The following is a 115,343-nucleotide window of genomic DNA, read 5'->3' on the forward strand; positions in this document are numbered from 1 at the left end:
ACCAATAACCAATAACCAATAACCAATAACCAATAACCAATAACCAATAACCAATAACCAATAACCAATAACCAATATTATTGATATGCGCGCTGTATTATTGCTAGTGATTGTAGTAGGGCTAACTATTTTTTCCCTGCAAAATGTGGAGCCGGCATTATCGCTGGTATTTCTGGGAATTCGATCGCCCGCTTTGCCCTTATCTATCTGGATTTTGCTCAGCATGGCGACGGGAGTTGTCACGTCTTTATTGATTTCTGCTTTGCTCTCCTTTTCAAATTACCTGTCTCAAACACGAGATCGCAGCGGCCGCAATAGTCGCAGCCGTGATACTGTCTCAGCAGACAGGAGAACAGCTTACGCGCCGCCTCCGCCTCCCAGAAAACAGGAGATTGACCCGGATTTTGAGATGGAAAATAGCCAAACTTCCTATCGAACTGAGTACGGGACACCCGCAGGCTACACTCCGCAGACTTTCCAGCAAGAAACTCCAAACCCTCCTGCTGCAAGGAATTACGCTCAACAGACAACTGTTCAAGCCACAGACGATGAGGATGATTGGGTTTCTGATGGCTCAAAATCTGGCTCTCAAGGAGGCGATGATGATTGGGGGGACGATCGCGATTTTGTCGCTAAACCACAGGTAAATGACGTTCCAGCGGCAAATCCCAGGGCTTACGAAACTAAACAGGAACCGAAAAGCAAGTCTTGGGCTGGCTCGGTATACTCTTACGGCTATCGAGATCCTAATCAGTCTGGGGTGGGACAAACTGAGTCTGTCTACGATGCAGAGTATCGGGTGCTGGTTCCCCCGCAAGATTCCATACCTCAACCTGCTGATCAAGCGAAAAATCCTAGTGCAGAAACAGAGGATGATTGGGGATTGGATGAGGATGATGTATTAGAGGACGACTCACGCCCCAGCGGCGGGCCGATTAACCTGAAAAAATAGCAAAATATCGGAGGATTGGGCGGTGGATTTGTTGAGGGGAGTTAATATCTATCTCGTCGGGATGATGGGTGCGGGAAAAACGACGGTGGGGCGGATTTTGGCAAGGGAATTCAAATACCGTTTTTTTGATACTGATGAACTAATTGTTCGAGTTGCTAATCAGTCAATTGCTGAGATTTTCGATCGCGAAGGGGAAGAGGCTTTTCGGAAATTAGAAACTAAAGTGCTCGCCGAATTGTCTGCTTATCAAAATTCGGTGGTTGCTACGGGCGGCGGTATTGTTGCCCGATCGACAAATTGGGGTTATTTACATTACGGTATCGTGGTTTGGCTGGATGTGCCTGTAGACCAATTGTGCGATCGACTGCGTTCAGACAGCACTCGTCCCCTGTTGCGGGAAGGCGACCTCAAATCTAAGTTGCAAAGCATTTTGAGCGAACGAGAGCGTTTCTACGCTCAAGCAGATGTCCGAGTTTGTATTTCAGGAGGCGAAAGGCCTGAAGAAGTGGCGCGTCGGGCGATCGAGGAAATCAAAAAAGTTCTAGAAGAAGGAAGAAGGAAGAGGGAAGAAGGAAGAAGGAAGAAGGAAGAAGAAAGCAATTAAGAACATCCTAAACGTCGGGCCCGGTTGCCAGATCAAATCAGAAACCCGGCCTGATATCAATTGATACGCTCAGAAACCAGGTTTCTGGAAAAATAACAGGTTTCTGAGGACTTTTGAATTCCGTAAAAATACTGATTTCGGCCTGAGTGTGTCCGTTTAACCGCCCAATGTTTGGGAATCAACCGGGTTTGAATGGATGTGGCGCGTAAGTTTTATGAGGTGTGAAGATGTGGCGATGGGAGACTTTGTGCAAGAACTGATGGCACACTCATCTGATGTGTTAAAGTCGGCTATTGATTTGTGCAAAAAAATAAAATGGCCCCACCGCGGTCGGGCTGTAGGGCGCAAGGACAGTTAAACGCTAACCTCATTCTCGGGAAATTTAGCATCGATGCTATGCTCCTATGTGACGATTTTGCGATCGTCCATTGACTCATCAACTCTCCCGTATCAAAAAATGTAACCCAAGAGCGATCGAATTCAACCTGTCCTATTCTAAAAACAATACCTCATGCAATTCTGACGAGCAGCTCCCTAAAGCTGCTTTTTTATTGCGATCGAGTTTTTGGCTGCTACACTTGCACGCGGAGAGGCAATAACATTTTAGTCAGAAGGAAAAGGGAAGAGGGAAGAAATTCCCAACTACCAATTCCCGATTACCCTTGAAATATTCCCAATCTGCCTGTTCTTGACAAAAACTCGATCGCTCCGCCAAACCCCACACCTGTTAAAGAAATAGTAGCTAACACCGCAAAAGCCCGCCAATTTTTCCAACCAGATAATTGAATATCCAGTCTTGCCAAAGCCCCGGCTGAAGTCAATACTAAAACCGTCACAAAAAGGTGCAGCCATGCAACAATTACCACTGCCACAAAAGCTCCTAAAATAATAGAAAAAAAAGCACCTACATCACTCGAAAACCACCGCATTATTAAGGCTTTTGTATCCTTCAGCGGGAACGACAAGGCCATAGCTAACACTAAAACAGCAGCTATGGCTAAAAACCAAGTCAGGTGCGGGGGAACATCAAACTCAGATAATTTCCAGCCAAAGGTGAAATAAGTAAGAAAAAGTAGAGTTAGGGAAAGCCAAGAATTTTTTTTCATCCGCTCGACAAATTAGGGAAACCAAGCAAAAAAAGATGACCCCTAAAAATTCGCGCACGGCCTTAGAGGTTGGTAGAAATAGCTTGCACCGGACAAGTAGGGATGCACTGCTCGCAAACGATACAGCGCGATCGAGCAAACGTTAGTTTAAAGCTTTCTGGGTCAAGGGTCAAGGCTTCTGTGGGGCAAACCCCCGTGCACAAGCCACAATGAACACAGACATCTTCGTCGATGAGTATTTCCCGGCTGGCTAGGGAAACGCCGATGTTTTGCGATCGCATCCAGTCGATCGACGCTTCTAGTTGGTCAATGTCCCCTGATAACTCAAGCACCAGTTTGCCCACTTGATTCGGAGCCACCTGAGCGCGGATAATGTTGGCTGCAACATTAAAATCCTTTGCCAGTCGATAGGTGACAGGCATTTGGATCGATCGTTGGGGAAACGTCAGCGTTACCCGTTTTTTCACTTTAACCTCGGTAATTTACAAACAATCTTTCTGATCTTAAGTTTTAACGCACTTGAGTCTAATTACTGCTATTAGCCAGATTTTATCTGAGATTTGCCCGATTATCTCAAAATGTGGTATATTTTGAAAATGTTATAAAAAATAAAAACATAAAAATAGAAGCGCCATTTATTTGTATGAGTCTAAATTCGCCGAACTCAACTGCTGCCCCCGCACCCAAAGATTCCGAAATAAAAGCCGCTGCGCGCGTCAGAAACTTATTGATCGTGTTAGCAGCGATCGCCCTTTCAATATCCATCTTCTTCGGAGTGCGAACTCAAACGCCATCAAGCAGTCTCACCGAAATGGCAAAAGCCTCAGCACCGCTAGAAACAGCTTTAGCAAACGGCAAGCCGACACTCATGGAATTTTATGCTGATTGGTGCGGTAGCTGTCAAGCAATGGCTAAGGACTTGAGCGCCATCAAACAGCAATACGCCGAACCAATGAATTTTGTGATGCTGAATGTAGACAACGACAAATGGCTGCCAGAAATCACCAAATATCGAGTAGACGGCATTCCGCACTTTGTCTATTTGAACGATAAAGGCAGCCGCGTTGCAGAAACAATCGGCGAAATGCCGCGCAGTATTATGGAAGCTAACTTAGAAGCTTTAATTGCCGGAAAACCCTTACCACACGTCCAATCTTCTGGTCAAGTTTCTGATTTTACTCCCCCCACAGGGCCTGTGAAAACAAGTAGTTCAGACCCGCGCGCCCACGGCAGTCAAGTACAGTAGAAGAAGTCATTAGTCATGAGTCATTAGTCATGAGTCATAAATAGAACCGAAAAGTTTAGGGGCCCGCTAGGAGTGGCAGCGCCACAAGAAAGTTTAGGGGTTGTGGAACAGGCAGAAAAGCCTATTGCTATTTGTGATAACTTACAGAGATTCAAAAGCCGATCGCAACTTATGTCAATTTCCGTTTTGGGCGACTACCTCTAAAGGAATATTCAAAAAAACCTTTTTCATAAATTATTAAGATTTATTATACTACTTGTAGGGTGCTATAAGAGGGCACCTTACCCAATGCAAAAACTCTCACCGTGGGGTGCTGATGGCGCACCTTACCCAGACTAAAAATACCCAAACTAATCGCACTTTTTATCTAACTAAAAAAACCCAAAAGCCAACACCAGGCAAGCAGTGAACCACCAAAAAATAGCGAGGAAAATTGCCAAATGACCGCCGACAAAACCGGATTCAGCATTAGCGCGATCGCCATTCGCCGCCACATCGGCACCCTCATGCTGACACTTGCCATTATAGTCGTGGGCATTTTCTACATCACCCAACTGCCTGTTGACTTGCTACCCTCCATCACCTATCCCCGCATCGGCGTGCGCCTCAACGCCCCCGGAATCTCCCCAGAAGTCGCAATAGACGAAGTTACCCGCCCCCTCGAACAAGGACTTTCCGCCACCGAAGGCGTCATTCAAGTTTTCTCCCGCACCCGCGAAGGACAAGTCAGCGTCGATTTATTCTTCAAACCAGGCGGTAACATAGACCAGGCCCTCAACGACGCCACCGCCGCCGTCAATCGCATCCGCAACCGACTTCCCGACACAGTTGAATCCCCCACCCTCTTCAAAGTTGACCCTTCCCAGCAGCCGATTTACGAATTTGCCCTCACTTCCAACTCCTTGCAAGGAGTTGATTTGCGCGTATTTGCCGACGAAGAATTATCCAGAGAATTAAACGTAATTCCAGGAGTAGCAGCAGTTGACGTTGCCGGCGGCGTGCAAGAAGAAATTCAAGTAAATATTGACTTAAATCGCTTGCAATCTTTGGGCGTTAGTATTTCCGATGTTTTAAACGCCCTCGAAGCCCGCAACCTCGACACTTCCGGCGGGCGGCTGCGGCAAGAAGCAGCGGAACCTTTAACCCGCACCGTCGGGCGATTTAAAAACGCCAAAGAAATTCAGGCAATTTCTTTTCAAGCATCGGGTTCCAATCCGCCAAAACGAGTGTTTTTGCGAGATTTTGCTCAGGTAATTGACGGTACAGAAGAAGAGCGAGTTAAAGTATTTCTCAATCAGAAAGCAGCCGTAAAAATCACCGTTCAAAAGCAGCCTGACGCCAATACAATCTCAGTTGTAGACGGCATCAAAAAGCGGCTCGAAGAATTAAAAGCATCCGGCACAATTCCCGAAGGTACGACTATCGTCAACACCTTCGACGAGTCTAAGTTCATCCGCGATTCTATTAGCAACGTCCTATTTTCTGGTTTAACCGGGGCTGTTTTAGCGGGGGCAGCAGTTTTGCTGTTCCTCGCTTCCCTGCGCCAAACTTTGATTATTGTCCTGGCAATTCCCCTGGCAACTTTAATGGCGATTATTCTGATGGGAGTTTTTGGCCTATCTCTCAACGTCTTTAGTTTGGGCGGTTTGGCGCTGGGGGTGGGAATTGTGGTGGATAACTCGATCGTCATGCTGGAGAATATTGTCGAAGGAACCAGCAATAAAAACAGTGCAAACGGCAAGCGCTTAAGTAACAAGCAGTTGATGCAGCAAGCAGAAAAAAGCAGCCAAGAATTAGAATCGGCTTTATTTGCTTCCACCATCACTAACTTAGTTGCCGTACTGCCATTTTTGCTAATCGGCGGCTTAGTTTCTTTGCTTTTCAACGAATTAATTCTCACAATTAGCTTTTCCGTGGCCGCTTCTCTGATTGTGGGATTGACAGTGGTGCCGATGATGGCTTCTCGATTGCTAGCCCTCCCGGTATCCAGCGGTTTGAGCAACTTTTGGCCGCTGCGGGCGTTCGATCGCGCTTTTAGCAATGCGACGGCCGGTTATGGTAAATTTTTATCGGGGATAGTGCGCTGGCGGTTGATAATCGTCACAGTAGCGATTATTGGATTGGGCGGCGGCAGTTGGCTGATGGCAAGTCAAATTCCCCAGGAAATTTTACCCAGAATTAATACAGGCCAAGCGAGATTATTTGCTTTGTTTCCCGCAGGTACTAATTTGGAAACAAACCAAAGAATCATGGCAGAAGCTGATAAAATTATCCTCAGCCAACCAGAAACTCTATACACTTTGACGACGGTGGGCGGGCTGTTGTTCGGCAATAATACGATCGAGAATTTGCTCAGAGGCGGCTGCAACATTACACTAAAACCGGGCAGCAATACCTTAGCTTATGTAGAGCGAGTTACGCAAGAATTGAATAAAATTGATTTGCCTAAAAGGACTCGGTTGCGACTGATTCCTGAAAATGTGCGGGGTTTAGTTTTGACTAATTCACCGGTGCGCGGTGCTGAAATTGATATCCTACTTCAGGGCGAAAACGAACAAGTATTGCAGCAAGCTGGCCGCGACATTTTGGGAACTTTAGATAAGCAGGTAAAATTAGCTCGTTTTCGCCCGGATGGAGATCCGCAGCAGCCAGAAGTGCAGATTCGCCCCAACTGGGAACAAGCGGAAATTTACGGGTTGAGTGCGAGGCAAATTGGAGAGGCGATTCAGACAGCAATTCAAGGTGCTGTTCCCACGCAATTGCAGCGGGGAAACCGTTTAGTTGACGTGCGAGTACAGTTCGATCGCGCTTCTGTCAAGTCTATTTCGGAACTTAAATTGATCCCTTTAACTGCTAGGAATAATGCTCGCATCCGGTTGAGCGATGTGGCAAATATTCAGGTGGGAAAAGCACCGGGGGAAATTCAAAGACTCAACCAACGCCAAGTTTTCTTGATTGCTGGGAATATTAATAAGGGCGCGAGTTTGGGCGATGCTTTGAAACAAGTGGATGCTGTTTTGGCGGACATCAAATTGCCGCCGGGAGTGCGAATTATACCGAGTTCTGCTGCGGAAACTAACCGGGAATTGCAAAGTTCGCTGATTGTTTTGGGTTCTTTGGCTGCGTTTTTGGTGTTTGTGGTGATGGCGGTGCAGTACAATTCGCTTGTCGATCCGCTGGTGATTATGTTAACGGTGCCGCTGGCTTTGGCTGGGGGGATTTTGGGGCTGTATGTGACTAAAACTGCGATCGGCGCGACGGTAATTGTGGGCGCGATTTTGCTGGTGGGGATTGTGGTGAATAATGCGATTATTATGGTAGAATTGGCGAACCAAATTTTGGAAGATGAAAAGGTCGATCGGACGACAGCAATTCTCAGGGCTGCACCTCAGCGCTTGCGTCCGATTTTGATGACAACTATCACCACAGTCTTAGGTTTATTCCCGCTAGCTTTGGGAATTGGAGACGGTTCGGAATTTCTGCAACCTTTGGGAGTTGTAGTATTTTCCGGTTTGTCCCTGGCGACGCTGCTGACGCTGTTTATCATTCCCTGTTTCTATATTTTGCTGCACGATTTCTTTGGGATGTTTGCAGCGAAGAAGCCGCAGCCCGCCCCTATTCCCGCACAGAAAACGGCGGGAAAGACTACAAACTTATAAAATGTAGCGTGCGCAATGCGCACCTGACGATAAATATCCCCTTTACTCTTCAGTCTCGCGTTGCGCGGACTTTGTTTGTGTAGTGGCGGTTTCAACCGCCGACTCTTATCTTGAGTCGTATTGACATTAGGATAGATTTATGTTACAAATGTAATACATAGACCAGACAAACAAAATAAATTCAACAAAAATGCCCTACGAAAAATTAGAAATATCCGCCCCAAAACCAGTATTATCCTGGGCAAATCACGCCCTGGGCGAACAAGAAACCAAGATGGCTGCTAATGTAGCATCTTTGCCATTTGTATTCAAACACGTCGCCCTAATGCCAGACGTACATTTAGGAAAAGGTGCTTTAGTCGGTTCAGTAATTGCCACAAAAGAAGCAATTATTCCGGCTGCTGTCGGCGTGGATATTGGTTGCGGGATGATGGCTATGAAAATGCCATTTAATGCCAACAAATTAGAAGGCAAACTCAAACAAATTCGCCTCGAAATCGAAGCAGCTATTCCCGTGGGATTTGCAGAGAATAAAGAAGTCGAAAAAACTGTCACCAATTGGCAAGGATGGCGCGATTTCAAGGAACTGCATCAAGGAGTCCAGCACCAAGACAATAAAGCTTTAAAACAGTTGGGTTCCCTCGGCGGCGGCAATCATTTTATTGAGGTTTGCGTTGACACAGAAAACTCGGTTTGGCTGATGCTGCACTCAGGTTCTCGCGGTATCGGCAATCTGCTAGCCCAACAACACATCGAGACTGCTAAAGATTTAGCTAAACTGGCAGAAATTAGTTTGGCCGACAAAGATTTAGCTTATTTTGTGGCAGGTACGCCGGAGTTTGCGGCTTATTGGCACGATTTGCAATGGGCGCAGGATTATGCGAGTTTTAACCGCGATATTATGATGAATCGGTTTAAGCGAATTGTGGAAAAGCACGTCGCGGGCGGCAAAGTTACGAAGCCGCTGTTACAGGTGAATTGTCACCACAATTATGCGGAAAAAGAGGTGCATTTTGGGGAAGATGTGTATGTGACTCGCAAGGGTGCTGTGCGCGCGCAAGTTGACGATTTAGGGATTATTCCGGGTTCGATGGGGGCGAAATCTTTTATTGTTAAAGGTAAGGGAAATGTTGAAAGTTACTGTAGTTGCAGTCACGGTGCGGGGCGGTTGATGTCTCGCACTAAAGCGAAGAGTGTATATACTCTGGATGATTTTGTGCGGCAGACTGAGGGGGTTGAGTGTCGTAAAGATGCGGAGTTTTTGGATGAAATTCCGGGGGCTTATAAGCCGATCGATGAGGTGATGAGTCAGCAGTCGGATTTGGTGGAGGTTGTGGCGACTCTGAAGCAGGTTGTTTGTGTGAAGGGTTGATTGGGGGAAGTTGGTGCGATCGCCCGTTAGCGAAGCCCGCCCCTACGGGGGCTACGCCAACGCAGAGGATCGCACTTCTGATGATACACTTAGAGGCAGGAGTCGATATAAATTCAGGTTTGAGGAAAACTGTCATGATAAATATTGAATATCTTACCAACAAAGACGGCGAGGCGATCGGAGTAGTGATTCCGATTGATTTATGGCGACAACTGTTACCTACAGGAGAAGCTTCAGAGGAGAATCTGGCTGAAGCGGTAGAAGATTATTGCCTCAACAAAGCGATGAATGAAGCTGTGAATACAACCTTGCTAGGTAGAGCCGAAGCATTAGCTTATTTTGAGGAGTAATTATCTTGGAAGTTCAATATCGTGAGGCTTTTCTAAAAGACCTGAAGCAATTAAAGAGTTCGACATCATTGGTTGAGATATCGTGGCCGTAAAAAAATAATCTTGAACAAAAAGAATTAACTTATGAAAATTATTTCACTCCAATTAAAAAATCATTTTTTAGGTTGGGATTTTGATGAAATCAAGTTTTCATCAAATTTAACCCTTTTAGTAGGCATATCAGGTGCAGGCAAAACCCAAATCCTGCGTTCAATTATCGATTTAAAACGTATTGCAAATGGAAAAGCTATCAATGGATTGGAATGGAAAATCATATTTTCTACTGTAAATGGCACTGAATTTATTTGGGAAGGTGGTTTTGATACTGTTGAAACCAATGAACTAAATTTTGATAACCCTGAAAAAGACAACCAAGATGAAAAAGAAAAACCATCATTTATTTATGAAAAGCTGATTTCAAAAAATGAGGTTTTGTTTGAACGAAACAAAGAGCAAATAAAATTTAAAAACAGCCAAATGCCCAAACTTTCTTCTCATCAATCAATGATAATCTTGTTGAAAGAAGAAAGTGTGATCAAAGAAGCATTTGATGCTCTCAACAAAATAGAATATCGCGACCATACTATAAAAGGTGTGCGTTTTAGAAGCTCAAAGCAATCTTTGCACTCGCTCAAAAACAAATATCAAACCTTAGAGAGCATAGTAAATAGCGATGAGGATATTAGAACTAAGCTATATCTGACTTATGAAAATAAGTTAGATGTTTTTGAGACAATTAAGTCAAGATTAATTGATGTTTTTCAACAAATCGAAGATGTCAAAGTTGAGCCTTTTAAAACAGACGAATTGCCCAAAGCAATTGCTGCGAATATATTTTTTCCTGTTATTTCTATCAAAGAGAAATCTGTCCCAAAATGGATTAGGGAAGATAGGATGTCTTCGGGTATGTTACGCACAATTATTCATCTTGGCGAAATTTTTCTTTCAAATGAAGGTTCGGTAATATTGATTGATGAATTTGAGAATAGTTTAGGAATAAATTGCATTGATATATTAACTGATGACCTGATTCACGAAAATAAAACCTTGCAATTTATTGCCACAAGTCATCATCCTTATATTATCAATAATATTCCCTATGAATATTGGAAAATTGTTACGCGACAAGGCGGACACATTAGAACCTGTAATGCCTCAGATTATCATCTAGGTAAATCTAAACAAGACGCATTTATTCAGTTAAACAAAATCCTCGAAAAACAATCGTAGTATGAATTTGTATTTTGTATTTGAAGGGAAGACAGAAGCGATTGTTTATAAGAAGTGGTTATCTGTGCTGCTTCCAGAGTTGACGGAAGTGGATAGTTTTGATGCGGTAATTCAGAATAATTATTATTACGAAAGTGATATGGGCGTTCCCAGTTGCTACAGAGTTACTGCTAATGCTATCCAAGAAATTAACTTATTCCCTAAATATGATTACTTGGTGCTATTCACAGATGCAGACCGTTTTACAGTTTCCGAAAAAAAAGCGGAAGCTGATGGGCAAATTAAGTCAGAATTAAAAGATAAACCGTTTAAAACTCAACCAGAAAATTGCAAACTTGAAGTTATTGTCCAGAAAGTTTGTATGGAAACTTGGTTTTTAGGCAATCGAAAATTCTTTGTGAGAAATCCACAACATAATGAAATTTTGAAGCAATATATCAAATATTTTGATGTCAGCCAAGGTAATCCTGAAGACTTAGCGAGTGAATTTGTCCAAAATGAAGAAAATACAAAGGATATTTTTGGATATAAAACAAAAGCTCTGTTTCATGAAGGTTATCTTAGAGAAATTTTCAAATAACGTAGTTTCGCTTCACAATCGCATTTATCTTACAGTAAATCTAGACCGAGAGAAGTACAAGAAGAATATTACCTTAAACAACTCATAGCGAGAATTGAGGCAAATTCAGATCATTTACTTAGTTTTCAAGAATTTATAAAGTTTTGTTTAAACATCAAGGGGCAACAAAATAAATAACACATCACTGATTTAGATTTTAGATTTTAGATTTTAGATTTTAGATTTTAGATTTTAGATTGGGAATGCCGATCCGGTAATGGTTTGAAGCTTACCTATAGTTGCATTTTTTGGGAACTGATTAATTTTTCGGTTTGTAGTGACAGTTACATCCAGAAGTGTTCTCTAAGCTGTTGGGCATTTAAATTGCATATTCGGAGCGGGATCGCGTGCCCACCCCACAAGAGTTTGATTAATTCTTGACACACAATTTAAATACAGAACAGCTTAACAAGCCATCTGCTGCCACTCTTTTTCTAGCAAGCGCAGCAGTCTTGCATCGCCCTTGGCTGCGGCTACTTGTTTCCGCCGATCGAGAATATTGCAAATATGCATCCGGTGGACTTGCGCCACATCCGCAAATGTCGGCGAAGATTCAACCGTCGAGTAAGCGGTGTGAACTGCTGCGACATTCTCCAGGGCTTGAAAATTTCGCTTTGTGGTAGAGCTGATGCCGCCATATTTTTTGGGGACAGGAATGTGTCTCGGATACCGATAGTTCCAGTTTTGACCCCGATATTTGCCCGCTACTTCGCCTTCGAGCATATCGACTGTCGGAATGTCGTATTCGTAGTTTGCGCCGCGGTAAGTGAGTTGCATATTTTTTGATCCTTATATCGAGATAAAAATGGAAATGGGTCAAGTGTAGTTTTGTTCGCTAAAACTTTTATAGTTTCTGTATTCGATTATACTGTTTTTTAAGTAAAATGCGTTTATTTACAACAATTAATATTTTGAGGGGAGAAGGCAAGAAAAAACCCGCTAAGGCGGGTTTAATCAAGTTTTTGGCTAATTTGAGCCGGACTAGGCTCGAAACTGCTTTGGTTTCAAATAACTACCCGACTGTTACTTGATCGGTTTGTACGCCTGTCGCGCCCTGTTCAGCAGAGGCGATCGTCACTAACTTGTCGAGAAGTTCCTGACTGGCAACTTGACCTTTGAGAACAACCGTGCTGCTGAGTTGAGCAACCCAAACAGTCTCGATATCAGCAACCGCTGCGTCGTTGTCAAAAGCCAAAGCTACGCGCTTCGCCAAGCCACTTTCGTCAAAATTTCCGTCTGGGCCGACTTTCGCAGGGGCGATGGATTGCGCTTGGGCAGCTTGCTGTACTACTTGTGCCATCGGTTCAGCCTGGGCTTCAGGCTTTTCGAGTCCGAACAGTCTTTTAAACCAACCCATAGTAGTTTAGTCTCCAGAAATACACTTTTTATAAGATACCTCTAGAATTCCAAAAGACTTGTAATTGTTGCAAAACTCAGCAAAATTTCTCAAAATGTTTTTGCAGCCCGACTTTCAAAATCTAAAATCTTCAATGGTATCTCTATGTTGATGTTGCTATTTTATGTAGGGGACGATCGCTACGCCGCAGATTGCAGGCGCGTAGTCGAAGTAGTTCCCACTGTCACCTTGAAAAAACTCCACAACGCGCCGGAATACATTGCCGGTTTGTTTAACTACCGGGGACATCTCGTCCCGGTCATCGATTTGTGCCAAATGATACAGGGTAGGGCAGCCCGCGCTTACTTGAGCACGCGCATCGTCTTAGTCAATTGCCAGTTTCCCGATACTTCTGAGGGGAACGGCGGCAGTTTGCGCGGCCCCCTAATTTTAGGACTGATGGCGGAAAGGGTGACAGAAACTCTCGACAAACCGGAAACTGAATTCGTTAGTCCTGGGATTAAGGTTGACAACACTCCTTATTTGGGAGAAATGATCGCAGACGATCGCGGTATGATTCAATTTGTCAGGGTAGAACATCTGCTGCCAGAATCCCAAACCAATTATTTGCTTCCCCAGCCAGAAAAGTGAAATATTAAGGGATTCGGCACTTATGAAAGAAAGTAGAAGGCTTTCGGGAAGATAACTGTATCGCATACTTGCTAGTATTTATGCAGAAGGCAGATTGCTTGGCCGACAATTACGAAAAAAGTTTATATTTTCAATGCAAATTTCCGACCGAAAATCAATGACACAAGTAGCAATTGAAGCTCTACTCAGACAAAAAATTGGTTTGGATGCCCTGACAGTTGGTTCTAATACAATTACTAGAGCAGTGAACCGTCGGATGGCAGATTGCGGTTTGACGGATATAAATATTTACTTGACAAAATTGCAAACATCCCTGCAAGAATTAGAAGAATTAATCGAAGCTGTAGTGATACCGGAAACTTGGTTTTTTCGCGATCGCGAGCCTTTTGTTTTTTTGAGCCTCTATGCGCTTTCCGAATGGTTGCCGAAAAATCCCGGCAAAACCCTGCGCGTGTTGAGCCTTCCTTGTTCGACGGGGGAGGAACCTTACTCGATCGCGATCGCCCTACTGGAATCTGGTGTAAATCCGAGAAACTTCAGCATCGATGCCGCAGACATCAGCAAAGTTGCTCTCAAAAAAGCTCAGCGCGGAGTTTACGGGAAAAACTCTTTCCGCGACAAAAACTTAGACTTTCGCGATCGCTATTTTACTCCGCTGGCGGGAGACCTTTATCAGTTGAACGACTCGGTGAGAAGAACAGTTAATTTTATTCAGGGTAACATTCTAGACAGCTATTTTTTAGTTAACCAACTTCCCTACGATGCAATTTTTTGCCGCAACGTGTTAATTTACTTTGATGGGACAGGCAGAACTCAGACTGTGCAACTTTTAAATCGCTTGTTGAAACCAGCAGGAATATTGTTTTTAGGTCACTCGGAAAGCGGGCAAAAACTGCCTGATCAATTTGTTTCGGTGCGTCATTCCCTAGCATTTGCTTACCGCAAAACCGACATTCCCGGCGAGCAAGTGCAGGTTGAAAAAAAGCAGACGAATATCAATTATTCTGCGCTGGTTCGGGAGTCGAAAGGCGCGGAAACTAGCGAGAATGTCCGCAGTTACAATTGGGAAACTGGTAAGAGTAAATCCTTAACAGACGATCGCAAATCTCTGAGGGAGGGTGATAATTCGCAGATTTTGCCAATTGGGGCGATCGCCCCAGCAGCAGACGCTGGCAAGTCTGCAAGTGCGGATTTAGACGCAGCGCGCCGTTTTGCCGATCGCGGACAATTGCAGGAAGCTGCCAAACTGTGCGAAACTTACCTCAGTCAAAATCGCACGAATGCTGATGCTTACGTTTTGTTAGGTCAAGTTTACCAAGCTTCGGGCGATCGCCAACAAGCCGAGCAATCTTTCCAAAAAGCAACTTACCTCAAACCCGATCACTATGAAGGGCTAATTCACCTAGCTTTACTCAAAGAAGAGCGAGGAGATATTGCCGGTGCTGCGATCGTCCGCCAGCGCATTCAGCGAATCGAAAAATAGCCCGATCGGCAATAACAGAGAACTCAATCATGAACAACTTTTTCAAGAATATGACTTTGCAAAGACGCATGATGGCTGCGTTTGTGTTCATGGGGGCGATCGTGCTTGTTATCGCTTTAGTCGGTGCCAGCGGTAATTTTAGGTTATCGGCACACCTGGGGTCCCTCGCCAACAATGCTTATCCGAGCACCGTGGCTTTGTGGAAAATCAACGAAGGACAAACACAGGTACAGTCTTCCGATATAATGCTGCTCAACGCAGCAATTAATGCTGACCAAAGACGCAGAGAAATCGCGAGAATAAATACTGCTTGGAATCAAATAAATCAAGGCTTTAAAGAATACGAAAAAATCCCGCGCAACGAGAAAGAAGACAAACTTTATCAAAAATTTAAACCGCTGTGGCAAAGATGGACTGATGCTCACCAACAATTCCAACAACTAAATACAGAATATGAAAAATTTGGCATTTTCAACCCAAGACAAATCCAAATTAATTTGCTCAAAGAGGGTAAAACTAAATCACCTGAACTAGCAACTGCTGCATCAGCAGTTGAGGTGCTTAACAGAATGAACGAAAAAGCTTTGAATGAGAAATTAACTACATTTCAAGCTGCAACTGAGGGAATGCTGGAACTCCTCAACTACAATCGCCAATTAGCAGCAGATTCGGCAAAAGCTGCCGCCGAAGATATCACTCAAACTCGGTTCTGGGTGCTTTTAGGCACGCTGCTGGGCCCTTTAACCGCTGTACTGTTTGGACTCTACTTTAGCAATACGATCGCTAAACCTTTGGGGGCTAAAATTGCGGGAGTTGTGGATGTAGCACAGAAAATGTCGATCGGCGATTTGACAGGAGAAATTCATGTCAGCGAGACTAAAGACGAAATCAGCAAATTGCAGAACTCATTCCGCAGCATGAATCGAGGCTTAGCTGCATTAATCAAGCAAGTGCAAACATCGGGAATTCAAATCACTTCATCAGCCACCCAAATAGCAGCTTCTGGCAAAGAATTAGAAGCCACAGTCAACCAACAAGCAGCCTCCACAAACGAAGTTGTAGCTACGGCGAAAGAAATCGCCGCCACCGCCGGGAAACTCGTAAAAACTATGGATGAAGTTTCTCATATGGCAGAATCAACCGCTCGGGAAGCTAGCACCGGTCAAAAAGAGTTAGGTCGCATGGAAAATACCATGAAAGTATTGGGAAATTCTACCAATTCTATCTCGAACAAGCTCGGAACAATTAGCGAAAAAGCTAATAACATCAACAGTATTGTGACGACTATTACGAAAGTAGCAGATCAAACTAATTTACTTTCCTTAAATGCGGCGATCGAAGCCGAAAAAGCCGGAGAATACGGCAGGGGTTTTGCCGTCGTAGCCCGCGAAATTCGCCGCCTCGCCGACCAAACAGCCGTTGCCACTTTAGATATTGAAAGCATGGTTAAAGAGATGCATTCAGCCGTTTCTACTGGGGTGATGGAAATGGATAAATTCTCAAATGAAGTCAGCCGGGGGGTGGAAGATATTCGCAACATCGGCGTACAGTTAGCCCAGATTATTGAACAAGTACAATCTCTTACTCCCCGCTTCGATTCGGTAAATCGAGGTATGGAAGCTCAATCGGAAGGTGCTCACCAAATTAGCGAAACGATGGCCCAGTTGGCCGAAACTGCTCTACAAACTGCTGATGCTTTGCGCGAAATTAATAGTTCGATCGCGCAATTGAACGAAGCCGCTCAGGGGATGCGGCAGGAAATTTCGCGATTCAAAGTCAGTTGATAGTTACTCCTACCCAATAGTCGTCACTATCGAACAATGTCAAATCTCAAATCTCAAATTTTATAATATGATGTGCGGATCGGCCATAGTAAAAAATGTTTGTAGTGAGGACTTCAGTCCTCCTAGTCTGAGGACTAAAGTCATCACTACAAACTAATTTTATATTTTTCATTTTATCGACATGATATCGGTTATTGCTAGCGCCCAAAGGAGATGTAAATTAAGTGCAGAAAAAATTAACGATTAAACAAGTTTTGTGGAGGGGATTCGGCACAATTTTTCTGTTAATAATTATTGCAAACTTCGTAGCAAATCACACTAAAAATACTTTAGTTAAATCTTTAGATAACGTTACTTTGAGCTATAAACTTTTGCAAGAATTGGCAGAGTTGGATATGCTGTTGTTGGAAGCTGAGACTTGTCAGCGCGGTTATCTGTACACGGGAAAAGAGAATTTTTTAGACCCATACAATGAAGCAAATGCGAGCATTAACGTGCAACTAGCAGAGTTGAGAGAGAAGATTAGAAACCCAAAAAAGCAAGAAAAACTCGGCGAACTACAAACCCTGATTAAAGAAAGAATAGATTATATAGAAAAAACTATTCAAATGAGAAAATCAGGTCGAGAACAGGAGGTAAAAAATATAGTAAGTGCTGGAACTAAACTGGAAATTATGGCAAAGCTGAGGGGGAAAATTACAGAAATTAAGGAAACCGAAAATCAATTCTTGGCTGACAGGAATAAATTAGCCCGGGAAGCTGAGATTTTTTCAACTTACATGGTATATCTGAGTCAATCAGCGTCGCAAACGGCGGGCGCATTGCGCGAAATTAATGGTGCTATCTCTCAATTAAATGAGGCATCTCAAGGTCTGCGTCAAGAAATCTCTCGGTTTAAAGTAAGCAGTAAGGAAGCATAAAATGTTTAAGAATATTAGTTTCAAAAAACGGCTGAATGCAGCGTTTATATTTCTAGCGGTGATTGTTTTAGCAGTGGCTTCTATCGGTTGGAGCGGCAATGCTCGGCTCGGCGGACACATTGATACGCTAGCTAATAATTCCCTGCCTAGCATTAGTGGATTGTGGAAAGTTAATGAAGGACAAACGCAAATTGAGTCGTCGGAACGGGCTTTGCTGAATATGGAAATCAGCGCTGAGGAAAGAAGCGCTGAATTGAGGAGGATTCAGAAAGCTTGGGAGCAGATTAATGACGGCTTCAAAGAGTACGAAACTACACCTAGGGAGGCAAATGAAGATAAGGTATATAAAGAATTGCAGGCTAAATGGGATATCTGGAAGAAAAATCATGAAACGTTTTTAGATTTTAATAAAAAATTTGAAAGTTTGGGAATTCTCAACCCATTTAAAAGGCAGATCGAACTGATCGGCCAAGGGAATACTAAGTCGCCCGATATCGACGCAGCTAGAAGGGCAGGGGCGTTTTACAATCAATTGAGCGATCGCGCAAAAGCGAACCGCCCCTCGTTTGAAGCAGCTACTAACTTAATCTTGGAAGATATCAAAATCAATGAAACTACGGGAGAACTAGCTAAACAGCAGTCTAAAAACGATATTGCTCAAACCACATTCTGGGTGATTTTGGGCATGATTCTCGGGCCGCTAACGGCGGGACTGTTTGGGCTGTTTCTCACGAGCACGGTATCCCAAACTCTAGAAAATCAAATAGATATGTCCGGCATCAGAATTAGCGGTTCTACTAACCAAATTGCTGCTTCTGGTAAGGAATTGGAAGCGACGATGAACGAACAAGTGGCTTCGACTAATGAAGTAGTAGCTACGGCTAAAGAAATTGCTGCTACTGCGGTGCAACTTGCGAGGACAATGGATGAAGTTTCCCAGATGTCGCAGCAAGCTGCTCAATCTGCTGGCGGCGGAAAACAAGAAATTGGTCGCATGGAATCCACGATGAATAGATTAGCAAATTCTACCAGTGCAATTTCGGGTAAGTTGGGTGTTATTAGCGAAAAAGCTAATAATATTAATAGTATTATTACGACGATTACGAAGGTGGCAGATCAAACTAATTTGCTTTCGCTCAACGCGGCTATTGAAGCGGAAAAAGCGGGTGAGTACGGGTTGGGTTTTGCGGTTGTTGCTAGGGAAATTCGGCGACTGGCAGATCAAACAGCGGTGGCTACTTTGGATATTGAAAATATGGTTAAAGAAATGCAGTCTGCGGTGGGAGTTGGGGTGATGGAAATGGATAAGTTTACTAATGAAGTGCGCCGGGGGGTGGAAGATGTGCAAACTATTAGTTTGCAGTTGGAGTCGATTATTCAGCGGGTGGAAGCTTTGACTCCGCGTTTTGAGGAGGTGAATGAGGGGATGGATGCGCAGTCTCAGGGTGCTCAGCAAATTAGTGAGGCTATGGTGCAGTTGAGTGAGGCTTCTTCGCAAACTGCGGCGGCGCTGCGGGATATCAATGGGGCGATCGGGCAAGTTAACGATGCTACACTCGGTTTACGTCACGAAATGCTAGCGTTTTTAAAGTAAATAGGGCTGATTCTCATCAACTCGGTTTCTTAGAAGAATAACAGGTGTGCCGAGGATAAATCTAAAATCGATTTTTTTTGTAAAAAAATAGGAGCGGATATGAAGACAATCTAAAATCTAGCATCTACAATCTAAAATCTAAAATCTAAAATCTAAAATCGAATGACTGATGATTGCTGGAATCGGATCGGAGTTGGGGGCGATCGCACTTGTCCTCAATTGATAACATTTATTCACTGTCGCAACTGTCCTGTGTATTCCGACGCTGGCCGGAGTTTGCTGGAACAGGAATTGCCGGCAGGGTATCTGGAAGAGTGGACTAATTTATTGCGATCGAGCCAAGGAGTAACTAACGCTGTCACGGCTGCGGGTACTGTATCTGTAGGTATTTTTAGGCTTAGCGGCGAATGGTTGGCTTTACCCGCTCAACTGTTTAAAGAAGTGACGCAGATCTCTGTTATCCACACTGTGCCGCACCGCAGCAATAATATACTTATTGGTTTGGTGAATATTCGGGGTGAAATTCAGTTGTGCATTTCGCTAAAAGCACTTTTGGGATTGGAAGCGGCAGATGCCAGCCGACAAAATATTAGTCCTGTTGTTTATGAGAGGATGGTAGTTGTTGAGAGAGAAGGCAGCCGCTGGGTGTTTGAGGTAGATGAAATTTATGGCATTCACCGCATTCTCCCGGAGCAAATCAGAAATGTGCCGGCTACTGTTTCTAAGGTGCCAGAAACTTATACTAAAGGGATTATAAGTTGGCAGGGGCAAAGTGTTTGTTATCTGGATGATGATTTGCTGTTTTATATGTTGAATAAGAAGATTGTCTGACGCAAAACCGGGCGAATGGAATCGGGCGAATGGCGAATGGAATCGGGCGAATGGAATTCGCGTCTACACAGACGAAACCCGCCTCCGCGGGTTGAAGACCGGGCGAATGGAATTCGCGCCTACATGAACAAAACCGGGCGAAAGCGGGTTGAAATAAATTAAGGAGTAATAAAAAATGAGTAATCAAGATATGAGCAATTTCTCCATGATGGATTTATTTCGCATGGAGGCGGACAGCCAAGTAGAAATATTAAATGAGAACATTTTGGCGCTGGAAAATAACCCGAGTTCTCCTGCTGAACTGGAATCTTTGATGCGGGCGGCTCATTCTCTCAAGGGCGCGGCGCGGATTGTGGGACTGGATGCTGCTGTGCGAGTCGCTCATGTGATGGAGGATTGCTTTGTGGCGGCGCAGTCGGGATCGATCGCTCTAGACTCACCAGATAAGATTGATGTGATGCTGCGGGCGATCGACCTTTTGGCCCAAATCAGCCAGATCCCGGAAACGGAGATCGAAAATTGGCTCCCGATTAATCGATCGCAAGTTGAAAGCTTAGAAACTGCCATTTTAGCAATTATCAATAACGAACAATTAGATTTTGACAGCCAATCTGAAGCAGAACAAATAGAACCAGAGACAATTTTTGAGAGCCAAATTACGCCAGAACTGGCCTCGCAATCCTATCTTGATTTTACCATAGAAACAACAGATTATCCACAATCTAATTCAGATATTTATCAAAAAATATGGCCAGAGTTGCCGCAGGTTGAAACTCCCGAAACTCGGCTGCTAAAAACTGATTTACCCATGTTAGCTTTGTTTTTAGCAGAAGTAGAATCGCAATCAATACTGTTAAACCAAACTTTACTAGCTCTTAAAAATAATTCCAATGAATACTTAGACTTGGACTCCCTGCTCAAATCTGCTCATTTAATTAAAGGTGCTGCTAGAATAGTTCAGTTTAACCAACTTATCAAGCTTGCCGGGGCAATAGAAGATACATTTGTGGCACTTCAAAAATACAAAGCTAGCTTAAATGTTAGTCAAATTGATAGTCTGCTTGTCGGAGTCAATGTTCTGGAAGATATGCAGAAAATCCCGGTTCTGGAAATAGAAAATTGGCTAGAAGAAGGAGAGCAAAAAATAGATCGCATTGTCGCAGCTATCAATCTGATTTCTGAAGCGACAAAAACTGAAAAAGTAGCAATACCAGCCAATAAAACTAATTCCCAAATAACACCGACAGCGCAACCACAACTTCAAAATACTACTGCTGAACTAACAGAAACCAGCGGTCAAATTTCCCAAACTGGCAACTCTACCGCAGTCACTGTAGAGCAACTATCGACTCAAAGGGCGCTCGGCAAAACTGCAACTGCCAATCTCAGGGAAAATGCTCAAAAACCTAAAACTGCTGACCGCGTAGTGCGAGTTAATGCGGAAAACTTAAACCGGATTATGGGTTTGGCGGGCGAATCCTTAGTAGAAGCAAAATGGCTGCAACCGTTTGCTGATTCATTATTGAAACTGAGAACGCATCAAGGACAATTGTATAATTTGCTGGAAAAGTTGCAGGAATCTTTAGGCGATTCTGTCCTGGATCAGCGGTCGGAAGATTATCTCAGCAGTGCTCGAAAAAAAGCTAATGATTGCCGCCACATTTTGTCCGATCGCCTAAACGAACTAGAACTGTTTGCCCGCCGTTCTGCCAACTTGTCTGACCGCTTGTACCGAGAGGTTATTGCCAGTAATATGCGACCGTTTGCCGACGGCGTGCAAGCTTTTCCGCGAATGCTGAGAGATTTAGCCCGACTGTTTGGCAAACAAGTAAAATTTGAAGTTGTTGGCAAATCTACTCAGGTCGATCGAGATATTTTAGAAAAATTAGAAGCACCGCTGACGCACATTTTGCGTAATGCTCTGGATCACGGTATCGAAATGCCCGAGGCGCGTTTAGCTGCGGGGAAACTGGCCGAAGGTAAAATCCGGATGGAAGCTGCACACCGGGGCGGGATGCTGTCAATTACGGTCTCGGATGACGGTTGGGGAATAGAACCGGAAAAACTGCGCCAAAAAATTGTGAATAAAGGTATGGTGAGTGCGGAAATGGCGGCGAATTTGACGGAACCGGAACTGATGGATTTTCTATTTTTGCCGGGATTTTCTACTGCTAGTCAAGTGACGGAAATTTCGGGGCGCGGCGTCGGTTTGGATATTGTGCAGAGCATGGTGCAGGAGGTTGGTGGCATTCTGCGGGCGGTATCTGTGCCGGGAAAAGGTATGAGTTTTCATTTGCAGTTGCCGCTAACTCTGTCGGTAATTCGGACGCTGTTGGTGGAAATTTCGGGGGAACCTTATGCTTTTCCGCTGACTCGGATCGATCGCATTTTGATGGTTGAGAGTGCTGAGATTGCGATCGCCGAAAACCGACAGTATTTTACTATGGACGACCAAAACATTGGTTTGGTGACAGCTTATCAAGTGTTGGAATTACCGCCGCCGCTTCAGAAGTTGGATGTGGTACCCGTGATCGTTGTCAGCGATCGATCTAGCAGTTACGGTTTAGCTGTAGATAAGTTTTTGGGCGAACGCGATTTAGTTGTCAGGCCTTTAGATCCGCGTTTGGGTAAGGTAGCGGATATCAGCGCCGCTGCTTTTATGGAAGACGGTTCGCCGGTGCTGATTATCGATGTTGAAGATTTGGTTCGATCGACTGATAAACTGTTGACTGAATCTCGGTTGCAAAAAGTTAGTCAAACTGCACAAACTGCTGAATCAACAACTCGCAAGCGCGTTTTGGTAGTGGATGATTCGATTACTGTCCGAGAAGTAGAGCGAAAACTTTTAGAAAATCAAGGATATGAAGTTGAAATTGCTGTTAATGGGATGGACGGTTGGAATGCTCTACGCACGGGGCGTTTTGACTTGGTAATCAGCGATGTTGATATGCCGCGCATGACTGGAATCGAGCTGGTTAGTCAAATTAAAAATCATTCTGGTTTAAAGTCGATTCCGGTAATTATTGTTTCTTACAAAGACCGGGAGGAAGATAGAATTAGAGGCTTGGAAGTGGGAGCGGATTATTATTTGACTAAAAGCAGTTTTCATGACGATACGTTGTTAAAGGCGGTGGTTGATTTAATAGGTGAGGCTTGAAAAAAAATCTCTGGTTAAGTTTTTTTAATTAAAAAATAAAAATGAGACCCAAATGTGGTATGAATAGTGGTATGGTGCGCGATCGTTCGTAATTTAATCAATAATTCAATACGCTTGGGTGAAGCCCGGAGATCCCCCCTAACCCCCCTTAAGAAGGGGGGGACAAGAAATTGCTCAAAGTCCCCCTTTTTAAGGGAAATTTAGGGGGATATCCGGGCAATAAACAGTGTTAACCGAACAGTATCGATCGGCAATTGAGAGCCTGTTTGCTGACTCACCCTACAAGTTTTGTTTTAAAGAAAATTTCTCAGCCTCAAAAACTGTATCAGCCGACTCTGCTAACTACTTGTAACTGAAAATTAATAAAAATATGACCAATTTCAACATGAAAATAGCGATCGTCAACGACACGCTGATTGCTGCTGAAGCCTTGCGTCGAGTTTTGGTGACAGTACCGGAGTATGAGATTGCTTGGATAGCTGGCAATGGGGCTGAGGCTGTAGAAAAGTGCGCCCGCAATACCCCGGATTTGATTTTGATGGATTTGATTATGCCGGTGATGGATGGTGTGGAGGCGACGCGCCTGATTATGAAGCAATCTCCCTGCGCGATTCTGGTGGTGACATCTTCGGTAACGGGTAATGCCGGCAGGGTTTTTGAAGCTATGGGATATGGAGCTTTGGATGCTATTAATACGCCGATTTTGGGGTTGATGGGCAATTCCCCAAGCGGCGGGTTGGAATTGTTAAAAACTATTTCTAAAGTCGCTAGATTGATTGGCAAAAGTAACTCAACTTCTATATTTCACAGCGCAACTCCCAAATCCCTGACTCCGCCGCTGTTGGCGATCGGCTCTTCGACTGGCGGGCCGCAAGCTTTGGCAACTCTGCTATCGGCTTTACCGGCAAATTTATCGGCGGCTGTGGCGATCGTCCAACACGTAGATGCTGAGTTTGCTCCTGGTTTGGCAGAATGGCTGAGTCAGAAAACTAAGTTGTCGGTGAGTGTGGCAGTTGCCGATCGACCTTTGGAAGTCGGTAAGGTGGTGATTGCCGCGACTAACGACCACTTAGTATTACAATCCAATTTAACCCTTAAGTATACGAAGGAACCTTTAGACTATCCTTACCGCCCGTCAGTAGACACTTTTTTTCAAAGTGTCGCCCAACACTGGCCGGGTAAAGGGGTGGCAGTGCTGTTAACCGGCATGGGCAAAGATGGCGCTAAAGGACTCAAGGTTTTGCGATCGGCCGGCTGGCACACAATCGCCCAAGATCGGGCTACCTCAGTAGTTTATGGGATGCCGAAAGCGGCGGCCGAGTTGAATGCGGCTGTGCAGGTTTTACCAATTGAGGCGATCGCCCCAGCCTGCATCAAATATTTAGTGTAGAAATTATTACAGATGTTTGGGCCATATGGCTTAAGGTCTTGAGCACAATGGCCGATGACGTGCGAGACTTTCGCCGAGGATCATCTATCTATGGGGTGGTGTTTTGGGATTTTGTCGATCGTGCTTGTATCTTGCAGAAGTCCGTAGTTTCGCGGGCTTCTGCGCGGAGGGCACTCGGTAACTGTAAGCAGCGCCGAAGCCCGCTGACCCCAAAATTAGCGATCGCAGCGGTTGCAATAAAAATCAAGCGTGCTAGGCTGTGTAAAGATTTTACAAAAATCAGCTTGTAGCATTTTACAAACCTGGTATTATCACCTGGTAAGGGTACTTAAATAACACCGGGTCGCTATTGACAATTTAAAAAATATTAAGTAAAAGTTTTGAGCCTCTCCAGACAATGGCTGTTGCCAGATCCAGTTATGAACTTAACTCACTCTCAGGCTATGGAAGTCGATCGCCATGAAGCAGTAAATCAACCAGAAATCCAAGCATTCAACGGCAACCTGGTAACGTTAAAGTTTAAGGATAGGGGAAACGATAGAAAAAATGCAGTTACAGCCAGAGATAGCGCCATTGTCAGTAACATCAAATTCGATAGCAGCCCCCATTCTATTGACTTAAATTTCCCCTTAAATTCAGCCCAAAAAAAAATATCCAGCTTGAGCGAATACACTGTCACAGTTTTACTGGTTGACGATCAGGAAATAATCGGCGAAGCAGTGCGCCGAATGCTTGCTAATGAAAAAGATATTAAATTTTATTACTGTAACGATCCGGCTCAAGCCATTAATAAAGCATTAGAGGTGAAGCCAACAGTAATCCTCCAAGATTTAGTAATGCCAGAAATAGATGGATTGCAGTTACTGCGCTTTTTTCGAGCGAATTCGCTGACGCGAGACATTCCGATGATCGTGCTCTCCAGTAAAGAAGAAGCCTCACTAAAAGCGCAAGCATTTTCCTTGGGCGCTAACGATTATTTAGTAAAATTGCCCGATCGAGTCGAGCTCATAGCTAGAATCCGCTATCACTCCAAAGCTTATATGCACCTGTTGGAAAGGAATCTCGCCTATCAAACCATGCAGGATTATTTACAAAAATTAGAGATAGAACAAAAAAAATCTCAAGAGTTGTTACTAAATATATTGCCAGAGGCGATCGCCGAAAGATTAAAAAAAGAACAAGGCATAATCGCCGACGAATTCGCAGCAGTTAGTGTCATGTTCGCTGACATTGTGGGCTTCACCCAGTTGTCAGCATCGATATCGCCTAAAAAATTAGTACATTTACTCAACGATATATTTTCCAAATTCGACGCACTCGCCGAAAAGCACGGTTTAGAAAAAATAAAGACTATTGGCGACTGTTATATGGTAGTAGCCGGACTGCCAAATCCCAGAGAAGATCACGGAGATGCGATCGCCGAAATGGCCCTAGATATGCAAGAAGCCATTGCCACATACAGAGAAAAGCTTGGCATCACTCTCAGCATCCGCATCGGCATTCATTCCGGGCCAGTCGTAGCCGGAATTATCGGCACGAAAAAGTTTATTTACGATCTGTGGGGAGATACGGTAAATACCGCTTCCCGTATGGAATCTCACGGTATCCCCGACGGTATTCAGATTACGGAAGCAACTTATTTGCTCATAGAAAACAAGTATGATTTTGAAAAACGCGGTTTAATCAGTGTTAAAGGTAAGGGACAAATGGCTGCTTATTTGTTGAAAGGAAGATTGGAAGTTGATTTTTAATGGGTAATGGGTAATGGGGAATGGGTAATTGGGAATTGGGAATTGGGAATTGGGAATTGGGAATTGGGAATTGGGAATTGGGAATTGGTAAGTGGGAATGGGGAATTCTTAATTGATGGGTGTGAGATATGAGTAGACCAGATTTTGAGGATTTGGATGTTTACAAGTTGGCTGAAAAATTGGCAAATGAGGTTTGGTTTATCGTCAAAAAATGGGACTATTTTACAAAAGATACTATGGGGAAGCAACTTGTACGCGCCGCCGATAGCGTTTGCGCTAATATTGCAGAAGGACGTGGCCGATATAATTATCAAGACAATCGGCGTTTTGTCAAGATTGCCAGAGGTTCTTTGTATGAAACAATCAGCTTTTTGAGACTAGCATATGCCAGAAAATTGGTGGGAAGTGAAGAGGTAAAAAGATTCCAACCAATAATTGATGAATTGTCGCCGAAGCTTAATGCTTATCTAAAGTCAATAGGTAGCAATGAAGAAAAATAATTGATTAATAATCAGGGTATATATAGCAATTCTTAAGTGAGTGAGGTACAGATTGATAATTGGTAATTGTAATTGGTAAGACAACTGGCGAGTACCTCATGAAAGTTGAGAACCGCTATAAAACATAAAAAATCACCAATTACCAATCACCAATTCCCAATTCCCGATTACCAATTACCAATTCCCGATTACCAATTACCAATTACCAATTACCAATTACCAATTATTAAAGTTTATTAACTTTGTAGATAATATTGTTCTGCTTCCGACCAATTCAGTTTAAGTAGCGAATCATCTCCACCTGGAAGCTTGACAATCGGCTTAGTTACTTTCACACCCAAAGCGCTAATAATCTGCGCTGCTACAGCTTTCGCCAATAGCGGCGGTACAGAATTTCCGACTTGGCGGAAACCGTGCCATTTTGTGACGTGAAATCTAAACCAGTCAGGGTAGGAATGCAGTCGCGCAGCTTCTCTGACTGTAATGCACCGAGGGGCGATCGGGTGAATCGGCCTTGGCGAAGTATAAGCGCCCCTCGCCCTGTCGGTTCCAGCCCTGAGAGTGTTGCAAACTCCGTCGGGGTGCAGCTTGTAAAAACGGGTAATCGGCTCTTTTTCGCCGTGTTTGGCTGCTGCAAACCTTTCCATACATTCGGGAGAATGTTTGGTGCGCCGGCTAGAAGAGAGGATTTGCCGATCGTACTGGCGATCGTAAGAATAATCATCATCCAAATCATCGATGCCGCGCATTATACTCGCGTAATCATTGCTGCAATCTCCGTACTCCGCCACTACCCAATCTCGGTGCAGCAACTCGCTGTAAATTTCCACTTCCGGCAAATCTCCAATCGCATCCCAAACTGTCGGGACAGCGGGTAAATTAACTTTCTTATAGCGTTTAGGAAGTTTCTTTTTCGGCAGGAAAGTAGTTGGCTGAGGATATTTTGGTAGTTCATAGCCTTCTTTGCACCCAATCAGAAACAATCGTTTGCGAGCTTGCGGCACTCCGTAATGAGCGGCGTTGAGAACTTGGTAGTTTTCTTCTACTTGATAGCCTGCTTCCAGAAAAGAGCTAATTAAAAGATTCAGGAGTTCTTTGTGCGGGCCAGCCACAATTCCCGGCACATTTTCCATCACAAAAAACTTGGGTTTTAACTCTAAAACCAAGCGCTGAAAGTGGAAAATTAGAGAATTTCGCGGATCGTCTACATCGCGCTTCCCCATCAGCGAGAATCCTTGACAGGGCGAGCCGCTGATTACTACGTCTATCTGGCGCCGCCCGATCGCCGATTTTGTCCGAATTTCCGCTCCTGTGAGTTCTGCGACATCTTTGCACAAAATAGAACACATCGGGAAATTAAACTGGTGTGTAGCGCAGTGAATTGGGTCAATTTCGACTGAGGCAAGTACGTCAAAACCTGCTTGTTCAAAGCCCAGCGTCATGCCGCCTGCGCCTGCAAATAAATCAACAGCGATCGGTCGCTTTTTCCGATTGCTTGGCATAACATTTCTATACTAAAATTGCTTTAAGAAGCTGTATTTAATTTAACATTTTTGATGATTTCGGCAGCCGCGCGATCGCACACACCGACATCTCCGAGACTTTCGCGCATTTCCCGATAACCCGCTTTTATTTGCTGGCGTCGATCGGCATTTTGCAGCAATTCCAGTGCGTGGCTGACAATATTTTCTACAGTCGCCTCGTCTTGCAGCAACTCCGGGACAATCGGCTTCATGTGCACTAAATTGGGCGGAGAGATAAAAGGAATCGACAATTTCAGCACGTGGCGAGCAATAATCGCCGTAATTCGACTAACGCGGTAGGCGACAACTTGCGGAACGTCGAGCAAAGCCAGCTCTAAATTAACAGTACCAGATTTGGTAATAGCCAGATCGGCAGCCGCCAAGATTTCCAGAGTTTGATTTTCTAACAAAGTAGCCCGCAAACCGTAATTCTCGATCGCCTGTTCGATTTTGCTGCGGAAAGCTGCTTGAGAAAGCGGAATCCAGAAATGAACTTGCGGCAATTTAGCTTGAATAATTTGAGCAGCCTCAAATATAACCGGCATCAGGTACTTGAGTTCTTGCTTCCTAGAAGCGGGAATTAGGGCGACTGACACCTGTTCCGGGTCAATTCCCAAAGTTTGGCGGGCAACTTCCCGGCTGGGTGCAGATTGCATTCTATCCACCAAAGGATGACCAACCCAACTCACAGCAGCTCCTTTTTTCTGATAATAACAAGCTTCCTCGGGGAAAATCGCCAAAATTCGATCGGCAATATTGATAATCAATTCAGTATTGCGAGGAGAAATCGAGCAAACCCATTCTTGAGGTGCGATGTACCAAACCACACGCATATCAGGCAAATAGCGGCGAATGTAGCTACCAATACCGAGATTTGGAGTCAAATAATCAATCAATACAACCACATCGGGGGGTGATTTTTTGAGATATTGTTTAGCTATTTGCTGAACTGCGATCGTTGGCCAAATATACGGTATCGATTCTATAATACCCATAGAACCAATGCCTACAGTATCGCCTAAAATAGTAGCCCCAGCTTCCGCCATTTGCGGGCCGCCCAATGCAGTTATTTCTAACTCCAAACCAGTGGCGACAGCGTGACGTTTTAAGGCAGCAACTAACAAAGATCCTTGCAAATCGCCAGAAACCTCACCAGTGCTGATGAAAATTTTCATATTTGTTAATTAAACTCTGACTTTAAACCGGTGATATTTGTTGTAATAATTCAGTCACAGCATCGTATTGATCTGGCATATTCGTACAGTGCAATAGTGATTAGACAAGATTGCCTAAATCTTTGATAGAGCCAGTCAACCGCAGATTTGAGGCAGATTAACGCAGATTAACGCAGATAATTTCAAGATCAGAAACCGAATGAGTACAAGAGGTCTCATTATAAAAAATCTTGCTACAAAACAAAATTTCGCTTGCTTCGACAGGCCCGAAGTGTCAGGTGCGTCGCAGATCGAAAAGTCGATAAAATGTATAGATTTTTCATGGCGACACACCCTAGAAATACTCTTGCATGATTTTCATAATTGGTATTATTTCTTGCTAGGAATCAAACCGCGCCGCCCTTTGCTGACAGACTGCTGTACAAATCTCCGCAGGTGCAGCAAGTGCGGGTTTTCTGGCAACAAATCCAACTGTTCCAAAGCTTGATTGAGAGTGTAGCCAGAATGGTATAAAATCCGAAAAGTTTTCTTCAAGACTAGCAAATCTTCTGGAGTCAAACCTGCGCGTTCGAGGCCTATTTTGTTGAGAGCTCGGACTCTCGAAGGATTCCCCTCGATTAGCATATAAGGAGGCACATCTCGATCGATCCTGCTCAAGCCACCGATCATAGATAGGCGGCCGATGTGGACAAACTGGTGTACGCCCAAAACACCGCTCAATCGGGCTTGAGACTCGATTTTGACGTGTCCGGCTAGGGCTACGGCATTGGCGATGATTACTCGATCGGCAATATCGCAATTATGACCAACATGAACATAGGCCATCAATAGATTATGATTGCCAATTGTGGTGCTTTCTCCGGCTCCAGTAGCGCGGTTGATTGTCACGTATTCCCGAATCAGATTGTTGTCGCCAATTGTCACCCTAGTCAGAGAACCTTCGTACTTCAAATCTTGAGGTTCTAAACCAATCGCCGCACCGGGGAAAATTTGATTTCGAGCGCCTATTTCTGTTAGCCCGTCGATAATTGCATGAGCGCCAATCTTAGTTTCCGGCCCGATTTTCACTCTTTCCCCAATTACAGCATAAGCGCCCACTTCTACAGTCGGGTGGAGTTCGGCGCGGGGATGAATCACAGCAGTTGGGTGAATCAAAGTAAGCATTTGTCAGTTCTTTGCTGGTAATTGGTAATTGATAATTGGTAATTGATAATTGGTAATTGATAATTAGTAATTGATAATTGGTAATTGATAATTGGTAATTGATAATTCGCCCAACCGTTTTTAGTTGTTAGCTATTACCCATTGTCGATTCCCATTACCAATTCCCCATTCTCCATTCCTGATTAGCAAATTTAATCTACCATCGAAAACGTCAATTCTCCTTCACAGACTTTTTGTCCGTCCACTTCAGCAATCGCCTGCATTTTTCCGAAGCGGCGGCGTTTTACCCACAGCAATTCTAGAGTCATCAGCAACTGATCGCCCGGTACAACCTGACGGCGGAACTTGACTTTATCAATCCCGGTAAACATCCACAATCCTTGCTCGATGTCGGGTAACTGAGCGAGAACAATACCGCCAACTTGAGCCATCGCTTCGACAATTAATACCCCAGGCATAATCGGCCTTCCGGGAAAATGCCCTTGAAAATGTGGTTCGTTGAAAGTCACATTTTTGATTCCTACAGCCCGCACTCCCGGCACATAATCAACAATCTTGTCTACCAGGGCAAAAGGATAGCGGTGAGGCAATATTTTCTGGATTTCTTCGATAGTAAAAGTAGATTTAACCGCTGGAGAATCTTTACCGTTTTCGGTGGGAACGGATTCAGAATTAGCAGTGTTGAGGGTGTTAACTTCAGTCAGCGTGGACATTGCTTGAAGACTTTTGAGTGTGGTAAAAACGCAAGGGATTGCGTCTTGGGTTGTGAATTCTAACTGTAAACTATAACTGTAAATTGGCTAGAACTTTTTATGCCTAACTTGCGTGTAGCACTGCCCAAGCTTGGGAGTTCAGGGCTTTGGCGAGTTGGACGTGCAGGTTGTGACTGGCTTTGTAAGCCAAGTAGTGAGCTTTTGGCAAAGTTCTCAGCAGACTGAGGTCGCCTACTAAGTCTAAGATTTTATGGCGCACTGGTTCGTTGGCAAATCTCAAGGGCGGGTTGAGCCAGCCGGAGCGATCGCAAACTAAGGCGTTCTCTAGGGTACCACCTTTGATCAAACCTGCTTGTCGCAATTGGTCAACTTGGCGGGCAAGTCCAAAAGTGCGGGCTGGGGCGATCGCGCTAGCAAAACTTTCTACCTCTGGCGACCAACTGTACCATTGATTGCCGATCGCCTGTTCCTCAAAATCAATTCCGTAGCTAAACCGAGTTTCCGCTGACGGCAGGGCCGCAACAAAAGCATCGCCGTGACGCACCCACACAGGCTCTGCAACAACGAATGACGGATGAGAGTCTTCCTGGCATTCTTGAGGAATTAAGCCGGTATGGGCGATCGCCTCAACCCAAACCAGAGCCGAACCGTCCAGCAGCGGCACTTCGGGCCCATCAACCTCAATTCGAGCATTATCCGCTCCCATCCCCGCCAAAGCGGCTAAGAGATGCTCTACAGTGCGAATTTGAGCATCGATACCTACGAGTTCAGTCGAAAGTGCAGTCTGACCAACCGCCTCAATTTTTGCCGGAACGATCGGAGCACCGGGCAAATCAGTTCTGACAAAATAACGGCCTTCCCCAACCGCAGCAGGCAAGACTCGGACGCGAGTTGGTTCGCCGCTGTGCAAACCGATTCCTGACAGTTCAAATTCAGCTTTTAAGGTACGTTGAGTCATTAGTTATTGGGAATTGGGCGAAGCGAAGCGGAGGGATGGGGCATGGGGAATTGGGCATCGGTAATTGGTAATTGGTAATTGGTTATTGGGCATCGGTAATTGGTTATTGGTTATTGGTTATTGGTTATTAGTTATTCGTTAATTGCTACCAATTACCAATTCTAAATGTCCAATGCCCAATACTTCGACTACGCTCAGTACGAGTGGCCAATGCCCAATTTCCCATGTCCAAAGCCCAATTCCCAATGCCCAATTCCCAATTCCCAATTAGAATCGCTCGCCAATCCCAAAGTGAATTTGATTGTCACCGCTGTCGTTGATACCGTAATCGATCCGGATCGGCCCTAACGGAGATTGAATCCGCACGCCGAGGCCGTAACCGTAACCGCTACCGGGCTTTCTGCGGACACCGGCCGGGTCGCCCGGGACATCTTTGCCCGTGCCCAAATCGGTGCCAGCATCCAAAAATAGCGCTCCGCCGATAAACGAAATAATCGGGAAACGATACTCAACGCTGCCTTCTAGGAAGCTGCGGCCGGCTCCCAGGTCGCCTTCGTTGTATCCGCGCACCGAGTTGGCGCCGCCCAAAGCAAAAGCTTCGTAGGGAGGCAAATCTCCGAATATGGTGCCGGCTTTAAAACTGAATGCCAAGGTTTGGGGGCCAGGGGTAAAGTTGGTGTACTTGACTGGTAGGTAAAAGTTGTAGCTGGCGCGCAGGCGGTTGAGCAGGATGTTTCCGGAACCTACAGGAATAGACTGTTCGACGCCAAACCTGAGCAGGGAACCGCTAGTGGGGCGCACGGGGTCGTTGCGCCGATCGCGCACAGCACCTGCTTGGAGTGTTGTCAAGTCGTCGGTGCCAGAATTGCTAAAACTTAACTGGTTGCCGAGTTCGTCCTCGGCTACGCGCCTGCCCTTGCGATCGGCAGTTGAGACTCGCTGGTACTGCAAGCCGACTGAAGCAGTCCACTCAGAATCGGCAAAAGGATTGCGCGACAGAGGACGGGTAAAATTGATGCCGGCGCCGGTGCGGATGATGCGCGGTCGATCGCCATTTGGCAAATAGACTTCCCGATCGCCGCCGTCAAAAATCACGCTGATCGATCGTCTGCTAAACGCATTAATCGTATAAGAAGTGCGGTAAGGATCGCCCGCAATCCAGGGGTCAGTAAAACTCAAGTCAAACAGCGTTTGGCGTTCCCCGAGTTGTACTTCAGCCCCCAATTTTTGGTTTCTACCGAACAAGTTTTGCTGCTGGTAACTCAGCGTACCGAACAAACCCGTCGCCGAGCTCAAACCCGCACCCGCCGCCAGAGAACCAGTATTTTTCTCAATGACGTTGACAATTACCCTTGCCTTGCGGGGGTCAGTCGCGCCCGGTTCCAAAGCAAGCCGCACGTCTTCAAAAATCCCCAAACCAAATACCCGCCTCAAATCCCTTTCCGCCTTAGTGCGGTTAAAGATGTCTCCGGGCTTGAGTTCTACTTCGCGGGTGATGACAAAGCGGCGGGTGTTGCCTCCGATCGGCTGACCGGTGGCATCCGTTGGCTCTCCCTCCTTGTTCAGGAAGCGGACATCAACGGATTCAATCTGGCCTTCTGCCACTAGCAGGGTGACAGTGCCGTCGTCTGCTACTTGCGGGGCATCAGTGATTTGGCCCAAAACATAGCCATTGTCTTGATACCACGCATTAATTTTTTTCACTCCCTCCTCAAACCGACGGAGGTTGAGAATTTTGCCGTATTGATCGCGGAAGCTGTCGTCAATTACGGTTTGGGGCAGCACTTGCTGACCGGTGATTTTGACTCCCCGCAGCACCGGGTTTGCCTGCACGATAAAAGTCACCCGGACGCCCAACGGGGTGTCTTCCGGTACTGCGCGCACGTTTCTGAAAAAGCCCGTGGCAAAAATGGCGTTGATGTCTTGTTGCAGTTGGGCGCGGTTTGTCGTGCGTCCCGGTTGGGTGCTGATGACTCGGTAAATCTCGCTTTGCAGGTCTCCCGTCGCCCCGGTGATGGTAACTTCTGCCACTAGCACTTGCGGTTCGGCAGCCCCGGCTGGTGCGGGGGCTGGTCTGGGCTGCGGTGCTGCTGGGCCCGAGGGCAATGTTGGAAGGGTGTTAGCTGGCGGTCTGGTCGGGGCAGGTCTAGCTGGGGCAGGTCTAGCTGGGGCAGGTCTGGGGGGAATTTGGGGGTTTTGAGCGATCGCCCCTGATTCGTCCTGTTTCCGAGGCTCTACCGCAACCCAGGCGGGCGTTTCCGCGGCTTCCGATGTGGGGATGAGGCTGCCCAGTTGCTGCTCTGGCAGGGGATTTTGGCTGCTAGAGACGGGGGATGAGTTGGATTCTAGCTCGGGTTTGAGTTGAAGTCCAGCAGGCGAAACCGGGGAGGCCGGTTCTGTGACTCGGTTTTGGGGTTCGCGGTCGTTCTCTCCTCTGCCAGGGGCCGCCACTATTTTGAGGGCTTCCGCTTTGCTGTTTTTAGCTGCTTTGCGGTTTTGAGGAGGATTTTGGGTTAATTCTGGAACGGGGCGATCGGATAATTCGATCGACGGGGCGGGGGTAACGGCGGCCACAGTCCCCTCTGCTGATTCAGAGTAGGATGTTTGGCCGCTTGCAGAATTTGATAACCCGAATGTTGCTGAGACAGTAAAAACTGCCACCAATACAGCAGATAAGCGCATTTTTGTTCACTTTTTTGGGCAATCCACACACCACATTATTCGTCATTAGTCATTAGTCATTAGTCATTAGCCATTAGCCATTAGTGATTAAGTCGGTTGAATTTCGCGCTGATCCCAAAAACGGATACAAGCCCCCGACACTGATGAGGGTCGAGTCAAACATTTTAGACTAAGGTTCAAGCTCCCAGATTCAAAGCTGCAAGTAAATCTCAAATCTCAAATCTCAAATCTCAAATCGACTGACCGTTAATTGATGACTGTTGACCGCTGATTGCTGACATCGAAAGCAGAAGGGTGACAAACTGTGCAATTGTACCGCATTTCAAGCCTCTAGACTTTCTGAGCTAGAACCCGCTGGAGAACTTGCTGGTAAGCGGTTTCTACCGATCCCAAGTCGCGCCGGAATCGGTCTTTGTCCATCACGCGGGCGTCGGGGTCGGTTTCTGCGTTGTCCCAGAGGCGACAAGTGTCGGGACTGATTTCGTCGGCGAGAATCAGATTTTGATGTTGGTCGATACCGAATTCCAGTTTGAAGTCTACCAGGGTGATGCCGCACTGGGTGAAAAATTCTTTGAGTATTTCGTTGATTTCGCGGGCGGCGATTTCTAGTTGGTCTACTTGTTCCGGGGTGGCTAGCTGCATTAATTGCAATCTGCCTTTTGTCAACAGCGGGTCTCCCAAATCGTCGTTTTTATAATAAAACTCGACCAGTGGCGGATTGACAATTGTGCCGAGGGCGAGTCCGGTTTGTTTGCACAGGCTGCCGGCGGCAATGTTTCTGACGACGACTTCTAAGGGCAAGATTTGGACGCGGCAGACTCGCATTTGGTTGGGGGCGGGCGTGTCGATGAAGTGGGTGGGTATGCCTTTGGCTTCTAGCATCCGAAACAGGTGGGCGGATATGGCATTGTTGATTTCGCCTTTGCCGGCGATGCTGCCGCGTTTCTGGGCGTTAAAGGCTGTGGCGTCGTCTTTGAAGTGGGTCAGCAAAATTTCGTTGTCTTCGGTGGAGTAGAGGATTTTGGCTTTGCCTTCGTAGAGTTTGCGATCGGGTGACATGGCGATTAATAATCTAGATTAGTTGGAATTTTTACAGTAGCTCGATCGCGGATTATATCATTTTTGATTTTTTATTTTAGATTGAATAATTGGCAACGACTGATTATGTATGGGTTTCGAGCTGACCTACAGTTGCAGTCTTTTTTTTAACCTGCATCACAGGGGATTTAAGCCCCAGCCTAAAAACTTCGCTGTCAACTGTCAACTGTCAACTGTCAACTGTTAATGCGATGATTGGCTCGATGGGGTCGCAAGCCTGTGCCCTTAATTCCCTGGCGCGAGTACGCCTCTAGATATATACCGCCAACGGCTGAGGCATAAATGATTCTTGACAAAGCACAATAGAGATTAGACCTGCTGGGTTCGCGATCGGTGCTGACTGAACCCAGCCAAGCATACTGGCGCTTAAAAAACATCTGTACAATGGCTGATTTATGGAAGAAAAAAAAATTCATATCCTTTTGGTAGAGGATGATGAGGTTGATGTGATGAACGTCCGCCGCGCGTTCAAAAAAAGTAACATCGTCAATCCCCTATACATGGCTTCAAACGGATTAGAAGCTCTGGCTATATTGCGCCAAGAAGGCAAAATAGAGCCTGCAATGCCTCAAGCGCGCCGCTTGATTTTGCTGGACTTGAATATGCCGAAAATGAACGGCATCGAGTTTTTGCGAGAATTGCGGCTGGATGAAAGTTTGAGGTCGATTCCCGTGATCGTCCTCACAACTTCTAATGAAGATAGAGATAAGGTAGAAGCTTATAATTTGAATGTAGCTGGCTATATTCTTAAGCCTGTCACTTTTTCTAACTTTGTGGAAGTTATGGCTACCCTCAACAAATACTGGATGCTGAGCGAGATTCCCTGATTTAGGTAAAACTTAACAGAAAAAATTCAATGTGGCTGTTGTAATGTTTCAGGGTGCATTTCTTTTACATTTTTTTGTAGGCCGCAGCTTTTTCGGATTAATCCACGATTCGGTTTTTATGGACAAACTTATTAAAATTCTGATAGTTGATGACGATGAAGTCGATCGGATGGCGGTGAAACGCTACCTCAAGTCCGCTGGGATTTCGGTAGAAGTTACTGAAGCAGAAGACTGCGCCGAGGCCATGGCAAAACTCTCGGTCAGCCAAAATTATAGCACTGCGATCGCCAAACTATCCAAACTAGATCAATCTCAACATTTAAGCGAGGTTGAGGAGACAGAGAAATCTCTGCTGTTAAATCAGATATTTGACTGCAAATTTGACTGCGTATTCCTCGACTACCGCTTGCCTGACGGAGACGGACTGACTTTGGTGAAAGCTGTACGGGAATCGGGACTGAAAGTTCCCTTAATTGTACTCACCGGTCAAGGGGACGAAGAAATTGCTGTAAAATTGATGAAGGCTAGAGCTTCTGATTATATCGCTAAAGGTAAGATGTCTTCAGAGAGTTTGTCCCGCAGTTTGCACACTGCCCTTCGCGTTTACCGCGCCGAATCTGAGGCGTTTCATACCAGTCAAAAACTTAAGGAAAGCGAGGAACGCTACAGGTTAGTTTTAGAGGGAGTTAATGACGGAATTTGGGATTGGGATTTAAGTAAAAATGATGTTTATTGGAACGATCGCCTTTTGGAAATGATCGGTTTGCCGCGGGAGCAATTTGGCAGCACTATGGATGCTCTCTACAGCCGCCTGCACCCCGAAGACAAGGACGGCATCGTCCGGGCGATCGCAGCTCACTTAGAGCAAGAAATCGACTACAATGTAGAATTCCGGCTGCTGCACTCATCCGGTGCTTACCGCTACTGCACTTCTCAGGGAAAAGCTCAGCGGAATTCCCAAGGAAAAGTGCTGCGGATGGCCGGCATGATTAGCGACATTACCGATCGCAAACAAGCCGAAGATGCTGTAGAAAGAGAACGGCAGCAACTGAAACAAATTATTGCCTGCGCCCCCGTAGCAATGGCGATGTTCGATACAGAAATGCGCTATTTAGCGAACTCTAACCAATGGCTGACTCAATTTAATTTTGAGTGGCAGTCCCTGACCCACCTCAGTCATTACGAATTATTTCCAGATACACCAAATCGCTGGAAAATGTTGTATCAACAAGTGTTAAAGGGTGAGCTAGTTTCTGTGAGCGAAGATCCTTGGGAACGAGCAGACGGCTCTGTGATGTACCTCCGCTGGGCAGCTCACCCTTGGTACAATCCCGATGGCCAAGTGGGGGGAATGGTGATGGTGGCACACAAGATTAATGAATTGGTGGAAGCGCGGGAAAGTGCCCTAGAAGCGAGCCGGGTGAAGTCGCAATTTTTGGCGAACATGAGTCACGAAATTCGCACTCCGATGAATGGGGTTTTGGGCATGGCTGAATTGCTGCTGCGCGCTCATCTAGAACCGAAACAGCGGGAGTGGGCTCACACTATTTACCGCAGTGCCGAACATTTGCTGAGCGTGATTAATGATATCCTCGATTTCTCTAAGATTGAAGCGGGAGAAATGCGGCTGGAGAAGTCTGATTTTAATTTGGATAGCTGCATTGAATCGGTGATAGAAATGGTGGCGTCTTTGGCTGAGGAAAAAGGTATTGAATTGAATGTTTTAGTTGACAGTGCGGTGCCGAGAAAGTTGGTGGGCGACTCGGGCAGGTTGAAGCAAATATTGCTGAATTTGACGGGAAATGCCATAAAATTTACCGATCGCGGTCAAGTTTTCGTTCACGTAACTGTCAAGCGGGACAAGCAACTGGCCGATGGCAAACAAGGCGCAAAATTGCTATTTTCGGTGCGGGATACTGGGATTGGAATTTCGCCGGAAGGGCAAACAAAGCTGTTTCAATCTTTTTCTCAGGTAGACGCTTCTCCGACTAGGCTGTACGGCGGCACGGGTTTGGGTTTGGCGATTTGCAAGCAGTTAGTGGAGATGATGGGAGGTGAGCTTGGGGTACGCAGTTTTCTCGGCAACGGTTCGACTTTTTGGTTTGCTGTACCTTTGGAAAAACAGTTGCAAGTTGAGCCTCAGACTGCCGAACTTGCAGGTAAGAAGCTGTTAGTAGTCTCTGGAAGCGCTTTGAGAAGGGCGGCGGTGCGATCGCTCGCTCAAAGTTGGGGTGCCCGCTGCGACGAGGCAGAAACTGCTGCTGCTGCTTTGACTTGGTTGCAAAATGCCCGGGGCGGGATTTCTGAGCATTCGGCGTCAGGGGAAAAGTGCTGCGATGCGGTGCTTGTGGATTTGCAAATGCCGGATTTGGATGCGGAGGAATTTGGTTTGAAAGTGCGATCGCTCTCAACAGTTGGCTCGTTAATCGCCATGACTGCTTTGCGGGAACAGCCGAAAGCTGAAGCGCTTTGCGGTGTGGGTTTTAGCGGCTATTTGATCGAGCCCGTGCGGCCTTCCCGCTTGCTTGAAGCTTTGCTGACCCCGATAAATGATGATAGCTTGGAGGCAGTTAATACTTGCAATTTCCCAGCAGTTGATTCTCAATATATTACTCCCAATTCCCCCTCAGCGCTGAGAATCCTCCTGGCGGAAGACCACCCGATCAATCAACAAGTGATTGTCGAACAGTTGGCAGCTTTAGGCTATGATGCTGACTGTGCGGCTAACGGTCAAGAGGCGCTGGATTTGCTGGCACAAAAGGGCTATGATTTGGTGTTAATGGACTGTCAAATGCCTGTACTTGACGGTTATGAAACGGCGAAAAAGTTGAGGGAACGAGAAAAGGGCGATCGGCATACTTTTGTGATTGCTTTAACTGCTCACGCAATGCCGGGGGAACGAGAAAAGTGTCTGGCGGCTGGGATGGACGATTATCTCAGCAAACCTGTAGATTTAGATGCTTTGGCGACGGTGCTCAAAAAGTATGAATCCCAAAATTTTGAGTTGGAAAATAAGTATGGAGTTAAAAGCATTAATTTGGAAGATCGTCCTCAATTAGAAACAAATTATACAGAAGTTTTGGAAAAAGCGGAGGTTGTGGCAGTGCCTGCACCAAGGGCGATTCCCTACCCGATAGCTTCGCCGCGCGTACTTCAAACTTGGGAACACGCGGACTGCGACGGACTGTTCGACAGGAACCGATTGCAGCAACTGGGACGGGTTAATGTTAAATTGCCCGATCGGCTTTTGCAAGCATTTGTGGGAAACGCACAGGCTGATGTGGCTGCTGCCAAAATTGCCGTAGAAGCTAAAGATTGGCAAGCTGTGGAATATCAAGCACACCGTCTCAAGGGAACTGCTGCTAATGTGGGAGTTGCTCTGATGTCGGATTTAGCCGCACAATTGGAGCATCAAGCGCGAGGCTTTCAATCTGAACCGCCAGGGGAGGAATTGTTAACTATTGAGGGGGTTGAAAACATATTAGTAAGTTTGTCGAGTCATTTAGCCCGCGTTCGAGAATTTGTGGAAACTCGAATGTTTGGTTAATATTTAAGTCTGTCTTTTAGTTATTGTAGAATGCGTCAGGGCGGATTTTTTTGACAACAGACGAAGAATGTTCTCCCTGACGCACCCTACGGCTCAGTTTCCTCTGTGTTATCTGCGGTTAATGTAAAAAATCGATGAGTTTATCTATGACTTACGATACCGATACAAACCCTATTTTACATACCGATTCATTAGAAAATAATGGAGAATTCCTGACACCTTTGATGGCTTTTGCTCGGGAAGTTTTATTGCAGGAAAACAATGCTCTTTCTGGGGAAAGTTCAGTAAATGCTGTGCCGTGCACGCCCGACGAAATAAATAATTTCTGTGTTGAAAGTCTGGTGACAAAAGTGGCTCGCTGCTGTCGGGAAAGCAAGGTTGGTAAAAAATTACCGACGGCTTTTTACGTTCACGTTTCGGCTTTGTCAGCACTCAATCCTGTGCTCGGAATATACGAAAATTGTGCCAGACGCCATCTCGAAAATATTGATGAAGCAACTTTAGTTAAATTTTCACTCCAGCAACCTAAAATATCTTATCTTTTTTACCCCGATTTCGATACAGATGCTCACCCTGCTTTACAAACTAGCATCCAAATTAATCTCGAAACAGGGGAAGTTAAATATTTCGATTACAGCCACAGCGAAAATCCCCCGGTTTTGCACCGCAAGGAAACTTTTGTAACTGCGGATTATCCCAACTACGAGAAGTTTGCTCGATTAACTCGCTGCGAAGAAGGATGGGGACTGCTTGACAATACAAGCGTGATCGGCACTCGCGAAGGTTGGCTGAAATATTTGGGATATTGCGGTGTGGAAATCCAGGATCATGCTGTTGTCCAACGTTTGAAACAGGAGAATAGCGAGTTATCAATTCCCAAGATTGAGCGTCACAAAGCTGCGATGGTGCGGAACTCTATTTCTAAACCTTTGCGTCTGGTTTTAGAATCTGATTTGTTTGTTGATGGGGCGACTTTTTTTGATTACGGTTGCGGTTACGGCGGGGATGTTAAATATATTGCCGAAGAGGGTTATGCTGCTTCGGGTTGGGACCCGTACTATCAGCCGGATACTCCGCGAATTTGTGCGGATATTGTGAATATTGGTTATGTGATTAATGTAATTGAATCTTTGGCGGAACGCCGAGAATCTTTGCTGAATGCTTGGGAATTAACTAAGAATTTATTGGTGGTGGCGGCTCAGGTTTTGATTGACGATCCGGAGCGCGGTCAAATTGCTTACGGGGATGGGGTGATTACTTCTCGCAATACTTTTCAGAAGTATTACGAGCAGGAAGAGTTGAAGGTTTATATCGACCAAGTTTTGAATGTTGATGCGATTCCTGTGGCTTTGGGGATTTATTTTGTGTTTCGGGATGCTGCGGAGGCTGAGGGTTTTCGGGCTTCTCGGTTTCGATCGCGCTTATCGACTCCCAGAGTGCGATCGCAAGTCAAGCGTTTTGAAGATTACGCGGAAATGCTGGCTCCTCTGATGGCCTTTGTGAGCGATCGTGGCCGCCTTCCCGTCAAAGGTGAATTAGCAGAAGAATCGCCGATTAAGCAGGAATTTCACAGTTTTAATCGCGCTTGGAGGGTGATTTTGCAAGCCACGGATGCCGATGATTGGGAGACAATCGCCGACAAGCGCCGCCAGGATTTGCTAGTATATCTCGCTCTTAACGGTTTGGGCGATTCCCTACGGGATAGCGACGCCGCGCGTCCTTCGATGCGGCGGCTCCCGGCTCAAATCCGCAACGACATCAAAGGTTTGTTTGACAGTTATCAAAAAGCTTGCACTTTGGCAGATTTAATGCTATACAGTCTGAGCAAACCGGATATTGTGGCGGATTGTTGTGAGGATAGTGCGATCGGCTACAAACAGCACGGTTCCCTTTCAGTACACGTCTCATTTTTAGAAGAACTCGACCCATTACTGCGAGTCTACGAAGGCTGCGCCAACCGCACAATTGGCCGGCTGGACGGCGCTACAATTATCAAATTTCACGCTCGCAAACCTCAGATTTCTTATTTATTTTATCCCGATTTTGACACTAACCCGCATCCAGCCCTTCACACGGCTATGCACATAGATTTGCGCGATCTTTCTGTCAGCTATCAAGACTATTCTGATGTGTACAATCCACCGCTTTTAGTGAGAAAAGAAGCTTTTGTTAGTCCTAGTTATCCGCATTACGAAAAGTTTGCGAAACTCACCCGCCAAGAGGAAAAATTGGGTATTCTTGATAGTTGCTCCGTTAATAAGTATCGGGAATGGGTGAAGTGTTTGGAGGATAATTGCGTTAAGATTAAAGGTCATAGGTTGTTTTGGCGATCGGATGCTGACCCGGAAAGGTTGAAAATGTTGCAAAAAGCTGCTTCGGAACGCCAGCAGAAAAAGATTGAGATTAATCCAGGAAAGATTGAAGGAACCGCAGAGGGCGCAGAGGACGCAGAGGATGGGAAATAAGAGGGAACAGAAATAAATGGGAAGCGTAGCGAAGATGCTCAGATATATTAAATTGAGTAGATAGGCTTGTTGCGATCGCAAAGATATTGCTACAATAGTGGGATAATTTTATCTTGCTAAAATTTTTATGATTTCCCAACAGACAGACTTGCAGATGGTGGATCATCCAAATATTCTATTAAAAGCTCTCAAAATTCAGTTCAAAGATTTCTGTGTGGATTGCTTCTCTCTCAAGCAGATTAAAGATATTTTTTCAAGCTTCGGTTTTACTGTAAATCATGAGAATACCGTTTCAACTGAAACACGTCGTGGATTAGTTGATGAACTCTATAATTCAGGTGATTGGCAGAATGTAGACACAGTTCAAAATTTCTTGAAATTGCTTGAATATGTTCTACAACTGCACCACGTATCGGATGAATCAAAGAGCCTTCTTTCGTCTTTTTGTGAAGAACTTGGATTCGTGGTAGAAGATAATAAAATTACCTGTATAGGCTCATTTTCTGGTGAAGACTTGTTTACATATCAATTTCCTGCTGGAATGCCTTTCGGAAAGAGGAAGCCAGACTTTTCCATTACTGCTGAAAGGGGAAGACAAACATTAAAATATGCGCTACAGGATGGACTGGGATTATTGAAAGGAAAGGTATACCCAAACTTTACCTTTAGAATGCTACAGGTCTTTTACCATCTTGATTATTCAACGAATGGAGTATTAAAGAAAGCACTCATAGACATGAATCAAACTCCATATGAAAATTTTTTTTTTATAGAATATGCAAAGAGATTTGATATGGCAAATAAGAATGTACCTGTATTAATTCCTCAAGCGTGGATTCAATGGCACTCTCAACCTAAACGAAATCTTCGTTCTGTCGGAACATATGCAGATGACATATATAGAGTTGATTTTGTAGCATTTTGGAATAGTAAGAGATACGCAATTTTAGTAGATGATATCAGCCACTATGGAGTACAGAAGGAATCAATATGGTGGGCAGACGAAGAATCCTATTCAAAGCGATTAAAGGAGGATAGAAAGCTAAGCACAGAAAATTGGCAAGTGTTTCGAGTCAGCAATTGGGAACTGCGAGATCAGGAAAAAATTCCAGGCATTCTGGAGGATTTGCGGAAATTTATTGGTTTCCAAGAAGCATAAAATGGTGGCGTAAGTTTGCTGAATAGCTCAATAGCTGCACGCGGTTCAAAAACCCGGTTTCTGCGTGAATATCTCCAGGGATCATCCACGATTTTTCCTAGAAACCGGGTTTTTTAGTTGGTAGTGCCTAAGTCTTGTTAAGCAAACTTAATCTTCAAATAATCATCCTCCATCTTCGCCCCCGAAGGTTGCAGCGCCGCTAAAGCTTGCGGCAAAACCATATTGCGGCGGTGATTCCCAATCCGAACATTCAACTCATCTCCCGTTTTGGTCAACTGAATCTGATCCTTAGCAATTCCCGGTAAATAGAGTTCTAGAACATATTGATTATTGTCCTGCACAATTCTAATCGTATTTTCTGTGTAATAAACCTTGCTTGGATCTTCATCTGCATAAAGCGTTTCTTTCAAGCGTTCCAAAGCTGGCAAACCGCACATTTCCTCGGAATAAAGCGGCACTTCTTTTACGGGAAGCGGCCTGAAATTTTCGTGAATTTCCTGACGGTACTGTTCCTGGCTTTCTTTCCACCGTTTGAAAAATGGATCGGTTACTTCTTCGGGAATAATTCGATTAGCGACGATTAAATCTGTGGCAACATTGTACAAACTCAAATAGGCGTGAGCGCGCAAAGACTCTTTGATTACCATTTTTTCGGGATTAGTAACTAACCTGACCGAAGTCACAGTATTGTTAGTTAAAATCTTTTCCAAAGCTTCGATTTGTTCGTAAAATTCATAAGGTGCATCCATCACCTCTTTGTCTGGCAAAGAAAAGCCCGCAAGCGGTCGAAAAAACGGTTCAACTAAAGGTCTGAGGGCAACAGATATACCTTGCAATGGCTTGTAAAATTTTCTCATGTACCAGCCGCCAACTTCCGGCAAACTTAGCAGTCGCAATGCTGTGCCAGTGGGTGCCGAGTCGATAATTAAAACATCATATATTCCCTCGTCGTAATGTCGCTTCATTCGCACTAAACCGAAGATTTCATCCATTCCCGGCAAAATGGCTAATTCTTCAGCTTGCACGCCGTCAAGTCCCTGGGCTTTCAAAACTTGAGTAATGTAGCGTTTGACTGCTCCCCAGTTGCCTTCCAATTCCCTGAGAGCGTCCAATTCTGCTCCCCACAAATTGGGTTTTACCAGGCGGGCATCGTGTCCGAGTTCCATGTCGAAGCTGTCGGCCAAGGAGTGGGCGGGATCGGTGCTCAGCACTAGGGTTTTGTATCCCAATTCGGCGCATCGCAGCCCTGTAGCAGCGGCTACGGAGGTTTTGCCGACGCCGCCTTTTCCGGTCATTAATATTAAGCGCATTGATTGTTTAGCTCGCCTGAAAGTTCTTTACTTATCTATTGTAACGGAATGTAACTTTCTCAGCCGCCGACTCAAAATCTCATCCGTAAAATGTGCATTGCGCACCTAATCTCAACGGTAGGGTACGCAGTGCACATTTTACTTAAAGGCGGTTATGTTGCGGGAAATACGAGTTGTTTGAGCACGTCCAACCGCGAACAGTTCCAGTAATCGATGTGAGAAACGATTAAACCGTCGCTGTTGACCTTCAGTTCGCTCCTCCCGGCGATCGCCATTTTCGGTTTCCAAGGTAGCGGTGCAATCCAACTCAGAGTCCAGCGAGTTTGTATAGTATCTCCAGACTGAGAAATCTCGTGCAAGTCGAGTTTAACCTGTTTAAAAAAAGTCCCCATAAACCCGATCATTTTTTGATAGCGATCGACTCCTGTAAATCGATTCACTGGGTCTTCAAAATAAACATCTTTTGCGTAAATGTTGTAAGTCTGATTTTCAGGAAATCTGCGGTAGTCATCTTTGAGAATTTCCAGAATATTCATTATTATTAATTATAGGCTTTCAATTACTATAATATAATCATACCAAAAAATAGGGTTTCCGATCCGGGCCTCCCAGGATTCCCCAAGTTTTTAGAACAGGGTATAAATTCCCGTCTTAAAAACCTTGTCCTCAACTGTCAACTGTCAACTGTCAACTGTCAACTGTCAACAGGACAACTTATGATCGACCTCTACACTTTTACCACACCGAACGGCCGCAAAGTCTCGATCATGCTCGAAGAAATAGGTTTACCCTACAACGTGCACGTCATAGACATCAGCAAAAACGACCAATTTACCCCGGAATTCATCGCCATCAACCCCAACAGCAAAATACCTGCAATAGTCGATCGCGATAACGGCATCACAGTCTTCGAGTCCGGCGCCATCCTGATCTATCTTGCCGAGAAAGTAGGCAAATTTCTGCCCACAGAGAAAGCAAAATACTTTCAAGTCATGGAGTGGCTGATGTTTCAAATGGCCAGCGTCGGCCCCATGTTCGGTCAACTCAACCACTTCAAACGCTTTGCACCCGAACAAATTCCCTATGCAATTCAACGCTACGAAAAAGAAACTTTGCGACTCTACGGAGTATTAGATTCTCAACTAGCAAAACACGCCTACATTTGTGGCGACTACTCAATCGCCGATATCGCGACTTATCCGTGGGTGGCTATTTACGAATTTCAAGGATTAACCCTCGACAACCACCCCCACCTCAAACGTTGGGTAGAAACCTTGCAGAAGCGTCCCGCCGTTGAGCGCGGCATGGCTGTTCCCGAACTGCAAAAATAGCACCTCTTAGGGGCGGGCTAGAAGCCCACCCCACAGTAATTTTAGGCTTTTGGGTAGTCTATAAGCGCATCCAAAAGCCTAAAATTTAGTCTTTGTGGAACGGGCTTTGAGCATCGTTCAAACAAATCCCTGAAACTCAATCAGCAAAGTGCTTAATAATCGCCTCAGCAAACTCCGAACACTTCAATTCTGGCACCGGAGGCTCCATCAACCTCGCCAAATCATAGGTAACTTCACCGTTAGAAATTGCAGCGCCCAAACCCTTCTTAACCAAATCTGCGGCTTCCTGCCATCCCATATATTCTAACATCATCACCCCCGACAAAATCAGGGAACCGGGATTGACCTTATCCAAACCAGCGTGTTTCGGTGCAGTCCCGTGAGTTGCCTCAAAAACAGCACATTCATCACCAATATTCGCACCGGGGCCCATGCCCAATCCGCCGACGATGGCGGCGGCCGCATCGGACAAATAATCGCCGTTCAAATTCATCGTCGCCAAAATCGAATATTCGCCCGGTCGAGTTTGAATTTGTTGGAAAATACTGTCAGCAATGCGGTCATTGACCATGATTTTTTCCTTCCACTGGCCGCTACCGTGACTTTCCCAAATTGCCGACAGAACATCGGCGACTTCTTTACAGATTACTGCTTGTTTTTCGGGAGTCAAAGCATCGTAGCCCGGGTCTATTTTGCGGGCATTGTCTTCTAAGCTAATCTCGGGATTGTGTTCTTTGTTGCCGAGAATCCAAGACTCTCTTTCTGTTACGCACTCAGCGCGATATTCGGTGGTTGCTAATTCGTAACCCCAATCTCGGAAAGCTCCTTCGGTGTATTTCATGATGTTGCCTTTGTGCACCAATGTTACTTGTTGCTTTTCTTTTGGCAACCGCAAAGCGTGAGTCATTGCCCGCCGCACTAAGCGTTGAGAACCGCTTTTGCTAATTGGTTTAATTCCGATTCCTGAATCGAGGCGAATTTGTTTTTTGCCGTGTTCTGGTGTTGCGGGAATTAACTCGTTATTCAGGTATTCAATTAGTTTGAGACCGATTTCGCTGCCTTCCTTCCATTCAATTCCCAGGTAAATATCTTCTGTATTTTCCCGGTAAATTATTACGTCTAGCAGTTCGGGAGTTTTGTGCAGCGATGGGGTTCCATCGTAATATTTGCAGGGCCGCACGCAGGCGTAAAGGTCAAAGATTTGGCGCAAGGCTACGTTAAGCGATCGAATTCCGCCACCAATTGGGGTTGTCAGCGGCCCTTTGATGGCTACTCCGTACTCTTTGATGGCATCTAAGGAATCTTGGGGCAAATACTGGTAAGTGCCGTAGACATCGCAGGCTTCGTCGCCTACGTAAACCTTGAACCAGTTAATTTTCCGCTGGCCGCCGTAAGCCTGTTCTACCGCAGCATCCATGACTTTCTGGGATGCTGGCCACAAATCTACGCCCGTACCGTCGCCGCGTATGAAGGGGATAATTGGGTCGTTGGGGACGATCGGCAAACCGTCTTTGAAAGTAATTTTAGAACCAGTGGTCGGGGCTACAATTTTTTCGTACATATCTTAACAGTGCGGATAGCAATGTTCCCTATTTTGCCACGATTGTCTGTCTAAACTTCAACCAATCTTAAATATTTGTCTAAATTTAAGTTTGATTTTTGGGCGATCGGCTGCCGGTCACTGTGCTAATCTGGCGATCGCAAATTTAAAACTAAATTAAAAAAAGTAGCAAAGATAGCAGAATTTTATCTCAAGTATCCCATCTATCTTTCAGCGCTACTGTTTGAGACATCGTGGAAGCAATTCACAATGGTGATTGATTTTTAACCGCAGATGACAGCAGATGAACACAGATCAACGCAGATAATTTTGAGGCTATCTGCGTTTACTTGCGAGATTTTTCCTTCTGCATATTCTTTTTGACAACCCACAAAACAAACCCGATGACAATAGTCACTGCAACTATTTTAGAAACCGGAGCCAAATAATCATCGACAAGTGCATAATTTTCGCCGAGTTTATATCCGGCAAAAGTGAGGAAACTCACCCACAAAATAGTCCCGCCTGTTGAGTAGAGCAAAAACGGGATTAAAGGCATATTGTTGATGCCAGCGGGCAGGGAAATTAGGGTGCGGACTCCAGGGACGAGGCGACACAAAAAGACGGCTTTGTTGCCGTGTCTGTTAAACCATCTATTCGCTTTGTCAATATCGGCGCCGGATACTGTGATCCATTTGCCGTATTTGTCGGCTAAATTCCTCAAGCGTTCTTCGCTCAATAATTTACCGGCATAGTACCAGGGAAGTGCTCCCAGAACTGTGCCGATTGTCCCTGCTGCGATCGCCGGTGCCAACTGCATATCGCCCTTCGATGCGGTGAATCCTGCCAGCGGCATAATCAATTCTGAGGGTATGGGCGGGAACAGGTTTTCTAATAACATCAACAGCCCTATTCCGAGATAGCCCATCGACTGCATTGTGTTAGTTATCCATTCAACCATTTTGATTCACTAATTGGTAGTACGTACAGCAGAAGGAAGAAGGAAGAAGGAAGAAGGAAGAACAAGAAGAAGAAGGAAGAACAAGAAGAAGAAGAAGAAGAAGAAGAAGAAGAAAGAAGAAAGAAGAAAGAAGAAGGAAGGAATGCTCGTTCCTAGGCTTTGCCTGGGAACGCATATATAGAGGCTCTGCCTCGACTGCGAACCAGGGAGGCAGAGCCTCCGTCTATTCATTCCTAGGCAGAGCCTAGGAACGATAAGATATGATTAAGTTCCAGAAGTCCAAGAGTTGGTGTACTCAATTTGATCGGCAGTCAAGGTATCAATGTGAATGCCCATTGCTTCCAATTTGAGACGCGCAATTTCCTTGTCAACATCAACAGGAATTGAATGAATTCCTGCTTCTAGCTTGCCTTTGTTTTTGACCAGATATTCGCAGGCCAAAGCTTGGTTGGCAAAGCTCATATCCATCACGGCGCTGGGGTGTCCTTCGGCTGCTGCCAAGTTGATCAAGCGGCCTTCGCCCAAGACAATAATCGACTTGCCATTATTGAGGTGGTATTCTTGGGTGAAAGAGCGGACTGTTTTCACGTCGGTGCTCTTGGCGCCGAGGGACTTGAGGTCGATTTCAATGTCGAAGTGACCGGAATTGCAAACAATTGCGCCGTCTTTCATGGTGTCGAAATGTTCGGCACGAATGACGTGTTTGTTGCCTGTAACGGTGATGAAGATATCGCCGACTTTGGCTGCTTCGTCCATCGGCATGACGCGGAAACCGTCCATCACTGCTTCGATCGCCCGAATCGGATCGATTTCGGTGACAATTACGTTAGCGCCCATACCGCGGGCGCGCTGTGCCGTGCCTTTGCCGCACCAACCGTAACCTGCAACCACAATATTTTTGCCGGCTAACAAAATATTGGTAGCGCGGAGAATGCCGTCTAGGGTAGATTGACCGGTGCCGTAGCGGTTGTCAAAGAAGTGCTTGGTGTCGGCATCGTTGACGTTCATGGCGGGGAAAGTCAGCACGCCGTCTTTCAACATTGCTCGCAGGCGCACGATGCCGGTGGTGGTTTCTTCGGTGGTGCCGATCAAGTCGGAAATTTGCTTAGGGCGGTGCTGGATCAGGGCCGCTACCACGTCGCTGCCATCGTCGATGATGATATTGGGACGGTGGTCTAGGGCTGTGTAGACGTGGCGTTCGTAGGTAGCTGCGTCTTCTCCTCGGAGGGCGAAGACGGAAATGCCGTAGTCTTCCACTAAGGAAGCCGCTACGTCATCTTGAGTGCTCAAGGGGTTGCTGGCGATCAGTACGGCGTCGCCACCGCCGAGTTTGATGGCGATCGCCAAATGAGCGGTTTCTGTGGTGACGTGGCAGCAAGCAGCCAAGCGAATACCAGCGAAAGGCTTTTCTTTAGCAAAGCGTTCTTGAATTTGGCGCAAAACGGGCATTTCCCGGCCGGCCCACTCGATGCGTTGCTTGCCCGACGGGGCGAGGGACAAGTCTTTGACTTCGTGTTGAATCTTGACGGATGTAGCTACCATGTATGTTATTTCTCAGAGATCATCAAACTTTGTTAGTTTTAGCAGATTTACCTATCTGCGGGCAAGTGCTAGTTTTTTATTCGATCGCGAAAAGGCGGTGCTAACCTTAAATTTTGATTGTGTGCGATCGGCGAGATCGGCACCGCGCAGTCACCCACACAGCCAGAGTCCGTCGATGTTAGGTGTCAGGCGGTGTCAATCTTTTTTGTTAAGTAAATCCACCTAACTAAACGTAAAATACAGATCGCGAAAAAAGTTGCTGTGTTTGTCTTCTTCCTTCTTCCTTCTTCCTTCTTCCTTCTTCCTTCTTCCTTCTTAAATCAAGCAAAAGGCGAGCCGATTTCCGATCGGCGCGCCTGCACATCATATTCTTTTTTGTCAAATGTAATTTAGTAGAGCATTCCGGTTTAAAAAAATTAGGAAGCCGTCTTGCTAGCGCGGCGGCGGCGTGCTGCAACCAAACCGCCGAAACCTAGAGCCAAACCAGTCATTGTAATCGGTTCGGGAACTGCTTCTGCCGTCACGGTGAAGTCTTGGAAGTCTGCGTCGTTACCGCCACCGCGATCGTCAAAGGAGATTGTTGTGCCTCCGTTAAACAGAGAACTTGCTCCGTCTGTGAAATTTCCCGCCGCTTGGAAGCTGTTGGTTGTTTCTTTGCCGAGTGCGCTCCACAGGGGCGCTCCGCCAAACACAGCTTGCTGACTGCCGGTAGAGGCGACGTTCAGGTTCAGCCCCGATGTCGAGTAGACCATGCCGGCGCCGGCGCTGGAGAGTCCCAAAGTGTAAACTTTATTGGCCAGGAATGTGAATGCTGCCGTGCCAGAACCCAAGACTGTATTGCCCAGAGTTCCTTTCCATTCGTTGGCGGAGCCGTTGTCTGAGGATTTAGTTTCCGAAAATAAGTCGGCAACTTTAGAGAGTGTAAAGCCGTTCACGTCGTAAATTCCCAAAGAGGATTGGTACATACCGTGAGATTCTTTGAAGTTAAAGTTGACACTTGTATCTTCTTTGAAGCTGATGCCGTTGGTACCAAAGGAGAAGGCATGAGCTGGATCTGCTGCGCCCAACATAGCTGTGGCGGCTGCGGTAGCTGTTAGCACTGATAAGAGTTTGGTATTCATAACTGCTGCCTGGTGTGCGAGGACGTTAATATGTTTATTATGCGATACTTTGTTGGTGTTTGTGGCTTTTTCGGCTATTTTGACAGACTCTTTATCAAGTCTTTACACATCCTTTACAAATGCTGTCCATTGCATCTGAACTGCGGGCGATCGCTCTTTAAAAACAAACAAAATAATTATCAGAATTGTGGACTGAAACCGGGCAGTCGGGGGGAGGGAGCGCGAATATCCCAACTGATTTTGGTCGGGTTTATCCTAATTTTTATTTGAATTGATCTGAGAGATTATCGATAGCAAACACTTACGTATAAACACTGTGGCACAAGCGTTAACTGACCCTTATACAAGTTTTATCTTAACCAGAAACTTGGATTATTTGTCTTTTTTGGACTTACGTAGGTCAGTTAAAGTAGTTTAGGGATCGGGTAAATTACGTACAAACTACGATCGCGATCGTTGACATTTGTTGGTGAAATTAGGGAGAGTCCGTGCCCCCGACAGATCCCAAAGATGCGATCGCCAGCCGGCGATGGGAGCAAATTGAAGCGATAGAACAGCGGATTTCTCCTCAACAAATAGCGTATATAGAAGCTCTCGTCAAGTCCCCGATCGCGATCGACAGCATCAAAACAGACCGCTGTAGCGTTCCTCAGCCCAGGGTTCGCCCCGGCGGTGGTAGCCGTTGCGTTCCCAAAAACCGAGTTGTTCGGTTTCTGTAAACTCCAGGCCGTTAATCCATTTAGCACTTTTCCAGGCGTACAGGTGCGGAACTACCAGCCGCATTGGGCCGCCGTGGTCTGGGGATAGGGGTTCGCCGAAGACGGTATGGGCGAAAAAGTTTTCTTCTCGCAGGAAGTCGTCGATCGCAATATTAGTAGTGTAGTCGCCGTAGCAGTGTTCGACGATGTGCCCGGCCGAGCGATCGACTTCTACATAGTTCATAAAATCTGTGACTTTGACTCCCGTCCACTGCACGTCTAGTTTTGACCAGCGGGTGACGCAGTGAAAATCCGCAGTAAAATTACTTTGGGGCATGGCCTGGAAGTCCGACCAAGTGAAGGTTTTTGGTTTTGCCAATCCCCAGACTTTCAATTCCCAACTCTCAATGCTGACGGATGGTGTATCGCCGTAAGTCAGCACGGGAAAGCCGTTGGCGAGGTATTGACCCGGGGGGACGCGATCGCTATTTTCTGATTCTGGCTTGCGAAAAAATTTGCCCTGCATTGATTCACGCTCTACATTCAGTTGACAGTTGACAGTTGACCGCTTGAGGGCGACCTCTACCTGGAAGTCCGAGGATTGGAGTAATGAATAGTCTGCTTTTAATTTCTCCCTACAAGGCTTGGGGCTTTCAACCAATTCTTTCTGGTAACTGACGGCAATCCTCAGTATAACTTCCAGACATGGGTGCATCGCAATTGATCTCAAGGTAGAAGGCTTTCATCACTTGTGCAGAATAAAAATCCGCTAATCCTACCTGATTCCGACCTAATTCTGCCTTTGGAGAGAGCAGGAGCTAACAATTACCAAAATATTGCTACACCATACAAATTACTTAACATTAAATCTTATCCCAATTAATTGTGCATTTCCGAATCTTTGATGTATCGTTACAATATGCTCATATGCCGTATGTAAAAAAAATTGATGGGGTAAAAACCATGATCGCGACTTGCTTGATTCCGTTGACCGTCTGCTTGATTGCTGGGTGGGTGACTGCTGGGACTGACGACAGAACGCTAGACGGGATTCCGGCTCCCATAGCTGCAATTATTGGGGTGTGTTCGTTAATTTGGTTTGTGGCGGTGTGTCCTTGGCCTGTTGAACTCGCTCTAGTCTTGGCGGTGCTGGTTTTGGGCAAAGCTTACCTGCAAGATATATTGAATGTAAACTAAATTTTCATGGCTAGCGCTCCTACAGTTGCCGGAGCGCGATCGGGTGCTGCTACTTGGTTGAAATTTTCGCTTTTGGCTATTGTTTCGGTTGTGTTGTCAGAGGAAGCCGCAACGGCCCAAGCAAGCCCTGTATTGGTGAAATTCAATTGAGATATTTCGGTTAAAAATTAGAACATAAAGCTGGTCGTTCGAGCGGACATAATATAAGGTGCGCAGTGCGCACCCTACATATCGAGCAAGTCAAATGGCGAGCTGTTAAATTGGCAAGCGATTGATATCTTTATTAGAACCAATTACTACCATCACCTCGCCGTTTTTCAAGCGTTCGTTTGGCTGGGGATTGATCTCGAACTTGTCGGCGCGGCCGACTGCTAGCAAGTTCAAACCGTACCGGCGCCGGAGATCCAAATCGGCAATGGTTTTGCCGTCAAATTTTTCAGGAACGAGCAACTCAACAATGCTGTGATTTGGGTCGAGGTCAAAGCGTTCTAGAATGCTGGGTTTTGTAAGAATCCGGGCCAAAGAGCAGCCCATTTCTCGTTCGGGAAAAACTACATGATCGGCCCCGACTTTTTTTAACAGTTTTAAGTGAGTTTCGGAAGAAGCTTTGGCGATTACGTGAGTTACCCCGCCTTCTTTCAGGTTTAGGGTGGTGGTAATGCTTTCTGCTAGGTAATTGCCGATCGCCACAATCACTGTTTCAAATTCAAATATACCCGCTTCCGCAAGAGCGCTAGGCTCAGTAGAATCTAACTGCAAAACGTGAGCCGAAATTTGATCGCTCAAAGCTTGAGTTACTTTTTTTTCGTCGGAGTCAACTCCCAGGACTTCGTAACCCAAGCCGTGCAGAGTCGAACACACAGCTTTGCCAAAGCGTCCCAAACCAATAACTGCAAACTGCTTGTTTTCCGCGCGCAAACTGCGAAAAAATTTTAAAGATGAAAGGTTCACGCTCATATCCAGCGCTGAAGGTCTTGCTTTTCAAATTGTAGCAGAGACAGCGCCGCCTCCTTTTGATTTTTGAGTAAATAGTAAAAGTGGATTTGGGTTGTCACCCATTGTTTAGATTATCAGCAACGAGGCAGGATTTTTCTATCCAACTAACAAACTTTCCTCAGCATACTTAAAAGGTCTGGGTTTGGGGTCGCCGAAAGCGGCGCTCATCAGTAGCAGCACGCCAACCCGACCTATGTACATTGTAGCAATCAAAATTAATTTGCCGATCGCTGAAATTTTGGCTGTAATCCCTGTAGAAAGGCCGACCGTGGCAAAAGCTGAAACTGCTTCAAATAGCACTTCGATAAATTTTAGTTCGGGATTGGTCACCTCAATTAAAATTGCAGATGCGAACGCGACCAACAGGGAACCGAAGACTACGCTAATGGTTTTCAGAATCATTGCTGGCGGGATTTGACGCTGATAGCACTCCACATCTTCCTGGCCTTCGATAACTGCTGTGGTACAGCAAAACAATATCCTAAAAGTTGTGGTTTTGATTCCGCCGCCGGTGCTGCCGGGACTGGCGCCGATAAACATCAGCGCGATCGTCAGAAATAGCCCGGCTTCGCTCATTTTGCCAATGTCAATTGTATTGAATCCCGCCGTGCGGGGAGTAACAGATTGAAACCAAGCTGCCATCACCTTTTGCGGAAAATTGAGAGGCCCGAAAGTTGCTGGGTTGTTGTATTCCAGCACCAAAAAGGCTAGGGTTCCTAAAATTAAAAGGACAGCAGTTGTACTGGTAACAACTTTAAAATTTAGGGAAAAAACTGTGCAGATCGGGCTTTTGTAGAAGCGAGCGCGCAGCCAGAGGTACATTTCCATAATTACTTGATAGCCGATTCCCCCAAATACGATCAAACCGCCGACTGTGAAGTTAATTACAGGCGAATTGACGTAGCGGGTAAAACTATCTGAATAGATGCTAAACCCGGCGTTGTTAAAGGAATTAACGCTGTGAAAGATGGCAGACCATAGACCGTCTTTAAATCCGTATTCGGGGACGAAAACCAACATCAGCAAAAAGACTCCAGTTAATTCAAACAAAATGGTTGTTGCTAGAATTGACTGCACGAGTTGCACTACGCCGGCTAGCCCAGATTTGTCAAGAGATTGTTGCAGGGCAACTTTGTCTTTCAAGCCAAAGCGGCGGCCCAATAGCAGCAGTAAGAAGGTTGTGGCTGTCATGTAGCCCAAGCCTCCTATTTGCACCAGTAAAAGTAGGCACAGTTGCCCCCAAAAAGAGTAATATTTTCCGATATCCACAACCGACAAGCCAGTGACGCAGACAGCGGAAGTAGAGGTAAAGAGTGCTGTTATTGGATCGCTCCAAGTTCCATCAATTGTGGAAAAGGGCATCATCAGTAATAGAGCACCTGCGAGGATGACAGCGAGAAAGCCCAAAGCAATGGTTCGCGAGACAGTCATTCGATTTTAGATTTTAGATTTTGGATTTTGGATTTTTTTGATTGGCGATTTGAGAGAGGATCTGCAAATCGATTTATCGATTTTTGATTGGCGATTTGAGAGGGTATCTGCAAATCGATCTCTGTTTGCGGTTTTGGGCGATCGCCCAAAACCGCAAACAGAGATGACAACATTGGGAAAATAACGGTAGAATTCCTTTAATAACTTGCGATCCGGCGATGACATCAACACTTTACCAGCAAATTCAGGAACTCTACGACGCTTCTAGCGGTTTGTGGGAGCAGGTGTGGGGCGAACATATGCACCACGGCTACTACGGCGCAGATGGCAATTTGAAAAAAGAGCGCCGACAGGCTCAGATAGATTTGATCGAAGAACTGCTGGGCTGGGCTGGAGTACCGACAGATCAGGCACTCTGTGAACCTTACCGCATTTTGGATGTCGGTTGCGGGATTGGCGGCAGCACGCTGTATTTGACCGAAAAGTTTGGTTCGATCGCGCAAAATAATTTAAAGTCGGATGGTGGGGTCGATCGAGATTTTAGCCGATCGACCGAACAAAACAAAACGGGCGCTAGCGTCATGGCCACCGGCATTACGCTGAGTCCGGTACAGGCCAATAGAGCGATCGAACGTGCTAAAATTGCTGGACTGGAAAGCAATGTTAATTTTTTGGTAGCAGATGCTTTAAATATGCCTTTTCCTGATGAGTCCTTCGACTTGGTTTGGTCACTCGAAAGTGGGGAACATATGCCAGACAAAATTAAGTTTTTGCAAGAATGTTGCCGCGTGCTCAAGCCGGGAGGAACTTTGATTTTGGCAACTTGGTGCCACCGCCCGCTGGGAGAAATGGTGGGAGAATTGACTGATGCAGAGAGAAAGGAATTGGCAGAAATTTACCGGGTTTATGCTTTGCCTTACGTGATTTCTTTGCCGGAATATGAGGAAATTGTTCGCAGTTTGCCTTTCACAAGTATTCGCAGCGCTGATTGGTCAAAAGCTGTGGCTCCGTTTTGGGATGTGGTGATCGATTCTGCTTTGACTCCGAGCGCGATTTGGGGTTTGCTGACGAGCGGTTGGACTACTATTCAAGCTGCTCTTGCTCTGTCGTTGATGAGCCGGGGATATCAAAGCGGATTGATTCGTTTCGGGCTGATTTGTGCTGTAAAATAACAGGAATAGAGCCGAGATTTTTTGAGTTTTGAGTTGATGCGTAAGGTGCGCATTGCGCACCCTACAGAATAGTTTTTTTGGTGCGTTTGTAGGATTTATGGGAAACGATTCGATTGGCAAGTCTTGGATTGATAAAGATGGCCCGGCTCCGCAAAGCTGGGTAAGTGCATTTTGGGAGTTTTCTCGGCCGCACACGATTATCGGGACTACGTTGAGTGTAATGGCTTTGTATGCGATCGCCCAAAGCACCCGATTGTTCGCGAATCCGATATTTCTGCCGCTAGCTTTTGCTTGGTTGGCTTGCATTTGCGGCAATATTTATATTGTGGGATTGAACCAGTTAGAAGATGTGGAAATTGATAAGATTAATAAGCCGTATTTGCCGATCGCCTCGGGAGCGTTTTCTCGCAAAACTGGGGAGTTGATTGTAATTGCTACGGGAATTATAGCAGTTTTGACTGCTGTTTTGCAAGGCCCGTTTTTGCTGGCTACAGTTGGCGTTAGTTTGGTGATTGGGACTGCTTATTCTCTGCCGCCAATTCGGCTGAAACGGTTTCCTTTTTGGGCGGCACTGTGCATTTTTACGGTGCGTGGTGCGATCGTCAATTTAGGGCTGTTTCTGCATTTTAATTGGGTGTTGAGCTTGGGAAGGGCGAAAAGCGCTTTCTCTGGCTGGAGTTGGGAGAGTCTGTCTTTGGCGATTCCTGCGGAAGTTTGGGTGTTGACGGCTTTTGTTGTGGTGTTTACTTTTGCGATCGCCATTTTCAAAGATATCCCTGACATGGAAGGCGACAAGCAATATAATATTACTACGTTTACGCTAAAAATGGGTAAGCCTGCCGTCTTTAATTTATCTCGCTGGGTATTGACGGTTTGCTATTTGGCGGCGACTTTAGCGGGAGTGTTAATTTTGCCAAATGTTAATTTAGTATTTCTGACGGTTACTCATTTGGTAGCTTTGGGTTTGATGTGGTTTTGGAGTACGAAGGTTGATTTGGAAGATAAAATAGAGATAGCTCAGTTTTATCAGTTTATCTGGAAGTTGTTTTTCTTAGAATATCTAATTTTTCCAGCAGCTTGTTTGTTGGGGTAAAAGTCATTAGTCATTGTTCATTAGTAGGGGCGGGTTTAGCTAAAGATATATGATACTTATGACTAAAAAAAGGCAAAACCCGCCCTCTAGTCATTAGTCATTGGTAGGGGCGGGTTTAGCTAAAGATATATGATACAAATGACTAAAAAAAAGGCAAAACCCGCCCTAGTCATTGGTAGGGGCGGGTTTAGCTAAAGATATATGATACAAATGACTAAAAAAAAGGCAAAACCCGCCCTCTCCCAAATAACAAAGACAACTATGGCTTCTAAGAAAAAATCGCAAAAATCTGCCGTCAAAATGAGTCCAGAAGACTCTTTGAAAATAGCTTGGGAATATCACCAAGCGGGGCGTTTGTTAGAAGCTGAGAATTTGTACCGGCAAATCGTAGAAGTGCAGCCGGAATTAGCAAATGTGCTGTGTTTGTTGGGAATAGCGCTGAGACAGCAGGGAAAAGTTGAAAGTGCGATCGACTTTTACGATCGCGCGATCGCCCAAAACCCGGATTTTGTAGAAGCACATTTAAACAAAGCCCATGTTTTGATGGATGTCGGCGAAAGTCAAAGGGCGATCGCCAGTTACGAACAAGTTATCACAATCCAGCCAAATTCCGTACTAGCATACAATAACTTGGGCTGGCTCAAACAGCAAGTCGGCGACATAGACTCGGCAATTTTATATTATCAAACCGCGCTCAGGCTCGACCCCAACCTGCTCGAAACAGCGCACAATTTAGCAAAACTATTTACCGAAAAAAATCAATTAAACGATGCAGTCGCTTGTTACAGGCACGCTTTACAAATTAATCCCAACTTGATATATTCTCTGATTGGTTTGGGAAGAGTTTTGCAGCAGCAAGGTAAATTAACTGAAGCTTTTAACTGCTACCAGCAAGCTCTAGAAATAGAACCAAACAATCCCGACGCTCAGAACAATGTGGGAGCATTTTACCACGAACAAGGTAATACAAAAGCAGCAATCTCGCATTACCGACAAGCATTAAGCTTAAAACCGGACTTAGTGGATGCTATTAACAACCTCGGACACGCTTTGGTAGATGTAGGAGAATTTCAAGAGGCTTTTTGGTGTCACTGTCGAGCCTTGGAATTGCAGCCCGACAACGCCATCGCCCACCTGGAATTAGCTTTAACTTTGCTGTTGTTTGGAGATTACCAGCGCGGTTTTGCTGAGTACGAGTGGCGGTGGCGCACTCCACAACTACAACCGAGACATTTTCAACAGCCGCTTTGGGATGGTGCAGATTTGCGGGGAAAAACTATTTTACTGCACGTCGAGCAAGGCTTCGGCGATTCGATTCAGTTTATTCGCTACGCGCCGATACTGCACAGCCGAGGTGCTAAAGTTATGGTGGCTTGCTATCCAGAATTGATGCGGTTGTTTGCGACAGTTACGGGCATTGAATATTTATCAGTTTGTTTTGAGGGTTTGCCAGCATTTGATGTTCACACGCCGCTGATGAGTTTACCCGGAATTGTCGCAACAACTCTGGAAACAATTCCGGCAAATGTTCCTTATTTGAGTCCGCCTGCTGAGTGCAAGTTTGCGCTTTCTTCTGATGCAAATCTGAAGGTGGGGATTGTTTGGGCGGGGAGTCCAAAACGGCGGAAAGACAATCAACGCTCTTGCAGTTTAAGCGATTTTATTCAATTCTTGGATGTGCCGGGAATTGCTTTTTATAGTTTACAAAAAGATTTGTCCGAGGCCGATCGCACTTTGCTCAATCATCACCTAGTACCGGATTTAAGCCCGCACCTGGACGACTTTGCTGATACGGCTTCGGCGATATCTCAACTGGATTTAGTGATTACGGTTGATACCTCCGCGGCGCACTTAGCCGGTGCTTTGGGAAAACCCGTTTGGGTGCTGCTTTCTTTTGCTCCTGACTGGCGCTGGTTGCTGGAGCGCGAAGACAATCCTTGGTATCCAACTGCAAGGCTTTTTCGCCAAAGTCAGCCGGAAAGTTGGCAAGAATTGTTTGATGAAGTGCACGCGGCTTTGAGTTTATTTGCGATCGCCAATACGGCTACTGATAGTGAGGATTTGGCGCAAAATCTGCCGCTGACAATGACTGTGAATCATACGGCTTCCCTCGATGTGGCGGGGCTGGAAATGACAGGCGCCAGTGAGAGCAAACAAATATTTTTGACTGCGGGCGAAGCGCTAGCTAATCGCTCCGCAGTCAAGGAATTGCAGGGAATTGAGGCATCTGCGGCGATCGCAAATTCCGTCGTGTTAGAGAATTTATTGCGGCAAGCCGAACATTTAATGGAAACAGGCGATAAGCAAGAGGCGATCGCCCTTTACGCACAAATCATCTCTGTGGAACCAAATTGCGTACAAGCGCGGATTAATTTTGGTTTTCTCAAACAAGAAAACGGCGAGTTAGATGCAGCTATTCCGCATTACCGAGAAGCTTTAGCGCTCGATCCAAATATTCCTCAAACAGCTTACAACTTGGCAAAGATTTTTGAGGAAAAAGGTCAAGTCGAAGAGGCGATCGCACATTACGAACAAGCTCTTGTTGCTGAACCGGATTTCGTGCCCGCGCTGATTAATTTAGCGGTGGCGCTGCAAGAAAAAGGCGAGCTGTTAGAGGCGGTTAACCTCTATCGGCGGGCGCTAGAAATTCAGCCGCATAGCTGGGAAGCTTACAACAATCTGGCCACAGTGTTGCAAGAACAGGGGAATTTAGAAGAGGCGCTGGAATATTACCACAAAGCTCTGGAATTGCTGCCGGATTTTGTGGAAGCAATCAACAATTTAGGCAGGACTTTTCTAGAAAAAGGCGCGGTGCAAGATGCGATCGCCTGTTACAAACGAGCGATTTATTTGAATCCAGATCATGCGAGCGCTCACCTGAATTTGTCCTTGGCTTTGCTGTTGGTGGGAGATTTGAAAAATGGTCTCGCCGAATACGAGTGGCGCTGGCAAATTAAAGAATTTCAAATCGGTCATTCATGTTTTTTGATGTGGGGAGGAAATAGAATTTCGGCAAGAGAATACCGACCGCTGTGGGACGGTTCCGATTTGCAGGGAAAGACTATTTTGCTGCACGCTGAACAAGGTTTGGGCGATTCGCTTCAGTTTATCCGTTACGCTGCGATCGTCAAAAATAAAGGCGGTAGGGTAGTTGTTGTCTGTTACCCGCAAGTGCAGCGTTTGTTTGCAATGGTTGACGGGATTGATTTGCTCGTAGTTAGAGGCGAGGATCTACCGGAATTTGACGTGCAAGTGCCGATGTTGAGTTTGCCCTATGTTCTCGGTACAATGCTGGAAACAATCCCGGCAAATACTGCTTATTTATCTCCGCCTGCGGGTGCTGAATTTGCGCTTTTGCCCGATCGCAATTTGAAAGTTGGGATTGTCTGGGCGGGGAATCCCAAACACCGCAAAAATACCCAGCGTTCTTGCAGTTTGAGTCAGTTTATACCGCTTTTGGACGTTTCGGGGGTAACTTTTTACAGCTTGCAGAAAGAGCTGTCCGAGACCGATCGCGCGCTGTTGAATCAAACGCCGATCGTCGATTTGAGCCCGCATTTTGGCGATTTGGCAGATACTGCTGCTGCGATCGCCAAACTGGATTTAGTGATTACCGTCGATACCGCTGTCGCCCATTTGGCGGGGGCTTTGGGCAAACAGGTGTGGATTTTGCTGGCGTTTTCCCCCGATTGGCGCTGGTTGTTGGAGCGCGAAGACAGTCCCTGGTATCCGACGGCGCGACTGTTCCGCCAGCAGCAGCGGGGCGACTGGGAACCTGTTTTCGCTCGGGTGGCGCAAGCTCTGAGCAGCCTGGTTTCCGCAGCACCTGCGCCGTCTGAGGCGGCGGATGCAGAGTTTCGAGCGGGCAGAGATTTGCAGCAGCAGGGCAATTTTGGCGGTGCGATCGAATGTTACGAGCGGGCGATCGCGATCGCTCCCAGTTACGCCCCCGCCCACAGCAATTTAGGAGTTGTCAAACAGCAAAGCGGGCGCTTAACAGAGGCGATCGCGCACTACAGGGAAGCCCTAGCAATCGATCGCAATTTGGCGGAAACTGCGAGCAATTTGGGCAGCGCGCTGGCGGAAGCAGGGGAGACAGCAGGGGCGATCGCAGAATATGAGCGGGCGCTGTCTTTGAACCCAAATTGCGCCGAAGCGCTGGTTAATTTGGGCGTTCTGCGGGAAGAGCAAGGGGAGGTGGAGGTGGCTATCTGGTGCTACCAGCAAGCGGTTCAAGTTAATCCAAATTGCGCTGCGGCTTATTTTAATTTGGCAATCGTGCAGGAGGAACAAGGGGAGGAGGTGGCAGCGATCGCGAATTACGAACGGGCGATCGCGAATTACGAACGGGCGATCGCGATCGATCCAAATTATTTCCACGCCTTGCACAACTTAGCCTACGCCTCGATCCGCCAGGGCAAAATTGCTCGCGCGATCGAAGTTTACGATCGCGCTCTGGCGTTGCAACCGAATTTAGCAGCATCTGCGATCGCTTTGGCGAATTCGCTGCAACAGCAGGATAAGTTAGATGAGGCTCTAGCCGTTTGTCAGTTGGCGATTCGGCATTCGCCCGAAAACTCTGAGGCTCGGTGTATTTTGGGCATTGTGCTGTACAAACAAGGCAAAATTCAAGATGCGATCGCCTGCTACCAACAAGCTTTGAGCCTGAAACCCTACTTTCCAGAGGCTTTGAACAATCTGGGTAAAGCTTTTGAGGAAGCGGGAAAAATGCCAGAGGCGATGGAATGTTACCGTCGCGCGATCGAACTCAAACCCGATTATATCAATCCCCTCAACAATTTGGGAAGTGCTTTGCGCGATCGCGGCGAGTTTGACGCTGCTGTCACCTGCTACAGCCAAGCAGTTGAATTTAATCTCGCCACCCCCGAAGCTCATCTAAATTTAGGTTTAGCATTGCTGCTGGCGGGAGATTTGCAGCGCGGTTTTTCCGAGTACGAATGGCGGCTGCTGGTGGAACAAAAACAGTTTCCCCAACACAACTTTCACCAGCCACTTTGGGACGGCAAAGATTTGGCAGGAAAAACAATTTTGCTTTGCCCGGAACAGGGTTTAGGCGATGCAATTCAGTTTGTCCGCTACGTAGAGTTAGTCAAGCAAAAAGGCGGCAGGGTAATTTTTTGGTGTTTGCCGCACTTGGAGCGGTTGTTTGCCCAAGTTTCAGGAATTGATCAGTTAATCGTCAGCCCAAAAGCTGCACCGGATTTTCAAGTGTGCGCGCAGCTATTGAGTTTGCCGTATCTGCTGGAAACAACTTTAGAAACAATCCCGGCAAAAGTTCCTTATTTAGCTCCGCCGCCGGATTTAAAATGTTATTTGCCTAAAAATTCTCAATTTAAAGTGGGAATTGTTTGGTCGGGAAATCCCAAACATTCACAAAATAAAGTGCGCTCGTTACCGCTAAAGTTGTTGTCAAAACTGTTAGATATTCCCGGAGCAGAATTTTACAGTTTGCAAAAGGAACTTACCGCAGACGATCGCGCTTTGTTAGAGCAACTGCCGATCGCAGATTTAAGCTCTCATTTGCACGACATGGCCGATACTGCGGCGGCAATTTTGGCTCTGGATTTAGTGATTTCTGTAGATACTTCTGTGGCGCACTTGGCCGGTGGTTTGGGTAAACCTGTGTGGGTGTTGTTGTGTTTTGTGCCGGATTGGCGGTGGATGTTGGAGGGCGAAGATAGTCCTTGGTATCCGACGGCGCGCTTGTTTCGCCAGCAAAAGGCGGGGGATTGGGAAGCCGTTTTAGCACAAGCTGATTTGGCGCTGAGAGCAATAATTTGCCAGCATCAAGAAGCTCTACCGCCAATAGCAACTCAGCCAAATATTGAGTTGGCTAAGAAACAGTTCGATCGCGGAAATCTGCTGAAATCGCAAGGAAAATTTATCGAGGCGATCGCGTATTTTAAGAATGCTTTGGTTTTGCAGCCAGATTCGATCGAGTCCGCTACTAATTTAGCGGTGACGCTGCACCAAACAGGCGATTTAGCCGAAGCTGCTGTCTATTATCAGCGCGCGATCGAAATCGACCCGAACTGCCCTCAAGCGCAAAATAACCTGGGAATTTTGCTGCAAGATAGCGGCCGTATCGCCGAGGCTGCCTTTTGTTTTCAAAGGGCGATCGCCCTAAATCCGATTTACGTCAAAGCTCTCAACAACCTCGGCGCCACGCTCCAGCAGCAGGGCGAGTTGCCAAGTGCGATCGGCTATTTTCAGCAAGCACTTTCCATCAATGCCAATTACGTGCCAGCCCTAGTAAATTTGGGCGTGGCGATGCAAGCAAAATCTCAGCCAGCAGACGCAGAAAGGCTTTACCAGCGAGCGATTGCAGCAGAACCAAATAATCCTAAAGCACACTATCACCTGGGAACTTTATGCTTGGCTGCGGGCAAAATAGAACAGGCAATTTCTAGCTTGGAACGAGCCATATTATTGCAGCCAAATTATGTAGAAGCAGTGAATAATTTAGGCAGTGCTGTCGAACAAATAGGAGACGTGAATCGGGCGATTTCGTGTTACAATAGAGTCCTGGAAATTGATGCAAATTGTGTTAAAGCTCACTTCAATTTAAGCTTAATTTTGCTGTTAACTGGGGACTTGGCGCGCGGTTTAGCAGAATACGAGCGGCGCTGGCAAACTGAACAGGCGAAAAACTTGCCGCGGTTGAATTTCGAGCGACCGATTTGGGACGGTTCAGATTTGAACGGACAAACTATTTTGCTGCGCTGCGAACAAGGTTTGGGCGATGCCATTCAATTTGTGCGCTACGCAGCAATTGTGCAGCAAAAAGGCGGCAAAGTCATCATTTCTTGCTATCAAGAACTGAAGCGTTTATTTAAGCAGATTCCTGGCATCGAACAAGTGGCGGTGCGGATGGACGAATTGCCTGATTTCCAATTGCAAGCACCGCTGATGAGTTTGCCGCATATTCTGGGAACAAATTTAGAAAATCTACCCGCAAATGTTCCTTATTTAGCTGCGCCGCCGAATTGGCAATTTTCGCTAAATTCCGATGGCAATTTCAAAGTTGGGATTGTGTGGGCGGGAAGTTCGGAACATTTGAAGGATTTTCAGCGATCGCTCGATTTAAGCTATTTCCTGAAATTGTTAGATATTCCCGGCGTAAGTTTTTACAGTCTTCAGAAACAAGTTTCGGCGCTAGATCTTACTTTGTTAACTCAAATTTCCGTAAGAGATTTGAGCGACAATTTGAACGATTTTGCCGATACTGCGGCGGTGATCTCGCAACTAGATTTAGTCATTTGCGCGGATACTGCTGTCGCCCATTTGGCGGGTGCTTTGGGTAAACCGGTATGGATTTTGCTGTGTTTTATGCCGGATTGGCGGTGGATGTTGCACCGCGAAGACAGCCCCTGGTATCCCACGGCGCGACTGTTTCGCCAGCAAACACCGGGTGATTGGGATGGAGTGTGCGATCGCCTAAAAACTGCCTTACAAGAATTAACAACCTCATTTTTTACCAGTCAAGGGCTACAACCCCCAAGCGCGATCGCTCCCAACGCCATCACAGAAATTGACATACAGTTTCACATAGCAAATGCCTTGCGAAAACAAGGTAAAAAAGCAGACGCCGCCGCGCGCTACCAACAAGTAATCGCCGCCTCGCCCAGCCACGCCGAAGCCCACAGTTATTTAGGTTATTTCAAACAGGAAAACGGGCAAACAGCCGAGGCAATTTGGCACTACAAACAAGCGCTAGAAACAAATCCCCATCTCGGCGAAACAAATTTATATTTAGGTTGCGCCCTCGAAGAACAAGGAAAATTTGTCGAGGCGATCGACTGCTACACTAAAGCAATTAAACTATGCCCAGAATCACCGGAATCGCACCTGAGATTAGCCTTAGCTTTGCTGTTAACTGGCAATTTTCAACAGGGTTTTCTGGAGTACGAATCGCGCTGGCAAACTCAAGAATTGGAGCCGAGATATTTCGCGCAACCGCTTTGGGAAGGTTCAGATTTGCACGGAAAAACAATTTTGCTGCACCCAGAACAAGGTTTGGGCGATACAATACAGTTTGTCCGCTACGCATCTTTAGTCAAGCAAAAAGGCGGCACAGTTGTTGTGGCTTGTCATGTCTTGCTGAAGCGTTTATTTGAAGGAATAGCCGGAGTCGATCGCGTAGTAGTGCGCCCCAGCGAGTGTGTGGATTTTGAGGTGCAAGCACCGCTGCTAAGTTTGCCGCGAATTTTGGGAACAACTTTAGAAAATATACCCGCGAATATTCCTTATTTAGCTGCGCCGCCGGATGCGAAATTTTCCGTAGAAGCGCACAATCAATTAAAAGTCGGCATTGTCTGGGCGGGCGGCCCGCTGCACCGCAAGGATCGCGATCGATCGTGCAAATTCAGCGATTTTGTGAATTTTTTAGATGTTCCGGGAGCGAGTTTTTACAGCCTTCAGAAAGATTTGTCGGCGGGCGATTCCAGTTTATTAAATCAACAGCAAATTCAAGATGTAAGCGAACATTGCATCGATTTTGCCGACACCGCAGCGATTGTTTCGCAACTCGATTTAGTAATTTGCGTAGATACTTCTATTGCTCATTTGGCTGGTGCTTTGGGCAAACCGGTGTGGATTTTACTGTCTTTCGTCCCCGATTGGCGCTGGATGCTCGATCGCGAAGACAGCCCTTGGTATCCCACTGCGCGCCTGTTTAGGCAGTCAAAACCCGGTGATTGGGATGGCGTGGGCGATCGCATCAAAGCAGCCCTAGAACAGCTAATTACCCGTTCCCAGGCTCGTTCCCAGGCTCTGCCTGGTAACGCATATCCAGAGGCTCCGCCTCAAAATCCACCCTCACAAACCCCGCCACAAATAACCGGAATCGGAATTAGTTGGCCAATCAGCATCACCAGCGGTTGGGGAATTTACGGCATGAATTTAACACTGCAACTGCTGCGAAATCCCGCCTGGGAAGTTGCACTATTAGCAGCGCCATCCATCACCTCAGAATCCATCAACCCGCTGCACAAATCCCTGTTATTACCTGCAATAGAAAAACAGAAAACTTTTCAGGAATTAGTAACCGCGAACTCCGACAAACAGATTACCTGCAACTTTCCCGTACTTTACGCTTTGGGGAATAATTTAGCATCCTCGGGAGTGGAGAATCAAATTACCAGCGCTTGTCAAGTCGGAGTCATCTTTTTTGAAGACACGCGAATCACCGCCGCCGCCCTAGAAACAGCCAAAAAATACAGCGCCATTGTCGCCGGTTCCAACTGGAATGCGGATGTTTTGAGAAGCTGCGGCTTGACTAATGTGGCGATGGTAAACCAAGGAATTGACCCGGCAATTTTCCATCCTGCACCTAAATCTAATCTATTTGGCGATCGCTTCGTCATCTTCTCCGGTGGTAAACTCGAATATCGCAAAGGACAAGACATTGTAATTGCCGCTTTCAAACAATTTCGCGCCAAACATCCCGAAGCTTTATTGTTAACAACCTGGCACAACTTCTGGCCTCAATATATGCTGGGAATCGAACAAACCGGAAACGTTGCGGGACTTCCCAATATCAACCGCGACGGAAGTTTAGGAATTTCGCAATGGTTGGCGGCTAACGGTTTACCAGTTGACTCTTTTATCGACATCGGCTTAATTCCCAATCACCTCGCCGGACAAATTTTGCGAGAAGCCGACTGCGCTGTTTTCACCAACCGCTGCGAAGGCGGCACTAATTTAGTCGCAATGGAAAGTATGGCCTGCGGAATTCCGACTATTTTATCAGCAAATACCGGGCATTTAGACTTGATTTACAGCAACATTTGCTATCCTTTATCGCATCAGGGACGGGTTAAACCCACTGCTCATTTTCCCGGTGTTGAAGGTTGGGGAGAGTCTGACGTTGCAGAAGTTGTTGAGGCTTTGGAGCAAGTTTATAATAATCGCGAAGCAGCAAAAAATCGCGGTTTAGCTGCGGCTAATTTTATGCTCGATTGGACTTGGAAAAAACAAGTTAAACGCTTTCTTGATGTTATTAACGAGCTTTAGATAAGCTGTTTTGGATTTTCAATCAACCATCACAAAATAATTAAACTCTTGTGGGGTGGGCATCTTGCCCGCCCCAAATATGCAATTTAACTGCGTAAAAGTTTATTTCAACTTTTGAAACCAGACTCCTGTTTCATCAATAGTATGCAGAGAAAATGACTCGCCTTTCATTTTCTCAAAATCGTGTACTGCTTGCTTGCAGCCCTCCCAGTGCCCGTAATCATCAACTTGAATCAAACCGTTAGCAATCACACTGTCATAAAGCGTATTAAAGATATCCATTGTGGACTCATACCAATCGCCATCAGCGTGCAGAAACGCAATACTTCCTATTGCTGACTTGTATTTGGGTAAAGTCTCGGCAAATAATCCCTTAACTGGTACCACAAGATCTTTAACTTGCAGTAATTCACAGATTTTATTTAAATTTTCACTAATTGCAGCTTTGAGAGTTCCTTCGCCAAAATCGGTGAGATTTGCAGGTATTCCCTGATGTTTATCAATCTCAGTAGGTGCGGGCATTCCTTCAAACGTATCAAAAGCATACAGCACTCTCGGACGGCGGCTGTAATGTTTGATTACAAATGCCATTAACGCTGCTGAACCGCCTTTGCAAGTTCCGCATTCAACAAAATTTCCAGGCAAATCTTCCACGCATATTTGCTTGACCAAACAATAGAGAGAAAATAATCTAGATTCGCTCAGCAACGTATAGGGGCGCACAATTGACAAGATATTTTTAAAGTTTGCAGGAGAAGTTTGCATTGACGATGTGCTGCTTTGAATAATTGTCTGGTAATTAGGCTGTTGTAGGGTTGGCAACTCTTTGCTCAATGAAATACCGCTGACTGCATAACCCTGCAAATGTGCTGGTAACTGCCAAGAAATATTCGGATCTGGTTGATGTTTTACAGGCGCGACATTGCCCCGCCAAGCAGCCCCCATAATTTGCATTGTTTGATATATTACCGTTTGCCATCCCCTTTGTTTCAAATAATCCAAACCTTTCGCCACAGCAGGAGCAGCTAAATCGTGAAATAAGATTATTGCATCTTTTTCAGCCAATTTTTCGCACGCAATCGCATCATTTAACGGGCCTTCACCTTCGTGTTCTCCGTCAATAAAAATTAACGACCATTTGCGGTTAAATTGATTGGCTAATTCCTCTACTCTTTGGGGGCTGTAACCGGGTACTAGCGTCACGGAAGTTTGCACGCCAGACGCATTGAGAGCGCCTTGAATTGAATCGATCGCGCTTTGTCTGATATTCTCGGTTTCTAACAGCGGATCGACGACATCTAACTCAACTCCGGCGAGGGCTAAGTGACAAGCAGACCATCCCAGCCAACAGCCGATTTCTAAGGCTTTTTTGCCTGCAAATTGCAGGGCTGTATTGTAAAGGATGTGTGCTTCGTCGCGGCTGAGAAATCCCACTGAACTAGCACGGCGATCGACATACCAATTGTGCGGAATTTCTCGGCGCAGGTAAGGCCACGGACAAGTATTGGTGTCGCCAACAATCATGTTGGGAAAGTACGCATCTGGGAGGATAATTTTCAATCCGGGCGACACGTAATCTCCGGCAGGTAACAAAGTATTGTTTGTGATTTCAGATGGTGGTTGTACTGTTTTTAATTGTGGAGATACTGGGCGTTGGATTGGTTGGTAGCGGAGACTAATTTCGATTTGATTCCCGTCGGTTGTTGCTAATTTTACTAAGTCGTGCTTGTGACCGGTGATGTGCAGAATGCCGATCGCCCCGTGCGGCAAATACGGCTCCACAAAACAGGCTTGCTGCTTGTCCCAGACGGGCAAACCAAAGTTGCAGCTCCAGTTACAGCTAGCGGGCAGCATCTCCGTGCGATCGAACATTTCAGTGCCGTAAACCAACCGATTTAAAGCTATTTGGTCAGTCATCAAAGAAACGTGCCGCTGCAACGCCTCTTGCAGATATGCCGCCCAAAGTTCCCAGTGCGGCGCGTCTTTGTGCAGCGCGAAAACACCTGCATTTAGAGTTGGGTAGCTGTGCAACTGTTTTGCCAATTCGTCACCAAAAGCCGCTTGATAATCGCGGTAAACAAATTCCCAGTACCAAGGCAATTTGCCGTAAGCTAAATAATAGCCTCTGTCCAATTCTGGGACAACTGCCAAACCCCGTTTTTGCGCGCCTCTAACTAATAGTTCCACAGCTTCCCAATCTTGCACCCAAGCATCGGCATCTATCCACAGGTAGATGTCAAAATTGGGAAAGTATCTGCGTAGAAACGGACGCGCCAAAAGTCCTTTGAGATAGTCAGGGGCTTCATTTTTACCTGGAAAGTCAAAGTCCCAATCGGGTTTTTGAATGAGATTAACTTGTGTTTTCAGCCATTGCAACTGTTCGGGAGTGCAGCCGAGATCGAAAAAGCCGATCGCCACATTTTCACTCTCTGATTTTTCCCGCACCGATAAAATAGTGCCTCGCACCAGTTCAAAGTAATTTGCATCGGAAGCCGTAATGATGATAATCTGCATAAGAAGGAAGAAGGAAGAAGGAAGAAGGAAGAAGGAAGAAAGAAAAATGTTTATACAGCATAAAGTATACTATTGAGGATGACTTATGAAAAACCCAACAGGAAAAGTTTATCTAGTCGGTGCGGGGCCCGGAGATTGTAACTTGATGACAGTGCGATCGCAAAAACTGCTCTCCCAAGCCGAAGTCTTAATCTACGACGCACTCATCGACATCCCGCAACTCGAATTAATCCCAGCAACCTGTCGGAAAATAGAAGTTGGAAAACGCGGCGGTAAACCTTCCGCCCAGCAACAAGAAATCAACCGTTTGCTGGTAGAACATTGCCAACTAGGTAAACAAGTTGTGCGGCTAAAAAGCGGCGATCCATTTATTTTTGGTCGGTCGAGTTCGGAAATTCAAGCATTAATTACAGCAGGCTGCGAATTTGAAGTGATACCCGGAATCTCGTCGGCATTAGCCGCACCTTTACTAGCAGGAATTCCCCTGACAGATCCGGTGATGAGCCGCTGTTTTGCGGTGATGAGCGCCCACGAACCAGATGCGCTGGAATGGGAAGCTTTAGTGCGGATAGAAACTTTGGTAATCTTGATGGGAGGGCGCAATTTAAGCGATATAATTTGGCAACTGCAAAAACACGGCAGATCGCCCGAAACACCGATCGCCATTATCCGAGATTGTGGCCGCCCCCAACAGCAAATTTGGCTCGGCACTCTCTCCAACATTGTACAGCAAACAGCAGGTGAATCTCTATCGCCTTGCGTGATCGTAATTGGGGAAGTAGTCAGATTGCGCGAATATTTAATCCAGTCTGAAAGCACAAACATCAGCAATACACCAGCCACTGTTAACCACAGCCAGCCCCTAGCCGGAAAAACGATTTTAGTCACCCGTGCCGCTTCCCAGTCTAGTGAATTTAGCGATCGACTCCAGCAACTCGGTGCCCGCGCGATCGAAATGCCAGCGTTGGTAATTGGCCCGCCTTCGAGTTGGGAACTGTTGGATAGCGCGATCGCACAATTGTCAAGCTTTCACTGGTTAATTCTCACTTCCCACAACGCCGTAGACTGTTTTTTTCAACGCTTACAAGCCAAAGGCAAAGACGCCCGCAGCTTATTTGGCATTAAAATCGCAGTAGTCGGCAAAAAAACAGCAGAAAGTTTGCGATCGCACTCGATACAACCAGACTTTATCCCCCCCAACTTTGTCGCCGATTCCCTAGTCGAAAACTTCCCCGACAACTTGCAAAACTGCAAAATCCTATTTCCCAGAGTAGAAAGCGGCGGGAGAGAAGTTTTAGTCAAAGAATTCACCGCCAAAGGAGCGCAAGTAATCGAAGTACCAGCCTATCAATCTTGCTGTCCCGAAACTATCGATCCGATCGCCCTAACAGCACTCCAAAATCAAGCCATCGATATCATAACTTTTGCCAGTTCCAAAACTGTGCATAACTTTTGCCACCTGATAGAAAAAACTCCAGAATTCTCCTTGTCTGAGGATTGGCTAGAAAGCGTTTGTATCGCCTCCATCGGCCCGGAAACCTCCAAAAGCTGCCAAAATTTATTGGGCAAATTAGACGTAGAAGCCACAGAATACACCTTAGATGGGTTGACTGAGGCGATCGTCCAATGGGCAACAAAACATCAAACTTTGTAATCTAACTTTACTCTACTCTTCAGTCTGCGGAGGCAGACTACCCTTCGGGAAGGCTAAGGCCTACGTTTGTGTAGACGCGGTTGAAACCGCCGAGTTTTATCTTAGCGGTTTCAACCGCCGAATTTTACGGGTAGCCCTTGATCATCTGCTCTGTAAGTTGTAAAATGGTTGTAAAATAACGAGGAGGAAACATGACCGCAAAAGACCAACTTCTCCAAGAAATTGACCAAGTACCAGAACCTCTGTTGAAAGAAGTGCTTGAGTTTGTACTAGCCCTCAAAGCAAAAAATCCTGAAAAATCCGATAAAAGTGATGTTTGGAACGCTTATCTAGCATCTAAAAAAGAACGAGAGGAGGTTTATCGTCGCCTTGCAAACTCCTAAATTTATCTCCATAGATGAAGTGCTAGAACTTCATGAAGACCAAATTTATAGCTTTGGCGGCACTTCCGGTGTTAGAGACGAAGGCTTGTTGGAGTCAGCTTTGGCTCAACCTCAAGCAACTTTTGGCGGTCAACTTTTGCATCCAACAATTAGCGAACAAGCTGCCGCCTATCTCTATCACCTAGCGATGAATCATCCATTTATTGATGGCAACAAAAGAACTGCTTTTGCGGTGGCAGATACCTTTTTGCGTTTAAATGGCTGCACTCTTAATTTCACGGACGATCGAGCTTATGATTTAGTCATGCAAGTCGCACAAGGGACAATTACTAAGGAAGAATTAAGTACCGAGTTCGAGTCATGTATTGTTGAGTTTTAATAAGTTGGCAAATCTACTTTGAGAGCAGGAAGGTGCGCACACCCTATAACTGAGTATTGACATAGGGAATCGCGGAACAAAAAAGCGAGTAAAATTATCAGTAAATAACAAAGCCGATCGCCTTTACGTCAAATTACCAATACCATGAATATAAATTTTTCTCGTTTCGACACCTTAAGCACCTTGCTAGCAGGAACCACCGCAGCCTTAACCATAGTCATCAGCCAGCCTGCGATCGCCAAAACACCCCAAGAAGTCGCCAGCATTGCCGGGCCGCTGACAGTACAAATTAATAGTTCCCTAGGAGACGGTTCTGGCGTAATTATTGCCAAAAATGGCAAAACTTACACAGTTTTAACAGTCAATCACGTTGTAGAAAAGGCAGACGTGAAATATACCGTTCGCACGTCGATCGGCAAAAACTATCAAGCCACCGCAGTCACCCGCTTGCAAACAACCACCACAGACCCCGATTTAGCAGTAGTCAAATTTGAAAGTCCCGAAGAATATCCCGTCGCGACGATCGCAGATTCCGATCTAGCCGTCATCGGCACTCAAATCTTCGTTTACGGCTATCCCGCTACCGGCGGACTTTTCGGCGCCGAACGAGAACCCGAACTGTCTCCCGGACTCGTTACCAGCCGCCCGCGCAACCGCCCGGAAGGTTACACTCTGCGGTATCAAGCCGTAACTTGGAGCGGTATGAGCGGCGGGCCAGTTTTTGACTCCGAAGGCCGAGTCATCGGTTTACACGGACAAGGGGAATTCGGTTTCGCTCAAACCAGTTCCGGCGAAGTCGCCCCGATTAAAACTGGATTTAATGCAGCAGTTCCCATTAATACTTTTATCGCCAAGTTAGTGGCGGCGGGAATCAACAAATCCGAGTTGAAAGTAGATAATACTCCCGCAACCATCGGCCCGGTATCCACCGCCAATCCGCAAGACGCCCAAGCCTATTATTTTCGAGGACTTTCGCGGTTAGATCGAGGAGATGCTTGGGAGGCGATCGCCGATTTCAACAAAGCACTCGCTTTCAAGCCCAAGAACACCCCAGAATTGCATTTCAATATCGGCAACGCCCGCACGCTGATCGCCGTAATTTCCGACCCCACCCGCGGTTCTACTGCTATTCAAGCATACACGCAGGCGATCGCAGCCAATCCCGGTTTTGCCGACGCCCACTACAACCGAGCCTTAGCTTACCTGGCCGCAGAAGACAAACCGAAAGCAATTGCCGACTTTCAAAAAGCAGCAGAACTTTACAAGCAAGGCGGCAGAACCAGTGCGTATCAAGACGCGCTCAACAGAATCAAACAATTGCAGTAGAATTAGAAGTTAAGAAATGGACTCACTTGAAACCGGGTTTTTTACAAAAATACTGCATCAAAAGCTTTAATCCATGTAAAAAAACCCGGTTTCTTTAGTCTCTGTACATAAATCGCGATTTGGTTAAAAAAAACAGCAGGTAAAACAATGACTGCTATCACCTTAAACCTCAATTCCATTATTAAAATAACTTCCGAACAGTTCTACCAACTGTGCGAAGAACACCCAGAATTGAAACTAGAACGCAACGCCAACGGAGAATTAATCGTCATGCCGCCAACCGGAGGAGAAACTGGGAAACGAAACTTAACAGCAGGCGCTCAACTCTGGATATGGAACGAGCAAACCGAACTCGGCGAAGCCTTTGATTCCTCCACAGGGTTTACTCTGCCCAGTAAAGCCGATCGCTCTCCTGATGCGTCTTGGGTAGAGAAATCCCGGTGGGAAGCTTTGACACCCGAACAAAGAGACAAATTTATCCCCTTATGTCCTGATTTTGTAATCGAGTTTCTTTCTCCGAGTGACAGCCTGAAAAAGACTCAGGAAAAAATGCAAGAATATATGGATAATGGCTGCCGTTTGGGTTGGCTGATTAACCGCAAAAAACGGGAAGTAGAAATTTATCGCCCCGGTCAAGAAGTGGAAGTTTTACAATCTCCGCCAACCCTTTCTGGGGAAAATGTTTTGCCAGGATTTGTGCTTAATTTGCAAAAAATTTGGAATTAATTAATTAAAATTATGGTTCAAACAATTCAAGCTAAAAATGTCACATTAGCAGAATTAAAAACACTTTTTGACCTGCAACTTGTCACAGACGACCAATTTTTTCGAGAATGGCAAGACGAGTTGCCAGAAATCAGCGACTTTCAAAAACGACAGCTAGATCAGATCAAAGCGGGTTACTTCAACTTGCTAGAGTATCCGCCGATGCTGGAAAAAACCATCAGTTTGTCGATCGTCTCTCCACTGTTATTTGCCGGCGAGTTTTACCTGCATCCTTTCTACATTAAACCGGAAAAATCTGTCGAAATTTCCGAAGAAGACGAAGGGGTAATCATCAAAGGTAGCATCGACACTTTAGTTTTGAAAGACCAGTTTTGGCTGATGGTAATCGAATCAAAACGAGTTTCATTTTCCATCGAAGCTGGGCTGGCGCAAATCTTAGCTTATATGCTGGCAAATCCCAATCGCGACAAACCCAGCTACGGCATGATTGCTACAGGTGGCAGTTTCATCTTTGTCAAATTAGTGCCAGGAGAATCACCGCGATATACTACATCTGATTTATTTGGAATTAGCAATCGCACCAATAATTTATATGACGTGCTCCGCATCCTCAAACGCTTGAGTCAAATAGCAGCTAGCAATTAGTGAAATTGCTTTGTAGTGAGGACTTTAGTCTTTGTTTTTCTGATGGCTAAAGTCCTTACTATCGAACAGATTGGTTCGTAGTGAGGACTTCAGTCCTTGTTTTTCTGATGGCTAAAGTCCTTACTACGAAACGTTTTGATTGCGGGTAATTAAGGGGACATAATATTACACACCCGATCAGGCCCCTGTGCCAAGCATTGCAGGTAAATCGATTTCTTTGACGCAAGTTGCACGCGATAAGGACAACACGCAGTCGATAATACAAAGTAGGTCAGCGAGTGGAATTGCATGACCGCCCAGCATTCCTTCCGCTTCCAGATCCCCCAGTACCTCCGGCGTTCCCACATTGCCCGGATTAATTACGGTGACACCTATTTGTTGCGATCGCAATTCCTCCCGCAGCGCGTGAACCACTCCTCGCAATCCAAACTTGGATGCTGAATTTGCAACCTCGCGGGCAGGGAAATTATCGCGCCCCGACAAAGCGCCCATAAACACTATTTTCGGATTGTCCGATCGCCTGAGTGCAGGCAACAGCCCCTTAACCAGTCGAATTGGTGCAATCAAGTTCACAGCAATGACTCGTGCAATATCTTCATCCGAACAGTTTTCAAAACAATATTGGTTGGTAAAAGCATTAGTTTCCCAAGTACCTCCCACGTACAGCAAGGCGTCGAGTACATCGCTGTTAATTGCCTGCACTGCTGTCTCAACACCAGTCAAATCTGACAAGTCAGCACTTATCCATTCGCCAATTGGTGAAGGCGTGCGGGATACGGCTAGCAAACGGCGAGACTTCGGCGCGAGGTGCTGGGCAACCGCCAGCCCAATTCCGCGACTTGCTCCTGCGACAAGAATGGTGTGGAACATTTTCTAAATTTTTAGTGTATAGTTCGATCTGGTATACTAGCGAATCAAGGGATTTTTGTTTTGTGCGATCGCACATATCGTTTTCTCGATGCGGCTCAATCTCGTCTCTGGGCGCTTACAACTTTGAATCCACAACAGGATATTTTTTTTAGTTGTTTTGTTGAATGCTGCAAAGTTTCTGTTTGCAGCATCGTCCGTTTCTAAAGCTTGTTTTAAGTCCGCTGGAATCACTAATGCTTCAATCAAATCTAAGCTTGTCCATGAGCCATCTTGTTTGGCTGCTATAATTTTTTCTAACCCAGCTTCCGTCATCTTCCCTTCGGCGATTAATTCTGCGATATATTGCTTGTTCAATTTTGACCAGACGCTTTTTGGTTTTCGAGGCGTGAAGATTTGTTGGTAACTCTCTGCATCCAAGGATTTGACTTTGCTGTCAATCCAACCAAAGCAAAGTGCTTCTTTGACTGCTTCGCTGTATCGCACGCTTGGTATGCCACTTTTGACTTTGTAGTAAACCAGCCAAACTCCGATCGCCTTTCCAGAGTTTTGATCCAACCATTGCCTCCAGCAAGCGCGATCGCTAGCATAAACTATATCGAGTTGGTCTTCAAATTTCGGCATAACAGCAAAGAGATTTAACCAAAACTATATTACCAAGATTACCAAGGCGAACCGATCATCGTAAAAGCAGCCCAATAATAAGGATGCGACAAATTGCGATCGCCCCTGGCGGCCAACTCCGACGGCAAAGGCAGAGCTTGATTGTTGCCCGATCGCACCAAATAACCATCCTGCAAGCGCACTTCCCCCCGCAGCATCGCCAACTGCGCTTGGCGCAAGGCTTCAGCCTTAATCGGTGCGGTGCGTAACTGCTGGTAAAACTCAGTCATCAGCCCCAAAGTACCAGCATCTGACACATACCACAAACTCGCCAAAGCCGATTTTACCCCAGCGTGCACCGCCAACCCCGCAAACCCCAACTCAGCTTGTTCGTCACCCACAGCCGTAGTACACGCACTCAAAACCAACAACTCCACCTGCGGATTAGATAACTTCAACTGATCCAACTGATTTAACCGCAACTTAGTATCCCAAAACTGAATGTAAGAATTCTCCGCCCCACCAGGCTGAAAATCGCCGTGAGTAGCTAAGTGAATAATTTTGTATTGCGGTTGATTGCGCTTATCCTTCAAATTTGCCAGAGTAAAAGCTTCGTTGAGAAAAGACGAACCAGGCCAAATCTTGCCCACAATTGTCGATATTTCCAGCGGCACCGCAGGCAGAGGATTTTGATCGTATTTTTCGGGAAATTTCGACGCACCCATCGCCAAAACTTCCGAAGTTTTAACATCGGCATAGCGAGTATCAGTCAAACTCAAACTGGGAATCAGCCCCAAACTGTACTTTTCCACCAAAAACTGTTTGCCGTCAAACAGAGCAGCCAAAGGCAAAGTTCGCAAACCGGCATCCATCGAAAACACCAAGGTATCAATCTTGTTAGCCTCCAATTCCGGTTGCAGCGGTGCAATTAACCACTGGTAAAGTTCCTCGGCAGGTTCCTTGTAATCAGTAGCATTCAATCTTCTGGGAGTTCGGATAGCATTCGTAAATTCTTTAGCAACTTGCAGCACAGTCTCGCGACTTGCCGACACAGTTTTAAAAACATTTTTGCCATCTGGCAATAACAGCACAAGTTCTAAATGGTTCTCTTTTGCCCACACATAAACAATCGCGGGTTTAACTCCCGTCAAGCTATTGACGCTGCTGAGAGTATCTCGAATACTTTGCTGCGTGATTGACTTTTGACCGAGATTGCCGCCAAAGTAACGTTCAAATTCTCGGCCCTGAACTCTATCCCTTTGCTGCACTGCGTCGATCGGACTGATTTGCCCGATCGCACTCGATCGAGCAATCTCAGGAAACCTCAAACTTCCTACACTTTCTGCATTTCCACCACTCGCGGGCTTCTGTGCCGTAGTCGCGCCGCCGTTTTCTGTCCCCGCAGGCGCAGCCCGATTGTCTTTTAACACCGACGGCGACAGCAGTACCGACCCGGCCGCAGTCTCACTCGACCGCACCTCAACAGGCGTAGCAGTCCCTCCTGGAGATACATTTGCGGTATCGATCTTGGGCTCAGACACTGCGGGAGTCTGAGTGACAATTTGTGGAGAATTGCCTGTCGTTTTTAGTACCACCGTCGCAGTTGGTGCTGGACTCGGCACGCTCAGCAGTTGCCCGGTAGTAGTTGGGGTAGCAGGGTTAGACTTCGAGTTTCCCGTCGCCACAGTCGTCGTCGCCGTGCAATTTCCCGACGCGCAAGTGCTTTGTAACAGAGTCAGCGAACCCGATCGCACCAGCCCGTCTGTAGAAATGCTAACGCTGGAGGCACGATCGGCAGTCGTTCCCGTTCCCGCAGCCAGAAACGCTCCCCCAGCATCGATTGCCACATCGCCGCCCGTATTGCCGCGAGCTTTAATCGAAACAACTTCAACATCTTTCTGGCCGGTAATCTTGCTCGATCCGGCCTTTCCCGACTCCGAACCCGAATTAATCACCCCTGTCACGATCCGCCCCGGCGCTGCGATCGAGATATCTCCGCCGCGAATGGCACCGAAAGCATTGACATTGCCCGCTGCTACCGCACCGGCGCTGCGGATGTTGATATCACCCGCTGCCCCGGAAGCCGATCGAGATGAAACAACACCAGTCGTCACGTTACCCTGACTGCTAGTGATGTTAATCCCCGCATTCGAGGTAATGTCTCCGACGTTAACAGTACCGCCCATCAGAGCGATCGAGGCGTTATCAATGCCGACGATCGCACCCGTGCCCACGATCGCACCAGTACCATTGGGCGATCGCAGCGTCGTCGGATCTTGAAATGTCACCGCCGCCACTGGCGTTGAATTTGGCGTTGAATTTGGCGTTGAATTTGGCGCTGTTGTTGACCCAGCAATACTTATCAGCCCGCTGCCATCAGCACGCCCGATCGCTACGGAAGCAAACCCGTTCCGCAGCGAATTCAATTTCGCCGCAGTCAAGTCCAAAGCCCCGGTATCAGCAGCACCGGCAATAGTAATATTTTGAGCCGGATCTGCCGGTTGCAGCACCAGATTGCCGTTGCTGGCGATCGAATTATTGCCGCCCGTCAAGTCAATTTCATTGCCCGTCAGAGTAATATTTCCCCCTGTTTGCGAGCCGCCAGCTTCGATCGCCCCGGCAGTAACTCCGCCGCGGCCAGTCAGCGTCACGTTGCCCGCGCGATCGCCTTTCGTGTCGATCTGCCCTGCATTCACCGTGCCCTCTGCGGTAACACTAACATCCCCCGCCGAGCGCGGCACTTGGGAAGAATTGAGAGAAGTGCTAATCCTGGGGGCTGTTCCAGTGCGTAGCTGACCGGTGGTGACATTGCCCGTTTTGCTATTGATGCGAATTCCTTGATTGTTGGTAGTGATATTTCCAGTGCCAATATTACCGTCAGCTTTCAGAGTAATTGAGGCATTATCGAACCCTCTGAGGGAACTTCTGGTAGTAATTGTTCCCAAACCCGCCGGCGATTGAATAATTAGCGGGTCATAAAATGTAAAATCGTTAGCAATCAAAATCGCACCGCTACCGTTGCTGCTGCCGATCGTAATTCCAGCAAACCCATTTTGCAAACTTCCGAGTTCGTTTGCCGTCAGATTCAAATAAATATTAGTGCCGACATCTGCTGAACCGCCGATCGCAATATTTTGACCAGGGTTCCAAGGTTGCAGTACCAAAAAGCCAGTACCGCTGACCGAATTTTTGTCACCTGTCAAGTTAATTTCATTACCAGTCAAAGTAATATTTCCCGAACCGCCTGCGACGAAGCTCACTCCCAGAACACTTCGAGCCGTCAGAGTTACATTTCCCGTCGATTTAGAGCCACTAGCATCAACTTTCTCTGCCGTGACGTTCAAGCCTTCGAGCAGAATATTTCCGCTGCTACCGGTGTTCGGATTGGATGCAGAAATATTATTCGCAACCGTTGTTCCCGGACTAATCAAACTAATATTTCCGCCGTTGCTCGACAAATTGCCCGCCGTAATTTGGTTGCCCGAAATGGCGATCGCACCACCCTGAGTGCTAATTGTATCTCTAGCATTCATCGAAAAAACACCCGCACCATTGCGATCGGCATCTGCTCTCAATGTCACCGAACCAGTAGTTGCTCGAAAGCTCAAATTATTGTCTGCCAAATCAGCAATTTTAATATCGTTGAGCGCTTCCAGAACCACATTTGCCGTCGCCGACATACTTTCCAAAGCTAAGGCCGAAATTGTCAGCGAAGGATCGGAATTGTTTTGCTGTCCTGCTGGAGTTCCGGCTGCCAAAATATTACTGTTAGCAATAATTGCCGCATCGCCCGCCGCTTCAGCCGAATCTGTAATTAAAATATTCTCCGGATCTAACAGCAAAGTCCCCAAACCGTTTGTCCCGGAGGTATCAACAGTCCCGTTAAAAATCAATCTTTGCTTCCCCGAAACTTCCACAAACCCGCCAACACCGCTGCTGGGAGTTGCAGAAACGCCCGTCGCGCTGATGCTGCCCAAAAATGCTGTTGTGTTGTCCGCCCAGACAAAAACTCTGCCGCCGTTGCCTGATTGAGTGGCGTTGGCTGCGATCGAACTTTTGCCATCCACATAAGTCATCGCCGCATTCGGCACAGTTCCCTCGCCGCGGTAATCTCCCCCGATCCGCACCGTGCCGCCGCCACCTGGCCCGGAAGCATCAATCTTCGCTGCCAACAGCCCTACCTTGTCCCCCAACACGTTGATGTTTCCTCCCGCGCCCGATCGGGCAGACACATCCGCAGCACCCGATACCAGCGCAGTTCCAGCACCTGCGGCCACAGTTTGACCGCCCGTCAGTACAACTTCACCTTGAGCGTTCGTAGTTATACCAGTAGCGTGAGCCACGCCAGGGCCAGACAGCAGCCTGGGCAAACTTAGCCCAGAAAAGGGCAAAGCTTCCGAACCGGGAACCGTGGCTACCGGAGAAACTTCTAAACTCAGCAACAGCCCATTTTGACTCAACCGCACCAGATTTTCGCCCGGAACCGCCGCCACCGTAATTTGACCCCCAGGCGCTGAAAGTTGCCCCGTACTGATGACCGTACCACCCACCAAAGTCAAACTCTGCCCGGTTCCCACAGCCAAGTCACCAGCATTGACAATACTCCCCGACTGCGAACCAAAAGCAAAAGTGTTAGGTGTGCCGACGAGTGCCGCGTAGTTGTTCGCCCCCGTACCGTTAAACCAGCCACTGTCAAAACCGATACCGCTAGCAGTGGTAGCCAAAAAAGACCCCGACACGTCGAGTCGGGCATTTGTGCCGAAAATAATCCCTGCGGGGTTCATCAGGTACAAGTTAGAATTGCCACCGCTAACTTGAATTAGACCGTTAATTAAGGAAGCATCGCCGCCGACAACGCGGCCGAGGATATTTTTAATGTTTGGGTTGGAGATAAAATTGGCAGTTTCGCCAGAATTTAGACCGAATCGAGTAAAACTGTGAAACAGATTTGCTCCGTCTCCCGAGGGTGTGCCGCCTTTAATGTCGTAGTGAGGGGGCGACCCTGTACCCGGGGCGGTGACGGTGGTTCTGGTGCCGTCTGGGGCTGGAACAATCGGCCCGGCCGCGGCAATTTGAGATTGGGGATAAATTGCCACAATCACCCATCCGCTGCTATTTTCTTTGAAGAAAACCAGGTTGGGTAAAAAATCTAATATCAAAAATCCGGCAAGGGGAATTGCTGCCAGAATCGATCGCACAGCACGTTGAGCATTCATAAGTTTGCCTCGATCTAGACCTTAATTCGAGTTTTAAATGGAGATTTTAGGTGAAAAAGAGTCGATCGCACCCCTATGCTGACAATTCCTAACGCTAACTCTCGATCGCAAATCTTAAATTTTAAGTCTAAATTTGATTGTGTCACCAACATAGCAAAGACTGACAGTAAGTGTCGAAACACAGGAATTTTAAACGCCAGAAAATTATGAGCGATCGAATAATTGTCCATACCATCGGTTTAACTGGGGGCATCGCCACCGGAAAAACCGCTATATCTAATTATCTGACAGATACCTGTGGATTTCCGATTTTAGATGCCGATATTTACGCCCGCGAAGCTGTGCACCCAGGTTCGCCAATACTGGACTCTATTGTAGAACGATACGGCGCTGATATTTTGCTCCCCGACGGCAATTTAAATCGGCCAGAGTTGGGAAATATTATTTTTTGTAACCCAGCCGAGCGTCAGTGGTTGGAACAACAGATTCACCCTTACGTGCGCCGCCGATTTGTTGAGGAAACTCAAAGCTGCATTGCTGCATTAAGTCATGTATCCCAAAACACACAGGACTTAGGTACAAAAACTCAAGAAACCGGGTTTTTTCACCGTTATCACGAGCTAGAACGAAGTATTGTTGAAAAAAAACCCGGTTTCTGCGCCACGACTGACACGTTAACTTTGGTTTTGGTAGTGCCGCTGCTGTTTGAAGCTAACATGACTGATTTGTGTACAGAAATTTGGGTGGTGTACTGTTCGCCCGCAGTGCAGTTACAACGGCTGATGCAGCGAGACGGCTTGAATTGCGATCGAGCGTCGGCCCGAATTAACGCCCAGATGTCACTAACTCAAAAGTGCCAACAAGCTGATGTTGTTTTGGACAACTCGTCAACCCTCGACTCCTTGTTCCTACAAATAGATGCGCAAGTCAGTCGATTTTCCATTTTCGATTTTTGATTTTTGATTTGAGATTAACTGGCGATATCGGTTGAAAACTGATTTCTATAATCCCTGCGCGCAATTCTTGAATGGTTGCGTCCTCATATCAATAAATTATGAAGTTAATCTGAAGAGCCGTAAAAATTTACAATTTGCGGTTTTCGTTTCCTGGTTTGAAGAGCATTTAAAGAGGATTGCAGGGGTTAAATTCTGCTTGTTGCCCGCAAACAGCAGGCAACTCGAACTTATGAGCGAACAAGCGAGCTAAATGAGGGGTTTCACCCCGTTTTGACGAAAAATCAAAAAAATTGCAGGTGCCGTCAATTACTAATTGATGGTTTCGCCACAATTCATTTTTTTTAGCCTGATAGCAGAGTAGAAGCTGTGTATCAAGAAGTGGAAAATACGACACGGAACTCTATGATGCGCCTCTACTCTTCTATCCTGATGTCAAGCCTGTTACTGAGCGGCACCGCAGTTAAGGCTCAAAGCATTGAAACTCGATCGACCTTTTTTGCTCGAGACAGCTCTGTTCCCGAAATTATCACCGCTCTAGCCGACACTCAGATTTTTTACGCAGATACCGATAAAGATGTAGCGCCAGAACCAGGTACCGGGAGGAGATAAACCCGAAAAAAATGATTGTTGTCTGTTGGAAATTAGGGGGATATGGGGAGAATGAGAGAGTGGAAAATTGGGAGAGGAGGAGAAAACTTGAAGATTTCGATCCCATAATTCAGGATTTAGGCACTGAGTACCAAAAAACCGATTTTTTAGCCGTATTTGACGAATCAAAACCTAATTTTTGGCTTGGCAGGTTTTTCTGCCAAGCGTCCTCAAGATATCAGACACCACAAACGGGCGCGAAATGTTGCACTCAAAAAATAAAGGTAAAGCGCGAGTAGGAATCTGGCGCTTTACCTTTATTTTTTAAACTTTTGCAGCTTTAATCTTCTGCCGGAGCTTCGCCGCCAACCACGACATCGCGAATCCGCAAACTCGGGCCACCGCAGCCCACGGGTAAACCGCTTTGTCCTCCCTTGCCGCAGCCGCCGGATTCATCCCAGTAGAAATCGTCGCCGATCGCCTCAATATCCGCTAAAGTGCTGAAAACATTACCCGAAAGAGTTACATCCCGCACCGGATTGTCCAGTTTCCCGTCGCGGATCATCCAAGCTTCACCGGCGCTGAAAGTAAACATTTCGCCGTTAGTCATGCCGCCTTGCCAATTGCGCGCATAAACACCTTCTTCGATCCCAGAAAATAAGTCAGCAACAGGCGTGTCACCCCGTTCGATCCAAGTATTCGTCATGCGGACGATCGGCGGATAGTGATAATTTAAACAGCGAGCGTTACCAGTAGGCGTTTCTCCCAACTTGCCCGCAGTTTCCCGCGAGTGCAGCCGCCCGACTAAAGCACCGTCTTTAATCAACTGAGTAGTAGTCGCCGGAGTCCCTTCATCGTCGTAGAAATAGCTGCCTCGGTGTCCCTCTGGCGCTGCACCGTCGAAAATTTGCAAATTTTTGGGGCCAAACTGGCGGCCGAGGGTCATAATTTCCAAAATGTCGGGATTTTCGTAGGCCATGTCCGCTTCGGAAAGGTGTCCGAAGGCTTCGTGGACGAACAATCCGCTGAGTATTGGGTCGATGACGACGGTGTAGGTATTGCCTTGGACGGGGGGCAAGGCTAGGGAATCTACGGCGCGCTGGGCGGCGCTGCGAACTTGGGTGTCAAGTTCGGTTAAATCTTCGTAAGCTTTCCGGGAACCTGTGGTTTCGCGGCCGGTTTGTACGGTTTCCCCGCAGCGGGCGGTGGCGGCAAAGCGCATTTCCATGTCTGCCCAGCCTTGTTCGAGCATGGTTCCTTCGGAGGTGGCGAGGATGATGCGCTGGGTGCTGTCGCCGTAGCGCACGGAGATGGTGGCAATGCGGGGGTCTATGCTACGCAAAATGGCTGCGTAGCGATCGCACAATTGCTTTTTCTCAATTAGCGGCACCAAACGGGGGTCTGTTCCTGTCAACGGTAGGAAGCAAATGTCCTGTACGGGTGTAACTGGCGCGAGAATCGTTTCTTCTTCGCCGATCAGTTTGGCCGCGGCGATGGCTTCTTCGATTCTTTCGGCGAGGGTGGAAAGTCGGTTAAAACTGGCAAAGCCCCAGCCGCCTTTGTGACAAGCTCGGACTTGGCCTCCGATTGAGACTCCTTCGCTGAGGGTTTCAATTTTTTCGCCCCGCAGCAGGATGTCGGTTCCTTCGGCTTCTTCTAGTCGAATTGCTAGATAATCGACTTGGTTGCGGTAGCGTGCCATTAAGTCTGACAGCAGATTTTTCGAGTCGGCGATCGAGGTGGGCATGAATTTGCACTATTTAACTGCATCCATTTTGCACTTTTGCCGGGGCGATCGGGTTGATTCGTGCAAAATATCGCCCCAAGCGCGGAGATTGCGACTTATTTGTACGGTTCTGCCAATATCGATAGTTGACAAATGTGGATATCCTGTGAGTTAGGAGCAAGGCGCCAGAAATTATGCGGGATTTTTCTAGCCTGCTGGTGCTTGATTTCTTACTCCTGAAATTTCCTATACATAAATACTTCATCCTTCATGTCCGGTGAAGGTGGGTTTATAACTACTGTGAATACTTACTTTTTACCGACGATCAGCGAAATTTTAGCCTCCGAGGCTTTAGAAAATGACCTCAGTCCCTTTGATGCGAGGTTTGTCAGGGAAAATGGCCGCTCGAAGTGTCCGGGGAGCCGCGGGGCTTCTCGGCTGAAAGCGGAACACGAATGGTATGGGGCGATCGCCACTTTGAATCAAATGCTCGCCAAGCAAAAACACTGTCTCTCCCCAAATCCTAATTCCTGTCAGGGATTGGTTTTGTCGGGCCCGTCTTCGGTTTTGACAGAGCCCGCTGTGGCTTCGGGCTTTGCTAATTGGATTTTTACCAGTATTCCCGATAACGATGCAGCTTTGTGGTCTTTTCGTGCTAGACAAACTTTAGCTTTGCTGCCGGCTGCTCAGGAGCAAATATCTGCGCTTGCTGCTGCGCCTGCGCTGGCTTTGGCGATCGGCGATCCTTTGGCAAACGAACAGTTTTGTGTGGTTTTAACTGCTAGTTTTAGTCTGGTGATGGTTTTAGGCGAAAATGCTGCGGGCATTCCGGCTTTTCTATTTTCTTTCGATCCGCAAGTAGTCGCCAAAGCTTGGGAAGTTTTGCGGCGCCGGGTGACTGAAAGTGACTCTTTGCTTGCTAATTCTGAGGGCGGTCTGAATTTGCCAGCGAGCCAATTAACTAATAATTCTACTAAACTAGACGCGCTGTTCCAGCAGTTTTTGCCTGTTGCTCCAAACTATAAAACAGTGACGCTGTTCAGCCGCTTGTTGTTGAATAATTTGCCGATCGGGAAAGAGGAAGCAGGTAGGGTAAAGGATGAAAGATTGGATAATAGTTTCAAAGGCCGGCCAGATATCAAGTGCAAGTCTTCAATTCCTCTCGCGACTAAAGAGGTGGAATTGCTACAGGCGATCGCCCACGAAGTCCGCACTCCTTTGGCCACCATCCGCACTCTGACTCGATTGCTGCTGAAACGCCCCAAACTCGATGCAGTGGTGGTGAAGCGCTTGGAAACCATTGATGCTGAGTGTACCGCTCAGATCGATCGCTTCGGTTTAATTTTCCGCGCCGTAGAAATGGAAATGTCGCAAGCCAAAAATTCTGGGGTGCACCTAACAGCGATGTCCCTCGGTGAAGTGCTGCAAAATAGCATTCCGCGCTGGCAAAAACAGGCAAGTCAGCGCAACCACACTTTAGAAGTTATTGTGCCGCAAAAGTTGCCTGCGGTAGTCAGCGATCCGACGATGTTGGATCAGGTTTTAACTAATTTGATTGAGAATTTTACTCGCACTTTGCGATCGGGGAGCCGCATTCAGGTGGAGGTGACTTTGGCGGGCGATCAGTTAAAGTTGCAGTTGGAATCGGAACATTTATCGGAAGGTAATGGCGCATCGACTTTTGCATCGGCGAATGCTCCTTTGCGATCGATCGGGCCTTTGTTGATGGTACAGCCGGAGACGGGAAGTTTGAGCTTAAATTTGAGCGTGACTAAGAATTTATTTCGGGCTGCTGGCGGGAAGTTGGTAATTCGCCAACGGCCCCAAAAGGGTGAGGTGATGACAGTATTTTTGCCGCTGCAATAGTCATATTATGCCCGCTCCACAACAAAATTGGTTTGTAGTGAGGACTTTAGTCCGCATAAATCTGAGGACTTTAGTCCTCAGTACAAACCTTATTTAAAAGTCAAGATTTTTAATCCATTAAAATCTCAATGACAAACTCCGTTCCTTCTCCCAATGCAGAAATACAACTCAGTTTACCCCCATGTTTTTCTTCAACGATCGACTTGGCGATCGCCAATCCCAATCCAGTGCCTTTCCCAACCTCTTTGGTAGTAAACAAATGGTCGAATATCCGCAATCTTACTGACTCGGGCATACCGGGGCCGTTATCTTTGATACGAATTGCTACGGTTGAAAGGTCGATCGACATTTGAGTATAAATGATAATTCGCCCCGGATCGGCCTCTAACTGCACATAGGTTCGCCCAACGCTCGCTGCATCCAAAGCATCGATCGCGTTAGCAATAATATTCATAAAAACTTGATTTAATTGACCGGGAAAACAATTAATTGCTGGCACATCACCATAGTTAGTAATCACTTCAATAGCTGGACGGTCGTTAGCCTTAAGGCGATGACGCAAGATTAGCACGGTGCTATCGATACCTTCATGGAGGTCAAATTTCTGCTTTTGATCGCTATCAGCACGGGAAAAAATGCGGAGGCTTTTACTAATAGATACGATGCGATCGCCCCCATCCTTCATGGATTTAACCAGTTTGGGCAAATCTTCCCGCAGATATTCTAGATCGATCGTGTGTAGCTCTGCCTCAATTGTCGCGCCGGGCTGGGGGAATTGTTGACGATATAAATCAATCAAAACAAATAAATCATTGATGCTATCTTGCACAGCATTGACATTACCCACCACACAAGCAATAGGATTGTTGATTTCATGGGCAACGCCCGCTACCAGTTGTCCTAGGGTGGAGAGTTTTTCTTGCTGCACCAATTGCAATTGAGCTTTCTGCAAGTCATGAGTACGTTCTGCCACTCGTTGTTCTAAGGTGTCAGTGAGTTGCTTGAGGCGCCAGTGAACATTCACCCTGGCTAATACTTCCTCCGGCTCAAAAGGTTTGGTAATGTAGTCCACCGCCCCCAAGGACAAGCCTTTGATTTTATTCTCGGTATCTGCTAAAGCCGTCATGAAAATTACTGGGATACCTTTGGTATCCGGGTTTGCTTGGAGGCGGCGGCAGGCTTCAAAACCGTCCATTTTGGGCATTTGCACGTCGAGTAAAATTAGATCTGGGTGAGCATAGGCCACCATAGCTAGGGCTTCTTCGCCATCCACTGCCATGCGAACTTTGTAGTTTTCTGATTTCAAGGTTTTGGAGAGGACAGACAAGTTAGCTGCATTGTCATCCACAATCAAAATAAAAGGATTGGTTGAGTTAGGCATAGTTTCTACTGCTACAGATTAAGCGAGATATTGCTGAATAAATGCCCGTAGCTGTTGTAGTTCGCAGGCCTCCGCAAGCTGGATCAGTTTTTGGAAAAAAGCAGTTGTCTCCCCATCTGGGATTTGGTCTGCAATTTCCATTACCCCATCTAGATCGCCGACTTGGGCTAGTTGAGAAAGTTGGGTTAATATAGCGTGAGATGGTGGTTTAATTTCTTGAGCGACATCAAGCTCATTTAGTTGCTTGCCTTTCTTCTCTTCGTAAATCCAGTCTAACTCTAAATATTTTTGCACTTGTTCTAGCAAGGTTTCAGCTTGAATGGGTTTGGGTAAGAAATCATTGCCGCCGGCTTTAATGCTATTGTGGCGATCGAGATCGAACACACTGGCCGAAGAAACCAGCACGATGTGATGTTGTAGTTCTGGATGCGATACTCCTTCGGAGTCGCTTCGCGATCGCAATTTCTGCAAAAACTCAAACCCATCCATAACTGGCATTGCCAAATCGGTAATAATCAAATCCGGTGCTGTCTGTAAAACTTGCTCCAGTCCTTCTTGTCCGTTACTAGCTTCAATAATTGTAAAACCAATTGGTTCCAAAAGATTGAGCAACACCGAACGGTTTTCCCAGCGGTCATCGATCAATAAAATTTTGCGTCGAACGCCAGCATAGCCTACGATCGCCCCTTGTGACACAACTCTCGAAGCCGCAGCCCAATCCCTAACTTCGGGCAATTCCACTTCAAAAGAAAAGGTGCTACCTTCGGCTGAAATGCTCTTAACTTTAATTTCACTATCCATCAACGAGACAATTCTATGACTAATTGCTAGTCCTAATCCAGTACCTTCGGATTTTTTTTTGATATCACCTACCTGTTCAAATGGCAAGAAAATTTTTTCTACTTGTTCTGGATTCATGCCAACTCCGGTATCTTTCACCGAGAAACGGAGGGTAGAAAAATCTGGTTTCTCAGTTGCTTCGACTCTCTCAACTAGGAACGTGACACTGCCTTGATTGGTGAATTTAATCGCATTACCCAATAGATTAATTAATACCTGACGCAAACGCTTTTCATCAGCAAGAACTCCCATAGGTAAGTTATCATCTGGGAGGAACTCGAAGGTAATTCCTTTTTGTTCTGCCCGAATAGAGTTGATTTCTACAACGCCTTGGAGAAAGGAAGGAAAGTAGAATGAGGCGGGATGGATTTCTAGTTTACCGGCTTCGATTTTAGAGAGGTCAAGGATATCGTTGATTAAAGTCAGTAGGTGAGATCCACACTGATAGATGATATCGACGCCACTGCGTCCTTTTTCGCTCATCGATTCGCTGCGTTGTAGAATCTGAGCGTAGCCGAGGATGCCGTTGAGGGGTGTGCGGAGTTCGTGGCTCATGTTGGCAAGGAATTCGCTTTTGGCTTGATTGGCAGAATCGGCGGTTTCCTTTGCCTGTTGGAGTTCCATAGTCCTTTCTGCGACGCGATCTTCGAGTACAGTAAATGAGGTTTTGAGCTGTGCTGCCATTTGGTTGAACGATCGCGCCAATCCTTCTAATTCATTAATTCCTGTTACTTCCACGGGGCGATCGAGGTCTCCGGTGGCGATCGCCTCACTCGCTTTTTGGAGACGGATAATCGGGGCTGTAATCCAGCGTGATGTCAGAATTCCCAGCACTGTTGCTACACATAAGGCGGCCAAACACAAGACAATCGTGGTGCGGGTGTTGGCATTGATCTGTGCCATGAACGTAGATTCGGGAACCGTTATTATTACCAGCCAATCTAGACCCTGATCATCTTTCCAAGGCGTAACTTGGACAAACTGCTTTTCATTATTAAAGATAAAATCGAATTGTTGAGTTGTCCGAGTAACACCAAGGCTACCCATCTTTGTTTTTAAGTATTGGGCAGTAGCCTGAACCCGACGATCTTTGCTCTCAGTCGCCTTGAGCCGCTTCACCTTGTTATCAACACGCTCATAAAAATTTTCTTTGCTCGAAGTAGCTACCAGTGTGCCATCTCGTTCAACGATCAAGATCCGGCTGTCATCGTTACTCTTTAACTTGCGTAAAAACTGACTGATACTAGATACCAATACATCAACCCCAACAGCGCCAATTAGGTTTTGATTGCGATCGAATACAGGCTGCCCTTTACCGATACAAACGACTGTTTTATCATTAATACTCCAAGCATAAATTTTACCCCAGGCTGGCTTTCTGGCTTCCATCGCAACTTGATACCAACCTTCTTCCCTAAAATCATATTCAGGAACCTTTCTGAGAAGTTTGATGCGATCGCCCCATTGATTGGCCGTAAAATTGTAGTTAATATTTTCTGTGGCCGGCGATATTTCACTGATCATAATCTGCCGCTGAGTGACTTGAGGATTTATGCCTGCACCTGCGTATTGACCGTTGGGCAACCCATAATTGATGTAGGCCACGTCATACAATGCCATTTGCCCCCAAAAAAAGCGCCCCACGCTAGGTAAATCATCAGTCTTCAGCAAACCAGACTGGAAGGAATCAATGGTTGCTTGGTTAATTTTGTCCGGCACGGTAAGATAGGTTTCCAGATGTTGAGCAACGCGATTACTTACTTCATTACGCAACTGAGCAGCTAGGTCGTTGACAGCGCGTTGTCCGTTGCGTAAGGATAAATATCCAGTCAGACCAACCGCCACGCAAATTTGCAGGACAAATGGCACGACTAGCAATGCTCGTAGTGGTAAACCATAGATGAAATAGCGATCGCGAGTCTTTTTGGCGGCGGAAGACATACTGGTATTCCTTTGAAAAAGTTAAGTCAGAGACAAGAGTCTATCTAGTATATTTTTATACGGTTTTTGATGACTCTGTTGTAATTTAGGTCACAACTCAATTAGGGCGATCGCCTATTTCCAGAGTAGGAATACGAATAATGAATTCTGTACCCTGTCCTAGGGTTGATTCTACGTCTAAAGTTCCTACGTGGGTTTCGACTACAATCTGACGGGCGATCGCCAATCCCAATCCCGTGCCTTTCCCAACCTCTTTGGTAGTAAACAAATGGTCGAATACCCGCAATCTCACTGAGTCAGATAGACCAGGCCCATTATCTTTGATACTAATTGCTACGGTTGAAAGGTCGATCGACCTTTCAGTACAAATCATTATTCGCGCAGGATTGGCTTGCAGTTGGGCAAAGGTTCGCCCAACGGCTGTATCCAAAGCATCGATCGGGTTGGCGATAATATTCATAAACAAATGTTGGCGGGTTTAATGTCTTTGTGAATGATGCGGTGGCGGTAAAGTATATCTGATGTATTGCTTAAGTCGATCGCGATTTGGAAAAACTCGATTAAATTGGGTAGACTTTCCCCTTGCCTCGTCCACTCCTTCAGAGACATTCCCCCAAAGTCTTCGACAATCAACGCATAGCCATTCTGTTGACACTCCTTGGCGTGAACGCACAAGGATTCTTAGTTCTTAGACCGGACTTAACTCAAGAACATTGCTGCACCTGAAGAGAGAGATCCAGTCTCCCTAAGCGTTCACGATCTTCAAATGGATCGAAGTTCCGACGTGCCCCGTCGTACTTATCCCGCGATTTAGGATATTAATTGCGGCATTATGATCTCTGTCCATCTCACACCCACACTGACAAATATGGGTTCGAGTGGATAGAGATTTCTTGACCACAACACCACAACTGCTGCATTCTTGGCTTGTGTAAGCTGGATTTACCGCAATGGTAATCCGACTAAATACCTTTCCGAAATATTCTAAGAACATTCTGAACTGATACCAAGAAGCATCGCTAATCGATTTTGCTCTCGCAGTGGTTTTTAACCATGTTAGACACTCTCAAATCTTCATAGACTACTACATCGTTTGATGTGATTACGCACCTTGCTAACTTAACAACATGGTGCAATACGATTGTCTACTTATTTTGAGATGTCGCTTACCTAAAATCACTCTAGCTTTACGGCGATTTAAACCACCTTTTACTCTCCGGCTTACAAGACGTTGAGCGCGTTTTAACCGTGCTTCACCTCTACGCAGAAATCTAGGGTTGGGAACCATTTCGCCATTTGAATCAGTGTAAAACTCTTTAAGTCCCACATCTAATCCAATCGTTTTGCCTGTCATTGGAACGAGTTCTACTCGGTCTACTTGGATACAAAACTGGACGTAATATCCATCGGCTCGTTTAATTAGTCGAATTCGTTTGATTTGGTCTGGCTGGTAGAAATTGAGATCGCGAGTCCCTTTTAGCTTCAGCTTGCCAATGGAGCACTTATCCGTAAATGTAATTGATTTCCTATCTTCTGCTAGCTTCCAAGAATTAGTTTTATATTCAACTGATCGACAGTCTTTTTGGAATTTAGGAAAACCAACCTTCTTACCTTTAATGCCCTTTTTGACATGATCGTAAAAACGGGAAATACTAGCCCATGCTCTCTCCGCACTTGCCTGTCGAGCCATTGCACCTAACTTATTAGCAAAGTCAAATTCTCTCTTCCCAAATTGCACAATATTTAGAAAGATCGAACCAAGATTTTGCACCACCATCCATCCACAGCCGGATTGATTTATTGCGAATGAATTGACAAATTCTAATCGCTTCATCGATCGACTGAAACTGATTTGGTTTTGCGTAAGCCTTGAATTCGAGAACAAGCATTTTTCTATTCCTCCTGTTCCTATAAGAGCATCGCTCGTCATAGGAATACTCAACGCTCTGTCAGAATTCGGAGAAAGTCCCCCTTGAAGGGGGAGGCTCTAACCCCAAATTTTTGGTAGGGTTCTAAGCTGTAGGTTTGGATGATTCCGGGTAAATTTAGGTTTTTGGCGATCGTGTACTGATTGCGAAATTGCACCAGTTCGCTGAAGCTGGGATACTCGCTCCGCAAGACTTTGATGATGACGGGTGTTTGATCGCAGAGGCGAGTTCCGCGATAAACTAGGGTGCGAGTCCCTGAGTAAATGCGATCGAGAATTTGATAGCCAGTTAGTTCTATCATAGCGATCGCTCTTTTTTGTTAAAGTATTTTGTACGATCGTTTTCACTATAATTTCCCCCTTGATTTGATTTATCCAGGCGCTAGATCGTGTTTGCCGACCCTAGACTCTCAACAAGTCATGAACCCGCAAGATATTTCGGGGCATACCTTTTTGAGCTTTACAACCAGATTACCAGAAATCCTTACGAGATGAACTTTCAGCCACTTATCAGAGTTTGAGAGACTACTGCTGTCGAGCGGTATCAAGCATTCGGAAAAACTTCCGCTGAAAACATACGGCGCAGAATCTCGTAGAAGGGTTCGCAATACTTCGCTTGTTCTGGTGACAGACAGGCACAAATTTCCTTGCGCAGTAAGTGAGTCATTTGGCTGACAAGTTCCCAACTGACATTGAGTTTAGGGTAAATCATCACGCACAGCGGAAACAGTTCCGTCTCTAGGGCGTGTAGATTGCGTTCCAGGAGACAAACCCACATATAGACTTGAAACATCTCGACATCGCGGATGCTGGATGTGCGGATATGTGGGCTGTTGAGAGGCCCAGAATGACAACGATAGCGTGGGTATAGTTGATTCACCCGATCGACCACCCGTTCAGAAATCTTGGTCATCGTCGGAATCAGTACCCGTACCGATTGTACCGCCACCGAATCCGGTGGATGATTCGCCGCGGCTTGGTAGGCGCGTTGCAGTGGCATATACAGATGATCGTCGAGAATCTTGACGTAGTTAAGAAAGTTCTCCTGCTCGCCGTCGGGGAGCAAGTCCATCAACTGTATTCCAGTGTAGTGATACTGCATGGCTACAAAGCCCAGGACGCGGGGATCAATTGCTGTGACTTGCTTTCGGACTTCACCGAGAACTGGGCTGACTTTGGTGACAATACTATAGGGTGGTAGTTGCTGAGCATAGGCTTCGATCGCAAACTTGTAGACTTTATGAATGCCACCAGAAATCTGCCAGGGATCAATGAGATCGCCATCAATTCCGTGATTAACTAACTCTTGCGCCAGCAAATTATCTGTTTTAGTCCAGGATTTTGCGCTCACAGAACGCAGTGAGTCCAACATTCTTTTTGCCATTCCGGCACGTCGTCGATCGACAAAGCGATCCTCACCAGCAGATCCTGGGGCAGGGCCTTTCATCTGCTGCATATATTTTTGAGCAAATGAAACAGATAAGTCTACCGAAGGTGACAGAGGATCGAATGATGTGGAGTGAACCAAATAGGGATAATTAGTCATGGATTTAGTGTTGACTCCGTAAGAGTTTGATTGCGATAATTTGTTTTGTTGGTTACAGATGCGATGTCTGCGATGATATTGATGTTAAGAGCAGATTGAATGTGATCTCGAATGTGATATAGCCTTTCTCAGAAAGATGAGGTACGCGAACGGCATAGGGCATAGGGCATAGGGCATAGGGCTATGGGCTATGGGCTATGGGCTATCCTCACCACGCTTGAGAACCGCTATATTGAGTGATTTAGATCATGACCATCGCTATTTTTGTTAAAGTGTTTTATACAATTATAATTGTGCCAATCAAATTTTATCTGAGTATAATTACTGATTTATTATGTTTTATTTGTTAATTGTTATTTGTTAAGTGTTATTTGTGATTGGTTGCTGTTAGAACCCCAACTTTTTTAAGAAGTCGGGGTTCTGGGTATTCTGTTAACTAACTGCTGACCCCGTTGATTCTTTCTTTCAGGGCATTTCGGGCTTGTTCTCGATCGTCAAAATGGACTTTTTCGGTGCCCAAAATCTGATAATCTTCGTGTCCTTTTCCTGCAATCAGCACGCCATCTCCGGGTTTAGCGTCCATGATAGCAGTACGAATTGCTGCGCTGCGATCGCACATCACGACGGGCTTTACGGTGGCGGGAATGCCTGCTAGAACGTCTTCTAAAATGCGATCGGGATTTTCGGTGCGTGGATTGTCGGAAGTAACAACAGCTAAGTCGGCCAACTCTGCCACGATTTTACCCATAATTGGGCGTTTCGTGCGATCGCGATCGCCGCCGCAACCAAACACACAAATCATTTGACCCGAAATAAACGGCCGCGAAGCCTTCAACAAGTTCTCTAAACTGTCAGGAGTGTGCGCGTAATCCACAATGACGCTAATATCTTGGTCGGGACTAATTTGCACTCGTTCCATCCGTCCCGGCACTCCCGAAAACTGAGATAATTTCTCCACAATTGCGGACAAATCTAAACCTAATTCCAAAACAGCACCGACAGCAGCCAACATATTTGATAAATTGAACTGACCGACTAAAGGCAAAACAAAAGCAGTTTCGCCCTTGGGAGTGTGCAGCAGTCCCTTAACTCCATTGGGCTGATATTGTAAATCTGAAGCATACAAATCAGCCGTTTTGTCGCTAGTGCTGTAACTCCAAACTCGGTCAGATTTGAGAGTTTCAACAATCCGCCGTCCGTAGGAGTCGTCAATATTAATTACAGCGCGATTTTTGAGGTAATCCGAACCAAATAAAAGCGATTTAGCCTCAAAATAATCTTCCATATCGCGGTGATAATCGAGATGATCTTGAGTCAAGTTTGTAAACACAGCAACTTCAAAAGTACACCCCAAAACTCGCTGCTGCGCTAAAGCGTGAGAACTGACTTCCATCACGCCGTGTTTGCATCCGGCTGCTACAGCTTCTGCTAGTTGTTTTTGCAGGTCAACCGCAAAAGGTGTAGTGTAAAGTGCAGTTTGTTGGAAGCCGGGCCAGCGAGTGTAAAGCGTGCCGAAAATTGCGGCCGGCAACTGCATTTGATTGAGCAAAAATTCGATTAAATGAGTTGTTGTAGTTTTGCCGTTAGTGCCGGTGACGCCGACAAGTTTTAATTTGTTAGCTGGATTGTCGTAAAATGCGGTTGCTATGCGACCGCAAACTTGAGCCATATCAGCCACTGGAATAACGCAGGGAAGCTTTTTTAGCCCCCCCTTGCTAAGGGGGGGTTGGGGGGGTGTTTTCTCGGCTGCTTGGGTGGAAATTATGGCGGCAATTGCACCGCTGGCGATCGCGCTTTGCCAAAAATCTCCTCCGTCTACGCGAGTTCCCGGCATTCCCAAAAACAAATCTCCCGCCCCACAAGCGTGGGAATTAGTCGATAAACCCTTGACTTCGGCATCGAGGGCCAGATGTTGGGCGTCAAAGGAAATGCCGGGAATTGCTGCTAATAATTCTCTTAAATTCATGTCGATCACTCCTCGCAAAACTGGGTTGAATCTATTTTGACTCATCGGTTTGCAAATATTTCTGTAACATTTGCTCCAATTGTCGGACTGTGCAGCGGGGAGAAGGACGAGGTAACGGTTGTTCAGGGGAGAATGCAGCATTGCCAGCAGAATTTATTGGCTGAGGCTGCACTTTAAACAAAACTGGCACTTCGTACTGATAAGCTTGAAACCAGTCATCGCGTTCGGTAATGTCTCGTACTTCCAATTGAAACTTGATGCTTTCAATCTGTTCGAGTTTTTCTTGCAACCCTTCACACAAGTGGCATCCGGGTTTGCTGTACAAAATTAATCGCATCATAACAGTACAATTAGACTTGATCTTAAATTATCGCAACTTGACAAACCCAACGCGAGCAATATCGAACTCACGTGTTTATTGGTGGCAATGTGCGATCAAAGCTATCTTATCATTGCCAGCGAACTAATTGCTCTGTTTGACTATCAATACGCAACTACAAGCAGATTTCTCTCTTTCTTTTATTTAAACCCACCTACTTGTAAATTTAGTTGTGATCTACTTGACTCATGAATCAAGCTTGAGTATAGTATAAAAGTAGCCCTACAAAAAAGGAGGCTGTATGGAGTTTACAGAATACGCAGAAGCCAAGCGAAAAGCAGTTAAAAAAATTAGCGCCGACATTCGAGAACGCTGGAACAATCGCATCGTGACGCGAGGATTGCACTTGATGGGTGAAGCGGGCGCTGTGCAGTATTTGGCTGATTATGGGCGCGGAATTGGTACGGCAAAAGTTATCGGTTTTGCACTGTGCGCGGAGTCGGAAGGATACCCGGAAATGGCGATCGGCTTTTGGAAAAGAGCGTTTGAATTGGAAACTGGAGAAAAGCCAACTAAAAACACTCCAAACAACTCTACCACCAATCCTGCTCCTGCGGCAAAATCAAAGACCGCTGCCAAAATAGAGACTGTCAGTAATCCGATTGTTCCCGAATTACCTCCGCACTTGCAGCCGGGAAGGGTTGTCACGATGCAGCCGGTTGACGCGCCGAGTGAACGTTCGTATTACATCGAAAATCCTGATTATTGGGGACAGCCCAAACGGGACGGCAACCGAGTTGTGGTCATTGCGACACCAGATAAGATATACTACCAATCGCGATCGACTAACCTGCGACAACAAGCATCAATTGCGATCGATCGCACATTAATCGACACAGCAGGTAAAATTGGCATTTTTGTTTTAGACGGCGAACTGTATTACAAAAGCTATACGGGCAGCGAACATCGCACTGGCGCGCAAGCTGCTACAGTTAATATTGAAAGCGGTTTTCCGACAACCCAGCCTACGGCAGTTTATGCCATTTTCAAATGTTTGTTTTCCCACGGCAAAGACTTGACTCCGTTGGCGGAATCCGAACGAATTACAGCCGGAGTTGCAGTTGGCGAAATGCTGGTAAGTTTATCTTCGGAATTTGAAATTGTACCGACATCTCGCACCGCAGCCGAAAAACTTTTGCTAGCCCAGCAGCAGGAAGCTGAAAACAGAGAAGGTGAAATTTGGGTTTTGCACAACTGTCGCTATGTCGGCGGAAAAGATGTTAAGAAGTTTCCGATGGTAAGAACCAAATACTGTCAGGAATACGACTTATTTATTGTCGGGTTGACTGCGACAAAAGTTGCGGGGCGGCCGTTTAGTGCGATCGAAGTTGCCCAAGAAATCGATGGCAAATTAGTTGCTGTGGGAACAGTGGGAACGGGCTTTAGCAGCGCGGAAATGCTGGAAATTGCCCGACTCTATGAGGCTAACCCCAAAAGTGTCAAAATTAAAGTGCGATCGCAGGGATTGACGGAAAGCGGCAAACTGTGGCACGCCCGATTCCTGGAGTTATGTTAAAATAGGACGGCGGTTGAAACCGCGTCTATACAAACGATGTCTGCCTCCGCAGACTGAATAAAATAACATAATTTTAGCCGTCCGGTTTTCAGTCATGTCCTAGCCGGATCTGCGAATTTAAACAAATATTATCGCACAAAATCAGCCGAGGACAAATCAATGGTTATCAGCAAAAACAATTTCTACATTTCTCCAGAAGAGTACCTAGAAGGCGAACGAGTAAGTCCCATCAAACACGAATACAGACGGGGACAGGTTTATGCAATGACTGGGGCAAAAAAGCCCCACATCGTTATTTCTAGTAATTTAATCATTCTGTTAGGGACTCATCTTCGGAATTCGCCCTGTTTAGTTCTAACATCAGATATAAAAGTTAGACTGGAAGAGGCAGATTGCTATTACTACCCCGATATAGCGGTAACTTGCGACGAAAGGGAGATAAATTCAACCGACGATTTCATTCTTTATCCGTCTTTGATTATTGAAGTCTTGTCGCCGTCAACGGCAAGTTTTGACAGAGGTGATAAATTTGCCGATTACCAAACTGCATCGAGTTTGCAGGAATATGTACTTATCAATCAATCCGAAATCAAAATTGAATGTTTTCGACTCACTCCTGACGGAAATTGGGTTTCTCAGATTTACCGACAAGGAGATGAGTTAGAGTTAATGAGTATAGATTTTCGCTGCCCGATCGAACAAGTCTATCAAAAAGTTCCCGGCATTATATTATGATGTATAAAACTTTTTTTTCAGCCACAATTTCCTCTCGTCTGCACCTTGAGATAAACCTTAAAACGCTGCTATCCCAATGATTAAAATTCTTCACCTTTCAGACATTCACATGGGAAGCGGCTTTTCCCACGGCCGGATTAATCCAGAAACCGGGTTAAATACGCGGCTGGAAGATTTCGCGGCGACGCTGAGCAAATGTATGGACAGAGCAATTTCTGAACCCGTAGATTTAGTCATATTCGGCGGCGATGCTTTCCCGGATTCGACGCCGCCACCGTTTGTAAAAGAGGCTTTCGCGCGCCAATTCAGCCGCTTGGTTGACGCGCAAATTCCGACGGTTTTGCTAATAGGAAATCACGACCAACATTCGCAGGGACAGGGCGGCGCGAGTTTGGGCATTTACCGGACTTTGGGAATACCTAAGTTTATTGTGGGCGATCGCCTGGAAACTCACCTGATACAGACCCGTAATGGAGCCGTACAGGTGGTTACGCTGCCTTGGTTGACGCGATCGACCTTAATGACGCGATCGGAGACTGAAAGCCTTTCTGTGAGCGATGTTAACCAATTGTTAACCGAAAAACTGACGATCGCCATGGAAGGCGAAATCCGCCGCCTCAACCCCGAAATACCAACCGTACTATTAGCGCACTTAATGGCAGATAAAGCAAGCTTAGGTGCAGAGCGTTTTTTAGCAGTCGGCAAAGGTTTTAACATTCCCGTTTCCATGCTAACACGCCCTTGTTTTGATTACGTTGCCCTCGGCCACGTCCACAAACATCAAAATCTTAATTTATCCAACAATCCGCCAGTAATTTATCCCGGAAGCATCGAACGAGTTGACTTTAGCGAAGAGAAAGAAGACAAAGGTTTTGTGTTGATAAATTTGGAACGGGGGAAAGCTGAGTGGGAATTTTGCACCTTACCTGTGCGAGTGTTTCTGACGATTAAGGTAAACGTGTCCGAATCGGAAAACCCGCAAGCTGACTTGGTTAAAGCCATTGGGAAGAAGGAAATCCAAGATGCTGTCGTGAGATTGATCTACCAATTGCGATCGGAACAATTAGACTTAATTGATAACGCAGAATTGCACGCACTTCTAGGCGAAGCCCACAGCTACACAATCCAACCGGAATTAGTCAGTCAGCTAGCAAGGCCGCGGTTGCCCGAATTGAATGCTAATAATAGTATAGAACCGTTAGAAGCTTTGAAAACTTATTTAGCAAGTCGCGAAGATTTGAAAGATATTACTGAGAGTATGTTAGAGGCTGCGCGGGATTTGTTGGGCATTGAAGAGGAAGTTCTAGTCGAATTTTAGGTAATATCATGTCTGATAAATTAACCATAATACTTGTAGGGGCGGGTTCACCAACAATCTGTGATTCAAATCCACAATATCTATAAACCCGCCCCGGCCTTAATTAACTACAATCTGCTATAATTTTTCTGTTGCCCTAGGGAAAGTAACTGTTCAGATGTATATGCTGTAGAATTGAGGTATCGACAATTGCAATGTTTTATCAGAGGTAAACATGAGAATCAATAAGATTTCAGTTACTAAACTTTTTGGGATCTTCAACCATCAAGTTTCCTTGAACATCGAAGATAGGATCACGATTATTCACGGGCCCAATGGATTCGGGAAAACAGCTTTACTCAGGATAATCAATGGATTCTTTAATTCGCGTTACTCAGAACTTCGCAGTATTCCTTTTGCAGAGTTCCGGGTAGACTTTGATGATTGCAGTCACCTGCAAGTAACTAAATCTATCGAGCAAACGAATGAAAATGAAAAAGACCAAAAATTAACGTTTCATTTTTATCGTGTAGGTGCAGAACCAGAAATGTTCTCACCGAATTCATTAACAAATTCAGGAGTAAAAATGGATTGGCATTTGAGTGCCACAGAAGATGAAGTAAATTCATTGATTCAATTTGGAGATCAAAATACAATTACGTCATTAGCCCCTTTAGAAAATATTGCCATTCCCTTTATTGAAACTTTTGAAAAATTCGCAAGGAAGTTTAAGAAAGAACCAAAGTGGTTGTCAGAGTTAAAAAGCTCTATCGACGTTCATTTTATAGAAACTCAGCGTTTGTTAACTCCCTCAAGTGTTCCTGAAGTAGCGGTAGATACGAAACATCCATCAATGATTCCCTCGGTTAATATATATTCTCAGGAACTCGCAGAAGAGATTCAAGTAAAATTGGCTGAATACGGTGCATTGTCTCAATCTCTTGAAAGAACGTTTCCTGCAAGAATTTTTAACAATAAAGCACCCTCCGAGCTAACAGAAGAAACACTTCGCAATAAACTAAATGAAATCGAGGAAAAGCGTTCTCATTTCAGAGAAACTGGTCTTTTAGATAAAGAGGAAAATTCAGAATTTCAAGTAGATCAAAATATTGATGGAGTCACAAAAAATATTTTGTCAGTTTATGTTGAAGATGTAGAACAAAAACTCATGGTTTTTGACGAACTCGCTATAAAAATAGAGCTTTTCCAAAGAATTATTCAAGAGCGATTTCTATATAAGCATATGAGTATCAGCAAAGATCAAGGTTTTACTTTTACAACGGCTGATGGTAAGCCTTTGTTGGCGACAGACTTATCTTTCGGAGAACAGCATGAATTGGTAATGCTTTACGAGTTGTTATTCAAAGTCAAACCTAACTCTTTGGTTCTCATTGATGAGCCAGAAATTTCGCTGCACATAGCATGGCAAGTCGATTTTCTCAAAGATTTACAAGCAATTATTAAGTTGGCAAACTTTGACGTGCTTATCGCAACTCATGCTCCAAGTATTATAGACGATCGCTGGGATTTAACAGTGGAATTGAAAGGGCCTGTTGCATGAGAGAACAGATTAGCCCCAACTACATTGCCAACCAAATTCGCTTACTGAGAACTCAATCTAAATATACTGGATCTTTTGTAATTGCTGAGGGAGATACAGATGCGCGGGTGTGGAAAAACTTGGTAGACTCCACAAAGTGTCGTGTGGAAATTGCCTATAATAAGGACAATGTTGTAAAAGTGCTCAATATCCTGGAAAAGGATAACTTTGCGGGCGTGTTGGCTATTGTTGATGCTGATTTTTGGATACTAGAAGGTACTTTTCCATCTAGTTCTAATTTACTCTTAACTGATACTCACGATCTTGAAACTATGCTGCTGAAATCGCCGGCACTTGAAAAAGTTCTTTCCGAACATGGTTCCGAAGAAAAAATCAATAATTTTGGTAAAGATATTCGCCAGACTTTACTGGAAAGTGCTAAAGTTATTGGTTATTTACGATGGGCTTCGTTAAAGTTTAATTATGCTTTGAAATTTGAAGGTTTAGCTTTTAGTAAATTTATAGATGATAAAACCTTGGCACTAAATGAGTCAAAGTTGCTGCAAACTGTGAAAAATAACTCTCAAAAACTGGGACTTGATGAAGCAGAAATTATAGCCAAGATGGATAGCTTAAAAACAAATGCTCAAGATATGTGGTATGTTTGTTGTGGTCACGATATGATTTGTATTTTGTCGATCGCACTTTGTAAAGCCCTAGGCACGCGCAACTCCAAGCAAGTTGAGCCAGATGTACTAGAAAAAGACCTCAGACTTGCTTACGAGTCCCCTCATTTCCGGCTGACACAACTCTACACAGCGATTCAAGACTGGGAAAAAACCAATCAACCCTTCCGTACTTTCTAGCCTGTAGCTTCAACTTTCCCAAAAACCTCACCCGCAGCCAACCGAGTGCCATTGGCAAAATCCACCCCAGACTGCACCTTTTTTCCCGCCAACTGCACCTCCCGCAATAATAACAAACCGTCGCCAGTTTGGACGATCGCGCCAAAGCCCTTCACAACCCTGACAACTTCACCATTTGCGCCCGACAACTGATCCAAAACAGGCCAATCGCGCTCCAAAATCCTCAACTCCGGCGGCAATTGCAGCCAATATTCCGGCCCCACCGGCACAGTAGCAATCACCTTCAAAGCATTACCGCGAAAAGTCGTTGTACAATCTGGGAAAAAACCCCTAACTTGATTATGAAGGGCGATCGCACTTTTCGACCAATCCAGCACACAATCATCACCCTTAATCATCGGCGCATAAGTCGCCTCAGCATCATCTTGAACAACCGCTTTAACTTCCCCATCCCTCAATTTTATCAAAGTTTCCACCAACAAATCCGCCCCCACTTCCGCCAACCTATCCCCCAAAGAATCAGCATTATCCAACAGTGAAATCCCAGCAAAAACCTTCAACAAAATCGCCCCAGTATCCATCCCAGCATCCATAAGCATAGTAGTAATACCAGTCTCCTTTTCCCCATCAAAAAGACACCGCTGAATCGGTGCCGCCCCGCGATACTTCGGCAAAATTGAACCGTGAACATTCACACAAGCCAAACTAGGAATATCCAGAATTTCTTGAGAAAGAATCTGGCCGTAAGCCACCACCACAAACACATCAGCCTCCGCTTCCCGCAACTTAGTAATAGTTTCCGCATCCTTCTTAATTCGGCGCGGCTGCCAAACTGGGAGACTATGATTTAATGCCACATCTTTTATAGGTGAAGGCCTCAACTTATTGCCCCTTCCCCGGCGCTTATCCGGCTGAGTCACCACACCCACCACCTCAAAATCCGGGTGACTCAGCAAACTGGATAAAGTAGGTACAGCAAAGTCAGGAGTGCCAAAAAAGACAATTTTCATAGATTTTTAGTTAGTTTTTATAATAATAACAGCAAAACTACGCCATCAATTCATCCACCGCCACGCTAAATCCTGGTAAAACAAGCTGAGTCTTCGCCACCTCACCAGCCTTAAATAAAACTACCTCACCTTGAGTAATTACTAACACCCAACTACTCTTGGGAAATAGCAGCCAAACCTCGATACAACCCGAGTCTAAATACTCCTGTGCCTTAGCAAAAACATCATCAGCATAATCGCTAGGCGAAACAATCTCAGCTACCAGCGGAAAACTTTGTGGCAAAACTGAAAACTCTCCAACTTGCGCCAACAGTTCAGGAGTAATATAAGATACATCTGGTATCCGACCTTTTTTCAGAGTTTGACAAGTGACTTCCACATACACCTCGCCCCCTTGGGCGCTTGAGTCCATGTAAATGCCCCAATATCGTACTAATCTAGCTTGAATGCGGCGAGTCTTTGCAGTCATTCCCGGTTTCCCAACTACTTCTCCATTGACAAATTCTACATGATGTTTGACTATAACTTTACCGTCCGCCCACTCCGTCCCGTCAGGAGGATTTTGCATCCATTCTTCCAAAGTCAAATCTAACTGCTCTACACTAAAAGTTGTCATCTGACTCACCAATTTTACTGTTCATGTCGATTTTATCATATCTCCCGAAACATGGAAAAATCCTCGAATATCCTGCCGCCAGCCAGTTGCAGCTTATTGGCAGATATCGCATCACCAAAAAAATATATTCATCACGAACAACTCAGCCAATGGCTATCAACCAAATTACCGCATTCGATCCCGTCGAAGTGCATCATTTAGCAAAATATCGATCGCACTTAACGGAAATTCCTTGCGATCGGATGTACCGCAAGATAGACTAGAAGCAAGGCTTTCACAGTTTTGCTCCAAAATACCTCAGCAGGAGAGACAAATCAGCTACCCGCAGATTTTTGAGATTTAGCTTATTTCACCAACCTCTAACTATCCGCGTCCATCAGTGTTCATCTGCCTACATCTGCGGTTAAAAAAATCTGCTTCCCTGAATCCCACTAAAAAATGATTTTATCCAAATTACCCAAAGCAATTAAAATGCAGCTAAAACTAGCTGTCTCTATTTTCCTCACCTTAAATCTGCTAATATTAAGCGGCTGTCAAAACACCCCCAAAAACGGCGAACCAATAAAAATTACACTGTGGCACGGCATCAATCCCCCGCCAAATCGCGACGTATTTAAAACCCTAACGGACAAATTCAACAAAACACATCCCAACATCCAAGTAGAACCAATTTACATCGGTCAGCCCGACCAACAATTGCCAAAAATCCTCACAGCAATAGTAGGAAATGCACCGCCGGATTTGCTGTGGAATGTTGCCACAATTGCCGGAAAACTAGCAGAACTAAACGCAATTCAACCATTAGAAAAATGGCTAGACAAATCGCCCCGAAAAGCCGAAATCTACCCGTCACTCTTCGAGTCAATGGAACTTGGCGGACACATTTGGTCAATTCCCCTAGCCACCAACAACACGGGAATATTTTACCGTCCCAGTTTATTTAAAGCTGCCGGAATCACAAAAGTGCCGCAGAATTGGGAGCAATTAAAGCAAGTAGCCCGATCGCTCACACGAGATACGAACGGAGACGGACGCCCAGATCAACACGGCATCGTGCTCCCCCTAGGCAAAGGAGAATGGACAGTATTCACCTGGCTGCCGTTCATGTTCAGCGCAGGCGGCGAACTTACAGCCCAAACAGCTCAAACTCCCGTACTTCACATCGACAATCCCGGTTCTCTCGCCGCCTTAGAATTGTGGAGTGACTTGTTAAAAGAAGGTTCAGCAATACTGTCAGCACCCGAGCGCGGTTACGAACTCGACAACTTCATCGCCGGCAAAGTTGCCATGCAAATCACCGGGCCGTGGACGCTAGCACAATTGCAGCAAAGTGCGATCGACTACGCAGTGATGCCCATACCCGCTCTCAAACGTCCCGCAGCCGTCGTTGGAGGTGAAAACCTATTTTTAATGAAAACCTCGCCAGAACGAGAGCGAGCAGCCCGAGAATTTTTAGAATATGCGATCGGCGAAGAATTCCAAACAGCATGGGCATTGGGAACAGGTTACTTGCCAATTAACTTAAAATCGAGACAGAGCCAAACTTATCAAAATTTTGTGGAAAAAAACCCTGTTTTGCGAGTATTTTTAGAACAAATGAACTCCGCCCGATCGCGCCCGATTATTTCAGGTTACTCCCGCCTGTCAGAAAACCTCGGTCGCGCCATAGAAGCAACCCTTCTTGGTCGCAACCCGCAAGACGCCCTTAAAGAAGCTCAAGAGCGTTTGACACTAACCTTAGATATTGCAGTCAAGTAAGCTACAGATTTGTCTGTGGTCAGTGGTCAGTGGTCATTAGTCATTAGTCATTGGTCATTGGTCATTAGTCATTGGTCATTGGTCATTGGTCATTGGTCATTGGTAATAAAAATGGCGATGACCTCACGAAATTGGAGAATCGCTATAGTGGAACAATCAAATGGAAATAGAGAATGAATTTTTTTTTTTGATCGGGTGAATTATCCACTTTTACTGTATTCGACAAAACAGTTTAAGCCTCGATTAATTGGTTGAGAATCTCAGGAAAATCATTACCACCTGCACTGACAATTCAATAACCGGATTTCTTGCCCCGGGCTGACCTCAAAGCAGAGATTTTGCGTCGCTATTATCGGTTTATTTGGTATTATTGAGCATAGTGCAATATGTTAGGTGAAATCGAGTGGCGATCGCCCGAGACACAAAGACGCCGACTGTTGCTCGTTCATTCAGTTGACAGTTGACAGTTGACAGTTGACAGCACTTGACAAAAGAAGTCCGAGGATTGGAGTAATGAATAGTCTGATTTTAATTTCTCCCTACAAGGGTTCCGGCTTTAAACCAATTCTTTCTGGTAATAAATCTTTAACAAAAAACTAAAAATTAAAAACCGAATGCTTAGCCATCACAGATATATTAGCAAAAAAGGGATACTCCCGAAATTTATACCCAGATTAGATCGCACAGTCCCCAAAAAAACCGCGCCGTTGAGGGCGCCACAAAAAGTGAGATCGACAGGTTCTCCCCCTAGCTTCCACCCATGACCTACCATCACCTAATAGAAACATTGTCCCTAGTGTGTGTCCGTCCCGTGCCACCTAGTGAGAGCCCAACAACCGTCCACCTTTTCCCCAAACGACCATGCAGACAAAGTTCCTTAACGCCATCAAAGGACATTCCTGGCGGTACTTCCTTGCAGTAGGTGCGATCGCCCTAATCTACTATGCGGCTTCCCAATTCGCAATTGCCACCCTCACCCTAAGTTCAGAAATTTACCCCATGTGGCCTGCTGCGGGAATTGCCCAAGTCGCCCTGCTGCTGTTCGGGCGGCAACTGTGGCCGGGAATTGCGATCGGAGGCTTCCTGTTCAGCATCAGCGCACCCTCGGCCAACATCGGCGCGGCATTGATCTCAGCAGGCGCTAGAACCCTGCAAGCGTGGACGGGAACTTATCTGCTGCAAAGGATTAACTTTAGCGCCGGGCTCGATCGGCTCAAAGACGTTTTAGGAATAGTCGGACTAGCAGCCATGGGCTCTACCCTGATCAACTCCACCATCGGCAGCATCATCGTCTGCCTGACCGGTTTATCTAGCTGGAGCAATTTTGGCACAATTTGGGGGACTTGGTGGGTGGGAGACGCTATGGGAATTTTGCTCGTCGCCCCGCTGCTGCTGACCTGGCAAAAATTGCCCAAACTCCCGATCCATCACCCCCAAAAGATGGTCGAACGAGGGATTTGGCTGCTGCTGCTGCTAGCAATCGGCTGGCTCGTCTTCTGCTCCCGCACCCGCGCCGCCTACGCCCGCTATCCCCTAGAATACTTACCATTTCCCCTAGTAGTTTGGGCAGCCTTTCGATTCGGCCAGCGCTACACAGCCCTCTCCAACTTCATCCTCTGCGGCTTCGCCATCTGGGGCATAGCCCGAGGCAGCGGCCCCTTTCTCAAACACGCCAGCAGCATCCCCCAAGCACTCTTATCCCTGCAAGCCTTCATCGCCGTGATCGCCGTCACCGGCTTAGTCTTAGCAGCCACCGTCGCCGAACGCCACCAAGCAGAAGCCTCCTTGCGCGCCAGCGAAGCCAGCCTCGCCAACGCCCAGCGCATCGCCCAGCTAGGCAACTGGGACTTAGACCGCAACACGCAGCAATTGCGGTGGTCAGAGGAAATTTACCGCATCCTGGGACAGCAGCCGGGAACTTTTCAACCCAGCCTCGAAGCCTTCTTGGAATACGTACACCCCGAAGACCGAGAATTAGTCAAAACCTCGATCGAAGCCGCTTTATTTCAGCAACAGCCCTACATTATCGACTACAGGCTCGTACTCCCCGACGGCAGCCAGCGCACAGTCTGCGAACAAGCCGCCGTCAACTCCCTCTACATCACCAGCACCGTTCAAGACATCACAGACAGAAAGCGCGCCGAAGCCGCCCTGCGTTCTTCCGAAGAAAGATTTTCCAAAGCCTTTCACGCCTCCCCAGTCGGGATCGGCATCTGCACGCTCACAGACGCACGCTTCCTCGATGCCAACGACAGCTTTTTGCGCTCCTTAGGCTGGTTGCGACACGAATTTATTGGCCGCACCCCCAGCGATTTAGAAATGTGGGTTAACTCAGAAGACGGGCGGCGGCTCGCCCAGATGTTGGAAGCCCAAAATTCGATCGGCAACCAAGAAATCAAAATCCGCACCAAAGCCGGCGACATACGCGACTGGCTGCTGTCAGGGGAACTCATCGACCTCGGCAGCACTCAGTGCGTGTTAATCATGACCAGCGACATCACCGAGCGCTTGCGTTCCGAAGAATTCCGCCGCGCCGCCTTAGCCGCCGAATCTGCAAATCGATCGAAAAGCATCTTTCTCGCCAACATGAGTCACGAACTCAGAACCCCCCTCAACGCCATCATCGGCTACAGCGAGATCCTGCAAGAAGACGCCCGAGACATCGGTGCCGATGAATTCATCGACGACCTACAAAAAATTAACACAGCAGGCCAGCACTTGCTAGCGCTAATTAAAGATATTCTCGACTTCTCTAAAATAGAAGCCGGCCGCATCGACTTGCACATCGAAACCTTCACCATTTTAAATTTGATCGAGCAAGTAGTCGCCACGATCGCGCCGATGGCAGACAAAAATAGCAATATCTTAGAAATACAATGCCCTGAGGATATTGGCTCGATGCAGACCGACTTGACTAAACTCCGCCAGTCCCTGCTCAACCTGCTCAGCAACGCCTCCAAGTTTACTTGCTCGGGGGCGATTACTTTCACGATTGCCCGCTGGGCCGAAACCCCTGCCGAGACTGCCAACAGACGCAAACAACTTGGAGCCTCTAGAGGAGTTAGCCCATCTGACAATAGCTCCTCTTCCTTATCTTCCTCTCAAGATTGGATTGTTTTTACGGTCAAAGATACCGGCATTGGCATGAGTTCCGAACAGTTAGCCAGAATCTTCGATCCTTTCACCCAAGCCGATTCCTCAACTACTAAGAAGTACGGTGGCACTGGTTTGGGGCTGACAATTACTAAGAAATTCTGCGAAATGATGGACGGAGACATTACCGCATTCAGCGAGTTGGAGAAAGGTTCTACTTTTACAATTCGGCTCCCAGCTATTCTCAACGAAACTTCGATCTTCACCGAAAAGTCTGAGAAATAGAGATTTTTGACAATTATGGTTAATCGCTCTCACCCGCCCAACCACGCGAAAAAATTTTAGTCGCGCCGCATTTCTCGAACATCTAGCTGTTCTCAATTTTTGTGAGGTACGCGGGCGAGCAATTATAGCAGTGGACAGTTGACAGTTGACCTGGGACAGTTGCAGAATCAGGAAATTAAACCGTTTAGGCTATGGGTTATGAAGCTCTATTCATGAGGTTATTTATGTCCTCAACGCTGTGGCGATTGCTATAGGTTTTTTCCCAGCCTACCGCACTTTTACTCCAGAATTGCTATCATATGATATTTACAAGAATTAGATAATCTTTTACCAGGAAGGGAGTAGGAACAGATATCATAAAATAGGTTATTTTACCGGAGATGACCTGATTCTGATTTCCTGGTTTCTAGCTGTAACCTTCGTTTAATTAATTTTAACAAAAAGTGCGATCGCGATCGCCCGAGACAGCGACAGATCGGTGATAATCAAGCAGGTACTCTCTCCTGCACGCGATCGCTCTTGATTGAGCTCAATCAACTCTCGGGTTCCCGAAATGGCGCTCCACACTCAAAACCCAACTCAAACAGTCCTCTAATTGGGCAAGGACGCTCCGCGCTTGCAGCTCCACAAACCCCGTTGATTCGCATAAGTCGAGCCATCAAAAAAGCGATTTTTCACTGAAGCCGAATTTTTGTGCGTAAGTTCTATTGATAAGATGATACCATTTTTGAGTGTGCGGCAAACAGTCAGAGCATCGATTTGTTGACAATCGAAAAAGTTTTGAGGGTAAATATAATAAGTGCAGTTAGAAAGATTGAGAGAGACCAGAGACATCGCTCGCTTTCTCGATAAAATCGGCGATCGAGTTCGATCGCGTACCTTTCCATTAAGTGTAAGCTGCGTATAAATACTATTAATTAAAAAGATATACTCTAGAAAGTTGCCTACAAAGCGCCAGAAATTATGCATCTCCACCTCCAGCGCCAACTCGAACAGCTCGGTTTAGCCGGCGCCTCCACTCCTCCCACTGCCGAGCAGTGGCAGTTATTCTTAGAGCAGGTAAGCTGTAGCTACGACGACGCCCGGAGCCAGCAGGAACCGCTGCGGCAGGATTTTGCCTCGCCCCAGCCCTCTCCAGACTCTCCAACAGCTTCAGAATTCGATCGGCTGCGGGCGACTATCAACAGTTTGGGGGCGGGATTGTGTATCCTTGATGCCAAGGGGTGTGCGATCTCGGTGAATCCAGAAGCAGAACGCTTGCTGGGGTGGCGAGAGTCGGAACTTGCAGGCGTTTCACTGTTAGAGCGCATCTATCGCCAGCAAAAACCAGGCAAGAAATCCCCAGTTTTGGCGGCTCGCTACGATGTGGCGATCGCACCTACACTAGGTTTACCAGAGGCGATCGCCTCCCGTCAACCTTGCAGCAAGTGGGACGGCGAGTTTCTGTGCCGCGACGGCAAAATTTTACCAGTTTCCTATTTTTTCAATCCCGCAGTTGAAAGCAGCGAAATATCAGTCTTGGTATTTTTTGAAACTAGAGAACACCAGCGATCGACCCCGATGCTGCAAGCACTTCTAGAATCTACAGATACTGGAATTGTCGCAGTTGACAACAACGGCAATGTATGCAATTATAATCGAAAATTTGTCGAGATGTGGGGTTTGTCCGCGAGCCCAGGAAAGTTGAGCCGATCGACCGCAGGTCTGGTCAAAAAAACCATCGAAACAAAATTCCTGTTCGCCAAGTCACAATTAAAAGACCCCCAAGCATTTCTGGAAAATGCGATCGAAGTCTGGGCAAATCCACATACTCAAATCAGCGAGTTATTAGAATTTAAAGACGGAAAAATTATAAAATTAAATTCATTGCCTTTAAAAGTCGGATCGACAACTTGTGGCAGAGTATGGATCTTTCGAGACGTTACCGAACGCCAAAAACTAGCACAATCTTTGCAGAATCGAGTAGAATTGGAACAGTTGATTGTCAGTTTGTCAACCGATTTGATCGGCCTGCCGAGCTCGGAAACAGACAAAGGCATCGATCGCACCCTGGAAGCAATCGCCACCTTCAACGACTTTGACCGCAGTTACATCTACCTGCTCTCGGAAGACAAAACCCGCGCCCGCAAAACCTACGAGTGGTGCGCCGACGGCACGGGGTCAATAACAGACAGCACCGACAAACAAATAGAGATCGACCAAATTCCTGGGATTGCACAAAAGCTCGATCGCGCCGAATGCCTGCACATCAGAGAAATCGCCGAACTACCGCCCTCAGAATTGGCAGAAATTGCCAGTTTGACAGGCAAAAATCCAGCAGAATTCCTGACAGATTCCCCATCCCAAACAGCGATCGCAAATTCCCCAAAAACCGAATTAAACAAACCTCAAAAAAATCTGCGATCGCTGATAATTATTCCCCTAATTTCCAGCAGTAAAAACCTAGTAGGATTTCTCGGATTCGACGGTTGCAGAGCCGCAGGCGACCGATCTGCCGAAATATCCACTCCTCTAAAAAAGGTAGGAGAAACCCTCGCCAATGCCCTAGAACGCCAGCGCGCAGAAACAGCTTTGCAGCAAGAGAAATCAAGCTACCGCAACATCTTTGAAAACGCAGTCGAAGGCATATTCCAAACCACCCCAGAGGGGCGCTACCTCAGCGCCAACCCCGCACTAGCCGGGATTTACGGCTACGAAACAGTCGCCCTTCTTCTCGCCGAACTCCCAAACATCAACCACCAACTTTACGTTGATCCCGATCGACGCGCCGAATTTGTCGCCCAATTGGACGCACGCCGCCAAATATTAAAATTTGAATCCCAAATATACCGCCGAGACGGTAGCAAAATCTGGATTTCGGAAAACGCCCGCAGCATCTGCGACGAAAATGGCAGCGTTATGTACTACGAAGGTACAGTCATCGACATTACCGATCGCAAACAATCAGAATCCGCCATGCAGTCGGCCCTAGAAGCAGCAGAATCAGCCAACCGGGCAAAAAGCACATTTCTCGCCAACATGAGCCACGAGCTGCGTACACCCCTCAATGCCATCATCGGCTACAGCGAAATGCTCAAAGAAGAAGCCGAAGAATTGGGCAGCTCCGAATCCGTCCCCGACCTCGAAAAAATCCGCACCGCAGGCAAACACCTGCTGTCCCTGATCGACGACATCCTCGATATATCTAAAATTGAAGCAGGCCGAATGGATCTCTACTTAGAAACTTTCGATATCCATGCCTTAATTGAAAGTGCTGTCGCCACGGCGAGGCCGCTGATCGAGAAAAACAGCAACACTGTAGAAGTTTACTGTCCAGACAACCTCGACACCATGCACGCCGACATGACCAAAGTCCGGCAAGTGCTGCTGAACCTGCTCAGCAACGCTGCTAAGTTCACCAAAAACGGGAAAATTGCGATCGGAGTAGAAAAAATTAAAAATGAACAATTAAGAATGAAAAATCAAGAGGAATCTTCCCAAATTTTAATTTCCAACTCCGAATTTTTAAGTTTCCGCGTCGCCGACACCGGTATCGGCATGACACAAGACCAATTGCAGCGAGTTTTCCAACCTTTCACCCAAGCAGACGCCTCGACTACTAAAAAGTACGGTGGCACCGGTTTGGGACTAGCTATCAGCCAGCGCTTCTGTCAGATGATGGGCGGCAGCATTGAGGCCAGCAGCGCCTTAGGCGCAGGTACCACTTTCACCGTACTCTTGCCCAGCGCCATCAAACAGCCGGAAATCCCCAACAAAGTCCGCGACAGCACTAGCGCTCCGAGCGCCCCCGGTGTTGGTACGGTGCTGGTAGTAGACGACGACCCGATTTCCCGAGATTTGATCCAGCGCGCCCTGGCTCGCCAAGGACTGCACATAGAAGTCGCCGCCGGCGGCGAGCAAGCCCTCAGGCTCGCCAAGCAACTGCGCCCAGACGCGATTACCCTCGACGTGATCATGCCGGGAATGGACGGCTGGGCGGTGCTTTCCGCCCTGAAGGCAGATCCTGACCTTGCCGAAATTCCGGTAATCCTGCTATCCTTTGTGGGCAACAAGAGCCTCGGCTTTGCATTGGGCGCTTCGGACTACCTCACCAAACCAGTGGACGGCAAACGGCTGGCTGCTTTGTTGAACAAGTACCGACGCGATCGAGACGGCGTTGCTGCTAACAGTTTTCCCGGTCAAATATTAGTTGTGGAAGATGACGATGCCACGCGCAAAATACTGCGGCGCATACTAGAAAAAAAAGGCTGGGCTGTGGCGGAAGCTGACAGCGGACGTGCTGCTCTCGAACAGCTAGCAGTTGCTCGCCCGCAATTAATTTTGCTGGATTTGATGCTGCCAGAAATGGATGGTTTTGAGTTGATTGCCGAACTTCGCAAGTCGCATTCTGGAGACCCTATACCGATCGTAGTAATTACCGCTAAAGACCTGACTCCCGCCGAAAGTCAGCAACTCAACGGCTACGTCGAGCGGGTGCTACAAAAGGGAGTCTACAGTTGCGATACTTTACTACGCGATGTTCGCTCTATAGTGAATGACAGACTCGATCGCAGGTACGACTCGAAAGGCAAGGAGAACACCAATGGCTAAAATCCTGTTGGTCGAAGATAACGAAATGAACAGGGATATGCTGTCCCGCCGTCTGGCCCGCAAGGGACACGAGGTTTTTATTGCAGTGGACGGTGCTGAGGGAGTGTCGATGGCCCTCGCGAAAGTACCGGATTTGATTCTGATGGATATGAGTCTGCCAGTGCTCGATGGGTGGCAAGCCACGCAGCAAATTAAGGCGGCTCCTGAAACTAAAACGATTCCGGTGATTGCGCTGACAGCTCACGCAATGGCGGGCGATCGCGAAAAGTGTCTGGCGGCCGGCTGCGACGACTACG

At 46.3% G+C, this 115,343-nt stretch carries 83 protein-coding genes and 3 pseudogenes (1 of these 86 running past the window's edge); 49 read left to right on the top strand and 37 right to left on the bottom strand.

Features of this window, described 5'->3' with window-relative positions; genetic code table 11:
- Window positions 1–85 precede the first annotated feature (85 nt).
- Both QUB68_RS22735 and QUB68_RS22740 read left to right on the top strand, forming a co-directional pair.
- Window positions 86–952 (top strand): LapA family protein, encoded by an 867-nt coding sequence (locus QUB68_RS22735; protein WP_332996690.1) that lies wholly within the window; start codon window positions 86–88, stop codon window positions 950–952.
- 22 nt (window positions 953–974) lie between these two features.
- The gene (locus QUB68_RS22740; protein ID WP_332996692.1) at window positions 975–1,556 is read left to right on the top strand and encodes a shikimate kinase; all 582 of its coding nucleotides are present in this window, start codon (window positions 975–977) and stop codon (window positions 1,554–1,556) included.
- Window positions 1,557–2,212: 656 nt separating this feature from the next.
- On the opposite strand, the gene QUB68_RS22745 is transcribed toward QUB68_RS22740, so the two are convergent.
- Together QUB68_RS22745 and QUB68_RS22750 are read right to left on the bottom strand one after the other, a co-directional pair.
- Entirely contained in the window at window positions 2,213–2,662 is a 450-nt protein-coding gene (locus tag QUB68_RS22745) for a hypothetical protein (RefSeq protein WP_332996694.1), read from the bottom strand.
- A gap of 62 nt (window positions 2,663–2,724) precedes the next feature.
- Window positions 2,725–3,129 (bottom strand): NIL domain-containing protein, encoded by a 405-nt coding sequence (locus tag QUB68_RS22750; protein WP_332996696.1) that lies wholly within the window; start codon window positions 3,127–3,129, stop codon window positions 2,725–2,727.
- 176 nt (window positions 3,130–3,305) lie between these two features.
- Here QUB68_RS22750 and QUB68_RS22755 point away from each other — a divergent pair, with 176 nt between their 5' ends.
- The 6 genes from QUB68_RS22755 (at window position 3,306) to QUB68_RS22780 (ending at window position 11,138) form a co-directional block, all read left to right on the top strand.
- Window positions 3,306–3,908, top strand: coding sequence for a thioredoxin family protein (locus QUB68_RS22755; RefSeq protein ID WP_332996698.1), 603 nt, complete (start codon window positions 3,306–3,308; stop codon window positions 3,906–3,908).
- Between the two features lie 440 nt (window positions 3,909–4,348).
- Window positions 4,349–7,567, top strand: coding sequence for an efflux RND transporter permease subunit (locus QUB68_RS22760; protein WP_332996700.1), 3,219 nt, complete (start codon window positions 4,349–4,351; stop codon window positions 7,565–7,567).
- A 190-nt stretch (window positions 7,568–7,757) separates the two neighbouring features.
- Window positions 7,758–8,939: an RtcB family protein gene (locus QUB68_RS22765; protein WP_332996702.1), complete on the top strand. Its 1,182-nt coding sequence runs from the start codon at window positions 7,758–7,760 to the stop codon at window positions 8,937–8,939.
- A 134-nt stretch (window positions 8,940–9,073) separates the two neighbouring features.
- Window positions 9,074–9,289 (top strand): hypothetical protein, encoded by a 216-nt coding sequence (locus tag QUB68_RS22770; protein WP_332996704.1) that lies wholly within the window; start codon window positions 9,074–9,076, stop codon window positions 9,287–9,289.
- Window positions 9,290–9,412: 123 nt separating this feature from the next.
- Window positions 9,413–10,558: an AAA family ATPase gene (locus QUB68_RS22775; protein WP_332996706.1), complete on the top strand. Its 1,146-nt coding sequence runs from the start codon at window positions 9,413–9,415 to the stop codon at window positions 10,556–10,558.
- 1 nt (window position 10,559) lies between these two features.
- Complete coding sequence (locus tag QUB68_RS22780) at window positions 10,560–11,138, top strand: hypothetical protein (RefSeq protein WP_332996708.1); 579 nt, start codon at window positions 10,560–10,562, stop codon at window positions 11,136–11,138.
- A gap of 444 nt (window positions 11,139–11,582) precedes the next feature.
- Here QUB68_RS22780 and QUB68_RS22785 read toward each other — a convergent pair whose 3' ends face one another.
- Together QUB68_RS22785 and QUB68_RS22790 are read right to left on the bottom strand one after the other, a co-directional pair.
- On the bottom strand, window positions 11,583–11,954 hold the full coding sequence (locus QUB68_RS22785; RefSeq protein WP_332996709.1) for a DUF4278 domain-containing protein: 372 nt from the start codon (window positions 11,952–11,954) through the stop codon (window positions 11,583–11,585).
- A gap of 235 nt (window positions 11,955–12,189) precedes the next feature.
- Window positions 12,190–12,534 (bottom strand): phospholipid-binding protein, encoded by a 345-nt coding sequence (locus tag QUB68_RS22790; RefSeq protein WP_106150371.1) that lies wholly within the window; start codon window positions 12,532–12,534, stop codon window positions 12,190–12,192.
- Between the two features lie 144 nt (window positions 12,535–12,678).
- Between QUB68_RS22790 and QUB68_RS22795 the strand changes: the two genes are divergently transcribed.
- From QUB68_RS22795 to QUB68_RS22845, 11 genes are all read left to right on the top strand, one after another.
- On the top strand, window positions 12,679–13,164 hold the full coding sequence (locus QUB68_RS22795) for a chemotaxis protein CheW (RefSeq protein ID WP_332996713.1): 486 nt from the start codon (window positions 12,679–12,681) through the stop codon (window positions 13,162–13,164).
- A 157-nt stretch (window positions 13,165–13,321) separates the two neighbouring features.
- Window positions 13,322–14,647, top strand: coding sequence for a CheR family methyltransferase (locus QUB68_RS22800; RefSeq protein ID WP_332996714.1), 1,326 nt, complete (start codon window positions 13,322–13,324; stop codon window positions 14,645–14,647).
- A gap of 29 nt (window positions 14,648–14,676) precedes the next feature.
- A complete protein-coding gene (locus tag QUB68_RS22805; protein WP_332996716.1) occupies window positions 14,677–16,431 on the top strand; it encodes a methyl-accepting chemotaxis protein in 1,755 nt (584 codons plus the stop codon).
- A gap of 224 nt (window positions 16,432–16,655) precedes the next feature.
- Window positions 16,656–17,351: a CHASE3 domain-containing protein gene (locus tag QUB68_RS22810; protein ID WP_332996718.1), complete on the top strand. Its 696-nt coding sequence runs from the start codon at window positions 16,656–16,658 to the stop codon at window positions 17,349–17,351.
- Between the two features lies 1 nt (window position 17,352).
- Window positions 17,353–18,945 carry a HAMP domain-containing methyl-accepting chemotaxis protein gene (locus QUB68_RS22815; protein WP_332996719.1) on the top strand — a complete coding sequence of 531 codons (1,593 nt, stop codon included), beginning with the start codon at window positions 17,353–17,355 and terminating at the stop codon, window positions 18,943–18,945.
- Window positions 18,946–19,107: 162 nt separating this feature from the next.
- Window positions 19,108–19,776, top strand: a complete 669-nt coding sequence (locus tag QUB68_RS22820; RefSeq protein ID WP_332996720.1) for a chemotaxis protein CheW — start codon at window positions 19,108–19,110, stop codon at window positions 19,774–19,776.
- Complete coding sequence (locus QUB68_RS22825) at window positions 19,769–19,903, top strand: hypothetical protein (protein WP_332996722.1); 135 nt, start codon at window positions 19,769–19,771, stop codon at window positions 19,901–19,903. Before QUB68_RS22820 ends, QUB68_RS22825 begins: the two co-directional genes overlap by 8 nt.
- A gap of 48 nt (window positions 19,904–19,951) precedes the next feature.
- Complete coding sequence (locus tag QUB68_RS22830) at window positions 19,952–22,933, top strand: hybrid sensor histidine kinase/response regulator (protein WP_332996724.1); 2,982 nt, start codon at window positions 19,952–19,954, stop codon at window positions 22,931–22,933.
- Between the two features lie 370 nt (window positions 22,934–23,303).
- Window positions 23,304–24,323: a chemotaxis response regulator protein-glutamate methylesterase gene (locus tag QUB68_RS22835; protein ID WP_332996725.1), complete on the top strand. Its 1,020-nt coding sequence runs from the start codon at window positions 23,304–23,306 to the stop codon at window positions 24,321–24,323.
- Window positions 24,324–24,742: 419 nt separating this feature from the next.
- The gene (locus tag QUB68_RS22840; protein WP_332996727.1) at window positions 24,743–26,074 is read left to right on the top strand and encodes an adenylate/guanylate cyclase domain-containing protein; all 1,332 of its coding nucleotides are present in this window, start codon (window positions 24,743–24,745) and stop codon (window positions 26,072–26,074) included.
- A gap of 128 nt (window positions 26,075–26,202) precedes the next feature.
- Window positions 26,203–26,574: a four helix bundle protein gene (locus QUB68_RS22845; protein WP_332996729.1), complete on the top strand. Its 372-nt coding sequence runs from the start codon at window positions 26,203–26,205 to the stop codon at window positions 26,572–26,574.
- 236 nt (window positions 26,575–26,810) lie between these two features.
- Here QUB68_RS22845 and QUB68_RS22850 read toward each other — a convergent pair whose 3' ends face one another.
- From QUB68_RS22850 to purC, 7 genes are all read right to left on the bottom strand, one after another.
- Window positions 26,811–28,076, bottom strand: coding sequence for a DNA cytosine methyltransferase (locus tag QUB68_RS22850; RefSeq protein ID WP_332996730.1), 1,266 nt, complete (start codon window positions 28,074–28,076; stop codon window positions 26,811–26,813).
- Between the two features lie 23 nt (window positions 28,077–28,099).
- Window positions 28,100–29,272, bottom strand: a complete 1,173-nt coding sequence (gene lpxB, locus QUB68_RS22855; protein WP_332996732.1) for a lipid-A-disaccharide synthase — start codon at window positions 29,270–29,272, stop codon at window positions 28,100–28,102.
- A gap of 369 nt (window positions 29,273–29,641) precedes the next feature.
- Entirely contained in the window at window positions 29,642–30,436 is a 795-nt protein-coding gene (lpxA, locus tag QUB68_RS22860) for an acyl-ACP--UDP-N-acetylglucosamine O-acyltransferase (protein ID WP_332996735.1), read from the bottom strand.
- Window positions 30,437–30,627: 191 nt separating this feature from the next.
- Window positions 30,628–31,149 carry a 3-hydroxyacyl-ACP dehydratase FabZ gene (gene fabZ / locus QUB68_RS22865; RefSeq protein ID WP_332996737.1) on the bottom strand — a complete coding sequence of 174 codons (522 nt, stop codon included), beginning with the start codon at window positions 31,147–31,149 and terminating at the stop codon, window positions 30,628–30,630.
- Between the two features lie 103 nt (window positions 31,150–31,252).
- Window positions 31,253–32,107, bottom strand: a complete 855-nt coding sequence (gene lpxC, locus QUB68_RS22870; protein WP_332996739.1) for a UDP-3-O-acyl-N-acetylglucosamine deacetylase — start codon at window positions 32,105–32,107, stop codon at window positions 31,253–31,255.
- Between the two features lie 267 nt (window positions 32,108–32,374).
- A complete protein-coding gene (locus QUB68_RS22875; protein WP_332996740.1) occupies window positions 32,375–34,789 on the bottom strand; it encodes a BamA/TamA family outer membrane protein in 2,415 nt (804 codons plus the stop codon).
- A gap of 330 nt (window positions 34,790–35,119) precedes the next feature.
- Window positions 35,120–35,848: a phosphoribosylaminoimidazolesuccinocarboxamide synthase gene (gene purC, locus QUB68_RS22880; RefSeq protein WP_332996741.1), complete on the bottom strand. Its 729-nt coding sequence runs from the start codon at window positions 35,846–35,848 to the stop codon at window positions 35,120–35,122.
- A 434-nt stretch (window positions 35,849–36,282) separates the two neighbouring features.
- Here purC and QUB68_RS22885 point away from each other — a divergent pair, with 434 nt between their 5' ends.
- The 4 genes from QUB68_RS22885 to QUB68_RS22900 all read left to right on the top strand — a co-directional run bounded on the left by QUB68_RS22885 (window position 36,283) and on the right by QUB68_RS22900 (window position 43,885).
- The gene (locus tag QUB68_RS22885; protein ID WP_332996743.1) at window positions 36,283–36,714 is read left to right on the top strand and encodes a response regulator; all 432 of its coding nucleotides are present in this window, start codon (window positions 36,283–36,285) and stop codon (window positions 36,712–36,714) included.
- A gap of 118 nt (window positions 36,715–36,832) precedes the next feature.
- Window positions 36,833–40,261 carry a response regulator gene (locus QUB68_RS22890; protein ID WP_332996745.1) on the top strand — a complete coding sequence of 1,143 codons (3,429 nt, stop codon included), beginning with the start codon at window positions 36,833–36,835 and terminating at the stop codon, window positions 40,259–40,261.
- 146 nt (window positions 40,262–40,407) lie between these two features.
- Window positions 40,408–42,726 carry a DNA phosphorothioation-associated putative methyltransferase gene (locus tag QUB68_RS22895; RefSeq protein WP_332996878.1) on the top strand — a complete coding sequence of 773 codons (2,319 nt, stop codon included), beginning with the start codon at window positions 40,408–40,410 and terminating at the stop codon, window positions 42,724–42,726.
- A gap of 127 nt (window positions 42,727–42,853) precedes the next feature.
- A complete protein-coding gene (locus QUB68_RS22900) occupies window positions 42,854–43,885 on the top strand; it encodes a hypothetical protein (RefSeq protein WP_332996747.1) in 1,032 nt (343 codons plus the stop codon).
- A 137-nt stretch (window positions 43,886–44,022) separates the two neighbouring features.
- Here QUB68_RS22900 and QUB68_RS22905 read toward each other — a convergent pair whose 3' ends face one another.
- Window positions 44,023–45,195, bottom strand: coding sequence for a TRC40/GET3/ArsA family transport-energizing ATPase (locus QUB68_RS22905; protein WP_332996748.1), 1,173 nt, complete (start codon window positions 45,193–45,195; stop codon window positions 44,023–44,025).
- 152 nt (window positions 45,196–45,347) lie between these two features.
- On the bottom strand, window positions 45,348–45,731 hold the full coding sequence (locus QUB68_RS22910) for a DUF2358 domain-containing protein (protein WP_332996750.1): 384 nt from the start codon (window positions 45,729–45,731) through the stop codon (window positions 45,348–45,350).
- Between the two features lie 180 nt (window positions 45,732–45,911).
- On the opposite strand from QUB68_RS22910, the gene QUB68_RS22915 reads away from it, so the two are divergent.
- On the top strand, window positions 45,912–46,526 hold the full coding sequence (locus QUB68_RS22915) for a glutathione S-transferase N-terminal domain-containing protein (RefSeq protein WP_332996751.1): 615 nt from the start codon (window positions 45,912–45,914) through the stop codon (window positions 46,524–46,526).
- Window positions 46,527–46,662: 136 nt separating this feature from the next.
- Here the strand turns inward: QUB68_RS22915 and QUB68_RS22920 are convergent, their stop codons facing one another.
- Both QUB68_RS22920 and QUB68_RS22925 read right to left on the bottom strand, forming a co-directional pair.
- Window positions 46,663–48,087: an NADP-dependent isocitrate dehydrogenase gene (locus tag QUB68_RS22920; RefSeq protein ID WP_332996753.1), complete on the bottom strand. Its 1,425-nt coding sequence runs from the start codon at window positions 48,085–48,087 to the stop codon at window positions 46,663–46,665.
- A 325-nt stretch (window positions 48,088–48,412) separates the two neighbouring features.
- The gene (locus QUB68_RS22925; RefSeq protein WP_332996755.1) at window positions 48,413–49,027 is read right to left on the bottom strand and encodes a DedA family protein; all 615 of its coding nucleotides are present in this window, start codon (window positions 49,025–49,027) and stop codon (window positions 48,413–48,415) included.
- 13 nt (window positions 49,028–49,040) lie between these two features.
- On the opposite strand from QUB68_RS22925, the gene QUB68_RS22930 reads away from it, so the two are divergent.
- Entirely contained in the window at window positions 49,041–49,208 is a 168-nt protein-coding gene (locus QUB68_RS22930; RefSeq protein WP_332996757.1) for a hypothetical protein, read from the top strand.
- 83 nt (window positions 49,209–49,291) lie between these two features.
- Here the strand turns inward: QUB68_RS22930 and ahcY are convergent, their stop codons facing one another.
- The 3 genes from ahcY to QUB68_RS22945 all read right to left on the bottom strand — a co-directional run bounded on the left by ahcY (window position 49,292) and on the right by QUB68_RS22945 (window position 52,914).
- On the bottom strand, window positions 49,292–50,569 hold the full coding sequence (gene ahcY / locus QUB68_RS22935) for an adenosylhomocysteinase (RefSeq protein WP_332996759.1): 1,278 nt from the start codon (window positions 50,567–50,569) through the stop codon (window positions 49,292–49,294).
- A 416-nt stretch (window positions 50,570–50,985) separates the two neighbouring features.
- Window positions 50,986–51,690 (bottom strand): PEP-CTERM sorting domain-containing protein, encoded by a 705-nt coding sequence (locus QUB68_RS22940; RefSeq protein ID WP_332996760.1) that lies wholly within the window; start codon window positions 51,688–51,690, stop codon window positions 50,986–50,988.
- A 624-nt stretch (window positions 51,691–52,314) separates the two neighbouring features.
- Window positions 52,315–52,914 (bottom strand): sulfite oxidase-like oxidoreductase, encoded by a 600-nt coding sequence (locus QUB68_RS22945; RefSeq protein ID WP_332996762.1) that lies wholly within the window; start codon window positions 52,912–52,914, stop codon window positions 52,315–52,317.
- A gap of 401 nt (window positions 52,915–53,315) precedes the next feature.
- Between QUB68_RS22945 and QUB68_RS22950 the strand changes: the two genes are divergently transcribed.
- Complete coding sequence (locus QUB68_RS22950; protein WP_332996764.1) at window positions 53,316–53,585, top strand: hypothetical protein; 270 nt, start codon at window positions 53,316–53,318, stop codon at window positions 53,583–53,585.
- Window positions 53,586–53,591: 6 nt separating this feature from the next.
- Window positions 53,592–53,735 carry a hypothetical protein gene (locus QUB68_RS22955; RefSeq protein WP_332996766.1) on the top strand — a complete coding sequence of 48 codons (144 nt, stop codon included), beginning with the start codon at window positions 53,592–53,594 and terminating at the stop codon, window positions 53,733–53,735.
- A 105-nt stretch (window positions 53,736–53,840) separates the two neighbouring features.
- Here the strand turns inward: QUB68_RS22955 and QUB68_RS22960 are convergent, their stop codons facing one another.
- Window positions 53,841–54,536, bottom strand: coding sequence for a potassium channel family protein (locus tag QUB68_RS22960; protein WP_332996881.1), 696 nt, complete (start codon window positions 54,534–54,536; stop codon window positions 53,841–53,843).
- Between the two features lie 141 nt (window positions 54,537–54,677).
- Window positions 54,678–56,012 (bottom strand): TrkH family potassium uptake protein, encoded by a 1,335-nt coding sequence (locus QUB68_RS22965; protein ID WP_332996768.1) that lies wholly within the window; start codon window positions 56,010–56,012, stop codon window positions 54,678–54,680.
- 218 nt (window positions 56,013–56,230) lie between these two features.
- Between QUB68_RS22965 and QUB68_RS22970 the strand changes: the two genes are divergently transcribed.
- The 3 genes from QUB68_RS22970 to QUB68_RS22980 all read left to right on the top strand — a co-directional run bounded on the left by QUB68_RS22970 (window position 56,231) and on the right by QUB68_RS22980 (window position 68,312).
- Window positions 56,231–57,184, top strand: a complete 954-nt coding sequence (locus QUB68_RS22970; RefSeq protein WP_332996770.1) for a methyltransferase domain-containing protein — start codon at window positions 56,231–56,233, stop codon at window positions 57,182–57,184.
- Window positions 57,185–57,281: 97 nt separating this feature from the next.
- Window positions 57,282–58,277: a homogentisate phytyltransferase gene (locus tag QUB68_RS22975; protein WP_332996772.1), complete on the top strand. Its 996-nt coding sequence runs from the start codon at window positions 57,282–57,284 to the stop codon at window positions 58,275–58,277.
- A 261-nt stretch (window positions 58,278–58,538) separates the two neighbouring features.
- Window positions 58,539–68,312, top strand: coding sequence for a tetratricopeptide repeat protein (locus tag QUB68_RS22980; protein ID WP_332996775.1), 9,774 nt, complete (start codon window positions 58,539–58,541; stop codon window positions 68,310–68,312).
- A gap of 102 nt (window positions 68,313–68,414) precedes the next feature.
- Here QUB68_RS22980 and QUB68_RS22985 read toward each other — a convergent pair whose 3' ends face one another.
- Window positions 68,415–70,826 (bottom strand): class I SAM-dependent methyltransferase, encoded by a 2,412-nt coding sequence (locus QUB68_RS22985; protein WP_332996777.1) that lies wholly within the window; start codon window positions 70,824–70,826, stop codon window positions 68,415–68,417.
- Window positions 70,827–70,911: 85 nt separating this feature from the next.
- Here QUB68_RS22985 and cobA point away from each other — a divergent pair, with 85 nt between their 5' ends.
- From cobA to QUB68_RS23015, 6 genes are all read left to right on the top strand, one after another.
- On the top strand, window positions 70,912–72,480 hold the full coding sequence (gene cobA / locus QUB68_RS22990; RefSeq protein WP_332996779.1) for a uroporphyrinogen-III C-methyltransferase: 1,569 nt from the start codon (window positions 70,912–70,914) through the stop codon (window positions 72,478–72,480).
- A gap of 191 nt (window positions 72,481–72,671) precedes the next feature.
- A complete protein-coding gene (locus QUB68_RS22995; protein ID WP_332996780.1) occupies window positions 72,672–72,863 on the top strand; it encodes a DUF2281 domain-containing protein in 192 nt (63 codons plus the stop codon).
- Complete coding sequence (locus tag QUB68_RS23000; protein WP_332996782.1) at window positions 72,850–73,242, top strand: type II toxin-antitoxin system death-on-curing family toxin; 393 nt, start codon at window positions 72,850–72,852, stop codon at window positions 73,240–73,242. Before QUB68_RS22995 ends, QUB68_RS23000 begins: the two co-directional genes overlap by 14 nt.
- Before the next feature lie 144 nt (window positions 73,243–73,386).
- Window positions 73,387–74,568: a tetratricopeptide repeat-containing serine protease family protein gene (locus QUB68_RS23005; protein ID WP_332996783.1), complete on the top strand. Its 1,182-nt coding sequence runs from the start codon at window positions 73,387–73,389 to the stop codon at window positions 74,566–74,568.
- Window positions 74,569–74,715: 147 nt separating this feature from the next.
- Window positions 74,716–75,294 (top strand): Uma2 family endonuclease, encoded by a 579-nt coding sequence (locus QUB68_RS23010; RefSeq protein WP_332996786.1) that lies wholly within the window; start codon window positions 74,716–74,718, stop codon window positions 75,292–75,294.
- A gap of 12 nt (window positions 75,295–75,306) precedes the next feature.
- Window positions 75,307–75,939 (top strand): restriction endonuclease subunit R, encoded by a 633-nt coding sequence (locus QUB68_RS23015; RefSeq protein WP_332996788.1) that lies wholly within the window; start codon window positions 75,307–75,309, stop codon window positions 75,937–75,939.
- A gap of 177 nt (window positions 75,940–76,116) precedes the next feature.
- On the opposite strand, the gene QUB68_RS23020 is transcribed toward QUB68_RS23015, so the two are convergent.
- From QUB68_RS23020 to QUB68_RS23030, 3 genes are read right to left on the bottom strand one after another with little or no spacing between them, the layout of a single operon-like run.
- Entirely contained in the window at window positions 76,117–76,809 is a 693-nt protein-coding gene (locus QUB68_RS23020) for an SDR family NAD(P)-dependent oxidoreductase (protein WP_332996790.1), read from the bottom strand.
- Window positions 76,810–76,845: 36 nt separating this feature from the next.
- A complete protein-coding gene (locus tag QUB68_RS23025; protein WP_332996792.1) occupies window positions 76,846–77,430 on the bottom strand; it encodes a YdeI/OmpD-associated family protein in 585 nt (194 codons plus the stop codon).
- 38 nt (window positions 77,431–77,468) lie between these two features.
- Entirely contained in the window at window positions 77,469–82,625 is a 5,157-nt protein-coding gene (locus QUB68_RS23030; protein ID WP_332996794.1) for a CHAT domain-containing protein, read from the bottom strand.
- Window positions 82,626–82,831: 206 nt separating this feature from the next.
- Here QUB68_RS23030 and coaE point away from each other — a divergent pair, with 206 nt between their 5' ends.
- Both coaE and patX read left to right on the top strand, forming a co-directional pair.
- Window positions 82,832–83,581: a dephospho-CoA kinase gene (gene coaE, locus QUB68_RS23035; protein WP_332996796.1), complete on the top strand. Its 750-nt coding sequence runs from the start codon at window positions 82,832–82,834 to the stop codon at window positions 83,579–83,581.
- Window positions 83,582–83,986: 405 nt separating this feature from the next.
- Window positions 83,987–84,190 (top strand): heterocyst-inhibiting protein PatX, encoded by a 204-nt coding sequence (patX, locus tag QUB68_RS23040; protein WP_442923116.1) that lies wholly within the window; start codon window positions 83,987–83,989, stop codon window positions 84,188–84,190.
- 319 nt (window positions 84,191–84,509) lie between these two features.
- Here patX and QUB68_RS23045 read toward each other — a convergent pair whose 3' ends face one another.
- Window positions 84,510–85,916, bottom strand: coding sequence for a TldD/PmbA family protein (locus QUB68_RS23045; protein WP_332996800.1), 1,407 nt, complete (start codon window positions 85,914–85,916; stop codon window positions 84,510–84,512).
- A gap of 279 nt (window positions 85,917–86,195) precedes the next feature.
- Here QUB68_RS23045 and QUB68_RS23050 point away from each other — a divergent pair, with 279 nt between their 5' ends.
- Window positions 86,196–87,761, top strand: coding sequence for a sensor histidine kinase (locus QUB68_RS23050; RefSeq protein ID WP_332996802.1), 1,566 nt, complete (start codon window positions 86,196–86,198; stop codon window positions 87,759–87,761).
- A 109-nt stretch (window positions 87,762–87,870) separates the two neighbouring features.
- Here the strand turns inward: QUB68_RS23050 and QUB68_RS23055 are convergent, their stop codons facing one another.
- The 9 genes and pseudogenes from QUB68_RS23055 to QUB68_RS23095 all read right to left on the bottom strand — a co-directional run bounded on the left by QUB68_RS23055 (window position 87,871) and on the right by QUB68_RS23095 (window position 97,699).
- On the bottom strand, window positions 87,871–89,142 hold the full coding sequence (locus QUB68_RS23055) for a hybrid sensor histidine kinase/response regulator (RefSeq protein WP_332996804.1): 1,272 nt from the start codon (window positions 89,140–89,142) through the stop codon (window positions 87,871–87,873).
- A gap of 18 nt (window positions 89,143–89,160) precedes the next feature.
- Window positions 89,161–91,923 (bottom strand): hybrid sensor histidine kinase/response regulator, encoded by a 2,763-nt coding sequence (locus QUB68_RS23060; RefSeq protein ID WP_332996806.1) that lies wholly within the window; start codon window positions 91,921–91,923, stop codon window positions 89,161–89,163.
- Between the two features lie 97 nt (window positions 91,924–92,020).
- Window positions 92,021–92,389, bottom strand: a pseudogene (locus QUB68_RS23065) (sensor histidine kinase); the annotation flags it as partial.
- The gene (locus QUB68_RS23070) at window positions 92,380–92,598 is read right to left on the bottom strand and encodes a hypothetical protein (RefSeq protein WP_332996810.1); all 219 of its coding nucleotides are present in this window, start codon (window positions 92,596–92,598) and stop codon (window positions 92,380–92,382) included. The pseudogene QUB68_RS23065 and the gene QUB68_RS23070, both read right to left, overlap by 10 nt.
- A 70-nt stretch (window positions 92,599–92,668) precedes the next feature.
- Window positions 92,669–93,812 (bottom strand): annotated as a pseudogene (locus tag QUB68_RS23075) (RNA-guided endonuclease InsQ/TnpB family protein).
- Window positions 93,813–93,924: 112 nt separating this feature from the next.
- Window positions 93,925–94,152 (bottom strand): annotated as a pseudogene (locus QUB68_RS23080) (serine/threonine protein kinase); the annotation flags it as partial.
- A gap of 242 nt (window positions 94,153–94,394) precedes the next feature.
- Window positions 94,395–95,396, bottom strand: coding sequence for a hypothetical protein (locus QUB68_RS23085; RefSeq protein ID WP_332996814.1), 1,002 nt, complete (start codon window positions 95,394–95,396; stop codon window positions 94,395–94,397).
- A 436-nt stretch (window positions 95,397–95,832) separates the two neighbouring features.
- Window positions 95,833–97,362, bottom strand: a complete 1,530-nt coding sequence (locus tag QUB68_RS23090) for a UDP-N-acetylmuramoyl-L-alanyl-D-glutamate--2,6-diaminopimelate ligase (protein WP_332996816.1) — start codon at window positions 97,360–97,362, stop codon at window positions 95,833–95,835.
- 31 nt (window positions 97,363–97,393) lie between these two features.
- Window positions 97,394–97,699: a glutaredoxin family protein gene (locus QUB68_RS23095; protein WP_332996883.1), complete on the bottom strand. Its 306-nt coding sequence runs from the start codon at window positions 97,697–97,699 to the stop codon at window positions 97,394–97,396.
- A 283-nt stretch (window positions 97,700–97,982) separates the two neighbouring features.
- On the opposite strand from QUB68_RS23095, the gene QUB68_RS23100 reads away from it, so the two are divergent.
- The 5 genes from QUB68_RS23100 to QUB68_RS23120 all read left to right on the top strand — a co-directional run bounded on the left by QUB68_RS23100 (window position 97,983) and on the right by QUB68_RS23120 (window position 103,695).
- Entirely contained in the window at window positions 97,983–99,257 is a 1,275-nt protein-coding gene (locus tag QUB68_RS23100) for an ATP-dependent DNA ligase (protein WP_332996818.1), read from the top strand.
- Between the two features lie 159 nt (window positions 99,258–99,416).
- Window positions 99,417–99,992 carry a Uma2 family endonuclease gene (locus tag QUB68_RS23105; protein ID WP_332996820.1) on the top strand — a complete coding sequence of 192 codons (576 nt, stop codon included), beginning with the start codon at window positions 99,417–99,419 and terminating at the stop codon, window positions 99,990–99,992.
- Between the two features lie 76 nt (window positions 99,993–100,068).
- A complete protein-coding gene (sbcD, locus tag QUB68_RS23110; protein ID WP_332996822.1) occupies window positions 100,069–101,310 on the top strand; it encodes an exonuclease subunit SbcD in 1,242 nt (413 codons plus the stop codon).
- Between the two features lie 214 nt (window positions 101,311–101,524).
- Window positions 101,525–102,850 carry an AAA family ATPase gene (locus tag QUB68_RS23115; RefSeq protein WP_332996824.1) on the top strand — a complete coding sequence of 442 codons (1,326 nt, stop codon included), beginning with the start codon at window positions 101,525–101,527 and terminating at the stop codon, window positions 102,848–102,850.
- Window positions 102,847–103,695 (top strand): DUF4435 domain-containing protein, encoded by an 849-nt coding sequence (locus QUB68_RS23120; RefSeq protein ID WP_332996826.1) that lies wholly within the window; start codon window positions 102,847–102,849, stop codon window positions 103,693–103,695. Before QUB68_RS23115 ends, QUB68_RS23120 begins: the two co-directional genes overlap by 4 nt.
- Here the strand turns inward: QUB68_RS23120 and fmt are convergent.
- Window positions 103,692–104,705 carry a methionyl-tRNA formyltransferase gene (gene fmt / locus QUB68_RS23125; protein ID WP_332996829.1) on the bottom strand — a complete coding sequence of 338 codons (1,014 nt, stop codon included), beginning with the start codon at window positions 104,703–104,705 and terminating at the stop codon, window positions 103,692–103,694. The two genes, QUB68_RS23120 and fmt, sit on opposite strands and share 4 nt — an antisense overlap.
- 37 nt (window positions 104,706–104,742) lie before the next feature.
- Entirely contained in the window at window positions 104,743–105,321 is a 579-nt protein-coding gene (locus tag QUB68_RS23130; RefSeq protein ID WP_332996831.1) for a Uma2 family endonuclease, read from the bottom strand.
- Between the two features lie 23 nt (window positions 105,322–105,344).
- Between QUB68_RS23130 and QUB68_RS23135 the strand changes: the two genes are divergently transcribed.
- The 3 genes from QUB68_RS23135 to QUB68_RS23145 all read left to right on the top strand — a co-directional run bounded on the left by QUB68_RS23135 (window position 105,345) and on the right by QUB68_RS23145 (window position 110,457).
- Entirely contained in the window at window positions 105,345–105,584 is a 240-nt protein-coding gene (locus tag QUB68_RS23135) for a hypothetical protein (RefSeq protein WP_332996833.1), read from the top strand.
- Between the two features lie 175 nt (window positions 105,585–105,759).
- Window positions 105,760–107,079: an ABC transporter substrate-binding protein gene (locus tag QUB68_RS23140; protein WP_332996834.1), complete on the top strand. Its 1,320-nt coding sequence runs from the start codon at window positions 105,760–105,762 to the stop codon at window positions 107,077–107,079.
- A gap of 861 nt (window positions 107,080–107,940) precedes the next feature.
- Window positions 107,941–110,457, top strand: coding sequence for a sensor histidine kinase (locus QUB68_RS23145; RefSeq protein ID WP_332996837.1), 2,517 nt, complete (start codon window positions 107,941–107,943; stop codon window positions 110,455–110,457).
- Between the two features lie 423 nt (window positions 110,458–110,880).
- Here QUB68_RS23145 and QUB68_RS23150 read toward each other — a convergent pair whose 3' ends face one another.
- Window positions 110,881–111,024, bottom strand: a complete 144-nt coding sequence (locus QUB68_RS23150) for a hypothetical protein (protein ID WP_332996839.1) — start codon at window positions 111,022–111,024, stop codon at window positions 110,881–110,883.
- Between the two features lie 396 nt (window positions 111,025–111,420).
- Here QUB68_RS23150 and QUB68_RS23155 point away from each other — a divergent pair, with 396 nt between their 5' ends.
- Together QUB68_RS23155 and QUB68_RS23160 are read left to right on the top strand one after the other, a co-directional pair.
- A complete protein-coding gene (locus QUB68_RS23155; RefSeq protein WP_332996840.1) occupies window positions 111,421–115,047 on the top strand; it encodes a response regulator in 3,627 nt (1,208 codons plus the stop codon).
- Window positions 115,040–115,343, top strand: the 5' portion of a protein-coding gene (locus tag QUB68_RS23160) for a response regulator (protein ID WP_332996842.1). It continues 71 nt past the right edge of the window; 304 of the gene's 375 nt are visible here — the first part of the coding sequence; it begins with the start codon at window positions 115,040–115,042; its stop codon lies off the right edge, out of view. The genes QUB68_RS23155 and QUB68_RS23160 overlap by 8 nt, the downstream gene beginning before the upstream one ends.

This window comes from Microcoleus sp. A006_D1 (genome assembly GCF_036702805.1).
Classification (GTDB): domain Bacteria; phylum Cyanobacteriota; class Cyanobacteriia; order Cyanobacteriales; family Microcoleaceae; genus Microcoleus.

Excerpts from the sequence above, each read along its gene's own strand:
- QUB68_RS22735 (WP_332996690.1), top strand. The coding sequence starts at position 86 with ATGCGCGCTGTATTATTGCTAGTGATTGTAGTAGGGCTAACTATTTTT.
- QUB68_RS22745 (WP_332996694.1), bottom strand. The coding sequence starts at position 2,662 with ATGAAAAAAAATTCTTGGCTTTCCCTAACTCTACTTTTTCTTACTTAT.
- QUB68_RS22755 (WP_332996698.1), top strand. The coding sequence starts at position 3,306 with ATGAGTCTAAATTCGCCGAACTCAACTGCTGCCCCCGCACCCAAAGAT.
- QUB68_RS22760 (WP_332996700.1), top strand. The coding sequence starts at position 4,349 with ATGACCGCCGACAAAACCGGATTCAGCATTAGCGCGATCGCCATTCGC.
- QUB68_RS22765 (WP_332996702.1), top strand. The coding sequence starts at position 7,758 with ATGCCCTACGAAAAATTAGAAATATCCGCCCCAAAACCAGTATTATCC.
- QUB68_RS22770 (WP_332996704.1), top strand. The coding sequence starts at position 9,074 with ATGATAAATATTGAATATCTTACCAACAAAGACGGCGAGGCGATCGGA.
- QUB68_RS22775 (WP_332996706.1), top strand. The coding sequence starts at position 9,413 with ATGAAAATTATTTCACTCCAATTAAAAAATCATTTTTTAGGTTGGGAT.
- QUB68_RS22780 (WP_332996708.1), top strand. The coding sequence starts at position 10,560 with ATGAATTTGTATTTTGTATTTGAAGGGAAGACAGAAGCGATTGTTTAT.
- QUB68_RS22785 (WP_332996709.1), bottom strand. The coding sequence starts at position 11,954 with ATGCAACTCACTTACCGCGGCGCAAACTACGAATACGACATTCCGACA.
- QUB68_RS22790 (WP_106150371.1), bottom strand. The coding sequence starts at position 12,534 with ATGGGTTGGTTTAAAAGACTGTTCGGACTCGAAAAGCCTGAAGCCCAG.
- QUB68_RS22795 (WP_332996713.1), top strand. The coding sequence starts at position 12,679 with ATGTTGATGTTGCTATTTTATGTAGGGGACGATCGCTACGCCGCAGAT.
- QUB68_RS22800 (WP_332996714.1), top strand. The coding sequence starts at position 13,322 with ATGACACAAGTAGCAATTGAAGCTCTACTCAGACAAAAAATTGGTTTG.
- QUB68_RS22805 (WP_332996716.1), top strand. The coding sequence starts at position 14,677 with ATGAACAACTTTTTCAAGAATATGACTTTGCAAAGACGCATGATGGCT.
- QUB68_RS22815 (WP_332996719.1), top strand. The coding sequence starts at position 17,353 with ATGTTTAAGAATATTAGTTTCAAAAAACGGCTGAATGCAGCGTTTATA.
- QUB68_RS22820 (WP_332996720.1), top strand. The coding sequence starts at position 19,108 with ATGACTGATGATTGCTGGAATCGGATCGGAGTTGGGGGCGATCGCACT.
- QUB68_RS22830 (WP_332996724.1), top strand. The coding sequence starts at position 19,952 with ATGAGTAATCAAGATATGAGCAATTTCTCCATGATGGATTTATTTCGC.
- QUB68_RS22835 (WP_332996725.1), top strand. The coding sequence starts at position 23,304 with ATGACCAATTTCAACATGAAAATAGCGATCGTCAACGACACGCTGATT.
- QUB68_RS22840 (WP_332996727.1), top strand. The coding sequence starts at position 24,743 with ATGAACTTAACTCACTCTCAGGCTATGGAAGTCGATCGCCATGAAGCA.
- QUB68_RS22845 (WP_332996729.1), top strand. The coding sequence starts at position 26,203 with ATGAGTAGACCAGATTTTGAGGATTTGGATGTTTACAAGTTGGCTGAA.
- QUB68_RS22850 (WP_332996730.1), bottom strand. The coding sequence starts at position 28,076 with ATGCCAAGCAATCGGAAAAAGCGACCGATCGCTGTTGATTTATTTGCA.
- lpxB (WP_332996732.1), bottom strand. The coding sequence starts at position 29,272 with ATGAAAATTTTCATCAGCACTGGTGAGGTTTCTGGCGATTTGCAAGGA.
- lpxA (WP_332996735.1), bottom strand. The coding sequence starts at position 30,436 with ATGCTTACTTTGATTCACCCAACTGCTGTGATTCATCCCCGCGCCGAA.
- fabZ (WP_332996737.1), bottom strand. The coding sequence starts at position 31,149 with ATGTCCACGCTGACTGAAGTTAACACCCTCAACACTGCTAATTCTGAA.
- lpxC (WP_332996739.1), bottom strand. The coding sequence starts at position 32,107 with ATGACTCAACGTACCTTAAAAGCTGAATTTGAACTGTCAGGAATCGGT.
- QUB68_RS22875 (WP_332996740.1), bottom strand. The coding sequence starts at position 34,789 with ATGCGCTTATCTGCTGTATTGGTGGCAGTTTTTACTGTCTCAGCAACA.
- purC (WP_332996741.1), bottom strand. The coding sequence starts at position 35,848 with ATGTCACCCGATCGCAAACTCTACGAAGGCAAAGCCAAAATCCTCTAC.
- QUB68_RS22885 (WP_332996743.1), top strand. The coding sequence starts at position 36,283 with ATGGAAGAAAAAAAAATTCATATCCTTTTGGTAGAGGATGATGAGGTT.
- QUB68_RS22890 (WP_332996745.1), top strand. The coding sequence starts at position 36,833 with ATGGACAAACTTATTAAAATTCTGATAGTTGATGACGATGAAGTCGAT.
- QUB68_RS22895 (WP_332996878.1), top strand. The coding sequence starts at position 40,408 with ATGACTTACGATACCGATACAAACCCTATTTTACATACCGATTCATTA.
- QUB68_RS22900 (WP_332996747.1), top strand. The coding sequence starts at position 42,854 with ATGATTTCCCAACAGACAGACTTGCAGATGGTGGATCATCCAAATATT.
- QUB68_RS22905 (WP_332996748.1), bottom strand. The coding sequence starts at position 45,195 with ATGCGCTTAATATTAATGACCGGAAAAGGCGGCGTCGGCAAAACCTCC.
- QUB68_RS22910 (WP_332996750.1), bottom strand. The coding sequence starts at position 45,731 with ATGAATATTCTGGAAATTCTCAAAGATGACTACCGCAGATTTCCTGAA.
- QUB68_RS22915 (WP_332996751.1), top strand. The coding sequence starts at position 45,912 with ATGATCGACCTCTACACTTTTACCACACCGAACGGCCGCAAAGTCTCG.
- QUB68_RS22920 (WP_332996753.1), bottom strand. The coding sequence starts at position 48,087 with ATGTACGAAAAAATTGTAGCCCCGACCACTGGTTCTAAAATTACTTTC.
- QUB68_RS22925 (WP_332996755.1), bottom strand. The coding sequence starts at position 49,027 with ATGGTTGAATGGATAACTAACACAATGCAGTCGATGGGCTATCTCGGA.
- ahcY (WP_332996759.1), bottom strand. The coding sequence starts at position 50,569 with ATGGTAGCTACATCCGTCAAGATTCAACACGAAGTCAAAGACTTGTCC.
- QUB68_RS22940 (WP_332996760.1), bottom strand. The coding sequence starts at position 51,690 with ATGAATACCAAACTCTTATCAGTGCTAACAGCTACCGCAGCCGCCACA.
- QUB68_RS22945 (WP_332996762.1), bottom strand. The coding sequence starts at position 52,914 with ATGCAGGGCAAATTTTTTCGCAAGCCAGAATCAGAAAATAGCGATCGC.
- QUB68_RS22950 (WP_332996764.1), top strand. The coding sequence starts at position 53,316 with ATGCCGTATGTAAAAAAAATTGATGGGGTAAAAACCATGATCGCGACT.
- QUB68_RS22955 (WP_332996766.1), top strand. The coding sequence starts at position 53,592 with ATGGCTAGCGCTCCTACAGTTGCCGGAGCGCGATCGGGTGCTGCTACT.
- QUB68_RS22965 (WP_332996768.1), bottom strand. The coding sequence starts at position 56,012 with ATGACTGTCTCGCGAACCATTGCTTTGGGCTTTCTCGCTGTCATCCTC.
- QUB68_RS22970 (WP_332996770.1), top strand. The coding sequence starts at position 56,231 with ATGACATCAACACTTTACCAGCAAATTCAGGAACTCTACGACGCTTCT.
- QUB68_RS22975 (WP_332996772.1), top strand. The coding sequence starts at position 57,282 with ATGGGAAACGATTCGATTGGCAAGTCTTGGATTGATAAAGATGGCCCG.
- QUB68_RS22980 (WP_332996775.1), top strand. The coding sequence starts at position 58,539 with ATGGCTTCTAAGAAAAAATCGCAAAAATCTGCCGTCAAAATGAGTCCA.
- QUB68_RS22985 (WP_332996777.1), bottom strand. The coding sequence starts at position 70,826 with ATGCAGATTATCATCATTACGGCTTCCGATGCAAATTACTTTGAACTG.
- cobA (WP_332996779.1), top strand. The coding sequence starts at position 70,912 with ATGAAAAACCCAACAGGAAAAGTTTATCTAGTCGGTGCGGGGCCCGGA.
- QUB68_RS22995 (WP_332996780.1), top strand. The coding sequence starts at position 72,672 with ATGACCGCAAAAGACCAACTTCTCCAAGAAATTGACCAAGTACCAGAA.
- QUB68_RS23005 (WP_332996783.1), top strand. The coding sequence starts at position 73,387 with ATGAATATAAATTTTTCTCGTTTCGACACCTTAAGCACCTTGCTAGCA.
- QUB68_RS23010 (WP_332996786.1), top strand. The coding sequence starts at position 74,716 with ATGACTGCTATCACCTTAAACCTCAATTCCATTATTAAAATAACTTCC.
- QUB68_RS23015 (WP_332996788.1), top strand. The coding sequence starts at position 75,307 with ATGGTTCAAACAATTCAAGCTAAAAATGTCACATTAGCAGAATTAAAA.
- QUB68_RS23020 (WP_332996790.1), bottom strand. The coding sequence starts at position 76,809 with ATGTTCCACACCATTCTTGTCGCAGGAGCAAGTCGCGGAATTGGGCTG.
- QUB68_RS23025 (WP_332996792.1), bottom strand. The coding sequence starts at position 77,430 with ATGCCGAAATTTGAAGACCAACTCGATATAGTTTATGCTAGCGATCGC.
- QUB68_RS23030 (WP_332996794.1), bottom strand. The coding sequence starts at position 82,625 with ATGAATGCTCAACGTGCTGTGCGATCGATTCTGGCAGCAATTCCCCTT.
- coaE (WP_332996796.1), top strand. The coding sequence starts at position 82,832 with ATGAGCGATCGAATAATTGTCCATACCATCGGTTTAACTGGGGGCATC.
- patX (WP_442923116.1), top strand. The coding sequence starts at position 83,987 with ATGCGCCTCTACTCTTCTATCCTGATGTCAAGCCTGTTACTGAGCGGC.
- QUB68_RS23045 (WP_332996800.1), bottom strand. The coding sequence starts at position 85,916 with ATGCCCACCTCGATCGCCGACTCGAAAAATCTGCTGTCAGACTTAATG.
- QUB68_RS23055 (WP_332996804.1), bottom strand. The coding sequence starts at position 89,142 with ATGCCTAACTCAACCAATCCTTTTATTTTGATTGTGGATGACAATGCA.
- QUB68_RS23060 (WP_332996806.1), bottom strand. The coding sequence starts at position 91,923 with ATGTCTTCCGCCGCCAAAAAGACTCGCGATCGCTATTTCATCTATGGT.
- QUB68_RS23085 (WP_332996814.1), bottom strand. The coding sequence starts at position 95,396 with ATGACTAATTATCCCTATTTGGTTCACTCCACATCATTCGATCCTCTG.
- QUB68_RS23090 (WP_332996816.1), bottom strand. The coding sequence starts at position 97,362 with ATGAATTTAAGAGAATTATTAGCAGCAATTCCCGGCATTTCCTTTGAC.
- QUB68_RS23095 (WP_332996883.1), bottom strand. The coding sequence starts at position 97,699 with ATGCGATTAATTTTGTACAGCAAACCCGGATGCCACTTGTGTGAAGGG.
- QUB68_RS23100 (WP_332996818.1), top strand. The coding sequence starts at position 97,983 with ATGGAGTTTACAGAATACGCAGAAGCCAAGCGAAAAGCAGTTAAAAAA.
- QUB68_RS23105 (WP_332996820.1), top strand. The coding sequence starts at position 99,417 with ATGGTTATCAGCAAAAACAATTTCTACATTTCTCCAGAAGAGTACCTA.
- sbcD (WP_332996822.1), top strand. The coding sequence starts at position 100,069 with ATGATTAAAATTCTTCACCTTTCAGACATTCACATGGGAAGCGGCTTT.
- QUB68_RS23115 (WP_332996824.1), top strand. The coding sequence starts at position 101,525 with ATGAGAATCAATAAGATTTCAGTTACTAAACTTTTTGGGATCTTCAAC.
- QUB68_RS23120 (WP_332996826.1), top strand. The coding sequence starts at position 102,847 with ATGAGAGAACAGATTAGCCCCAACTACATTGCCAACCAAATTCGCTTA.
- fmt (WP_332996829.1), bottom strand. The coding sequence starts at position 104,705 with ATGAAAATTGTCTTTTTTGGCACTCCTGACTTTGCTGTACCTACTTTA.
- QUB68_RS23130 (WP_332996831.1), bottom strand. The coding sequence starts at position 105,321 with ATGACAACTTTTAGTGTAGAGCAGTTAGATTTGACTTTGGAAGAATGG.
- QUB68_RS23135 (WP_332996833.1), top strand. The coding sequence starts at position 105,345 with ATGTCGATTTTATCATATCTCCCGAAACATGGAAAAATCCTCGAATAT.
- QUB68_RS23140 (WP_332996834.1), top strand. The coding sequence starts at position 105,760 with ATGATTTTATCCAAATTACCCAAAGCAATTAAAATGCAGCTAAAACTA.
- QUB68_RS23145 (WP_332996837.1), top strand. The coding sequence starts at position 107,941 with ATGCAGACAAAGTTCCTTAACGCCATCAAAGGACATTCCTGGCGGTAC.
- QUB68_RS23155 (WP_332996840.1), top strand. The coding sequence starts at position 111,421 with ATGCATCTCCACCTCCAGCGCCAACTCGAACAGCTCGGTTTAGCCGGC.